The following is a 113,961-nucleotide window of genomic DNA, read 5'->3' as shown; positions in this document are numbered from 1 at the left end:
GCGGACGCGTCCCGGCTGATCGACGAGCATGTCGCGTCGCTCCTCGCGGACGCGGCGGCGGCACGCCTGACCGCGACGGCGATCCAGGGCGCGCTCGCCACCGGGCCGGGCCTGCCGCTCGCGACGCTGAAGGGTCCGGTGCTGGCGGACGCCGTGGAGCAGGTCCTCACGGCGACGGCCCATGACGTGACTCTGCCGGTGCTGGGGGGACTGCGGGTCGAGGTGACCCGGGAGGCGATCACCCTCACCGCGACGGACCGGTACCGCCTGTCCACGCGGACCCTGGTGCCGGCCGAGCCCGCCGGCACGGTGTGGGCCGCCACGGTCGACGGCGACGATCTGCGGGCCGCGGTCGCCGAGCTGCGCCGCAGCGCGGTGGTACGCCTGGAGGCGACGCCGCACGGGCTCCGCCTGCGTGGCACGGGCCAGGCGGGCCGGCACTGCCGGGTGCTGGCGGAGGAGTTCCCTGACATCGGGCTGATGCTCGACTCGCTCGACGAGGTCACCACCCGGGTGGCGGTCTCCAAGGACGTGTTCCTGCGGGCTCTGGAGCAACATCCCGGCGACCGGATCACCCTGCGCGCGACCGACCGCGGCCTGGCGGTCCTCGCGGCCGACGGCACGTCCCGAGATGCCGGCCTCCCGGCGCGTGTGACGGGGCACGACCTGCGGATCTCCTTCGAACTGACCACGCTGTACCCGGCCGTCAGCACCGCCGTCGGCCCGGACCTGCTGATCGACCTGCGGGGCACCGCGCAGCCCGCCACGATCCGCTCCGCCGACCGCGGGGACCTCACCACCTGGGCGATGCCGGTGAGAACCGGCTGTTCCGGATGACCACGACACCCCATGAGTACGACGACGAAAGGGCCCCGAACCATGACCGCACCGCCGACCGCACCGGACTCCCCGGACGCCCCGGACGCCCCGGACTCACCTGACCACACCATGGAAGCCATAGCCCGAGCCGTCACCGAGGGCCGCGCGGGCCGTACCGCCGACGCCCGTCGCGAGTTGCTGGCGCTGTGGTCCTCGATCGGCGTCACCGGCGACCCGCTGCACCGCTGCACCCTCGCGCACCATCTGGCGGACCTGTACGAGGATCCCGCCCAGGCCCTGGCCTGGGACGTCCGCGCGCTGGACGCCGCCGACGCCGTCACCGAGCAGCGCGCCCGCGAACATCACGCGGACCTTCGCATCGCCGGTTTCTACCCGTCCCTGCATCTCAACCTGGCCGACGACTACCGCCGGCTGGGCGCGTGCGGGGCCGCGGCCGACCACATCGACGCGGCCACGAAGGCCGGGCCCGGCCTCGGGCAGGACTCCTACGGCGACCTGATCCGGGGCGCGGTCCGCGAGGTGGCGGAGGCCATCGCCCGGCGCGACACGGCGCCGCGCGCCTCCGCCCCCGGCGCCACGGTCTGACACCGGACGCCGGACGCCGGACGCCGGGCGAGGGACTGGAACAGTGCCCCGCCCGGCGTCCGGAGCGTCAGAAGGTGAGCTTCCAGCTGTCGATGTAGCCGGTGTCCTGTGCGGCCACGTCCTGCACGCGCAGCCGCCACGCGCCGTTCGCCGTTTCGGCGGAGGCGTTGACGGTGTAGGTGGCGATGACGTTGTCCGCGGAGTCGGAGCTGCTGGAGTTCTTCAGCCGGTAGGCCGTGCCGTCGGGGGCGAGCAGGTCGACGACCAGGTCACCGCGCCAGGTGTGCTTGATGTCCACGCCGACCTGGAGCGTGGCGGGCGCGTTCCCCGCGCGGTCCGTGACGGACACGGTGGACGTCACCGCGGCGCCGTTGTCCGGGACGGCGACGTCGGTGGTGTTCTCGTACGTCGAGCCCGGCGGCGTGGAGGTCGTCGTGCCCAGGGTCCACACGGCGTGGGCGAGGGCGTCGCTGTTGCGGTCGAGGGCCGTGTCGTTGATGTTCGTCGTGGTGTCGCAGGAGGAGTGGTAGCAGCGGTCGAAGGCCTGGCCCGCGGTGCCGCCCCACTTGGTGGCCTGCGCCGCCGTCTTCGTGCGGCTGGCGCCGGTGAACAGTCCGCCGACGGGTATGCCGGCGTTCTTGAACGAGGCGTGGTCGGAGCGGCCGTCGCCCTCGGTCTCGATCTCCGTGGGGACGCCGATGCCCGCGTACCAGTCCTTGAAGACCTTCTCGATCGCGGGGTCGTCGTCGTAGACGAAGTAGCCGGGGTTCGGGGAGCCGACCATGTCGAGGTTGATGTAGCCCGCGATCCGTGAACGGTCCCCGGTGGCCAGGCTGTTGACGTAGTACTTGGAGCCGACCAGGCCCAGTTCCTCGGCGCCCCACCAGGCGAACCGCAGGTGCCTGGTGGGTTGCAGCTGGGCGCGGGAGACGGCGAGCGCGGTCTCGAGCACGGCGGCGGAGCCGGAGCCGTTGTCGTTGATGCCGGGGCCGGAGGAGACGGAGTCGAGGTGCGCTCCGGCCATGAGGACCTGGTTGGGGTCGCCGCCGGGCCAGTCGGCGATCAGGTTGTAGCCGGTGGCGCCGGAGGAGGTGAACTGCTGGACGGTGGTGGTGAATCCGGCGGCGTCCAGCTTGGCCCGTACGTAGTCGAGCGAGGCCTTGTAACCGGGGCGGCCGTGGGCGCGGTTGCCGCCGTTGGCGGTGGCGATCGACTGGAACTGGGTGAGGTGCGCCTTGACGTTCGCGAGGGGGATGTCGGGGGCCGCGAGGGCCTGCGGAGCGTCGGGGGCGCGGTCGCGGGCGGTCGCCGAGGTGGCGGGCACGGCGGCGAGCAGGGCGGCCACGGCCAGGGTGGCCACGGTCGCGGTGCGTCTGCGGAAGGGTCTGGGCAGCGTGGACCGGGGAGTCGTCATGTGGGGGGTCCGCACTTTCTCGTCTAGGGGTGGGGTTCCGGACGGTGTCTGAAGCGGGGGTGCCAGAGCTGTGCGGGTGCTGTGCGCTGCCTGATGTTCAGTGAGATGTCGGTGTCCCGTCAAGAGGTTTTCCGGACGCGGGTGTTCGCTCAGCGGACATCAGTGGTGCGGCCCGGCGTTCTCGTCGAGCGTCCAGCCGTGCGGATCCACCCCGGCGACCTCGCGGAACTCACGCGTCGGCGCCGGTTCCGCACATGCCGTCTGCGCGACTGCCCCCGGATCTCTGCGTGTTCGGCGTTTTCTGACGCTCGCTCAGTCTCCGCGGCGCGCCTCTTCGAGCGTCAGCCCGGCAGCTGGTTCGTCGTCCGGCGGCCGTGCCGCGTCACATGCCGGCGGTCAGGCCTCGTCCCCGACCCGCAGCACGGCCAGCGTGATGTTGTCGGGGCCGCCCGCCTCGATGGCCGCCTTCCACAGCTCGAACGCCGCCCGGCCGTCGTCGTGTCGGCTCAGCACGTCCTCGATGACCTCCGGCGGCAGCGGGTCGGTCACGCCGTCGGTGCAGACGAGATAGCGGTCGCCGGGCGTCAGGGGCACGGGGGCCACGTGCGGCCGCACTGCACGGTAGAAGGGGCTGCCGCCGAGGCACTGGGTGACGATGGAGGTGGTGCGGTGCCCCGGTTCCAGTGGCGGGCTGTCGTCGACGCTGAGCTGCCGCAGCCCGTCCCGGTCCATGGCCAGGACCCGGCTGTCGCCCACGTTGAACACCAGCAGTGAGTCGTCCCGTACGACGACGCCGGCGACCGTCGTGCCCATGGTGGCCAGCTCGCCGCCGTCGTCGCCGCCGGCGGCCTCGTAGACCTCCCGGTTGCAGGCGTCGAGGACGTCGCGTATCGCGTCCTCGCCGGTCAGGTCGGTGCCCACCGCGGCGATCCGCTGCACCACCAGGGAGCTGGCGATCTCCCCGCCGGGGTGCCCGCCGAGGCCGTCGGCGACGGCGACGACCAGCGGGCCGCCGAGCGGGAAGACCAGTGTCTGCGGGCTCTCGGTCACGGTGGCGCACAGCGTCCACGGGCCGATGACCAGGCTGTCCTCGTTCCGCGACCGCAACAGCCCGGGGTGGCTGAGCGCACTCACAGCGACGTAGGGCATGGGGCGGCACCGCCTTCCGTACCGGCCGCGTCGGAGGGACCGGGTTGCTTCCAGTCTAGGAAGCGCGGCTGCTTCGCGGCGGTCCTCGGACGGGCGGCACCACGGTCTCCGGCACGCGCCGGGTGAGTCCGCCGCACCGCGGAGACGTTCACGTGAGGGTGCGAAAGACTGGGGGTGTGAGCGTATGTCTCACCGCGCGGCCGGCAGGGTGCCGGCCGGCGCCGACCGGGAGGGATCAGCGACGTGATCATCTTCGGTACCAAGGGGTATCTGTACCAGCTCGCGATACTGACGCTGGTGTGCGGCCACTGCCGCAATCCGGCCGCGCACACCCTCAGGAAGCGCGTCACGAAGTTCACGCTGTTCTTCGTCCCGCTGTTCCCGGTCTCGACGAAGTACATGACGCAGTGCACGTTCTGCGGCGCGGAACAGAAGGTCACCCGGGAGCAGGCGGAGCAGCTGCGGGCGCAGGCCGTGGCCGGCCCGCCGTACGGGCAGGGCGACACGCTGGACGCGCGCCGGTGACGGCGTACGACACGCTGGTGCGGGCAGTGCCGCCGCCCGCGGAACCCGTCGACGCGCGGGGCGACTGGACCGCTGTGGAGGCGCGCCTGGAGGTGCGGCTGCCGGACGACTACAAGTGGCTGGTCGAGACCTATGGGTGGGGCGAGTACTGCGACTTCCTGTACCTGCGGACCCCCTTCGGCACCAGCCGGCACAACGGCCTCCAGTGGCGGCGCGGCCACGGTCCGGGCACGGACAGCCCGCACGGCCTGCTGATCTGGGGGACGACGATGGACGCCGACCGGTTGTGCTGGCGTACCGACGGCGAGCCCGGGGACTGGCCGGTCGTGGTCTGGGGCGAAGCCCGTCAGTCCGAGGAGTTCGCCATGGGGGCGCTCGAGTTCGTCGACGGCTGGGCCCGGGGACGGCTCGACTCCCGGCTGCTGGGCCGCATGGAGCCGGACCTGGCGCCGTGGTTCAACGCCTTCCGGCCGCGTGTCCACCGGTGCCTGGTGCTGTCCGAGGGACCGCACCCGTACGCCGATCGGCTGCGGATCCTCCGGGAGGCGCTGGCGCCCACGGCCGACCGGGGCAGCTGGACGTCGGAGCGGGGCGAGTCGGGACAGGACCACTTCGCCACCGTCGACTCGGACTGGCTCCTCACCTACGACCGGACGAACCCGCACCAGATCCGCGTGGGATTCCCGCCCGGGGACAAGGCGGAGGTCCGCCGCCGTCTGTTCGCCGCCTTCCGCCTCATGGGCTGCGAGGTGCTGGCGATCAGGACGGCGGCGGGCTCGCCGCTGACGTCGTGGGAGGCGGAGACCGCGGAGGACCGCGAGGAGTGAGGACGCGCGTCGATGGTCACCTCACCAGGCACGGGCGCTTGTTGTCGAACCGCCAGTCCTTCACCAGGTAGCGCATGCCGATGGCATCGTCGCGGCCCGAGAGGCCCTGCTCGAGGTACAACTCGTGCGCCGCGAGCAGACGTTCCCGGTCGAGCCGGAGGCCGAGGCCGGGGGTGTCGTCGACCGCGACCTCGCCGCCGACGATCCTCGGGGGTGCGACGGTGAGCCGTTCCGTGCCCTCCTGCCAGATCCAGTGGGTGTCCAGGGCGTTGTAGTCGCCGGGTGCGGCGGCCCCGCAGTGGGCCATCATCGCCAGCGAGATGTCGAAGTGGTTGTTCGAGTGGCAGCCCCAGGTCAGGCCCATGGCGTTGCAGAGCTGGGCCACCCGCACGGAGCCCTGCATGGTCCAGAAGTGCGGGTCGGCGAGCGGGATGTCGACCGACTGGAGGGCCAGGGCGTGGGTGAGCTGGCGCCAGTCGGTGGCGATCATGTTGGTGGCGGTGGGCAGTCCGGTGGCACGGCGGAACTCGGCGAGGATCTCCCGGCCCGAGTAGCCGTCCTCGGCGCCGCACGGGTCCTCGGCGTAGGCGAGGGTGCCGAGCAGGGGCCGGCACAGTTCGACGGCCTCCTTCAGCGACCAGGCGCCGTTGGGGTCGAGGGTGATCCGGGCCTCGGGGAAGCGTTCCTTCAGTGCCTGGACCGCCTTGACCTCCTCCGCGCCGGGCAGGACACCGCCCTTGAGCTTGAAGTCGCGGAATCCGTACCGCGCGTAGGTGGCCTCCGCCTGGCGGACGATCGCCTCCGGGGTCAGCGCCTCCTCGCGGCGGACGCGGTACCACTCGACGGCGGCGTCGGGCTCGCGGAGGTAGTCGAGGTCGGTGCGGTCCGGGTCGCCGACGTAGAAGAGGTAGCCGAGGACCCGTACGGAGTCGCGCTGTCTGCCGTCGCCGAGCAGTGCGGCGACGGGGACCTCCAGGTGCTGCCCGAGCAGGTCGAGCAGCGCCGACTCGATGGCCGTGACGGCGTGCACGGTCGTGCGCAGGTCGAAAGTCTGCTCGCCGCGGCCGCCGTCGTCGCGGCTGCCGAACCGTTCCCGCACGGTCCGCAGGACACGCTGGTGGTCGCCGAGGCGGGCGCCGACGACGAGGGGGCCGGCCTCGCGCAGGGTACGGGTGATCTCCTCGCCGCCCGGTACCTCGCCGAGTCCGGTGCGGCCCTCGGAGTCCTCGACGACCAGGATGTTCCGGGTGAAGTAGGGGGCGTGCGCGCCGGAGAGGTTGAGCAGCATGGAGTCGCGGCCTGCCACCGGGTAGACGGTGAAGCCGGTGACGACGGGCTGGGTCATGGAGCGAGTCCTTACAGGGGTAGTGGGATGTTGACCGGGTTCACAGGCTCAGGGCGTCCAGGACGCGTTCCAGGGCCAGGACACCTCCCAGGCCGAGGACGGCGAGCACGGTCGTGTACGTGGTGCGTGCCTTGATCGCGTCGAGGACCGACAGGTTGAAGTACTCCTTGAACATCCAGAAGCCGGGGTCGTTGACGTGCGAGAAGGCGATCGAGCCGCAGGAGACGGCGAGCACCATGATCTCGGGGTGGATGCCGCTGCCCGCGACCAGCGGCAGGACGACACCGGAGGCGGTGACGACGGCGACGGTCGCTGAGCCGAGGGCGACCCGGAGGATGGCGGCGACGAGCCAGGCCAGGATGATCGGCGAGATCGACCAGCCGTGGGTGGCGTCCTTGATGTACTCGGAGATGCCGCCGTCGACCAGGACCTGTTTGAAGGCGCCGCCGGCCCCGATGACCAGCAGGATCATCGCCATGGCCTGCGCCGCGCCCTTGCAGGAGGCGCTGACCTCGGCGAGGCTGCGGCCGATGCGCGGCCCGAAGGCCCAGATGGCGACGAGGAGCGTGAGCAGCAGCGCGACCGGGGCCGAGCCCAGGAACTCGACGGCGTGCACAACCTCGTTCCTGGTCGAGGTGGCCATGTCGGTCACGGCGGCGCCCGCGATGAGCACCACCGGCAGCAGCGCGACCGCCAGCGCCCAGCCGATGCCCGGCATCTCGTCGTCCTCGAAGACCCGGTCGCTGACGAGGCCCTTGGGAAGGGACGGGTTCATCGCCCGGACGAACGGCAGCCGGGGCCACACCAGGGCGACGAGCGCCCCGGCGGGGACGGCGACGAACAGGCCGTAGAACAGGGTGAGTCCCACGGAGGCGTCGAAGGTGGCGGCGACCGCGGTGGGGCCGGGGTGCGGGGGCAGGAAGCTGTGCATGGTGGACAGGGCGATGGACATCGGCAGGCCCACCCACAGCAGGTTCGACCGGGTGACGCGGACGAGGGTGAAGGCGACGGGCACGATGATGACGAAGGCGACCTCGTAGAACATCGTGACGCCGATGAGCATGGCCGTCAGCACCATGGCGATCTGCACCCCGCGCGGCCCGCAGACGTCCAGCAGCCTGGTGGCGATGCGCTGGGCCGCGCCGGAGTCCCCCATCACCCGGCCGACCATGGCACCGAGGCCGATGGTGAGCATGGTGTCCCCGATCTGGCCCCCGATGCCCTCGGCCAGGACGTCCGGGATCTCCGCCGCCGGTATCCCGCGCACCAGGGCCACGCCGACGGCCACCAGGAGGAGGGCGGCGAAGCCGTTGAGCCGGAGCTTCGTCATGAGGAGGAGCAGGACCAGGACGCTGATCCCGACGACGACAAGTGGCATGGAGCAGTTCCCCTTTGAACTGTGCTGGTCGGTCTCCGCCGCGGTGTCAGCGCTCGGCGCCGACCAGGTCGAGGCCTTGGTCGAGGAGCTTGCGGAGGTCGGTGAGGTCGTCGGGTCCGGGGTCGGTGAGGGGGGCGCGGACCGGGCCGACGGGCAGGTCGCGCAGCCGGGCCGCCGCCTTGACGAGGGAGACGGCGTAGCCGGGACGGCGGTCGCGCAGTTCGACGAAGGGGACGTAGAAGCCGCGCAGGAGGTCGTCCATCCGGGCGGTGTCGTCGGCCTGGAAGGCGGTGAAGAAGGCGAGGGCGATCTCCGGGGCGAAGGCGTGGACGGCGGACGAGTAGGCGGGGACGCCGACGGCTGCGTAGGCGCGGGCCTGGATCTCGGCGGTGGCGGCGCCGTTGAAGAACAGGAAGTCCTCGGGGGCGGCGAGGGTGAGGCGGCGCAGCCGGTCGAGGTCGCTGTGGCCGTCCTTCAGGCCGATGACGCCGGGGATCGCGGCGATGCGGCGCAGGCTGCCGGCGGTGAAGGCGACCTGGTCGCGCTGGTAGGCGACGAGCGGGAGCCGGGTGCCGGCGGCGATCCTGCGCAGCTGCTCGACCAGGCCGTCCTGGGGTGCCCGGAGCAGGTAGTGCGGGAGGACGAGCGCGGCGTCGGCGCCCACGTCCTCGGCGACCCGGGCGAACCGCAGTGCCTGGGCCCAGCCGTAGCCGATGCCGGCGACGACCGGGAAGCGTCCGCGGGTCACCTCGACGGCCGTGCCGACGACGGTGCGGTACTCGTCCTCGTCCAGCGCCGTGAACTCGCCGGTGCCGCAGGCGGGGAAGACGGCGCCCGGCGCGGTGGCGAGCTGGTGCTCGAGGTAGGCGCGGTAGGCGCCCGGGTCCAGGTCGCCGTTCTCGCGGAAGCTGGTCAGGGGGAAGGACAGTACGCCTCGCGTCATCCCCTCCCTCAGCCGGCCGGCGACGGCGGCGGTGCCCCGCGCGCTCTGCGAGTCCTGCGCGCTCTGCGAGTCCTTCGTGTCCGTCCTGTCCGTGTCCACTTGTCCACTCCCATGGATAGCGTCTCCATATGAAGACGACGTCTACGTATAGAGACGGAGGCTAGATACGTAGACGCGCGAGGTCAATGGGTAGGCAGGAGGGAATGCGCCGATCCGGAAGGAGCTGACGGCGCGGAACGGGGGCGCGGACGCGGTCGTCCGCGCCCCCGCACCACCTTGTGGCGGTCACCCGGGCGGGTACCCGGTCAGTACGGAGCACGAAGGGCTTCGTTGTACCAGCGGGCCCGCCGCCCGAGGCCGGGTCCGGCACGGCGCGGGACGCGGCCGTGCGGGTGAACCACGAGGAGAGACGATGAGTACGAAGGGCCCCGGGACGCGGACGGAGCGCGCGCGGTCGGTCGAGGTGGACGGCGCGCGGGTCGCGTGCTGGGAGTCGGGACCGTCCGACGGCGAGCCGGTCCTGCTGCTGCACGGTTACCCGGCCAGTCACGCGTGCTGGCGCCACCAGGTCCCGGCGCTGGCGGCGGACCACCGGGTGATCGCACCGGATCTGCTGGGCTGGGGCGGGTCGGACCGGCCACTGCACCTGCGCTTCGACTACGACACCGAGGTCGCCCGGCTCGGCCGGCTGCTCGACGCGCTCGGCTGCCCCACCGTCAATCTGGTGGGGCACGACTACGGCGGGTTCGTCGCCCTCGGCTTCGCCCAGGCCCGGCCCGGCCGGGTGCGTCGGCTCGCGCTGCTCAACACCCGTGCGCACGGCACGTTCGTGCCGCGCTGGAAGGCCGCGTTCGGGCTGATGACGATCGCGGGCCGGACGCCCGTGCTGCGGCCGGCGGCGGCCCGGCTGCCCCTGGGCGCCCTGCACCGGCGGTCGCTGGGCTCGCTGGTCCGGCGCGGCTACCTCGACGAGGAACAGCTGACCGACTACATCGGCTGGATGGACACCGCCGAGGGCCGCCGCTGGCTGCTGCACTACTTCGCGCAGTACCGCGTCGGCGTCCGGCCCGAACTGCGCCGTCGGCTCGGTGACATCGCCTGCCCGACGGCGGTCGTCTGGGGCCGGGCGGACGGCTACCTCAGCCCGGTGATCGCCCGGGAACTCGCCCGGAACATCCCCGGCGCCGAACTGACGATGCTCGACGACGCGGGCCACTGGGTCATGGACGAGCGGCCCGCGCAGGTCACCAACGCCCTGCGGAACTGGCTCAGCCGGGAAGCGTGACGTCCCAAGACGGTGCGGCGGCCTTGGCGAGGGCGAGGGCCTGGGTCACGGCGGCGGGGATGTCGTGGACGGGGAACAGGGTGTGCCGTATCCGCCGGTCGGGGCCGATGACGAGGATCAGCCGTTTGACGCGCAGATCCTGCCCGGCGCGGAAGACGGGCAGGCGCAGGGCGGCGGTGAGGTGGAGCCGGGTGTCGGAGAGCAGGGGGAACGGCAGTTCCTCGGCGCGGGCGAAGGCGGCCTGTTCCGCGGGCGTCTGGGTGCTGACGCCGTGGACGGCGACCCCGGCGGCCCGGAACTCCTCCCAGGCGGCGCGGAACTGACGGTTCTCGAGGGTGCAGCCGGCGCTGCCGGGGACCGGCGGTTCCGCGGTGCCGGCGGGGAGGCCCGGGATGCCGGTGGCCGGGTAGGCGAACAGCACCGTGGCCCGGGCGTCGGCGGAGACGGGGTCGTGGTCGCGGCCGTCGGTGCCGGGCAGGCGGATTCCGGCGGGGACGGGCTCCCCCACGAGGGCGGCGACCCGGCGGGCCTCGGCGCCGTCGTCGGGGGCGTGGCCGGTGAGGGTGCCGTCGCCGAGGAGCCAGCGGTCGGCCCAGTCCTGAAGGGCGACCAGGACGGGCAGCAGGCCGCGGCCCTGCTCGGTCAGGACGTACTCGTGGCGCGGCGGCCGCTCCTGGTAGAGGCGGCGTTCCAGCACCTGATGCTCGGTCAGGGCGCGCAGCCGCTCGGTGAGGACCTTGCGGGAGACGCCCAGTTCCTCGGCGAGCCGGTCGAAGCGGACGTGGCCGCGGGCGATCTCCCGCAGGACCAGCAGGCTCCACCAGTCGCCGACGACCGCGGCGGCCTGCGCGATGCCGCAGGCGTCGTCGGCTTCGCGCCGTGGACTCATCGCCGTACTCCTCACCGAAACCGATGGCCGGGTGTCGCCGCCCCATAGTAGGTTCCCTTTCAAAACCTAGTGAGTATCGAAAGGGAACCCACTGTGTCGCAGCAGACCTGGACCGCCGTCGACGACTACTTCAACGGCTTGCTGGTGGACGAGGACGCCGCGCTCATCGGGGCCGTCGCGGACAGCGACGCGGCGGCGCTCCCGCCGCACCAGGTCGCCCCCAACCAGGGCAAGCTGCTGCACCTGCTCGCCCGGATACAGGGCGCCCGCACGATCCTCGAGATCGGCACGCTCGGCGGCTACAGCACGATCTGGCTCGCCCGGGCCCTGCCGGAGGACGGGCGGCTGGTGACGCTGGAGGCCGACGAGCGGTGCGCGGCCGTCGCGGAGCGGAACCTCGCCCGCGCCGGCCTCGACCACCTCGTCGACGTGCGCGTCGGGAAGGCGCTGGACACGCTGCCGTCACTCGAAAAGGACGACGCCGGCCCGTTCGACCTGGTCTTCATCGACGCCGACAAGCCGTCCAACCCCGCCTACCTGGAGTGGGCGCTCCGGCTGACCCGGCCGGGCAGCGTCATCGTCGGGGACAACGTGGTCCGGGACGGCGCGGTCACCGACCCGGCCGACACCGACCCCCGCGTCCAGGGCGTACGCCGCTTCACCGAACTCATCGCCGAGCACCCGCGGCTGACGGCCACCACCCTGCAGACCGTCGGCGCGAAGGGCTACGACGGTTTCACCCTCGCCCTGGTCACCGACTAGCCGGGTCGTCGCGCCCGGTGCGTCGCCTGGTACGGATCTCCGCACGCCGCACCTCCGCCTCCGCTGCGCGTGCCTCCCGTTCGGCGTCGCCGACGGCGTCGACGGCGGAGCGGTGCAGTTCCCCGGCCTCGCCTCGGGCCCGGTCGGCCTCTTCCAGTGCCTCGCGCGCGGCGCGCAGCCGGCGCTCGGCGGCGTCGACCTGCTGCCGGGCCTCTTCGTGGGCCGCGCGGGCCCCTTCCAGCGACTGCGCCGCCTCCGCCAGACGTTCCCGTCGTGCGCGCAGCCGCTCCTCGGCCGCCTCGGCCTCCGCGCGCGCCTTGTCCAGCTGCTCCTGCCGGGCGCGTCGGCGTTCGGCGAGTTCGTCCTCGGGCGGCTTTCCCGGTGCCGCCTTGGCGGGCTTCCCGGACGGGGCCGGGGACGGTTCCGTGCGGTCCGGGGTTCCGAAAGTGGACGGCGGGCTGAGCGCGCCGGTCAGCCGGCCGGTGGCCCACTGTCCGGCGGCGTCGGCGTCGGCGAGCACGGCGTGCAGGGTGGCCGCGACGTCCTGTTGCGCGGCGGCGGACAGCCGGTTCCCGGCCTCGTCGGCGAGCCGTGCGGCCTGCCGGGACAACGCGGCCACGACCTGCCGTCGTCGAGCGGTGAGTTCCTTCATCGCGGCGGGGTCGTCCAGTGTCCGGTAGGCCTCGCGCAGGGCCTCGCCCAGCTCCAGCAGCCGACCGCTCTCCTCCGGCTCGGCGCGCCACAGCAGGTTCGCCGCCCAGGCCGCCAGCGTGGGCCGGCGGGCGGCGCGGATCCGCCGGGCGTCCTCCGCACGCCCCGCCGTCCTGGCCGCGGCCGCCAGTTCCTCCCGGCGCGCGACGAACCCGGACGGAGGCGTGGCGTACAGCTCGTCGAGGACCGCCTCCGCGTCGAGCCGCCCGTCGTCCCGGCCGCGTCCGCCCTTGCGTGGCATGGTCCCCAGCCTGCCTCCGGACCCCCGGTCACGCACGTCGGCCGGTGCGGGGCGGGGCGTTGTCAGACCCGTCTGCGAGGGTGGGCGCACGGAGCGGCGCGGATGCCGCCCGCGGCAAGACCGAAGGGGGCATGGTGACAGATCGGAACGACGGCTGGGCAGGCGTGCGCTGGGACAGCTGGAAGGACTACGACGACATCCGCCGGCGGCTGGACGAGGGCGCCGATCCCGATGTGTGGGGCACGGGACGGCCGCTGCACCGGGCGGCGCTGTTCGGCTCGCCGGAGGTGGTCGCGGAGCTGGCCCGGCGCGTGACGGACGTGGACGCCATGGAGGACGGGTTGACCGCGCTGTGGGAGGCCGTCCACGCCGACCGGACCGAGAACGCCCGGGCGCTGGCCGAGGCCGGCGCGGACCCCTGGCGGCCGCTTGTCGGCGGCTGGTCGGCGGGGCGGCTGAGCCTGGCCGGTCCGACGCCCGGCCTCTTTCCGCTGCCGGAGGGCGAACGCGGGCTGACGGACGCGGAACGCGCGGCGGCCGAGGAGGGCAGGCGCCTCGTCGCCGCGCTGGGCAGGTTCCACTCCGAGGGCATCGGGCTGGCGTGCGTCGCCGGAATCGACGCCGAGGAGGCGATACGGCGGCTGGAGGCGACCCCGGCGGACGGCGAGCAAGTGGACGAACTCGTGGAGGATCCGTACTCCTACGACCTGGACGAGAGCCTCGCGCTCGTCGGCGTCACCACCGTGCCGGGCGGCTGCGTCGTGACCCAGCCGTGGGGCTACGCGCCGTCGATGCCGGGCGTCCACACCCGGCTGTCCGTCGGCACCGTGAGCTACGGCCTGTACGCCAACCCCAAGAGCGGCAACCAGGGCAGCACCGCCCGGGACGGCGTCATCGAGGGCTGGGACCTCCACCCGGGCGGCGGCCCCGGCCCGGACCCGACCTCCGAGGAGGTCCTGTTCTCCTACCTCTACCGCCACAACGCCGTCGCCTACTCCTGCGCGTACACCGGCCTCCGCCCGACCGACGCCCGAGCGATCGTCGGCCCGCCGGACGTGTGGGTGGAACTCCCGGAGCGGGACTACTGGTCCCGCTGACGATGGTCACCCCGATGCCCCGCCCCCTTCTCCACCTGGACGTCGACGGACCTCTCAATCCGTACGCGGCGAAGCCGCAGCGCCGACGGCGGTGGAACCGTTGCGGGTGTGGCTCAAGACGGCTCACGGGCCTCGGCTCCTGGAGCTGGGCGAGAGGTACGAACTGGTGTGGGCCACCACGTGGGGTTCGGAGGCGAACACCTTCATCTCGCCCGTGCTCGGGTTGCCGGAGCTGCCGGTGGTGGCGTGGCCCGTGATGCACGACGCCGGGCCGGACCCCCGCGTGCCGAAGCCGCCGCCCCGGAGGGAGCGGCGGCTTCGGTCGTTGCCGGTTCTGGCGTCACGGTGTGGCCAGTAGCGCTCCCAGAGCCTCCGCGGTCCGCGGGTGGCGGGTGAGGAGGGCCGCGCCGGACGGGGCCGGGGCCGTCGTCTGCCAGGTGTCGTCGCAGCCGAGCAGGTTCGCGACCGCGTCGCAGGTCGCGGGGTGCGCGGCCAGCAGGGGCAGGCCGCGGGGGCCGGCCGAGCGGTCACGGGACGGGCGGGTGGCCGCCGGGTCCGGGTCGGCGCGCCACGGCGGGACCCAGGTGTCCAGGTCCGCCAGCCGGCCGGGGAAGACCCGTCCGGCCTCGCGGATCAGCAGGGGTGCGAGGTCGGCGCCGCCGGAGCGGAGGCTGGTGATGAGGGTCGGCAGCCAGGGCAGCAGCACCGGGTCCGGCAGCCGGGCGAACGCGTTGGACACGGCTTCGACGACGAAGTCGGCCAGCCCGGGCACCGGTTCCAGCGCGTGCAGGAACCCGCTGAGGTAGCGCGGATAGGCGGGGACGACCAGGGGGTTGCCGAGCAGTTCGTCGCACCGCGCCCGCAGGTCGGCGCGGGACAAGTGGCCGAGCTGCGTCTTGGCCGCCCACAGCAGCGCCGTCTTCGCCGGGTCCTCCGGATGCGACTGGGCGACCGCCAGCTCCAGCTGGTTGCGGTCGCAGCCGAGCGACAGGGCGAGGCTCTCCATGCTGAACAGGAAGCCCAGCATGGCCGCGACCTGCCGGACGCTCGCGTCGTCGTCGGTGAACGCCGTCGGCAGCAGGGTGCAGTAGTGGGCGTAACCGGTCTTGACGAAGGACTCGATCCACGCCGGCAGGGACGGTTCGCTGGTGCGGTAGTACGCCAGCAGTCCGCGCACCCGGCGCAGCACTTCCGGTGCGCCGTCGACGCTGCGCTCGGTGGCCAGCACCTCCAGGGCGTGCCGGCCGAGTTCTTCGGCGAGGCGGCGGCTGCCCAGGTGGAGCGTGGCGTCCTCGACGGCCTGGAGGACGGTCGCCGTGGTCGCCTGCGGCCCGTACGCGGTGCGCCGCAGCCGCTGTTCGAGGACCTGCTCGATGCTGACGCCCTCGTAGCCCAGCTCGATCAGGGCCCGCTGGTGGGTGCCGAGGGCCAGGTCCCACGACTCCTGGATGGAGCGTTCGCCGAGGCGTCGTTCGCCCATGATGGGGCGTGCGGCGCCGTGCGGCATCAGGTACCGCAGCATCCACAGCACGTCGGAGCACTGCTCCAGTTCCGGCCGGGACGCCATGTCGAGCAGGGCCCGCTGGACGCCGCGCTGCTGGAGCTTCAGGTTCAGCGGGGCGAGCCGGTCGTGCACGTCGCGGGCGAGCGGCGGCAGGGCGTCGTAGCCGACCTGGCCGATCCGGTCGCCGCCGAGCATGATCTCCACGAGCCGGCGCACATCGCGCCGGCCGGGCACGGTGTCCTTCTCGATGCAGGTGACCGCCGCGTCCTGGAAGTCGTACGGCGTGGGCTTGGCCCGGTCGCGCATCCCGGCCAGCAGGATCGACGTCTCGAACACCGCGATGGCGTCGGCGGTGGAGGCGAGGTAGCCGTTGCGGCGGGCGGCGCGCACGATCTCCACGGACCAGCCGAGCAGTTCCGCCTCGTCGAGGCGGTCCAGCACGGGCGGCCGTCGCAGGAACCCGGTGAGCCTGTCGGAGGCGGCGGCCTCCTCGGCGCGCGCGGGGACGGGGGCGGGAGCGGTCTTCGCCGCCTTCTTCGGCGTCTTGGTGCCCGCCTGCCCGGCGAGCCGGTACGGCTTGACGCGGGTGCGCTTGAGGTTCTTCGTCCACTGTGTCGCGGCGATGGACACCGAGCCGGCGGCGAGGCCGAACTGTGCCTCGATCGCCGCGTGGCTGGAGGGGATCAGCCCGTGCTGCCACTTGGTGGCGCTGGGCGGGCTGATCTCGAAGGTGTCCGCGCCGTGGACGCCGAACTCCTCGACCCGGCTGGCCGCGTGGAAGGCGCCGCACACGTAGAGGGCGTCCGCCGGGTCGGTGCCGGTCGCCGCGAGGTGCCGGCGCATCCGCGTCCACATGTACCGTTCGCGGTCCTCGTCGACGCGGACCCGGTGCGGGTCGCCGGGGGCGAGGCGCCGGAACAGGCTGCCGATCAGCAGCATGACCTGGCGGTAGGTGTCGTGGTCGCTGTCGCCGAGCGGCAGTTCGACGTACTGGTGCCACCACTCCGACCAGTGCCGCACCCGCCCGTGCCGCAGCAGGTGCTCCTCCAGTTCGGCGAAGCGCGGGCGCAGGTCGCCGATCTCCACGCCGACGGCGTCGCCGTGCAGTGCCGCCTCCTCCTCGGCGGGCGGCGCGTCCGGGTCGGCGGGTCCGGCGGACTCGTCCTTGGTCTCCTGCCACTGGAAGACGTGGTCGGAGGAGCGGTCGACGAGGACGAGTTCGACGCCGGGGGTGTCCAGGGCGTAGGCGATCGCCTGGTACTCGGCCGACGCCTCGGTGATCGGGGCGACGACCGACAGCGGCGCCCACTCGGCGGGGAAGCCGTCGACCTCGGTCGCGAACGCCTGCACCGCGACGGGCAGCCGGCAGTTGCGCAGCTCGGTCAGGAGCGGGGCCATGTCCTCGCAGAGTTCCAGGTAGACCACCTTCGGCTGCTTCTCGCGCAGCCGGCGTGCCATGGCGAGCGCCGAGGCGGGCGAGTGGTGGCAGACCGGGAAGATCTCCAGTGGTTCGCGCACCGCGCGGTCGACGTCGTCGACGATGCCGAGGAGGATGCCCTCCAGCGCGTCGGGCCCGTCGGCGAACGCGGTGGCGGCTTCCTGGAGCTGGCTGCGCAGGGCGGTGAAGGTTCCCTCGTTCACGGCGCTGTCCGTGCTGGTCGGCGCGCTCACGACAGGGTGGCGATCGCGTCGCGGCCGCCCTCGAGGAACTCCGGCCAGGAGCCGCCCTCTTCCTTGCTGCGCGGCTCGACGACGCCGTGCAGGTACTTGTTGAGGATGGCCAGGTCCTCGGGCTCGCGCCGGGCGAGCGAGCCGACGAGCGAGGAGGCGAGGGTGCGGGCGGTCAGGGAGCGCTCGCCGAAGAAGTTGCTGTGCAGGATGGCGTCCTCCAGGACGCCGATCTGCTCGGCCGTGGACAGCGCGGACTCCAGCTTCTCGTCGTCGCTGGCGGCCGCGGCCGCGGAGGCCCGCAGGTCGGAGAAGCTCTGCAGCAGCACGTCCAGCAGGGTGGGCGGCACGTCCAGTTCGATCTGGTGGCGGCGCAGCAGTTCCTCGGTGCGGAAGCGGACGATCTCGGCCTCGCTCTTCTTGTTCGTCACGACCGGGATGCGGACGAAGTTGAAGCGGCGCTTGAGCGCGGAGGAGAGGTCGTTGACGCCCCGGTCGCGGCTGTTGGCGGTGGCGATGACGGAGAACCCGGGCTTGGCGAAGACGATGTTGTCGCTGTCGAGTTCGGGGACCGAGATGTACTTCTCGGAGAGGATGGAGATCAGCGCGTCCTGGACGTCGCTGGTGGAGCGGGTGAGTTCCTCGAAGCGGCCGATGACGCCGGACTCCATCGCGGTCATGATCGGCGAGGGGATCATCGACTCCCGGGACTGCCCCTTGGCGATCACCATGGACACGTTCCACGAGTACTTGATGTGGTCCTCGGTGGTGCCGGCCGTGCCCTGCACCACCAGCGTGGAGTTGCGGCAGACCGCGGCGGCCAGCAGCTCGGCCAGCCAGCTCTTGCCGGTGCCGGGGTCGCCGATCAGCAGCAGGCCCCGGTCGGAGGCGAGGGTGACGATGGCGCGCTCGACGATGCTGCGGTCGCCGAACCACTTCTGGGAGACCTCGCGGTCGAGTCCGTCGGCGCGCTCCGACCCCAGGACGAACAGCCGGATCATCTTGGGCGACAGCCGCCAGGAGAACGGCTTGGGGTTGTCGTCGATGGACTCCAGCCAGTCCAGTTCCTCGGCGTACTTGATCTCGGCGGGGGCGCGCAGCAGGTCGGACATGGGAGGGCCTTTCGGTGAGAAAAGAGAAGAAAGATGAGAAGACGAGCGAGATGCGAGTGAAGGAGGGTCGCCCTAGGCGAGGAACGTCTTCAACTCGTGGACGAGCTTGCGGATGTGGCCGGAGATGACCGGCGTGCCGAGGTCCTTGAAGCGGTCCCGGAACCACGGGTTGACGCTGCCGCGGCCGGAGCTGGTGACCGAGCCGACGGGGATGAACTTGGCCCCGGAGCGGTGGATGGCCGCCATGCTCTCGAACAGCGGCTCGGACCGCCATTCGTAGAAGTCGGAGATCCACACCACGACCGTGTTGCGCGGTTCGGCGATCTTCGGCTGGGCCAGGGCCATGGCGACCGTGCCGTCGGTGCCGCCGCCGAGGTTCGTCCGCAGCAGGGTCTCGAAGGGGTCGTTGACCCAGGGGGTGAGGTCGAGGGCCTGGGTGTCGTAGGCGATCAGGTGGACGTCCACCTTGGGGAGTCCGGCGAAGATCGACGCCAGGATGGTGCAGTTGACCATCGAGTCGACCATCGAGCCGGACTGGTCGACGACCACGATCAGCCGCTGGGGTGTCGTCTTGCGGACGGTGTGCCGGTAGTAGAGGCGGTCGACGTAGAGCCGTTCCTCCTCCGGGTCCCAGTTGGTGAGGTTCTTCCAGATGGTGCGGTCGACGTCGAGGTTGCGGAACACCCGCTTGGGCGGGATCGACCGGTCCAGGGTGCCGACGGAGGCCTTCTCGACCTGGGTGCGCAGTACTTCCGCGACCTCGTCGACGAAGCGGCGGATCAGCGCCTTGGCGTTGGCGAGGGCCACGCCGGAGAGGTTGTTCTTGTCGCGCAGCAGCTGCTCGATGAGCGACATGCTCGGGGTGAGCTGTGCGGCGAGCTGGGGGTCGGCGAGGACCTCGCGCAGGTGCATGCGCTTGACCAGGTCGGCTTCGAGGGCGCCGAGTTCGGGGCCGATCGCCGGGATGAGCGTGCCGAGGTCGGGCGTCGGGAAGCCGGCTCCGGTGCCGGTCGGGCTCACTCCCCCGCCGGCGCCGCGGCCCCCGCCGGCGCCGCGGCCCGCGCCGCGTCCGCCGCGCAGCTCACCGGGCTTGCAGCCGAGGGCCCGCTCCAGCCATCCGGCGTCGGACTGCCAGCGGGCGAGCTGCCCGGCGGTGACCGTGCCGGAGCCGGTGGTGAAGACGTTGAGCAGCACCTTGGACACCAGCGCGGCGCGGCGCACCTCGGCGGCCCGGTCGCGGTCGTCCTCGTCGGGTTCGGGCACCATCAGGCCGTCGAACTCGGCGGCGAGTTCGGGGTGGCGCTGCACGATGGCGTCGACGGAGGCCTGCGGGTCCAGCAGCGCGGGCGGCAGTCCGAGGTCCTCGACGACGGCGAGGGAGGCGGACTCCAGGGTCGCCTGTTCCTCGTGGTCGAAGAGGCGGGCCAGCAGCCGCCAGTACAGGACCTGCCGGCGGTTCTCGTCCGCGTCGGGCAGGGCGGGCTCTTCGGTGGTGTGGTCGGTCATTTCCGCAGCAGCCTTCCGGCGCGTTCGCGCAGCACGGCCACCGCGTCGGTGGCGGCCTTCTCGGCCTTGGCCCCAGCCTTGTCGGTGGTGCCGCCGGCCCAGGCGCCCGCGTGCACCGCGACCGTCTTCTTCCGCACGGTGGTCTCCACGGCGAGCGGCTGGACGACGAACCGCCCGGCGTCCCAGCGGAGCAGCCCTATGCAGGCGCCGGACGCGGCGACGGCCTTCGGCGTGAGCGGTCCGGCGATCGGTATGCGGTCGGTGTCGACGGCCAGCCGGTGTCCGGCGAAGGTGAACGTCACCGTCTCGTCCTCGTCCTGTTCGGCGGCGTAGCCCTCCAGGAACACGGGCTCCGCGAGGCGCACCGGGTGGCGGTCCAGGGGTGCGGTGGGCGGCGTCGTGGCGGTGGGCAGGGCCACGCGGGCGGTGGCGAAGGCGTCGGCCGGCTCGCCCGGGCGGGCGTGGTCGTCCTGCCAGATCAGGTCGCCCTCGGCGGTGACCGGCATGTCGGTGAGGTCCATGGCGCGGCCCTCGCCGGCAGCGGCCAGGAGCGACATGTGGGGGCGCAGCAGCTGCCAGACGCCGGCGCCGAGGACCGTGTCCGGCTTCGGCACGGACACGCTCGCCCGCACCAGCCGGGGCGTGCCGCCGCCGGCCGGTTCGAACACGGCGTGGACCTGGGCCTGGGCGGCGGTGGCGTGTTCCTGGACGTCGACGCCGAGGGGCAGCAGCCGGCCCGTGACGGTGTCGGTGGCGGGCGTGGCGGCCGCGCCGGGCAGCGTCAGGAGCATCCCGCGGGCCCACAGATCGGCCCAGCGGCGTACCGCTGTCCGGTCGAGGGAGGCGCCGGGGCAGGACGCGGCGAGTTCGGCGGCGAAGCCGTCGACGAGGGTCGCCAGGCGGCGCAGCGCCGGGTCCGGGAGCATCGCGGAGACCACCTGGGCCGAGCCGGAGACCACGTCGTGGTCGAGTCCCTGCCAGCCGTTGCGGGCGAGGTCGCTCAGCCAGGAGCGGGCGGCGGCGAGCAGGTTGGGCGCCTGCTCCTCGGCGGCGGTCGGGGCGGGTGCCTCGTCGCGGGTGCGGCCGGTCGCCTCGTCGGCGCGGGCGGTGAGCGCGTCGTGCACGGAGCCGAGGAGGGCGGTGCGGGCGGCGGCGAGCGCGATGAAGTGGTCCTCGCTCGCGGCGCCCGCGGCGGCCTTCTCGGCGGCCTCGGCGACGCGGGCGGCGAGCGGGCTTCCGGTGACCGCGTCGGCGAGCCCCAGCAGGCCTTCGGCCTGGTCGGGCCGGGGCCGCAGCAGGCCGCCGACCAGGGTCCGGTCGAAGGCGTCGACGGCGGCCAGGGCCTCGTCGAGGCCGTCGACCGGTTCGGTGAGCAGGTCGAGCCGCATCAGGCCACCGTCCTCGTGGGCGGGAACCACTGCATCTCCGGCAACGGCGCGGTGGTGGGGGCGAGTTCGAGGTAGGCCAGATGGCGCAGGAACCGGCTGAAGACCGACGCGGCAGCCTTGCTGTCCGCCGGGGACGGGCGGGTGCCGCGCATGGTGAAGGCGATGGTCGGGGCGGTGACCTCGTCGTCCCCGACGTCGACGCGCAGGTAGCGGGCGACGCGTTCGGCGCCGTACTGGAGAACGGCCTCGTTGATCAGCGCGCCGATGTGGTTGCAGAAGCCGCCGCGCGCGCCGCCGCAGGGCCGGTTGTTGTTGGTGCTGCACGCGTACGCGTACGTCCCGACGGCGACCGACGAGACGTAGACCCGCCCGATGTCCGAGCCGCTGGAGACGACGCCCTGGAGGCGTCCGTCGGCCAGTTCCACGAACGGGACCTTGGCGAGCTTGCGCGGCCGGGCGGGCGGGATCACCCGCGCCGTGCTCGACCTCTCGAAGTCGGACAACGCACCATCTCCTTTGCAGCACGAGGGAAGCCCTCGCCGGACCGGCGGGACACTGAAGAACTTACTGGCGACCACTGACAACGCCCCTTCGCGGGACGGTCGGCGGCCTGCGCCCGGTGCCTGCCGGCCTCGGTGAATGGCCGGTTGGACCCGTCTCCCCCGGTGGTGGGGGCTCGTTCACGAGACGAGGGCGGGACGAGGGTCGGCCCGCCGGAAGGGGTGCTCGTGGAGAAGGACCACTGGGAGGTCACGGCCGGACTGGCGGCGTTCCTGGACGAGGCGGCCGCCCATCTTCCGGCCCAAGAGCGTCGGCTGCTGCAGGTGTTGAAGATCGGGGAGGAGTTCGGTGAGGCGGCCCAGGCCGTGATCGGCGCGACGGGCACCAGTCCGCGCAAGGGCGCGAGCCACACCTGGGACGACGTGACGGCGGAGATCTGCGACGTGATCGTCACGGCCATGGTGTCGCTGCACCGCCTCGGCGTCCCGGACCCGGCCGCCGTCTTCGCCGAGCATCTGCGCGGGGCCGCGGCCCGCACGCTGGCCGCGAGGAGGGACTGACATGACCGGCGGCTGGATGCCGCGCGAGGAATGGGTCAAGACGCAGCCCCGGGCGCTCGTCGCCTCGTGCGTCCTGCTCTACGACGGTCAGGGGCGGTTGTTGATGGTGCGTTACGGGCCCGACGAGCCGAACGCCGGTCACTGGTGGCTGCCGGGCGGGATGCTCGACCACGGGGAGGATCCGTGGACGGCGGCGCGGCGGGAGGCGCTGGAGGAGACGGGCGTCGACATCGGGCACGAGCCTCGGCTGGTCGGCATCGACCACCGCGTCGACGTCCTGGGCACCGGCCCGGTCCTCGACTGCTACTTCCACGGCGGCACTCTCGCCACCGGCCGGCGGATCCGGCTGAGCCCGGAGCACGACCGGTACGCGTTCGTCCCGCCGGACGAGTTGACGGAGCCGTCGCTCGTCGCGCACCGGTCGACCATCGCGGCGCTGCACGCGGCCGCGCGGTCGGCCGACGTGGTCTGCCTGCGGGAAGGTCAGCCCTGGTGACGGGCGATCCGCGGGAGCCGGCCGGCGCGCCGACCGGCCGGCTCCGCCCACCCTTGCGCCCCGGCTCCCCCGTGCCCCATGGTTGACGCGCGTCACACGGCTCTTCCCACAGCTCTTCACGTTCGGCAGTGGCTCACCTCACCACCGGCCTGGAGGTCGCATGCTCAGACGCACGGCACGACTCGTCGCCGCACTTGTCATGATCCTGTCCGGCGCGTTCGCCGGTACCGTCGCCACGGCGGGCACCGCGCACGCCGACGGCTGTTACACCTGGACCCGCACCCTCACCCAGGGCGCCTCGGGCGCCGACGTCACCCAACTCCAGATCCGGCTCGGCGGTTACGCGGGCTACGGCGCCGCCCTGGCCGTCGACGGCAGCTTCGGGCCCGCCACCGAGGCCGCCCTCAAGCGCTTCCAGTCGGCCTACGGCCTGTCCGCGGACGGCGTCGCCGGCACGAACACCTACAACAAGCTGTACGCCCTCCAGGACGACGACTGCACGCCGGTCCACTTCGCCTACAGCGAGCTGAACGACTGCAACTCCACCTGGTCCGGAGGCGCGGTCAGCGCCGCCACCGCCAAGTCCAACGCCCTGCGCACCATGTGGAAGCTGGAGGCGCTGCGGCACGCGCTCGGCGACCAGCCGATCACGGTCACCAGCGGTTTCCGGTCCTACGCCTGCAACGACGCCGTCGGCGGCGCGAGCGACAGCCGTCACCTCTACGGCGACGCGGCCGACCTGGGCGCCGGGCCGCACTCGCTGTGCACCCTGGCCAAGCAGGCCCGTTACCACGGCTTCCGGGGCATCCTCGGCCCCGGCTACCCGGGTCACAACGACCACACCCACGTCGACCACCGCGCGAGCCAGTACTGGTCGGCGTCCACCTGCGGCATCTGACCCACCCGCCCCGAGAGCGACACGCGCACGACGGAGCCGGGTGCCCCGCCACGCGGGGGACCCGGCCCGGTCACGCCTCCGGTGCCTCACTCACGGAACGCGTCCTTCACCTTCTCCTTCGCCTGGCGCAGGTCGCCCTTGGACTTCTTCGTCCGGCCCTCGGTCGCCGTGCTCTCGTCGCCGACCGCGCGGCCGGTGGCCTCCTTGACCTTCCCCTTGGCCTGCTCCATCTTCGCCTTGGCCTTCTGATCGCGCGCCACGTTCGCTCACTCCCTGCGGCAAGGTTCGCTTTCCGGATCGACGCCCGAGTGACCCCGTCGCCGGGCGCCAAACGCGGGTCGGCCGGTACGCCCGCCGCCGTCGGCGTCCGCCCTCCTCCGGCCGCCGTCAGATCGTCCGGGGCCGCAGCGGACGTACCGCAGGACCCTGCAGCACGCTGCCGTCGGGTGCGAAGCGGGAGCCGTGGCAGGGGCATTCCCAGGCGCCCTCGGCCCGGTTGAAGGCGACCAGGCAGCCCATGTGGGTGCACCGCGCGGCGACCGCGTGGAGCTGCCCGCTCTCGTCACGGTGGACCGCCACGTGCCGGCCGCCGACCAGGACGACGACGCCCTCGCCCGGCGCGAGGTCGTCGACCGGTGTACGGCCGCCGTGCGGCAGCGAGGTCAGCCGGTCGCCCACGAAGTGCCGGGCGACCTTGGCCTGGTGCTTCAGGAACTGTCCGCTCTCACGTACGACGGAGGCGATCCGGCGCGGGTCGTACAGGCCGCTCCACGGGTTGTCGCGTCCGGTGATCTGGTCGCACAGGAGCCGGCCCGCCATGATTCCGCCGGTCATCCCCCAGCCGCCGAAGCCGGTGGCCACGTAGACGTGGTGGGCGGCGGGGTGCAGGGGTCCGACGAGCGGTACGGAGTCGGTGGAGTCGTTGTCCTGGGTGGCCCACCGGTGGGTGATCCGCAGTTCGCCGAAGTGGCGCGCAGCCCAGCCGGTGAGCGTGGCGAACCGCTCTTCCACGTCCCGTCCGGTGCCCGGGGTGAAGTGCTCGCCGGTGATGATGAGCAGCCGCCGGCCGTCCTCGTACGGCGCGGTGCGCACCGACCGGGTCCGGTGCTCGGGTGTGATGTACATGCCGTCGGGGGCGTCGGACGCGTCCACCGGGGCGGCGACGACCAGTTCCCGGCGCGGGGAGAGCCGTGTGAAGAGCAGGGCCCGGTCGAAGACGGGGTAGTGCGTGGCGACGACGACGTCCCGGGCGGTGATCCGCACGCCCCGGTCCGTGGTCAGCACACAGGGTTCCCCCTCGCTGAGCCCCACCACGCGCGTGCCCTCGTACAGCTGCCCGCCGCCGCGGCGGATGCCGTCGGCGAGCGCCAGGAGGTATTTGCGGGGATGGAACTGCGCCTGCTCGGAGACCCGGACCGCGCCCGCGACGGGGAACGGCAGACCGGTCTCCGTCACGAACTCGGCCGGCAGACCCGCCGCCCGCGCGGCCTCCGCCTCGGCCCGCAGCTCGGGGACCCGGTGGCGGCCCTGCACGAACGTGTACGAGGCGGTGTCCTCCCAGTCGCAGTCGACACCCAGCTCATGGGCGATCTCCGCGGCCCGGCGGATCGCCTCCGTCTGCGAGCGGGCGTACAGCCGCGCCCCCTCCTCGCCACGGCTGCGGCGCAGCCGGTCGTAGATGAGGGTGTGCTGCGCGCTGAGCTTCGCCGTCGTGTGCCCGGTGACGCCCGCCGCGATCCGGTCCGCCTCCAGGACCGCGACCCGGCGTCCGCGCCGCACCAGCTCCCACGCCGTGCTCAGCCCGGCCACCCCGGCGCCGACGACCGCGACGTCGACCGTGAGATCGCCCTCCGGCGCGGGGGCCGGATCACCGGGCGGCAGCGTCTGGAGCCAGTACGACCCGAGGATGCCCGCCTGTTCGCTCATGAGCGCCGAGTTCCCGCGCGGCGGGCGATCACACGGGGTGGCCGGGGGGGGGCGGGGCAGGGGGGGTGTCGCGGGGGGCGGCACGGGGGCGCCGTCGGGGCGGTGTTGCGGGGGCGCGGCGAAGCAGTGGCGGGAGGGCGAGGGCGCGGGGCGCGGGGCGCGTGGGTGGGCCCAGAAAGGGCGGCCAGGACGGCGGCACGGGGCGTGGGGCAGAAAGCGCGTCTCGGACGGCGACACGGGACGCGGTACAGGGTGCGGGATCACGCGGGCGCCGCAGGGTGTGCGGCACCGGGAGCGTCGGGACGATGTCGCAGGGCGCGGCACTGCGAGCGCCGGGACGTCGTCACAGGAGCGCGGCACAGACAGCGCGGCGAGGACCCAGTCGCGGGTGCGCGGCGCAGACAAGGCCGGGACGACCGCACCACCGGGGGCGCGGCAATGCGAGCGCCAGGACGTCGTCACAGGAGCACGGCACAGACAGCGCGACAACCCAGTCGCGGGTGCGCAGCACGAGGAGCACCAACCAGGACGACGGCACCGCCGGGGGCCGCAACGCAGGGCGCCCGGCCCAGAGAGCGCCGCGCGCACGGCCGGAACGGCGCCGCGCGGACGCAGCACGGGGAACAGGGTCACGGCAGCACCGCCGCAGGACGCGGCACACAGCACCCGGCCAAGAAGGCGCCGCGCGCACGGCCAGAAACGTGCCGCGCGAGCGCGGTCAGCCCCGCGTCGCCGGTTCCGCGAGGGTGCGCAGTTCGTCGAGTATGCGCCCGGCGTGGCGGACCCGGTCCGTGTGGTCCTCGTCCGGGAGGCCGGCGCCCTCTTCGAGCAGGCGGACGGCGAGGGCGCCGGCCTGGTCTCCGGGGATGTGCCCGGTGCTCGTCACGCCGAGTCGGGCCAGGCGGAGCCGGTTCTCCAGCCCCTCCTGGCGGTTGCGGCGGAACAACCCGCGCCGGGGGAACCAGGGGCGCTGCCGCGACCCGCGCAGCAGCCGGCGGGTCTCACCGTCCAGCCCGAAGGGGAAGAACCACGTCTCGTCGTCTCGGCCCGGCGTGTCCATGCCGATGGGATACCAGAGCCGGCCCCCGGCGAAGCGAAGGACGCGGTCCCTACGCGCGCCGCAGTCGCCAGACGTTGTCCTCGCGGAAGCCTTCGACGCCGTCCGGGGAGTTGTGCGGCCTGCGGACGGCGTCGGCGGTGACCACGGTCCACTCCTTCTCGGGCAGGGCGAGTTCGCCGAGGAGGCCGTCCAGCGTCGGGAAGTCGGCCTCGAAGGGCGGCTCGTGCTGCCAGCTCGGCCAGCTGCCGTGCAGGCCGATCAGCAGCGTGCCCCCGGGTGCGACGGACGCGGCGGCGCGGCGCAGGATCCGGTACAGGTCGAGTTCGACCGGGGACTGCAGGAACTGCGCACTGACCAGGTCGAAGGTGCCGTCGGGGAAGCTCACGCCCAACTCGTGGCGCTCCCAGGCGATTCGCTCGTCGACGCCGGCCTCGGCGGCGTGCCGGGCGGCGCGCTCCAGGGCCGTGGCGGAGATGTCGACACCGGTGACCCGCCAGCCGCGGGAGGCCAGCCACACCGCGTCCGCGCCCTCTCCGCAGCCCAGGTCGAGCGCGGCACCGGGGGACAGTTCGCTCGCCTCCCGCACCAGCAGGGGGTTCGGGCGGCCGCTCCAGATGCGGTCGCCGTTGCGGTAGAAGCCCTCCCAGAAGTCGGCGGGGCGGTCCGTCGCGGGGGTGTGGGTCATGATGCGTCCTCCTGTGTCGGTGCGGCCTGTTGTGCCGGGCGGGGCCCTGTCGTGCCGAGTGCGGCCTGTCGTGCCGAGTGCGGCCGGAAGCCGTCGAGTCGAGCCGTCGAGTCGAGCCGTCCCGGGCGCGGCCCGCACCCCCGAGCCTGGACCGGCCCCGGACATGCGGCAAACATCTTTGCCGATTCGGCAACAGGAGGACCTGGCACGGCCGGTCGTACGCTGGTGGCCGTGCGTGAAGTGGACGGAGAGTACGAGCCGGCGGACGTGGCGGCGCGGTGCACCGGCCGCGCGGTGACCGGGACGCGCGCGGTGTCCGGGGCGCTCGCCGAGGCCGCCCTCGACGACGGCCGCGTGGTGATCGTGAAGCGGCAGGACGCGCCGGGCGGCGCGCGGTCGGAGGCGGCGGGCCTGCGGTGGCTCGCGGAGGCGGGCGCGGTGCGGGTGCCCGCCGTGCACGGGCACGACGGGCGGTGGCTGGTCGTCGACCGGGTGCCGGACGGGCCGCCCGCAGCGGACGCGGCGGCCCGGTTCGGCCGGGAACTGGCCGCGCTGCACGCCGCCGGCGCGCCCGCTTTCGGGGCGCCGCCGCCTGGCGGGCCCGAGGAGGCCGCCATCGGGGCGGCGCCGATGCGCAACGTCCCCGGCGCCGACTGGGCGCGCTGGTACGCCGAGCACCGGGTGCTGCCGTATCTGCGCAGCGCCGTGGACGACGGCACTCTGCGCTCCGGCGAGGCCGGGGTGTTCGAGCGGGTCTGCGAGCAGCTGCCCGGTCTGGCGGGGCCGGACGAGCCGCCCGCGCGGCTGCACGGCGACCTGTGGAACGGCAACGTCCTGTGGGGCGCCGACGGGCGGGTCTGGCTCATCGACCCGGCCGCGCACGGCGGGCATCGCGAGACCGACCTGGCCATGCTGCGGCTCTTCGGCTGCCCGCATCTCGAGCGGATCCTCGACGGCTACCAGGATGCGACCCCGCTCGCCGACGGCTGGCGGGACCGGGTCGCCCTGCACCAGCTCTTCCCGCTGCTCGTCCATGTGGTGCTGTTCGGGCGGTCGTACGCCGACCAGGCGGTCCGGGCCGCCCGCACCGCCCTCTCCGGCTGAGCGCGGGCACCGGCCGGCCACCCCGGCGGCCGTTGTCGGTGGCCTCGGATACAGTGGCGCGCCTGAACGTGAGAGGGGACGGGAACGTGCTGGTCGGGGTGGGGAGAACGGGGCGTGCCATGGCCGTGGCCGCCGTCGGTGTCATGGTGTTGACGGGGTGTGGGGAGGCCGCCGAGCCGGACGGCACGGCGTCGCCGGGCGCGTCGGCCGGTTCGTCCTCGGACAAGGACCCCGCGGTCGCGAAGCGCGGCGGCAGCATAGGCGCCGCCGGCTCCGCCTGCGAACTGCCCGTCACCTTCGACATCGCGGAGGACTGGACGGCGGAGGCGATCGACGCGGCGGAGGCCGCGGCCAAGGTCGACGAACTGGAGGCCGAGAGCTCGGCCGACCCGGACGACCTGGGCAAGGAGGTGGCCGCCGAGCTCGCCGACTCGATGCTGCGGCAGGGCCCGGTCACCGCCGCCTGCGAGGTGGACGCCAAGCCCGCCGGGAACATCGGCTTCCTCCGCGTCTGGACCGGCGAGCCGGGCGACGACGACGCCCGGACCGTCCTGGAGGGCTTCGTGACCGCGGAGGCGAGTGACGTGGTCAGCCTCGACAAGCAGCGGTACAGCGCCTTCCGGTCGGGCGACGTCGACGGCGTCGAGGTGGCATACCTCCGGACCAGCGAGATCCTTGAGGAGTCGAGCAAGGAGCGCGCGCTCGCCGTCGTCACGCCGGACGGACCGGTCGTCCTGGCCCTGGGCGGGCTGGACGACGAGGAGCACGAGGCGATGCTGCCCGCGTTCGAACTAGCCAAGCGGACCCTGCGCGTCCCCTGAGCCGTGGGGACGGCCGGGCGGCGGGGGCGCACGCCCGCGTGCGGTGGGCGGCCGTCCTGTCGCATCCTTGCTGTGTCGCCGCGCGACGGCGCGCAGGGACGGGGTAGGACCGATGACTGGGAGCGGCGGGGTCCGCAGCGGGACCCATGGACGGCTGACCGCGCTGCTCACCGACGCCGCGATCCAGGCGATCGACGCCGTCGGGGCCCGCGCCGCCGGGGTGTACGTACGGTCCGGGTCGCCCCGGGTGCTGCGGCTCGCGGCCCTCGCGGGACTGCCGGGGGCGCTGTACCGGCCCTGGTGGCGGGTGCACGCGGACCGGCGCTTCCCGGTCACCGACGCCTACCGGCTGGGCCTTCAGGTGGTGTTGCCGAACGCCACCGAGACGATGCGCCGCTACCCCCAGTTCGCGGCGGCCCTGCCGTTCCCCATCGGGTCCGTCTGCGTGCCGGTCGCCGGGGCGGCCGGCCCGTTCGGCGTGCTGACCGCGCTGCGGCCCGCCGTGCCGGACGCCGCGGAGCTGCTGCCCGCGCGGGACCGGCTGGCCGGGCTGGCCGACGAGCTCGGTGCCGCGGTACGTCTGCTGGAGGCCGACGGCACGGCCCTCACGTGGGACGAGGACCCGGTGTGCGTACCGCCCCCGGCGACCGGTCCGGCGACGCTGCGGGTCGGCCGGTTCTCCTGGGACCCGGTGGCGGACGTGGTCACCGCCGACGACACCCTGCTGACGCTGCTCGGCCTGTCCCCCGGCGAGCTGCCGGGCGGTGTCCGCCATCTCGTGCGGACCCTGGCCGCGGACGACGCGCGGCGGGTGCTGAGGCTGCTGCGGGAGACCGCCGACCGGGGTTCCCGTCCGGCCGCGCCGCTGCATGTGCGGACCGCCGAGGGCACCGCGCTGCGGGTGGAGCTGTGGATGCCGTCCGGCGTGGACGGCGCCGTCGTCGACGCGGGCTCGGTGGCCGACACGGCGGCCGACCTGCTGCCGCAGGGGCTGTTCTCGCTGGACCGCCTGGGCCGGATCGTGCACGCCAACCCGCGCGCCGCCGAGCTGCTGGGCGAGCCGCGGGCCCGGTTCCTCGGGCGCCCCCTCTGGGAGGGCGTGCCGTGGCTCGGCCAGCCCGCCTTCGAGGACCATCTGCGGGCGGCCCTGCTCGCCCCCGAACCGGTGCACTTCCACGTCCGCAGGCCGCCGCTCGAGGAACGGGAGAACGCCGCCCGCCGGCACCCGCCGGGCGAGCTGTCGCCGTCGTACGACGGTGACTGGCTGTCCGTCTCCGTGCATCCCGGCCCCGATGTGCTGACCTGCGCCGTGGCGCTCTCGACGGGCCCGGAGACCGCCGCGGTGCCGGCCGCCGAGCCGCCCGTGCAGGAGGTTCCCGAGGTCGCGGCGGCCGCGGCCTCCCCGGTGTACCGGCCGATCGTGCTCGCGCTGGCGCTCACCGAGGCGGTCACCGCCCGGCAGGTGTCCGCGGTGGTCATGCAGGAGCTGCTGCCCGCCTTCGGCGGCCGTCGGCTCGCGATCTACCTGCTCCAGGACCGGCATCTCTATCTGGCCTGGGAGACCGGCTTCCCGCCGGGGTTCCTGGCGCCGTTCCAGGGGGTCGGCCTCGACGCCCGGCTTCCGGGAGTGGAGACGCTGACCACCGGCCAGCCCCTGTTCTTCGACTCGATGCAGCAGCTGGCGGCGGCCTATCCCGGCATCCCGCTGGACGCGGCGGAGGGCTCCCGCGCCTTCCTGCCGCTGATCGCCTCGGGGCGGCCGGTCGGATCCTGCATCCTGGGCTTCGACCGGGCCCGCAGCTTCGGCACCGAGGAGCGCACCGTGCTGACCGCGCTCGCCGGGGTGATCGCGCACGCGATGGAGAAGGCGCAGCGCTACGAGACGGAGGCCGCGCTGGCCCGGGGCCTGCAGCGGGCCCTCCTCCCCCGCCGGCTGTCGGTGCACCCCCGGGTGGACGCCGCGGGCCGGTATCTGCCGGGCACGCAGGGGATGGACGTCGGCGGGGACTGGTACGACGTGGTGGCGTCCGGTGACGGCGTGTCGCTGGTCATCGGCGACGTCCAGGGACACGGGGTGCAGGCGGCGGCCACCATGGGGCAGCTGCGCAGCGCGGTGCGGGCCTTCGCGCTGGACGACCGGCCGCCCGACGAGGTGCTGAGCGGCACGAACCGGCTGCTGATCGACCTGGACCCGGGCCAGTTCGCGTCCTGCTGCTACGTGCGGCTGGACCCGCTGACGGGCGTCGCCCGGTTCGTACGGGCGGGCCATCCGCCGCCGCTGCTGCGTCACCCGGACGGCCGCACCCAAGTGCTGGACGTGCCGGGCGGGGTGGTGCTCGGGGTGGACACGCACGCCGACTACCCGGTGTCGGAGCTGCCGATGGCGCCCGGCGCGCTGCTGGCGCTGTACACGGACGGACTCGTCGAACGGCCGGGGGGCGACATCGACGACGGCATCGGCGCGCTGCGGCTGGCACTGGCCGAGGCCGGCGCTCCGCCGCCGCAGCCGGGCGGCCGCTGGCTGGCGGAGGTCGCCGACCGGCTCACCACGACCGCCCGGCACGCCGTCGACCGGCCGGACGACATCGCGCTGCTGCTCGCGTTCCGGCGCGGCGCGCCCGGCGAGGCGCCGTGAACGCGGCCCGGACGGACGCCGCCCCTGGTGACGCCCTCGCCTCGCCGGGCCGGGGAGTGTAGACAGAGCACATGGTCCGACATTTGGGTCGCTCCCGGTCTCGGTCCACCGGACCGCCGGGCACCGTGCGTCCCCACCGCGTGCCGCGGGCGTTCGCGGAGGGCGAGCCGGGGGCGCGGCGGGGCCCGGACGGGCGGGGTCCGGGAGCCGGGCTGCGCTCGGTGCTGAGCGGGCGCAGTGTCGCCGGGCAGGTCTTCGTGCTCCAGGTCGTCGTCGTGCTGGTGCTGGTCGCCGCCGCGGTGACGGCGCTGGTGCTGCAAGCGCGCTACGACAGCACCCAGGAGGCCCGGAACCGGTCGCTGTCCGTCGCCGAGACCTTCGCCAACGCGCCGGGCACCCGGGCGGCGTTGAACAGCCGGGATCCGACGGCCATCCTCCAGCCGCAGGCGGAGGCGACACGCGAGGCGACGGGCGTCGACTTCATCGTCGTCATGAACACCGACGGCATCCGCTACACCCATCCCCTCCCCGACCGCATCGGCAAGCGGTTCGTCGGCACCATCGAGCCCGCCCTGCGCGGCAAGTCGGTGACCGAGGAGGTCGAGGGCACGATAGGGCACCTGGTGCAGGCGGTGGTGCCGGTCGAGGCACCCGACGGGACGGTGGTCGGGCTGGTGTCCGCCGGGATCACCACCGAGCACGTGGGCGGCGCCGCCGACCGGCAGCTGCCGCTGGTGCTGGTCGCCGCGGCCGCGGGGCTGGCGGTGGCCACGGCGGGGACCGCGCTGGTGAGCCGGCGGCTGCTGCGGCAGACCCACGGGCTGGGGCCGCGCGAGATGACCCGCATGTACGAGCACCACGACGCCGTGCTGCACGCCGTCCGGGAGGGAGTGCTCATCGTCGACGGCGACGGCGCGCTGCTGCTCGCCAACGACGAGGCGCGCCGGCTGCTGGACCTGCCGGACGACGCGGAGGGGCGGCATGTGCGGGAGCTGGGGCTCGATCCGGCCACCTCGGAGCTGCTGTCCTCCCGCCGGGTCGCCACGGACGAGGTGCGGCTGGTGAAGGACCGGCTGCTGGCGATCAACCAGCGGCCCACGGACCTGGAGGGCGGCCCGCCCGGCAGTGTGGCGACGCTGCGCGACTCCACCGAGCTGCGCGCCCTGTCGGGCCGGGCGGAGGTGGCGCGGGAACGGCTCGACATGCTGTACGCGGCCGGGGTGGGCATCGGCACGAGCCTGGACGTGACCCGTACGGCTCAGGAGCTGACGGAGCTGGCGGTGCCGCGGTTCGCGGACTTCGTGACCGTCGACCTGTTCGACGCGGTGCTCGCCGGTGAGCAGCCGGAGGCCGGCCCGGATCTGCGGCGTACGGCCTTCGGGGGGATCCGGGACGACGCGCCGCTGTACCCGGTGGGGCAGCGGATCCGGTTCGTCGCCTCCTCGCCGCAGACGCGGAGCCTGCGCGCCGGGCAGGCGATCCTGGAGCCCCGGCTGAACAAGGCGCCGGGCTGGCAGGCGCAGGACCTGGAGCGCACCGCGCAGGTGCTGGAGTACGGCATCCACTCGCTGATCACCGCGCCGCTGCGGGCCGGTTCGCTGATCCTGGGTCTGGCCAACTTCTGGCGGGCGCGCAAGCCGGAGCCGTTCGACGCGGAGGATCTGGCGCTCGCGGAGGAGCTGGTCGCGCGGGCCGCCGTCTCCATAGACAACGCGCGCCGCTACACGCGCGAGCACACCATGGCGGTGACCCTGCAGCGCAGTCTGCTGCCGCGCAGGCTGCCCGAGCAGAGCGCGCTCGACGTCGCCTACCGGTATCTGCCCGCGCAGGCCGGGGTCGGCGGTGACTGGTTCGACGTGCTGCCGCTGCCGGGCGCCCGGGTGGCGCTGGTGGTCGGTGACGTCGTCGGGCACGGGCTGCACGCGGCGGCCACCATGGGCCGGCTGCGGACCGCCGTCCACAACTTCTCGACGCTGGACCTGGCGCCGGACGAGCTGCTGACGCTGCTGGACGAGATGGTCACCCGGATCGACCAGCACGAGTCCGAGGAGGGCGGCAGCGCCCCGGTGACGGGCGCGACCTGTCTGTACGCGATTTACGACCCGGTCTCGCGGCGCTGCGCGATCGCCCGCGCGGGGCACCCGCCGCCCGCCGTGGTGCGGCCGGACGGCTCGGTGGAGTTCCCCGACGTGCCCGCCGGTCCCCCGCTCGGCCTGGGCGGCCTGCCGTTCGAGACGGCCGATCTGGAGCTGGCGGAGAACAGCCGGCTGGTGCTGTACACGGACGGGCTGGTCGAGGACCGGGGACGGGACATCGACGTCGGTCTCGAACTGCTGCGCGACGCGCTGGAGCGGGCGGGGCCGTCGCCGGAGGACACCTGCCGGGCCGTCGTGGACACCCGGCTGTCGGCCCGGCCCAGCGACGACATCGCGCTGATCGTGGCCCGTACCCACGCGCTGGGCCCGGACCGGGTCGCCTCCTGGGACGTGCCGTGCGATCCGGCGGCGGTGGCGCGGGTGCGGTCCTCGGTCACCCGGCGGCTGGCGGAGTGGGGGCTGGAGGAGCTGGCGTTCACCACGGAGCTGGTGCTCAGCGAACTGGTCACCAACGCCATCCGGTACGGCGGCGCGCCGATCCGGGTACGGGTGATGCGCGACCGCAGCCTGATCTGCGAGGTGTTCGACAGCAGCAGCACGGCGCCGCATCTGCGGTACGCGGCGATGACGGACGAGGGCGGTCGCGGGCTGTTCCTCGTCGCCCAGCTCGCCGAACGCTGGGGCACCCGCTATCTGCCCGGCGGCAAGGTGATCTGGGCGGAGCAGCCGCTGCCCTGAGCCGTTGGCCGGGCCGCGCTGTCAGCGCATCTCCAACCAGTACAGGGCCAGCCCCGTGACCAGCAGGAACAGCAGCCACACCCCGGCCGCGGCGACCGGTCCGCCGAGCAGGTGGCCGTAGCCGACGGCGGGAATGGTGGCGATCACGGAGGTCAAGGCGAGGGCGCTCCACGAGCCGAACGCGCCGGGCAGCTCGCGTGCGCCGCGGCGCAGCACGACCACGCCCGTCCCGGTGCCGTACAGGCCGGCCGCGAGCAGGGCGAGGGCGAGGGCCGTGGCGTACTCGGAGAGCTCGCGGGGCGCGCCCGTGGTGTCCTGGCGCACGCCCTGCCGGGCGATGCCGGTCGCCTCGCCCCGCCAGATCGTCACGTCGACCCGGAAGCCGGGGCGCAGCTCCGTCAGCAGCGGCTCCGGGTCCTCGAGCGTGACCTCGGCGGGCACCGGGCGGGGGCCGTCGAGCCGGAGCACGTGCCTGCCGTCGGCGCTCCGGGTGTCCCGGACGGTCGCCGCGACGGTACGCAGGCAGTCGGTGCCGGCGCCGTCGCACGGCTCGGCGGCGCGGAACTCCCGCGAGGCGTCCGCGGCGCGTGTCACTTCCACCATCCGGAACGCGCCGGTCGCCAGCAGGGCGATACCCACGAGCAGGGCGCCGACCGCCCACGCACGCCGTCGCCGCAGTCGGGCGCGGCGCCCCAGTTCCACCGAGCTCACCCCGGTGCGGCGCCTGCGCTCGGCCTCCAGCCGGGAACGGCGTGCGGCCCGCACCCGGGCTTCGCGCCTGCGGATCTCCCGCCTGCGCTCCCCACCTCCCGGCGTCCGCTGTGATCCGGTCATCGCCCCGACTCCCCCCGTCGTGACCGCAGAGACCCGCGGAGCCCCCGCGGAGCCCCTGCCGCGTCCCTCTTGAGGGTCTATGAGGGCACGAAGGGAGACGTTCCGGCTACCCGCGCGCGGCCGCCGGGGACAGCGCGAGGCCCGGCCCCCGGGCGTCGCCCGGGGGCCGGGCCTGGTGGACGAGTGCCCGTCAGCCTTCGCTCAGCCGGGCCCGCAGCAGTTCCTTGCCCAGCTCGGCGCCCTTGCGGCTGTCCGACTGGGCCTTGCGGAACAGCTCCGCGACCTCGGTGTCCTTGGCGCGCTCCGCGTCCTGGATGTAGCTCTCCAGGCGCAGCGCGTTGCTGAGGCACGCCTCCACGTACCAGATGAGGTTGTAGTCCTTGTCCGCGGTGCCGGTCACGTCGCCGGTCTCGGTGCTGCTGGTCACTCGGGCCTCCTCCTTCGTCCGGTGAATGTCTCGCGATTGTCGCTGCGAGCCGGGTACCCGCCTCGCCCGGGGACACACCAGGACAAACCACTCAACAAGATCGCCGATCCGGCGAGTGACACGGCATGCGTGAAGGGCCGATTCCGGCTGGTGCGGCTTCGCCGTGACGACCTGGACGCGTTGTTCCCCGGCCTGCTCGACTCCGTACCGAACGGAGCTCGCCACACACCCGGCCGTGGAAGGCTGAGGGGCGCGGGCCTGAGGCCCTGTCACGCGATCAGGCGGTCGCTTCCGCGGAGGCGCGACCGGTCCCCCGTTCCGGTCGCGCCGTCCCGGTGTCTGGAAACCTACGTGCCGGGCGGAGCGGTTGGGAACCGCGTCGGTGCCCGCTTCGGCGGGCGGAGGACTCACCCGTGCACAGGTGAGTCCGGATTGTCGCCGTCTGCCGTGTGCAGGGCGGGCACGGGCAGGTCGCCGAGCGCCAGATGGGCGAGGACGACGTCGTACAGGTCGCTGCCCCCGGCGAGGAGCTGGCGTTCCAGTACGGGTTCGGCGGCGCGGACGTGCTCGCGGACGGTCTGCGCGTGGACGCCCAGGTGCTGGGCGGCGCGTTCGGCGTTGCCGCCGGCGGCGATCCAGGCGCGCAGGGTGCGGCGCAGCGCGCGGCCGTCCGTGTCGAGCCGGGCCAGCAGGACGCTCGCCCAGCTCCGCACCGCCGGCCCGGCCAGCAGGTCGCCGAGCCGGGTCCGGCCCGCGCCGGCGTGTCCGTCGGGGCCGTCGCCGAGGCCGGCCTGGGTGTTGAGGGCGAGGTGGACGGCGGCCCGTACGGCGAGGTCGGAGAAGTCGGTGCGCAGCAGGCCCTCCACGCGTTCCATGCGGGCGCGGACGGTGTTGCGGCTGACGCCGAGCACCTTCGCCGTGCTGACGGCGGTGAACTCCAGGCCCAGCCGGGTGGTGGCGAGGAGTTCGGCGCGCGCGTGGTGGGCGAGACGGTCCAGGGGCGTCAGCACGGCGAGGGTCCAGTCGCGCAGCGCCTCCGGGTCCATCAGGCGTTCGGGGTGGGTGCGTTCGGCGTAGACGGCGGCCCGGTCGGACCGGAAGTGCGCGACGGCGAGGGCGCTGACCGCCTGCCCGTAGGCCGCGGCGGTCTGGGCGAGCGACTGCCGGGCGCTGCCGCCGAGGTAGGTGTCGGGGCGGCCGTCGATCAGCGACCGCAGCGCGGCCGCGGCCGGGTCGCCCGGGGTGACGACGATGACGTGGCCGTCCACGGCGGGACAACGCACCACGAGGGCCCGCTCCTCGGTCGCGGCCAGGCACGCCTCGGCGAGCCGGTCCCGCTGTTCGGGGCGGCACTCGGCGACGTAGACGCAGGCCGTGTCGGTGTCGAGGAGGCCGGGCCAGAGTCCGGCGGCGCCCGGCGGGCGGAGACGGTGTCCTCGACCATGAGGAGTTGCAGGATCGCCAGCCGCAGGTCGGAGGCGGCGCGTTGCAGCCGGTGTCCGGCGACGGTGGTCTCGTGGGCGCGCAGCAGCAGTTCGAGGACCCCGGCGGTGTGCGTGACGATGTCGGCGGTACGCCGGTCGAAGGGCATGGCGCGGGCGACGGTGAGGACGGCCGCCACCGCGGGCGGCGGCAGGGCCACCCGGATCAGCCGCAGATGGCGTCCCCGGTCCTCCAGGGCGGCGGAGGCGATCCGGCCGGCCGCGATGTCCGCGACGAGCGCCGGGTCCGCCGGGGGGACCGGCCGCCCGGCGAGCGGGGTCCCGGTGCCGTCGTGCAGGCAGACGTCGGCCGCCGCGGTCTCCGCGAGCCAGTCGACGACCCGGCGGGGGTCGCGACCGGTGGGCCGCAGATGGTCCAGGAGTTCTTCCGCCCAGGTCGGTGCGGCGGTGTGTGCCGCGGTGCCCATGACGGCCTCGTGTGCCCGGCCGGCCATGTCGGCTTCTCCTCGTTCCTCGTGCTGCCTCGGCTGGTTCGTCGGGACGTTACCCCACCGGCGGCGGCCGCACGGCGGGGCGGCGGCGCCCGGATCCGCCGGGGCGCCGCCGCCTTACGTCAACGTGCCGGTGCGGTACGGCAGTTCAGTGCCGGGACGGCTTTCCGCCGGTGCGGAGACCGAGTGCGGCGAGAGCCGCGCCGACGAGGCACAGGACGCCCGTGACCACGACGGCCGCGTGCACGCCGTTCATGAAGGCCGCGCCGCTGCCCTCGACGACGGCCGCCCGCAGCCGCTCGGGCATGTCGCCGGAGACCGGGGCGACGCCCATCGCGACCGCGTCCTCGGCCTCCTGGAGCCGTTCGGCGAGCGCGGCCGGCACCCCGGCGCCGGTGAGTTCGCCGCGCAGGGTCCCGCCGGCCTTGGCGCTGATCACCGAGACCAGCACCGACGTGCCGAGGGCGCCGCCGATCTGCAGGGTGGTGGCCTGCAGCCCGCCCGCCACTCCCCCGTCCTGGACCGGCGCGTTGCCGACGATGGCGTCGGAGGAGGCGGACAGCACCATGCCGACACCGAGGCCGAGCGCGATGAACGGCGGCCACATGGTGGCGTACGAGGAGTCGGTGGACCAGGTCAGCATGCCGAAGCAGCAGGCGGCCTGGAGGACCATGCCGAGCGGCATGGTGAAGCGGGCGCCCAGCCGCTGGGTGAGCGCGGCGCCCAGCGGGGACGCGACCAGCGAGGCCAGGCTGAGCGGCAGGGTGCGGACGCCGGCCTCGACGGGGCTGCAGCCGCGCACGTTCTGCAGGTACAGCATGATGAAGAAGATCGCGCCCAGCATCACGAAGAAGTTCAGCGCGGTGACGACCGCGCCGACCGTGAGGGCGCGGCTGCGGAACAGGCTCATCGGCAGCAGCGGGTGCTCGATCCGGGTCTCGTACCAGCCGAAGACGAGCAGGATCAGCACACCGGCGAGGACGGCGCCCCAGGTGCCGGCCGAGGTCCAGCCCCAGGTCTCGCCCTTGACCACGCCGAAGACGACGGCGAGCAGGCCGAGGGCGAGCAGGACGACGCCGGGCACGTCGAACCGGTGGTGTCCGGTGGAGGTCCTGGACTGCGGCAGGACCAGCGCGCTGAAGAGGAACGCGACGACTCCGATCGGCGCGTTGCTGTAGAACACGGACTCCCAGCTGACGTGTTCGACCAGCAGGCCGCCGACGATGGGGCCGAGGGCGGTGGAGACGGCGGAGACCATCGCCCAGATGCCGACCGCCATGCCGAACCGGCGCGGCGGGAACACGGCGCGTAGCAGGCCGAGGGTGTTGGGCATCAGCAGACCGCCGAAGAAGCCCTGCAGGGCACGGAAGACGACGACGCCCTCGATGGAGCCGGCCAGGCCGATGGCGACGGAGGCGACGGTGAACCCGGCGACACCGACGAGGTAGTAGGTGCGGCGGCCGAAGCGGTCGCCGAGCTTGCCGCCGAGGATGAGGGTGGCGGCGAGGGCCAGCAGGTAGGAGTTGGTCACCCACTGCAGTTCGGCGGTGGAGGCGTCGAGGTCGCGGCCGATCCCGGGGTTGGCGATCGCCACGACGGACGCGTCGAGCTGGACCATGAACAGGCCGAACGCGACGGCGCACAGGGTGAGCCAGGGGTTGGACCGCAGCCGGCTGGCGGCGGTGGGACGCGGCGGACGCGGACTCGGGCGCGGGCGCGGACTCGGGCACGCCGGAGGGATCCACGGCGGTGGAGGGCATGGGAAAGCCTTGTCTGTGCGGGAGTGTCTACAGCGGGAGGAAGGGGAACGGCCCAGCCACGGACAGGGCGCAACCAGGCCTCACCGCCGTATGGACGCACGATCGCGCCCGGGTACGGCGGTTGAGATCCACGAACGCGGCGCGGAGCCGTCGGCCCGACGCGGCGGCGCTCATGCCCTCCCGGTCGTCGGCGGGAGGGCGGCCGTCAGCGGGTCGCGGTGGGTGCGGAGTGGAGGTGACGGGCCAGCGACTTGAGCGCGCCCGTGGCGGAACCGAGGGCGTCCATCTCGCCGTCGGTGAGGGCGGCCAGCGCCTCGCCGAGGTGGGCCTCCTCGAGCGCGCGGACCTCGGCGAGGCGGCGCCGGGAGGTCGCGGTGAGGTGGAGGTGGGCGACGCGCTTGTCGGCGCTGTCCTGCCGGCGCTCCAGCAGCTGCTGCTCGGTCATCTGGGAGACCAGCGCGCTGACGTTGTTCGGCTTCATCAGCAGGGCCTCGGCGGCCTCGCGGACGGTGCAGCCCTCCTGCTGCGCGACGAAGCGCAGCAGCATCAGCTGCCCCTCCGGCGGCTTCGGGTGGGGGAAGTCCCCGGCGATCCGCCGGTCCAGCGCCCGGTACAGCACGGGCAGGCAGGCCGCGAGCTCGGAGGCTACGCGGGCGGTGCGCTGCGCGGGTGCGCCGGTGTCGGACATGACGTCCAGGATAGGTATCGAGGCATACCTACGTCAAAGGCCGTTCAGTCCGCCCCTCGCCGCCCTGCAACGGGATCAGCGGTGCGCCGACCAGCAGCAGCTCGTCCAGCATCCTCTTCGCGGAGGCGTCGACCAGCTCACCGCCGCGGAAGGCGCCGTCCTCGTCGACGTACCGGTCGGCCGACGGGATCGAGACCGTGTCCGTGACGGGCACCATCCGCAGCGCGCCGGTGACCTGCCTGAGCCGCTGCACGGCACGCGGACCCGCCGAGACACCGCCGTACGCCACGAGGCTCACCGCCTTGTACCACCACTCCCGGTCGAGGCGGTCGAGGGCGTCCCGCAGAGCGGCCGGGCAGCCGTCGTCCTCCTCGGGGGTGACCAGGACGAAGGCGTGGGCGCGCCGCACGCGGGCGCTCCACCGCCGGGGGTGTTCGAGGAGCGGCGGGCCGGCCTCGGCCAGGTCGACGACGTCGACGTCGACGTCGAAGTCGCCGTGGGCGCGGGCCGCTTCGGCGATCCAGCCGCCCACCGCGGCACCGACCCGGGAGGGGCGGCTGTCGGCGACGATGATCTGCAGGACGGGCTTGAACATCTTGGACATGAGGACTCCGTATCTGTGGCTGTCTTTGTCTTCCCGTATCTGTGTCTGTCCACGGAATGTCCGTCGGACCGTCCGATGGACACCCCATGGATTCCCATGGATGTGGTAGCAGAGCCCCGGCGGCGCGGTGTCCGGCGCCTCGCCACGCACCCCGGACTCCGCGCGGCCGACCGAGCGGGGCATAAGCTCAGCGGATGGCGAAGTACTACGACGTGCACCCCGAGAACCCCCAGCCGCGCGCCGTCGCGCAGATCGCGGACAGCCTCCGTTCGGGTGCGCTCATCGCGTATCCCACGGACTCCTGTTACGCGCTGGGCTGCCGGATCGGCAGCCGGGACGGCGTGGACCGGATCCGCTCCATCCGCCGGCTGGACGACCGGCACCACTTCACGCTGGTGTGCCAGGATTTCGCACAGCTCGGCCAGTTCGTACGGGTGGACAAGGACGTCTTCCGGACCGTCAAGGCGTCCACGCCCGGCAGCTACACCTTCATCCTCCCCGCGACGAAGGAGGTGCCGCGCGCTCTGATGCACCCGAAGAAGAAGACGGTCGGGGTACGCATCCCGGACCACGTGGTGACCCAGGCGATCCTCGCGGAGCTCGGTGAACCGCTGCTGTCGAGCACCCTGCTGCTGCCCGACGAGGACGAGCCGCTGACGCAGGGCTGGGAGATCAAGGACCGGCTCGACCACGCGGTGGACGCGGTGGTGGACTCCGGCGACTGCGGCACCGAACCGACCACGGTCATCGACCTGTCGGGCGGCGACGTGGAGATCGTCCGGCGCGGAGCGGGTGACACCGACCGGTTCGAGTAGCGCCGGGGCGGCGACGGCGCCCGGCGTCCCGCCTGCCACGATGGCCGGACCCGGCCGACCTGCCGGGCATGACTTCGTCGAGCCGTACAGAGAGGCGGCCGCAACCCATGACCGCCGTACAGGGAACCGCCGTCGACGTCCGCACCGAGGACGGCGCCGCCGACGCCTGTCTCGTCCACCCGGAGGGCGGCGGCCCGCACCCGGCGGTGCTCCTCTACATGGACGCCTTCGGGCCGCGTCCGGGGCTGCGGTCGCTCGCCGACCGGCTGGCCGCGGCCGGGTACACGGTGCTGCTGCCCAACGTGCTGTACCGCAACGGGCCGGCACCGGTGGTGGAACTGCCCGAGTTCATCGACGACGAGGCGCGCGGGAGGCTCTTCCGGCACCTCGGACCGCTCGTGCACGCCCTCACGCCCGACGACGCCATGCGGGACGCGGACGCCTATCTGAGGTACCTCGCCGACTGCCCGGCGGCGGCGGACGGCCCGGTCGCCCTGGTCGGCTACTGCATGGGCGCCCGGCTCGCCCTGTACACGGCGGGCACCTATCCGGACCGGGTCGCGGCGGCGGCCGGGTTCCACGGCGCGCGGCTGGCCACGGACACGCCGGACAGCGCGCACCTCCTCGCCGGACGCATCACCGCCGAGCTGTACTTCGGGCACGCCGACAACGACCCCGCCCTGCCGCCGGAGGAGGTCGAGCGTCTGGAGAAGGCGCTGACCGAGGCCGGTGTGCGGCACCGCTGCGAGGTCTACCCGGGCGCGGAGCACGGTTTCACGCAGGCCGACACGTCCGCGTACCAGGAGGAGGGCGACCGGCGGCACTGGGCGGCGGTGCTGGATCTCCTGGGCCGTACCTTCTGACGCCTCCTCACTCTCCCGATCCGTCCGGCCACGCCGCGCTTATTGACATGAGCGCGGCGCGGCGCCACATTGAGAGCGCTCTCAAGACTGGTACGGACCAACTCCCACCAGGTCCGGTCCGTGCCGGAATCCCCCCACGGCGCTCCCCACGGCGCTCCCCACACGGAGGTGAAGCGTGCTCACCCACCTCAGGCACACCCGTTTACCGGCCCTGGCCGCCGCCGCGGCGCTGCTCGGCGCCCTGCTCACCCTCGGTTCGCCGCCGGCCGCCGAGGCCGCGGTGCCCGCCACGATCCCACTGAAGATCACCAACAACTCCGGCCGCGGCGACCAGATCCACGTCTACGTCCTCGGCACCTCGCTGACCACGGGTCAGCAGGGCTGGGCGGACGCCGGCGGCACCTTCCACCCCTGGCCGGCCGGCAGCGTCCCGCCCGTTCCCGCGCCGGACGCCTCCATCCCCGGGCCGGCCGCGGGCCAGTCGACCACGATCCGGATCCCCAAGCTGTCCGGCCGGATCTACTTCTCCTACGGCCGCAAGCTCGACTTCCGGCTCGCCACCGGCGGCCTGGTGCAGCCCGCCGTGCAGAACCCGAGCGACCCCAACCACGACATCCTCTTCAACTGGTCCGAGTACACGCTGAACGACTCCGGGCTGTGGCTCAACAGCACCCAGGTCGACATGTTCTCCGCGCCGTACTCGGTCGGGGTGCAGCGCGCCGACGGCAGCACGGCGAGCACCGGGCGGCTCAAGTCAGGCGGCTACAACGGGGTGTTCGCGGCACTGCGGGCCCAGTCCGGCGGCTGGGGCGGGCTGGTGCAGACGCGGTCCGACGGAACCGTGCTGCGCGCGCTCTCCCCGGCGCACGGGGTCGGCACCGGAAAGATCCCGGCGTCCGTGATGGACGACTACATCAACCGCGTATGGCAGAAGTACGCGACGACGACGCTGACCGTCACGCCGTTCGCGGACCGGCCGCAGACCAAGTACCAGGGCCGGGTGTCGGGCGGTGTGCTGCGCTTCACCAACAGCGCGGGGGCGGTCGTGACCAGCTTCCAGAAGCCGGACGCCGACAGCGTCTTCGGCTGCCACAAGCTCCTCGACGCACCCAACGACGAGGTCCGCGGACCGATCTCGCGGACGCTGTGCGCGGGCTTCAACCGGTCCACCCTGCTCACCAACCCGAACCAGCCGGACACGTCGTCGGCCGCGTTCTACAAGGACGGGGTGACCAACCACTACGCGCGGATCATCCATGAGCGGATGGCCGACGGGAAGGCGTACGCGTTCGCCTTCGACGACGTCGGGCACCACGAGTCGCTGGTCCACGACGGCGATCCGCGCCAGGCGTATCTGACGCTGGATCCGTTCAGCTGACCAACTCGTCCGCGTACGGCGCGAGATGGGCGGCCCGTCTGTTCCCGGTCTCCCTCTCGCGCCGTTTCGATCATCATTACGATGCACGGGTGTCTGACTCCTCACGTGATTCCGCCGAGGGCGCCGGCTGGCGCGCGCCCGAACCCGGCGACTACCGGCGGCTGCTCCCGGCCCAGGGCAGGAAGCTGTCGTGGCTCGACCCCAGGACGCTGTGGCTCGCCCGCAACGGCATGCTGGCGTCCTGGTTCGGGGACCCCACGGGCCGTACCCGCAGCCGCTGGGTGGCCCAGCAGGCGGCGGCCGGGGCGCCCGCGGACAAGGTGATCCGGCGCCCCGGCCCGGACCGCTTCGCGTTCCTGGTGGCCGGGGACACGGGCGAGGGCGGCGAACCGCAGTACGCGGTGGTGCCGGGCCTGCTGCGGGTGGGCCAGGGCACCCAGTTCATGATCATCGCGAGCGATGTCATCTACCCGGTGGGCGCCACGGACGACTACGGCGACAAGTTCTTCCGCCCGTACCAGGACTATCCGGCGCCCATATACGCCGTCCCCGGGAACCACGACTGGTACGAGAACCTGGACGGCTTCATGCGCGTCTTCTGCGACGACGCGCCGCCGCTGCCGCCCGCGCCCCGGTCGCGCCCGCTGACCCGGGCCTGGCTGCGCGACCGGCTGTGGCACCGGCCGGGCCCGGCCGACGAGGCGGCATTCGCCCAGGCCCGCAAGCTGCGCTCAGCGTCCGCCCAGATGTCCGTCCAGCCGGGCCCGTACTGGGCGATCGACGCCGGGCCGATCCGGATCGTGGGCATCGACACCGGGCTGCTCGGCACCGTCGACGCCGAACAGGGCGCCTGGCTGCGCGAGGTGTCCCGCGACCCGCGCCCCAAGATCCTGATCACCGGGCGTCCGCTGTACGTCAACGGCGAGCAGCGCCCGTGCCCCATCGAGGGCGGCGGCACGGTCGACGAGATCGTCCGCGACCCCGCGCACCGCTACGTCGCGGCGATCGGCGGCGACATCCACAACTACCAGCGCTATCCCCTACGGGTGGACGGGGACCGCACCGTCCAGTACATCGTCGCGGGGGGCGGCGGCGCGTTCACGCACGCCACCCACACCATCCCCCCGGTCCATGGGGACGGCCTGACGGAGGACGACTTCCGCTGCTATCCCCTGCGCGGCGACTCCCTGGCCTTCTACAGCCGGATCTACGCCCGCCGCACCCGGCTGCGGCGCTTCTTCACCCTCACCGAGGCGGAGGCCGCGGCCGTCGTCGCCGAACGCCTCGGAGACCGGCCCGCCCGCACGCCCGGCACACCGGCGCTCGTCACCCGGCGCACCCGCCTGGTCGCCGCCCTCCTCGGTACCGGCCGCCGCCCGGGCCGTGCCGCCCGCTTCCACCTGCCCCTCCGCAAGCTGTACACCGGCCTGCTCTCCCCCAGCTGCGCCACCCACACCCCGCCGTTCTTCAAGTCGTTCCTGCGCATCGACGTCACCCCCGACGCCCTGCGCCTGCGCTGCCACGCCGCGACGGGCAACCTCGCCCAGGAACTCGACCCACCGGTGGAGGACGAGGTGACCATCCCGCTGGCCTGATTTCCCCTGTCCCCACGCGCCGTCGGCGGGGATCATCCCCGGATGGACGAGATCATCCTCATGTCCGACCCCAGGGTGGCGGCGATCCCCGTACGGGACGACGGGCAGCCCCTGGTGGACGTCGAGCAGGACGGCACCCTGCTGGTCGACGCCCGCAGGCGCGACCCCGCGGGCGCCTTCGCCCTCCTGCGCCGGGGTGTGCTGGAGCGGCTGCACGCGGCGCAGGGGCTGCTGCCGCCGGGATTCCGGCTGCTGTTCGTGGAGGGCTACCGTCCGCTCGCGCTCCAGCGCGCGTACTTCGAGGAGTACGCGGCCGGGCTGCGAGCCGCCCACCCCGACTGGCCGCGGGAACGAGTCCACTCGGCGGCGAGCCGTTACGTGTCGCCGCCCGGTATCGCCCCGCACAGCGCCGGAGCCGCCGTCGATCTCACCCTCGCGGACGCCGACGGCACCGAACTCGACCTGGGCACCCCGGTCAACGCGAGCCCGGAGGCCAGCGGCGGTGCCTGCTACACGCGGGCCGCCGGCATCGGCGGCCGGGCCAGGGCGCACCGCGAGGTGCTCGGCGCCGCCCTGACCGCGGCCGGGCTGGTCAACTACCCCACCGAGTGGTGGCACTGGTCGTTCGGGGACCGCTACTGGGCGTTGGCGACGGGCGCCGACACCGCGCCGTACGGCCCCCACCCGGGGCTTTGAGGGCCGACGCCCTCATCACACCCTCACCATCGCCCCGGCGCGCTCCCCACGATCGCCTCGGACGGCCTGCCGTCCACCCCCACCGGCACGTCCCCCGCCAGCATCACCCGGTGCATGACGCGAGGGAAGTCGAGGTGGGCGTTGTCGCTGGGGGCGAGGTGGATGGTGGCGCGGTTGTCCCAGAAGGCGACGCTGCCGGGCTGCCAGCGGAAGCGGACGGTGTACTCGGGGCGGGTGGCCTGTTCGAGGAGCAGGTCGAGGAGGTGGGCGCTCTCCGCGCGGGAGAGGTCGGTGATCTGCTCGACGTAGTAGCCGTTGACGTTGAGGACGCGCTCCCCTGTTTCCGGGTGGACGCGCACGAGGGGGTGCCGGGTGGCGATCTGGTGGTCCAGGAGGTGGCGGACGTACGCGTCGTCGCCGGGGCGCGGCTGGTAGCCGACGCCGAGCCGGTGCTCGGCGCGCAGTCGGGAGACGAACTCCCGCAGCGGGGCGGAGTCCGGCGTACGCCGCCGCCAGGTTGGACCAGGTGGTGTCGCCGCCGTACGGCGGTACGGTGTCGGCGCGCAGGATCGTCGCGGCGGGCGGGTCGATCCGGGCGCCGTGGTCGCAGTGCCAGCCACGCAGCAGGGTGTGCCTGCGGCGCCGCAGCCACTCGTCGTGGTCCATCCCGAACCGCCCGCCCAGCTCCAGCCGGTCGGCGGTGGTCTCCACCTCGGGGACGTCCGGCGGCGAGGCCGAGCCGCGCCGCCGGAGCACCACCGGTTCGCCGAAGCGGCGGGCGAACGCCACATGGGCGGCGTGGTCCAGCTTCTGGTCGCGGAAGAACACCACCTTCCAGCGCAGTACCGCCGCCCTGATCGCCGCCACCTGGGCGTCGTCCGGTTCACCGGCCAGGTCGACGCCCGTGATCTCGGCTCCGATGTGGCCGGCGACGGGGCTCACCTCGATCCCCGCGGCCCTGTCCGTGGTCATACACGCGCTCCCGTCGGTCGTCCGTAGCGGCTCCAGGAGAGATCGTGTCAGGGCCTGCCCGGCCTGGCGACAGGGCCTCACGCGCCGGAGGCGGCCCTCAGACCGTGAACTCCCGTATCACCGTGTTCCGGAACACCGCCCGTCCGTCGATGGTGAACAGCGCGAGCCGCGTGTCGATGAGGTACGGGAACACCTCGGAGGTGTGCACGTACCGGCCGTCGTCCACGAACATCTCCACCGACGTCCGGTCGACCAGGATCCGCAGCCGCACCCGCCGCGCCGACGGGTCGAACGGGCTCTTGCTCTCCTGCCAGCGCCCCGAGGCGTCGGGGTTCACGGTGGGCCGGCGGTTGAGGAAGGCGTAGTCGCGGTAGACGCCGGCGTCGATGTGCCGGACCCCGTCGTTGGAGCGGCGCAGCTGGAGGCCGGCGCCGGTCAGCTGGTCCCAGGTGATCTCGCAGCTCACCTCGTAGGCGGTGCCGCGGTAGTCGAGGACGCGGGTGCCCTCGACCTCGAGGTCGCCGAGGTTCACCGTGCGGGAGACGTACCGGTCGAGGGCGGCGACCGGGCGGGAGGCGAGGTAGTGAGTGCCGTCGGCGGCCCGCTTGAGGGTGATCTCGCGGACGATGGAGTCGGTGCCGTTGAAGCCGTCGGTGTCGATGGTGGGCGTGGTGTTGGCGTAGTCCCAGTTGTTCAGCCAGCCGATGGCGTAGCGGGCCCGCTCGTCGAGGGCGCCGGTGGTGCTCCGCTTCTCGAAGGTGACGGCGCCGTACCAGTCCCAGCCGTGGTCGAGCCACTGCGGTTCGGCGGCGTCGGGGGTGAAGTCGCTGCCGTCGAAGGCGCCGGTCCAGTAGGCGTAGGTGTTGGGCAGCCCGGAGCCCTTGCCGTTGGCGCTGACCGCGAGCACCCACTTCGCGGTGCCGTCCTCGGCGGTGATGCGGAACAGGTCGGGGCATTCGAGGACGCCGATGCCGTCCTTGACGAAGGCCCCGGCGTACTTCCACGCCTTGAGGTCGGGCGAGTGGTAGATGCCGACCTTGTTGTTCTCGGCGAGTGCCATGACCCACCGGTCGCGTTCCTCGTCGCGGATCACCTTGGGGTCGCGGAAGTCGCGGACGCCGGGGTTGGGCAGGACCGGGTCGGTGCCGTGGTGGCGGAAGGTGCGGCCGCCGTCGGTGGAGTAGTACAGGTACTGGGCCTGGGTGTGGGCTCCCTCCACCGGCTCCATGGTCGCCAGCACGACGACCGCTCCCGCGCCGAAGCCCGCCGTGTTCCGCGTGTCCACGACCGCCGAGCCCGACCAGACGTCACCGTTGGGCGTGGTGTCCTTGGGCACGGCGATGCCCCGGTCGGTGAAGCGCACGAGGTCGGTGCTGGTGACCCGGCGCCAGGCGGTGCCGGAGGTGGTGCCGCCGGTGAAGTAGTCCGGGTTGTACAGGTAGTAGTAGTGGTACTCCCCGTCGATCCAGACGGGGCGCTGCGGGTCGTTCTTCCACTGGTCGGGGACGGTGAAGTGGTACGCCGCCCGGTAGCGGGCGCAGTCCGCGGCGGCGGGGCGGGGCTTCGCCGCGGCGGGTGCCGCGGCCGGCAGCAGCGCCGCGCCGGCGCCCGCGGCCGATCCGGCGAACAGCGCTCTTCTGGACAGTCCACGCATCACACATCGTTCCTCTCGTCGAGTCGAGCCCGGCAGAAGGCGGCTCGGAACGGCGGCTCATGTGGACCAGGACTGTAGACCTAACTCGTTAAAGGTCAAGAGACCTAACTCGTTAAAGGTCAGTGGTTCCCGACTCTTGACAGGGGTGTGACGCGGTTCTCATCATCGTCGGCATCAGCTCTCGACTAACACGAGTTAGGCCCGCCCGATGACCGACTCGCACTCCCGCCGCAGCCTGCTGCGGTACGGCGCCTACGGAGCGGCGGCCGCCGCGCTGGCCGGCACCGCCGCCTCCTGGGACCGGCTCACCGGAGCCGACATACCCGGCCGCGACGACGGCTCCCTCGTCGTCGCGACCCTCGGCCCCGCCTACGGCCCGGCCGCCGTGCGCACCCTCACCGAGGGCTTCGCCGAGCAGCACCCCGACATCAAGCTCCGGATCAACGCGGTGCAGGCCGTGGACTGGTCGGACTTCTTCGCGAAGATCCTCACCCAGATCGCCGCGGGCACGGCTCCCGACCTGGTCTACGTCGCGACGGAGGGCGTGCAGCTGTTCGCGCGGCGGCTCGGGGTGCCGCTGGACCGCTGGGTCCGGCGGGACGCCGCCGAACTGCGCGAGTACTTCGCCGACGTCCACCCCTCGCTGGTGGAGTCGATGATGTACGAGGGCAGCCTCTACCAGCTGCCCGTGGAGTACAACGCCGCCGACATCTACCTCAACCGGCAGGTGCTGGACCGGGCCGGCGCGGACCATCCGCCCGCCGACTGGACCCGCGACGACTTCACCGCGCTGCTGCGCCGTATGAAGAAGTCGAGCGACTCGCACTTCACCCCGTACTTCTGGACCAACCGGCTGTGGGGCGGCGTCGTGCCCTGGCTCTTCGCCAACGGCACCAATCTGCTTGCCGAGTCCAAGGCGCCCGGCGGCGACTGGCTGTGGGACACCTTCTACCCGGCGGACCAGCGGCAGGGCCGCGGCGGCGGCTACCGCTGGACGACGCCGCAGGCGACCGGCGCCCGCTTCGAGGAGACGTACGAGTATCTGGCCTCCCTCATCGAGGAGGGCCTGTGCACCCGCCCCGAGGGCGGCAACGGACAGAACCTCGTCGGCGTGTTCTCCACGGGCCGGGTCGGTGTCACGCCCGCGGGCGGCTTCTGGGCGGGCGGACTGCACCAGGCGGGCATGCGGGCCGACGCGTACGACGTGCAGTACTTCCCGCGCTGGCGCACCCAGCGCCATCAGTTCGGCGCGGCGGGCTACGCGCTGCTGCGCACGTCGAAGCGGCAGGACGAGGCGTGGGAGTTCATCAAGTACGCCGCCCGCAAGGACACCCTGACCCGGCTGTTCACCACCAACCAGACGACCCCGGCGCGCCGCTCGATGCTGACCGCGCGCCGCTACCGGGAGACCGGCCCCGACCACTGGCCGGTCTTCTACGACACTCTCGACCGGTTCCCGGACACGGGTCCCATCCCGGCACCGCCGCAGGTGGCGGAGGTCGAGCAGGTGCTGCTGAAGCACACCGGTACCGCCCTGGCCTCCCCGCGTTCGGTGCGCCCGGCGCTGCGCCGGCTCCAGGGCGACCTGGAGAAGGCCATGGAGCGTGACGTATGACGAACACCCAGACCCCGCCGGTGCGGACGCGTCCCGTGCCCCGGACGCGCCCGGTCGCGGCCCGGCCCCCGGCCCGGGAGCGCGGCACGCGGCTGCTGGCCACCCTGTTCCTGGCGCCGACGATCGTCGGCATCGTCGTCTTCACGGTCGTCCCGATCGTCGGCTCGGTGGTGCTGAGCCTCTTCCACTGGAACGTGATCGACGACCCGCGGTTCGCGGGGGCCGCCAACTACGGGGAGGTGTTCCGCGACTCGACCGTGCTGGTCTCCTTCGGCAACACGCTCCTGTTCATGGTGCTGGCGGTCACGCTGCAGCTGCTGATCGCGCTGGTGCTGGCGATCACGGTGAACGGGCGGATGCCGGTGTGGCTGCGGTCGGTGTTCCGGTCGGCGTTCTTCTTCCCGCTGGTGCTGTCCGCCGCGTCCATCTCGGTGGTGATGAAGTACCTGTTCAACCAGGACTTCGGGGTGGTGAACTGGCTGCTCGGACTGGTCGGGATCGCGCCCGTGCCCTGGCTGACCTCGGAGAACGGGGCGATGGCCGCGGTGATCCTGGTCTACGTGTGGCAGCAGTTCGGGTTCTCCTTCCTGTTGTTCGTGGGCGGTCTGAACAACATCCCCAAGGAGGTCCACGAGGCCGCCGCCCTGGACGGCGCGACGGGACTGCGCAAGCACCTGCACATCACGCTGCCGCTGCTGTCGCCGACGCTGCTGGTGGCGTCCGTGGTCGGCATCATCAACGCCCTCCAGGTCTTCGAGCAGCCGTACGTGCTGACCAACGGCGGGCCCGGTGACTCCACCCGCACCGTCGTGATGGTCATCTACGAGACCGCCTTCGAGCAGCTGCGGTTCGGTACCGCGTCCGCGGTGGGCGTGCTGCTGTTCGTGCTGATCATGGCGGTGACCGCCCTCCAGTTCCGGCTCAGCCGGCGTTTCGTCCACTACCAGTGAGCCGGGTGAGTCCCATGAGCCACACAACCCTGACCGCCGGCCGGGTGCGGCACTCCCTCGCGCCCTGGGCGCGGATCGCCGGTCTCGCCGTCTGCGCGCTGCTGACCCTCGGTCCGGTGATCTGGACCGTCTCCACCTCGCTGCGCGTCCCCGCCGAGTCCTTCGACCTGCCGCCGCGGATCGTCCCGACCGAGCCGACCGCCGAGGCGTATCGCGGGGTGTTCGAGCAGATCGACGTCTGGCTGCTCGCCCTGAACTCGACGCTGGTGACGGCGCTGATCGCGGTGGGCCAGATGATCACGGCGGGGCTCGCCGGTTATGCCTTCGCCCGCCTGGAGTTCCGGTTCAAGAAGCCGCTGTTCGCGCTCGTGCTGGCGACGATGATGGTGCCGTTGCAGGTCACCATCGTGCCGGTGTTCCTGGTGCTGAAGTCGATGGGGCTGACCGACACCCTGCTCGGCCTGATCGTCCCGGCGTTCCCGACCGCGTTCGGCACCTTCCTGATGCGCCAGTACTTCCTGGGCATGCCGAAGGACCTGGGCGAGGCGGCCATGCTCGACGGGGCGGGCCCGTGGCGGGTGTTCCGGTCGGTGTACGCGCCGCTGGCGGCGCCCGGTCTCGCGATCGTCGGCGTACTCGCCTTCAACTACCACTGGAACGAGTTCTTCCGCCCGCTGATCCTGGAGACCTCCGGCCAGAACTACACGCTGCCGCTGGGGCTGGTCTCCCTCCAGGGCAACCTCGGCACCGGCTCCGTCTCGGTGGTGCTCGCCGGTGTCGTGCTGTCCATGCTTCCCGCCGTCGCCGTGTTCGTCGTCGGCCAGCGCCCTCTCCGCGAGGGCATCACCTCCGCAGGAGTCAACCGTTGAGCCTCGATCCCAACGCCCCGCGCTTCCGGGTCCGTCCGCCCGCGAACTGGGTCAACGACCCGAACGGCCCGTTCCGTTGGCGTGACCGCTACCACCTCTTCTACCAGTACAACCCGGCCGCGCCGGTGCACGCCGACATCCACTGGGGGCACGCCTCCAGCCGGGACCTGGCCCGCTGGGAGCACCACCCGATCGCGCTCACCCCGACGCCCGGCGGCCCCGACGAGGCGGGCTGCTGGTCCGGCTGCGTGGTCGACGACGACGGGGTGCCGACGGCCGTGTACACGGGCATCGACCGCGACCACACCGGGCTCGGCGCGATCTGCCTGGCCCGCGCGGCGGACCCCGACGACCCGGCGCTGACCGAGTGGAAGCCGCTGCCCACCCCCGTGGTGTCCGGGCCGCCCTCCGGTCTTGACGTGGTGATGTTCCGCGACCCGTTCGTCTTCCGGCACGCCGGCCGCCGCTGGGCGCTGGTCGGCGCGGGCCACGCCGACGGCACCCCGTCGGTCCTGCTGTACGACTGCGACGACCTCGCCGGCTGGCGGTTCGCCGGGGTGCTCCTGGACGGCAACGACCCGGTGGCCATGGACGCGTTCGGCGACAAGGCGGTCGGCTGGGAGTGCCCGCAGCTGCTGGTGACGCCCGGCGGGGACTGGGTGCTGGTGGTGTCGCTGTGGGACGGCGATCCGTGGACGACCGGCTACCTGACGGGCGCCCTGGAACCCGCCGCCGACGGGAGCCCGGCCTTCCGGCCCCGCGTCGGCGGCCGCCTCGACCACGGCCGCGACTTCTACGCCCCCGCCGTCCTCCAGGAACCGGACCGGGCACTGATGTGGGGCTGGTCGTGGGAGTCCCGGGCAGAACAGTCCGGCTGGGCCGGGGTCCTCACCGCGCCGCGGGTCGTCGACGTCCACGCCGACGGCACCCTGCGGGTCGCACCGGCACCGGAACTGGACCTGCTGCGCGCGCCCGAGCCGTTCGTCACCGGTCCCGGCGAGGGCACACGGCTGCCGGACGCGTACGACCTGACGGTCACCGCGCGCACGGTCACCACGGTCCGCCTGGGCGAGGGCCTGACACTCCGCGTCGACCCCGCCGAGGGCAGCCTCACCGTACGCCGCACCGGACACCCCGAGCCGGTGACCGTACCGCTGCCGCACGACGGGGAGCCGACCGTCCGCGTCCTCGTCGACGGTTCCCTGTACGAGGTGTTCGCGGGCGACCGGGGCATGGTGACCGAGCGGGTCTACCGCGGTCCCGGTGACGTGCCGGAACTGGCCGTCACGGGTGAGGGGTCCGCCGTCCGCGGCTGGGAACTGGTCCCGTCGGCGCTCGGCTGACCAACGGGCGGGCTGAGCGGGCGGGTGAGAAACCCTGCCCGCCGTTCCTCGGCTCGCCCGATGCCCTACTCCGAGTGCTCGTCCAGCACGCGGCGGATGTCCGCTGACACTTCGGTACGGCCCATCGCCTCCAAGACGTCGGCCCACGTCTCGGTGGCTCCGACGAGATCGCCGCCGAATGCTCCGGGATCATCGGTGGCGAGTCTTCCGAGGATGAGCAACGCCTCCCCCACCGCGTCCAGTGCCCGCGGCAGACCGGTGTCCGCTTCGAGTCGCACCCACGCCAACGACCACAGGGATCTGGCGAGGGATGCCTCATGGGCCGCCGGATCGGCATCGGCCAACCGGCGCCAGATGCCCAGAGCCTCCTCGGTGGTGTCAAGGGCCTCCTCCCGCCGCCCCGCTTCGCACAGATCGGTGCCGAGGCCGGACAGCGCCAGCGCGAGGCCCGGCTCGTGGGCCGCCGGGTCGGAACCGGCCAGCCGCCTCCGGATCTCCACGGCTTCTCCCGCGACAGCAAGCGCCTCATCCACGCGCCCCGCCGCCCCCAAGTCGACGCCCAGGCTGGACAAGGAGAGAGCGAGGTCCGGCTCGTAAGTCACCGGATCGCGCCCTGACAGCCGGCGATAGATCGCGACGGCCTCCTCGGCGGCGGAAAGTGCCTCCTCCTGCCGTCCCATGTCCCGCAGACAGAAGGCGAGCCGGGACAGCGAGAGAGCGAGGCCGGGCTCGAACCTGGCCGGCTCGGAGTCGGCCAGCCGGCGCCGCAGCTCCACCGCCTCCGTGATGCAGACCATGGACTCCTCCTGCCGTCCCATCTCCCAGAGCTCTACGCCGAGTTCGGAGAGGGAGGTGGCGAGGTCGGGCTCGAATCTGGCCGGATGGGCGTCGGCCAGCTGACGCCGCAACTGCATCGTCACCGCGGTGACGATCACGGACTCCTCCCGCCGACCGACTTCCCGCAGGTCGATGCCGAGGTTGGCCAGGGCGTCGGCGAGTTCGGGCTCGTACCTGGCCGGATCGGCGTCGGCCAGCCGATGCCACAGCCCGACCGCTTCCCTTGTGCTGGTCAGCGCCTCCTCCCACAGGCCCGCCTCCGAGAGCCGGGTGCCCAGATTGCCCAGCGCGGACGCGAGATCCTGCTCGTAGGCAGCCGGATTGTCCCCGGCCAGCCGACGGTAGACCTCGACGGCCTCCTCGGCGGCGGCAAGCGCCTCCTCCCGCCGTCCCACGTCCGACAACGGGTCGCCGAGATTGGTCAGTGAACGAGCGAGGCCCGGCTCATGGGCCGCCGGGTTGGTCCTGGCCAACAGCCGGTAGAGCCCGACGGCCTCTTCGGCGGCGATCACGGCCGCATCCCGCTGCCCGGCTTCCGACAGCCGGACGCCGAGGTTGGTCAGCGCGTCGCCGAGCCCGGGTTCGTGGGCGGCCGGGCGGGACCCGGCCAAGGGGCGCCAGATCTCGACGGCCTCCTCGGCGGCGGAGAGAGCTTCCTCGCGCCGCCCCACCTTCGACAGGAAGACGCCATGGTTGGACAGCAGGCGAGCGAGGTCCGGTCGGTACTTGGCCGGATCGTCGCGAGCCAGTCGGCGGTAGACCTCGACGGCTCCCTCGCTGGCGATCACAGCGTTGTCCCACCGCCCCACCTCCGCCAGGGAGACACCGAGGTTGGACAGCGACAGGGCGACGTCCCACTCGTAGGCCGCCGGGTCGGCCTTGGCCAGCCGGTACCGGATGTCCGCGGCCTCCTCGGCGGCGGCAAGCGCCTCCTCCCGCCGTCCCACCTCTGACAGGTAGTGCCCGAGATGGGACAGCGAGAACGCGAGGTCCGCTTCGTACGACGGGTTCGTGCGCGTCAGCTCACGCCATGCCGACAACGCCTCCCGGCCCGCGGTGAGGGCTTCGTCTCGCAGGCCGGCGTAGGACAGGCGTTCCGCGAGGCGGTCCCGCAGACGAGCGTGCCAGACGGGGTCCTGAGTGGCGGCGAGGCGTTGGTGGGCCAGGCGCCGGACGACGGCCGCGACGCCCAGGTCGAGCTCGCTGTGCGGGCCCGAGGGAAGGTGGGGTTCGATCGCCTCCAGGACGGTGATCACCCCGTCGAGGCCGGCCAGGGCCGCGAGGGCCGTGCCACCGGCCTCCAGGGCGAGCCGGGGGTTCCGTTCCAGCAGGGGATAGAGCTGGCCGCTGGCGATGTGCGGCCAGCGGCCGGCGGTCTCGATGAGGACGGTCAGCACGTTGCGGACCCAGGGGGCGGAGTCGGAGTCGGCGAGCAGGCGTTGGGCAGCCTGGTGAGCCCAGTCGTCGGTGACCGTGCCGGGCGGGGGGTCGTTGCTGCCGTCGGGGTCGGGGATGGTCAGGCCGAGGAAATCCTCGCCGAGGCGGTCGGGGTAGAGCGGTTCCAGCACCGTGTCGCGACGGGTCGGCGGGTAGCAGTACTGGTGGTCGTCCAGGAGGGAGTTCGCGGCCTCGGTGGAGTCGGCCAGACCGATGCGGCGCAGCGCCGTCCAGCCGTGGGGGCGGGCGATGGCGCCGGTGAGGGTGGCGGTGAGCACGGTCCGGCCCATCGTGGTGGGCGTGGCGCCCAGGGGGTCGACTGCTCGCTCGTGCAGGGCCGCCCAGTGGGCGCGTTCGCGTTTCAGGAGGTAGGCCGAGGCGCGCGCGGGATTCGTAGGGGTGCGGTCGTCATGGAGGCGCGCGTCGACGGCCGCCAGGGCGGCGATGTGGATGGTCAGGATCTGGGCGTAGTCCTCGTCGGTGTCCAGCGCGGAAGGTGCGGTGATCCGACGCGCTTGCTCGACGGGCAGGCTCAGGTGGTGGGCGAAGCGATCGCGGGCCTGCCCGAACAGGTCGTGACGGGCCTGCGGGGTGTCGGCCAAGGGCCGCAAGGGGTGGGCGTGGGCCGGGGCGTCGAGGGTCTCGTCGACCCAGGTGGCCAGGCCGTCCCACCAGGCTCCGGCCGGCCGGGCCAGGAGCAGGACGCGCACCGGTGCGGAGCCGCGGGACAGGAGCGGTTCACGCAGCAGGGTGCGCAGGTCGGGGATGGGCCAGCGTTCGGCGTAGTCCACGACCAGCAGCACCCCCGCGTCGGTTCCGGGGGCCGGTGAGGTCTGCGGGGGATCGGTGTCGGCTCCGTTGACCGATGCCTGCCACACCGTCCACCGGGCCTGGCGGCTCAACTCCGCGAAGTGCGCCGCCAGACGGGTCTTGCCCTGCCCGCCGGGGCCGTGGACGAGCCGCACGGCCAGCGTCTCCTCCAGGTCGTCACGCCATTGGGACAACTCCTGGAGGTCGTCGTGGCGGCCGGTGAACGGCACCACCTGGTGCACGGCTCGCAGCAGCCGGGAGGGCTGCTCGGCCGGCACGCGAGACCGCACCGGCCGGGGGCCTGCGGGGAAGGACTCGATCCGGTACGCCGGCTTCCACTGGTAGACGAACTGGACCTGCTGCGTGCTGTAAGCCCCGGTCTGAATCGCGGTCGGTCCGTGGAAGGTGCCGTCGCGCACTCCCTCGCTGTCGCCCGTGCCAGGAGCGGGCCTCGTCATGACCCGGTGCCGAAGCGTACATCCTGCCGGTTGTGGTGTCCGGTCTGTACGACGGTGGGCCCGTGGAAGGTGCCGGTCACCGTCCCTCCGCTCTCCTCGGCAGCGGCAGGCCCGACCAGGTCCCGCAGCTCCGCGGCGGCCCGTGCCCGCTCCTGCTCCCGCAGGCTTTCCAGCATCATGGCGAATCGGGCCTGCCAGGCCTGCTCCTGATGGGCCCTCAGCCGTTCCGCGTCGGCGCCGCCCTCGGCTGCGGTCAGTTCATCCGCAGTGGCCTCCAGTCGCTCCAGCTCGTCGCGCTCTCGCGCCGCGTCCCCCCGTCCGAACCAGCCGGCCACCCGATCGCGCAGCGTCGCCCACGCATCGGTACCGGCCGCCTGCACCACCGCGGTACCACCCGCCGCCGCCAGGGCCGTCAATCCCTCCGCCAGCATGCCGCCCCCCTCACGCCATTGTCGGCTCGTGCCGACCGGACTGCGACCGTAGCGCTCTACCGGCAGGTAGGCAGCGGTTCCGGCGATGCACGGTCAGCGTCGCCCGGCACTTCGGCAGCGGGCCGGGACCACCTGCGTGGCAGGACGGTCAGAGCGCGGGGGCCCGGCCCACCGACGCCCGGCTCACCACCGGGCAGGCCAGGCGGCGGACCGTGGCGGGTGGGGTGCGGCCGGTGGTGATGGCGTCCAGGAGGAGGCGGGTGGCGGTCTCGCCCATCTCGCGGTGCGGCAGGGCGACCGTGGTGAGCGCCGGGGTGAGGAAGGCGGCCATGTGCTCCTGGTCGTCGTAGCCGACCACGGAGAGATCGCCGGGGACGGCGATGCCGAGCCGGGTCGCGGCGTGCAGGACGCCCGCCGCGACCCGGTCGTTGTAGGCGAAGATCCCGGTGGGGCGGCGTGCCGGGTCGGCTCCGTCGAGCAGCCGCACGGCGCCTTCGTGGCCGCCGGCGATCTCGCCGCCGGTGCGTACCACCCACTCCTTGGGGACGGTGATCCCCTCGGCGCGCAGCGCGTCGCGGAAGCCGCGCAGCCGCTCCACCGACGCGATGTCGTCCATGCCCCCGACGTGGGCGATCCTGCGGTGCCCCTGGTCGAGCAGCAGCCGGGCCGCCGTACGGCCGCCGGCCCGCTCGGCGGGGACGACGGCGGGCAGCGAGTCGTCCTCGGGCAGGCAGTTGGCGAGCACGGAGTGGGTGCGGTGCAGTCCCTCGGGGACACGGACGCGGCGCAGGGACATGGCGGCGTAGATGATGCCGTCCACCCGCCGGTCGAGGAGTTCGGCGACGGCGGCGTCCTCCTTGGCCGGGTCGCCGCCGGAGTCGATGGTGAGCACCAGGTGTTCGCTGTCCCAGGCGGTCTCCATCGCGCCGCGCAGCAGCCGGCCCGCGAACGGCGATGACGCGATCTCGTCGGTGACCAGCCCGATCACGGCCGTACGGCGGCGGCGCAGGCCGCGGGCGACGGGGTCGGGGCGGTAGCCGAGCTGGGCGGCGGCCTGCCGGATGCGTTCCTGGGTGGCGGGAGAGAGGTTGCCCGCGGCGCGGCCGTTGAAGACGAAGGAGACGGCGGTGTGCGACACGCCTGCGAGCCGGGCGACGTCCCGTGACGTGGGACGTCCGGGTCCCGTCGTGTGCTTGTCCTCGGCGCTCGTCATGCCGTCCGCTGTCCTCTGCTTCCCCCACCCGTACGGTTGATCACTGCTCAGCCTAACGGCGACCGCGCGGTGCGCGTCCGGCCGTGCGGGCACTCGGCGGACGGGTTCAGGCGCAGGTGGAAGGAGTGCCCGGTGGCGGAGCGGGAGGACCGGCTGCGGGTGTACCGCCACGACCGCCAAGGGCGGCCCGTCGAATTCGGGAAGTCGATCGAGCGCGGGCACGCCTCGTTCCGGCTGAAGGGGTCGAAGCTGCACGGCGAGTACGCGCTGACCCGGTTCCGCGGCGGTGACGAGCACGCGTGGCTGCTCGTGAAGGCGGGCCGGTCACACGGGCGCGGCACACCGGATCCGCGGCGGGCACGGTCGGTGCGCAGCGGCCGTACGCTCGCGCAGGTGGCGCGCGAGGAGTCCTGACGGGTTCGGTCGGCGCAGGGGCAGGTGGACGGGGTGTGGCGGGTGGGGGCGGCGGGCGTCCTCGTCTCGGTGAACGCTTCGCCACGCGGCAGCACGCCCCTCAGTGTCGCGCCGCCCCTCCCGTCGTCGGCACGGAGTTCAGGCGCGGTGGGCGCGGAGGGCGGCGAGGGCGCGGTCGGCGTGGGTGTTCATCCGCAGTTCGCTGCGGACGACCTCCAGGACCGTGCGGTCCTGCCCGATCACGAACGTGACGCGCTTGGTCGGGGCGAGGCTGAATCCGCGCTTCACGCCGAAGCGTTCGCGGACCGCGCCGTCGGCGTCGGACAGCAGCGGGATGCCGAGGGTGTGCTTGCCCGAGAACTCCTGCTGGCGCTCCACGGGATCGCCGCTGACGCCGACCGGGCGGGCGCCGACGGCGGCGAACTCGGCGGCCAGGTCACGGAAGTGGCAGGCCTCGGCCGTGCAGCCGGGGGTGAGGGCGGCGGGGTAGAAGAACAGCACCACCGGCCCCTCGGCGAGGAGTTCGGTGAGGCTGCGGGTGACGCCGTTCTCGTCTGGCAGGGAGAAGTCCTCGACCTGGTCGCCGACGTCGACACGGGCGCTCACGACACCCCCTGCGCGTTCTTCGCGACGCTGCGGGCCCACAGGACGAGGGGCAGTTGCAGCGGCAGCCGTCCGTAGGCGGCGGCCTTCTGCGGGGCGGGGCGGTGCCGCCAGTCGACGGCCATCTTGACGTTCGCGGGGAACACGCCGACGAAGAAGGCGGCCGTGGCGAGCGCGGCGGTCCTGCGGGTCCTGGGCAGCGCGAGGCCGGCGGCGAGCGCGAGTTCGACGGCTCCGCTGACGTGCGTCCACGTCCTCGGCTCACCGGGCAGGGCGCGCGGGACGATCGCGTCGAACTGGCGTGGTGCGGCGAAGTGGGCGGCGCCCGCGGTGGCCAGGAGGCCGGCGAGCAGCAGGGGCGAGCGTGCGGACCGTGACACGGTTCCTCCTCGGTGGGGGCTGCCGCCGGATGCTACCCGACGGTAACGCGTCGGGCGGCGCCGCCCCGACGGCTCTCAGTCCCCGCGCTGGTGAGTGCCGGGCGTGCAGCCGAAGGAGCGACGGAAGACGTCGATGAAGGCGCTCGCCGAGGACCAGCCGCAGCGGTGGGCGACGGTGGTGACGGGCAGACCGTCGGCGAGCATCCGCAGAGCGTGGTAGAGCCGGGACTGGGTGCGCCACTGGGGAAAGGTCATGCCGAACTCGCCGCGGAACAGCCGGCTGAGGGTGCGTTCGCCGGTACCGGTCGCGGCGCCGAGGTCGGCGAGGGTGCGGGGCTCGGCGGGGTCGGCGTGCACCAGGGCGCAGACGGCGGCCAGGCGCGGGTCGGCGGGGGTGGGCAGGACCAGGGGCTGTTGCGGCGAGGCGCGCAGCTGGTCGCGCAGGACGGCGAGCAGCCGGCGGCGCTCGGGCCCGGTGTCCTCGGGGTCGCGCGTGTAGGCGCGGATCAGCTCGCGCAGCAGCGGGCCGACGGTGAGGACCGTGGGCGCGTCCAGGCCGAGGGGGTTGTCGTCGGCGGGCAGTCCGACCAGGTGCAGCTCCAGGTGGCCGTGGGCGCGATGGGCGTGGACGGTGCCCGCCGGGACCCAGATGGCGCGGGTGCCGGGGGCGAACCAGATCCCGGCGTCGGTGGTGACGGCGAGGACGCCGGAGCCCGCGTAGACGATCTGGTGCTCGTCGTGCCGGTGCGCGTCGATGCGGTCGCCCGCGGCCAGGCGCTGGGCGCGGGTCGGGGCCTTCGGCGTGTGGCGGACAGCGGGGGTCTGGCGGACGTCGGGGGTCTGGCGGACGTCGGGGGTCTGGCGGGTGGTCCGGCGGACCGCATGGCGGGTATCCGGCATGATCGGGCAGTTTATCGAAAGCGCGACAGGGTGCGGGGGCATGACGATCGCACGGTGACCGAACAACAGACCGAGCGGCGGTCCTCGCCGCGTGCGCGTTCCCGCCCGATCATGCTGATGTCCCTGGGCCACGCCTGCGTGGACGTGTACCAGGGCGCCGTCGCGGCGCTGGTGCCGTACTTCGTCGCCGAGCGCGCCTACACCTATGCCGCCGCCTCGGGCGTCGTCCTGGCCGCCTCGCTGCTGTCGTCCGTGGTGCAGCCGCTGTTCGGGGCGCTCACCGACCGGTGGGCGATGCCGTGGCTGCTCCCGCTCGCCGTGCTCGCGGGCGGCGCCGGGGTCGCCCTCAGCGGCCTCGGCGACTCCTACGCCCTCACCCTGGCGGCGGTCGCGCTCTCCGGTGTGGGCGTCGCCGCCTACCACCCGGAGGCGGCGCGCGTGGCGCGGCTCGCGGCGCGGGGCAGCCACACGGCGATGGGCTGGTTCTCCCTGGGCGGCAACGGCGGCTTCGCGCTCGCGCCGCCGCTGGTGGGGGTGGTCGTCGCCACGGGCGGCCTGGGGGCCACTCCCCTGCTGGCGGTTCCGGCACTGCTGGGGGCGCTGTTCTGTGCGGCGGCGGTCCGTGCCGTGCGGGCCCGGCCGCAGGGGGCGGGTGACGGGCGGGTGGGCGGCGGTCGCGACGACTGGCCGTCGTTCCTGCGGCTGTCCGGCGCGGTGGTGTGCCGCTCGATCGTGTTCGTGGGGCTGAGCACCTTCGTCGCGCTGTACGTCCGCCAGCGCACCGGCGGCGGCGAAGCCGCCGGCACGGCCGCCCTGTTCGTGCTGTACGCCGGGGGCGCGGTGGGCACGATGGTGGGGGCGCGGCTCGCCGAGCGGTACGGGCGGCTGGCGGTGGTCCGGCGCTCGTACGCGCTGACCGTGCTCGCCGTGGCGGGGGTGGTGCTGGCGCCCGGCCCGGCGGTGTACGGGTTTGTCGCACTGGCCTCGGCCGGACTGTACGTGCCGTTCGCCCTGCACATCACGCTCGGCCAGGACTACCTGCCGGGCCGGATGGGCACCGCGAGCGGCGTCACCCTGGGCCTGACGGTGAGCATCGGCGGCCTCACCGCACCGGCCCTGGGCACCCTGGCCGACGCGACGTCCCTGCGGACCGCACTGCTCCCGCTCGTACTGCTGCCCGCCGTGGGCGGACTGCTGCTACGGGGGTTGCGGGAGCCCTGAGGGGGCGGCTCGGGGGCCCATGCTGCGGGCCCGCTCAGCGGCGGGTGGCCTGCGCGGCACGGCTTGCGCGGCGGGCGGGTCAGGCGCTGCGCGCCTTACACACGGGCCCGCCGCGAGGAGACGGCGGGCACCTGCGGCTCAGGCCACTCAACAGCGGGGGCCGCGCGGCAAGACTCGCACGACGGCCAGGACAAGCACCGCCCCCGCACTCGGGCCCAGCCCGAGGAAACGGCGGGCACCCGCGGCTCAGGCCTCCCGCCAGCGGACGACCGCGCGGCAAGACTCGCACGACGGCCAGGACAAGCACTGCCCCCCGCATGCGGGTCCACCGCAAGGAGACGCCGGGCACCTGCGGCACAGGCCTCCCGCCAGCGGACGACCGCGCGGCAAGACTCGCACGACGGCCAGGACAAGCACTGCCCCGCACTCGGGCCCAGCCCGAGGAAACGGCGGGCACCCGCGGCTCAGGCCACTCAACAACAGGGGGCCGCGCGGCCAGACTCGCGCGGCCGGCAGGACAAGCACCGCCCCGCGCTCGGCCCGCCGAGTGGAAACGGCGGGCACCCGCGGCTCAGCCCTCCCGCCACGGGAAGCCACCCGGCAAGCCCTGCCCGACCGGCAGACCAGACGATCACCCGCAGCTCAGCCCCCACCACGACAAGACGCCCGCGCGGCAGCGCCGAACGGGTGACGAGACAAGTGGTCACCCGCGACTCAGCCCTCTCAGCAGCGAGCAGCCACCCGGCAACTGCTGCGCGACGGGCGGGTTAAGCGATCGCCTGCGGCTCGGGCCCGCCACGACAAGACGCCCGCCCAGCAGCCCCCAGCGCGTGACGAGTCAGGCGGCGGCGCACCGCGCCACGAACCCGCCGCGACAAGACCGCCGCTCAGCCGAGGCGCCAGCCCAAGCAGTGCCACACCCCGGCCCCGCCCCCAGCAATCCGCCCCCCGGCTGCACACCCCCAGTACAACGCCCCCAGCGCAACACCCCCGGCAACACCCCTCACGCCGAAGCCCTCGGCTCCCCCTCCTCCTCCGCCGCGTGCGCGAGGAAGTCGTCGACCATGCGGTGGAAGAGCGTGGCGAGTTGGCGCAGTTCCTCCGGGGACCAGTCGGCGAGGGCGGCCTGCATGCCGCGTGCCCCGGCCTGGCGGACCCGGTCGATGGCCTGGCGGCCGGCGTCGGTGAGGCGGATGCGTTGGGCGCGCCGGTCGTCGGGGTCGGGGACGCGGGTGACGTATCCGGCCTTCTCCAGTTGCTGCGCGGTGCGGGTGACGTGGGAGGCCTCCACGCCGAGCCGCTGGGCCAGTTCCCCCGGGCGCTGCGGCTCGCTGTCCGCGATCTGGCGCAGCAGCGCCACGGCGGCACGGTCCAGCGGCACGTCGGCGACGGCCATCAGCCGGTCGTGCTGCCGGGCACGGGTGCCGAGGTAGGTGATGCGGCTCAACGCCCGCTCGATCTCGGCCACTTCGGGGGACGCGGGGACGTCGGGGAACGGCGGTGTGGGCATGCATCCGACTTTACCATCTCATTGCCTAACTCAAGTAAGCGGCCTCGCAGTCCTCGCGTGGTCAGACGCGCCCCGAACTGCGCTCCCCGCGCAGCAGCCAGGCCACACCACCGTCGCGGCCGCGACCGCCGTGGCGCTCGCCGCCTGCGGCACCGTGGTCCTGTCCGGTACCGCCGTGGCGGCGAAGAGCGGCGAGCCGGCCGTGACGACCGCGCCGCTCGTGCGCGGCCTCTACCAGTCGGCGTACTCGGAGCGCAACGACGCGCTCTGGGTCACCGTCGCCGTGGGCCGTCCGCCGGTCACCTCCAGCAGCCTGTTGAAGGTCGACCCGGACACCCTCGCCGTCGAGCAGACCATCACCCCGCCGGTCACCGACGGGACCACCGGTGCCAAGGAGGCGGTCTACGGCGTCGCGGTGGACGACGAGCACAACACCGTGTGGGTGACCAACCACCCGCGACAACATCGTCGCCGTCTACAGCCGGAAGGACGGCGCGCACCTGGCGACGCTGCCGGACGTGGCCCACGCCCGGGAGATCGTCGTCGACGAGAAGCACGACACCGTGTGGGCGTCCGCCTTCGAGTCCGCGCGACCCTGGTCGCCTACGACTCGAAGACCTTCGAGGAGAAGCGCCGCGTCACCGTCGAGGGCAGCAGCCCGACCGGCCTCGCGGTCGACGAGCGCACCGGCACGGTCTACGCCGCCGACCTCAACGGCGACCGGCTGATCGAACTGGGCCGCAAGTCCGACACCCCGCGGTTCATCACCGTGGGCGACGGCCCGATCTCGGTGTCGCTGTCGAAGAACGGCAAGGTCGCCTACACCGCCGAGCAGACGTCCGGCACCGTGTCGGTCGTCGACCTCAGGACGGGACAGGTGACCAGGACCGTCACCACCGGCGCGGGCGCGCTGTCGGTCGGGACCGACGCCCGTTCCGGCGACATCGTGGTCGTCAACCGGACCGCCGCCGACGTGACGGTCGTCGACCCGCGGACGGGCACCGTCGAGGCGACCGTCGCGACCGGCGCCAACCCGAACCACGTGGAGATCGCCGACGGCACCGCGTACGTGGTCGACAAGTCCGGCGCGGGCGCGGGCGGTGAGGACCTGCTGACCGGTATCCGCCTGGCCGGCTGAGCCACCGGACACCGGCGCCCCCGTCACGTCCGGGGGGCGCCGGTGTCCAGGGCGTCTCACGCCTCGTCGTCGACCGTGATCACCTCACTCGGGCACATGGCGGCGGCATCGCGGACCGCGGCGTGCAGCCCGTCCGGTGGTGTGGCGTCCAGGAGGACGACGGTGGCGTCGTCCTCTCGCTGGTCGAAGACTTCGGGTGCCAGCAGCACGCACTGTCCGGACCCGCAGCAGCGGCTGTCGTCGACGGTCACCTTCATGCTCGTCCTTCCGGGACGGATGGTCGGTCACCCCCCGCGGGTCAGCGCCCGTGGGTCACCGGCGCCAGCCACATACCGACGATAGCGTCGATCAGTCCGGTCGCCGCGTCATGCCAGTCGGCGCGCGGCGTGGGGGTGTGCTCGGCGAGGGCCCGCTCCCGTTCGGCGCAGGTGTGCGCGATCAGCTGGCGGGCCATGGCGGCGCGTTCGGCGCCCACCTCGGCGGGCAGGTCGGGCAGGCAGCGGCGCAGTCCCTCGACGACCTGCCGCAGCGCCGGTGAGGACAGCGACTCCTCGACCATGATCCGGTGCAGGGCGGGGTCGGTCATCACCTGGGCGCCGAACCGCGCGTACCAGGTGGGGCTGCCGAGTCTCGCCAGATGCTCCGTGACCGGCCGTACCAGGCAGGCCACCCAGTCGCGTACGTCGGCCGAGTCGCCGGTGTCGGCGAGCATCCGGGCGCGGATCTCCTCCATCCGGGTGGTGTGCTTGCGGGCGATGGCGCGGACCAGGTCGGCCTTGGTGCCGAAGTGGTAGCCGACGGCGGCGTTGTTGCCCTGGCCGGCGGCTTCGCTGACCTGGCGGTTGGAGACGGCGTACACGCCGCGTTCGGCGAACAGCCGTTCCGCCGCGGTCAGGATCTGTTCCCGGGTCTCGCTCACCTGCTGGGCCCGCACCGACGCCCTGCCCGCCATGGTCACCACCGCACCGGGACTTCGCTCAGCCCGCCGACGGCCAGTCCCTCGAGTCGTCGCGGCTCGGCCGCCGGGGCGGCCGTTCCAGTGACGGAAGCCTACGCAAACACGCCGCCGGGTGCGGGCGGCGCCGTTCAGGGGAAACCGTCGCCCGGCACGCGTGACGGTCCCGGGCGGCGTCGACATCTCAAGCCGTGACCCTCCCGCTGATCGCGCCCATGCTCGCCACCCCCGGCACCCTGCCGCCCGCCGCCCAGGACGCGCGGTGGGCGTACGAGACCAAGCAGGACGGCCAGCGGGTGGTGGTGTACCTCGCCGGGGACGGCGGTGTGGTGCTGCGCGCCCGCTCCGGGGAGGAGATCACCGCCGCGTACCCCGAGCTGCACGCCCTGGGCGGCGCGCTCGGCGGCACGCCCGCGGTCCTCGACGGCGAGGTGCTGGCCCTGGACGAACAGGGGCGCGCCGACTTCCAGTTGCTCCAGTCCCGGATGGGCCTGGCCCACGCGCCCGCCCGGGCGGCGCGCCGGGCGGCCCAGGTTCCCGTCCACCTCGTGCTGTTCGACGTGATGCACCTGGCGGGCCGCTCCCTGATCGCGCGGCCGTACACCGAGCGGCGCGCGCGACTGCTCGAACTGGAGCTGCGGGGGCCGTACTGGTCGACGCCGGGCGCGCTGTTCGGGCACGGCGAGCAGGCGCTGCGGGCCACCCGCGAGCACGGGCTGGAGGGGCTGGTCTGCAAACGGCTCGACTCCGTCTACGAGCCGGGGACGCGGTCCCGGGCCTGGATCAAGATCCGCAACATGGTCGGCGAGGACGTCATCGTGGGTGGCTGGCTGCCCGGCAAAGGGCGGCTGACCGGGCTGCCGGGCGCCGTGCTGGTCGGTCAGCGCGCCGCCGGGCTGCTCCGCTACGTGGGCAGCGTGGGCACCGGCTGGAGTGAGGCCGAGCGGACCGAGCTGGCCGCGCTGCTGGCCGGCCTCGCCACCGACGTCTGCCCGTTCCGGCCGCGGCCGTCGGCGCCGGGCGCGCACTGGGTGCTGCCCCGGCTGGTCGGCGAGGTGCGCTACAGCACCCGGACCCGGGCCGGTCTGCTGCGTCAGCCGTCGTGGCTGCGGCTGCGGCCCGACCTCACTCCGGAGGAGTCCGCGGCCGACCTGCCGGAGTCGTCCGGCCCGCCCGCTCCCGGAGTCTGACGGCGCGTCGGATTCTGCCGGCTGTTCACGGGCGGGACATCTGCGCCTCTTGGCTCGGACGGTGTTTCCGGGGATCCTGAACTGCCTTTCCCCCCACAGCCGTTGGGCTGCGCCCGGATTCCGGAGGAGGACGCAGTGTCGTCACAGAAGTCCGTATCGCACCGCAGGAGATGGCTCACCGGCCTCGCCGGGGCCGCCGCCCTCGTCGTCGCCTTCCCGGCCACCGCCTTCGCCGCCCCGCCACCGGCCCTGCCGGCCAACGCGGAGGCCGCCGAGCGGACGTACCAGCCCGCGTTCGACTACGACACGGACGGCTGTTACGCCACGCCCGCGATCAGCGCCGACGGCACGGTCAACGGCGGGCTGAACCCGACCGGCGCCCTCAACGGCAACTGCCGGGACGCCTCCGACCTGGACAACACCAACAGCTACTCCCGCTACAAGTGCAACAACGGCTGGTGCGCCTACCTGTACGGCCTGTACTTCGAGAAGGACCAGGCCCTCCCCGGCAGCAGCCTCGGCGGCCACCGGCACGACTGGGAGCATGTCGCGGTGTGGGTGCGGGACGGCCAGGTGCGGTACGTGTCGACCTCGAACCACGGCTCGTTCACCGTGACCGCCGCGTCCGGGGTGCGCTTCGAGGGCACCCACGCCAAGGTCGTCTACCACAAGGACGGCATCAGCACGCACTGCTTCCGGCTCGCCAACTCCAACGACGAGCCGCCGGAGAACCACAAGGGCACCTGGCAGTACCCGGCCCTCGTCGGCTGGAACGGCTACCCGGCGGGCATCCGGGACAAGCTGAGCGCCCACGACTTCGGCAGCGCCCACTTCGGCCTCAAGGACGCCTCCTTCGCCGGCCACCTGGCATCGGCGAAGCCGTCGGGGATCGCCTTCGACCCCTACGCCTAGGGGAGACACCCAACCACCCCCTGGCCGGTTCGCCGGTCGGCCCCGGGACCTAGGACCCGCGCGGTGCCGTGGGTCCTCCCCGGGGCCGATCTGCCGTCGCCGCCCGTGTCGTAGCGTCGCTGTCATGACCACGAGTGATACGAGCGGACGGCTCGACGAGGCCTTCGAACGGCTCCACATCTCCGGCCCGGAGTTCCGGGGCTGGCTCAGCAACCACGCCCCCATGGTGGTCGAGTCGCTGGCCGTGCACGGGCAGGCGGGGGCCGTACACCGCTGGCTGGACCTGTACAGCGACCGGCTGGAGGAGTTCCCCACCCCGGTCGAGCGCGTCACCGACGCCAACTGGCGCGAGGCGCTGGGCGATCCCCGGCGGGCCGCCGACTGGATCGACCACTTCACCCGCGCCGTCGCCGAGCGCCCGTGGCGCGCCGTCCTCGCCGAGTGGTGGCCCCGTCTGCTGCCCGGCCTGTACGGCGCCGCGACGCACCCCGTCATCCGCGTCGGCCACGCCGTGCGGGCGCTGCGGACGGAGGAGACCGGACCGCGGCTGACCGAACTCGCCCACGCCCTCGGCTACTGGGCGGCCCGGCACCATCCCGTCTCCGGGGTCGCGACACTGCCCGGAGCGGACACGCCCGACCGGACCCTCGACACCGTGCCGCCGGTCGAGACCGCCGAGGCCGGGTACCTCGGGCGGCTGGCCGCCGTGCGGGCCCTGCCCCGCTGGGCGGACGACGTGACCGACCCGGACACCGCGCGCGCCCGGCTGGTCGAGCTGGTCCGGGCCGCCACCCACCGCTACGCCACCCACGGCCACGGCGAGGAGACCATGCTGGTGCACGCGGCCACCGCGCCCAACGCCGTGCTGCGCACCCTGGACGCGCTGCCCCGCGAGCTGTGGGCGCCGAGCCTGCACGCGGCCTGGACGGCGTCCGCGGCGGTCACCGCGATGTACGCGCCGGACGAGCCGGTCGACTACGTGCCGCCCGCCCGCCTCACCGCCGAGGAGGTCGTCGAGCAGGCCCTCGCCCACGGGGACGAGCACGTCATCAAGCTCACCGACACCGCGCTCGACGTGGGCGACGAGCGGGCCCTCGCCGCGGCGCTGCGCTCGGTCGAGCTGAGCGACCCTCTGGTCTGAGCGGGCCCGCACGGTCGATGATGGCCGAATGGATCAAGCCCACGCGCTCCCGCCGGCGGTCGACACGGACGCCCTGCTCGCCCTCTCCGACGGCCACCACGCCCGCACCGCCCGCCCGTTGGGCACCCGGGAGGCCGCCGGGCACCTGGTGAAGACGTACGCCCTCCTGGCCCCGGGCCGCACGGTCGCCGAGGGCGACGTCGACGCGGCGCTGCGGATCGCCGAGGGCCATCTGGCGCTCGGCCGGCAGCGGGGCTCCCTCGGACTGTCCGTGCTCGTCGTGCACGCGGGCGGCGACGGCGACTACGTGCTGGTCCACACCTGGATCGAGGGGCACATGTCGGATCTCGCCGTGTTCACCGGCCCGGCCGGGCGGCCCGGACTGCTGCGGCCCGGACGGGCCGGGCTGGCGCCGTGCGTCTGGGAGGCGGCGCTGCTCGCGCACGAACGGGAGGCGTTCTCCCGGCACGTCCTGGACGGCACCGGCACGCTGCCGGACCGGCTCGCCGCGTGGAGCGCGGACACCGTCGAGGGGACGGTGCGATGACCGCGGCACCCGTGGTGCGGCACGCCCGGCCCGCCGATCTGCCCCGGGTGGCCGAACTGGCCCGGCTGCACGCCGAGTACGAGCGGGCCGCCCCGCCCGCGCCCGACCTCGCCGGACGCCTCGGCACGCTGCTGTTCGGCACGGCGGCCCCGCGCCTGCGCTGCCTGGTCGCCGAGGCGCCCGACGGCGAGGTGGTCGGCTACGCCACCTGCGCGCCCGAGCTGTCCACCTGGGACGGGTGCGAGTACCTGCACATGGACTGCCTCTTCCTGGTCCCCGGCCACCGCGGTCTGGGGCTCGGCGCGCTGCTCATGGACGCGGTGACCGGGGAGGCCCGGGCGCTCGGACTCTCCGAGGTGCAGTGGCAGACCCCCGTCTGGAACGACGGGGCGATCCGCTTCTACGACCGGCTCGGCGCCCGCGCCAGGGACAAGGTCCGCTTCTCGCTGCTTGTGGGAAAGTGAGGCCCACCGCCGGGACTCGAGCCGGAGGGTCTATCGTGTCCGGCATGTCCGTTCCGGAACTGATCCGTATCGTCTCCCGCGACTCACCCATGGCCCTGGCCCAAGTGGAGCGGGTCCGCGCCGAGTTGACCGCCCTGTACCCCGGCGTGCGCACCGAGGTCGTGCCCGTGAAGACCACGGGTGACAAGTGGCTGGGCGACCTGTCCCAGGTCGAGGGGAAGGGCGCCTTCACCAAGGAGGTCGACGCGGCGCTGCTGGCCGGCGAGGCCGATCTCGCGGTGCACTGCGTCAAGGACGTGCCCGCGGACCGGCCGCTGCCGGCCGGCACGGTGTTCGCCGCGTTCCTCGCGCGGGACGACATCCGTGACGCGCTCGTCCACCCCGGCGGCCGCACGCTCGACGAACTGCCCGCCGGCACCCGGATCGGCACCTCATCGGTGCGCCGGATCGCCCAACTGGCCGCCACCCACCCGCATCTGGAGTGCGTGCCGTTCCGCGGCAACGCCAACCGGCGGCTGGCGAAGCTGGCGGCGGGCGAGGCGGACGCCCTGCTGCTCGCGGTGTCCGGGCTGGAGCGCATCGGCCGCCGGGACGTGATCAGCGAGGTGCTGTCGCCGGAGACGATGATGCCGCCCATCGGCGCGGGCATCCTCGCGCTGCAGTGCCGCGAGGACGACACGGCGCTGATCGACGCGGTCAGCGCGCTCGGCGACCCGGCCACCCATCGCGAGGCGACCGCCGAGCGGATGTTCCTGCATGTGCTGCAGGGCCACTGCAACAGCCCGATCGCGGGATACGCCCGCGTGGACCGGGGCGGCGAACTGTCCCTGCGGGCCTGTGTGTTCACCCCGGACGGCAAGACTCGGCTGAACGCCCACGAGTGGGCCGGCCGGCTGGACGCGGCCACGCTCGGCACCTCGGTCGCGGTGGCGCTGCTGCGTCAGGGCGCCCGGGAGATCATCGACGGCATCCCGCACTGACCGTCCGTCAGGCGGTGCCCTCCTCCGCCTGGTCGCGCAGGAAGTTGCTCACCTGGTGGGCGAGACTGTCGCGGCCGGCGGAGGGCTGCGCGCACGCCGTCCCCTCGGGCAGGCCGATGCCGCCCGACCACATCCGGCGGTCGGCCCACTCGTCGTCGACCCGCAGCTGGATCTGCACGTCGACCCGGCTCAGCGCGGCCTCCGGTCCGGCCGCGTACAGCACGGCGGTGGCGCGGCGCAGCGGGTACACGTCGTAGCCCTCGATGAACTGCGAGTTGCGCCAGTCCATGAAGGCGCTCTCGCCGTCGGCGCCGATGCGCACGTCGATCTGGCCGTCCTCGAGGTGGACGCAGAACCGTTCGGTGCCGCGGTTCTCGACGGTGACCCGGAGCCGGAAGTACGTCAGCCCCTCGGCCGCGTCGTCCCGGCCACGCGGCGGCTCGGCCTGTTCCAGTCTGTGGACGCGCAGCCGCAGACCGGAATGCTCGTCGTACTCCTGCCAGTCACCGACCACGTTCGGCTCGTACACACCGCACCTCTCGACCTCTAAGAGCTGCTTCCTATCCGTGGCCTGAGCGCACTGTCAAATGAGCAGAATGGGCTGTTGCCGGTGATGTTGAAGCTTTGATCGGTGATCAAGCCGTGGGCAGGAGGAATCCGCCGCGGGGCGGTCCGGGCGGCAGTCGGGCGTGCCGTACATCACTCTGCGGGACTAGCGGGAGCCGTGTGGTCCGGGACCGAGTCACCGGGAAATTTCACGGATGGCGTTTCGTCCGGTTTTGCCCAGGGAATCGGCATAGGAGTGCTTCGGACAGGAGGCACGTCCGTGGGAGTCCCGCACAGCGGTCCCCGGCGTCCTGAATGCCTGTGCCCGCATGCGCCTCTCCCACGGTGTCCGTCCCCAACCGGCATCCCCTGAGGGAGGCGCGCACACGATGCGTACGGCCGGCAGAACGAAGCAGCACCCCCACGACGACGCCCCCGACACCGCGGAGGCGTTCGAACGGCTCCACCGGCTCCCGGAGGGCAGCCCGGAGCGCAAGGCCCTCAGAGACGAGCTGGTACGGCTGTGGCTGCCCATGGCCGAGCGGATCGCCGTCCGCTTCCGCGGGCGCGGCGAGGCCCTGGAAGACCTCTACCAGGTGGCGGCACTCGGACTGGTGAAGGCCGTCGACCACTACGACCCGTCGCGCGGCCGCGCCTTCGAGGCGTACGCCGTGCCGACCGTCACCGGCGAGATCAAGCGGCACTTCCGGGACCACATGTGGACCCTGCACGTGCCCCGGCGCGTCCAGGACCTGCGCAACCGGGTGCGGCGCGCCTCCAAGGAACTCTCGCAGACCACGCCGGGCAGGCCCCCGACCATCGCGGAGATAGCCGAGCACGCCCAGCTCAGCGAGGCGGAGGTGGCCACCGGAATGGAGGCGCTGGAGTGCTTCTCCGCGCTCTCGCTGGAGGCCGAGATGCCGGGCACCGACGGTTACGCCCTCGGTGACGCGATCGGCGGGCCCGACCCGCGTTACGACGTCGTGGTGGACCGAGTGGCCGTACGACCGTTCCTGGAGGCCCTGCCGGAACGCGAGCGGACCATCCTCTACCTGCGCTTCTTCCGCGGCATGACCCAGAGCACGATAGCCGAGCAGCTGGGCATCTCCCAGATGCACGTCTCCCGCCTGCTCAGCGCCTGCTTCGAACGTCTGCGCGAGGAGCTGCTGGCGGAAGCGCGTTAGGCTCTGTCGTTTGGATCAGCCCGGCTGTGAGGGACGGTGCGTCCTGGCCGAGTCGAGCGGGGTCTGGTGCGTGCAGCTGCAAGGCGGAGGAGGGAGTCGACGCGGCGCGTCGGCGACTGACGACAACGCGGCAGATGTGCGTGCCAGACCCTGCGACGCCGGGATGATCCAAACGACAGGGCCTAGGCGCCCTCGGGGGGTGCTCCCGGGATCTGGGTCGGACCGTGACGGTCGAGGGCGTCCTCCAGCTCGGCGCGGATCTCCGGGGGCATCTCACCCTGCCGGCCCCAGATCAGGATCAGCTCGGCGACCGTGCGCAGCTTGATGTTGGTGTGCTGGGAGACCTCCTTCAGCACCATCCAGCCCTGGTCCGGGGTGACCCGGCCCAGCGCGACCATCATCCCGATCGCCTGGTCGATCACGGCATGGGAACTGACGGCCTCCTTGAGCTGGGCCACTTCCTCCTGCAGTGCGGCGATCCGGTCCGTGTCGTCGGCCGGCTCGCTCGGTGTGTGTGCCACCCGTCCATCGTGCCACCGCGGCCGCCCGGCGCCACCGCGACGGCCTGACACGACGGGACTGCGTGGTGCCTCGGGGGTACTCGGCAGGCGCCGGAAGCGGTTCCGGTTGGACACTGGTCTCGGGCCGGTGGCCGCCGGCCCCACGAACCCAGGGAACGACTGCCATGACACAGCACCCGACACCCGCCCGCCCGACGGAGGTCGTCTCCACCGATTCCGTCTTCGGCGCCCCCTGCTGGGTGAGCCTGACCAGCCGTGACCTGTCCGCCACGGAGGCGTTCTACACCGCCGTGCTGGGCTGGCAGTGGCGGTCGGGCAAGCTGGGCGACCGGTTCCGGATCGCGGTGGTGAACGGGACGCCGGTCGCGGGGATCGCCGGGATGGCCGTCATGGGCCACGCGGCGGTCGCCTGGACGCCGTACTTCGCCGTGCGCAGCGCCGACGCGGTGGCCGGCCGGGTGCAGGAGCGCGGCGGCACCGTCGCGGTCGGCCCGATCTCCTTCCCGCCCGGCCGCGGGGCGCTGCTGGCCGACCGGGACGGGGCCACGTTCGGGATCTGGGAGGGCAAGCTGTTCACCGACTGGGAGACCTGGCGGCGAGCGGCACCCGCGTTCATCAGGCTCCACACCCGGGACGCCTTCGACGCGGCGATCTTCTACGGCGAGGTCCTCGACTGGGCGTCGGCGACCCCCGGCTGCTGCGAGGTGCGCTACGAGGGCGAGGAGGTCGTGCTGCGCAGCCACGGCGACATCGTCGCCCGGATCGAGTCCGGCGCCGTCGAGTCGGCGCCGGACCCCACCATCCGGCCGCACTGGCAGGTCCACTTCTCGGTGACCGACGTCGCCGCCTGCGCCCGCGCCGCCGAGCTGAACGGCGGCAGCGTGCTGCGCGAGGCCCCCGAGGAGGCGATCCTGCGCGATCCGGACGGGGCGCAGTTCACGGTGACGTCCCGGCTGGAGCGGTAGGACGCCCCCTGGGGGTTCCTCCGAGGAGGAACCCCCGGCCTCCGAGGAGGAACCCCCGGCCCCTCTCGGCCCGTCAGCGCGGCGGCCGGGACAGCAGGACCAGGCTGCGGCTCTCCACCGGCAGCACCGTGCCGGCCTTGTGCTCGGTCTCGTCCGGGCTGTCCGGGGCGCCCGGGACCGCCGTGTCGAGGACCGTCGTCCAGCGGTCGCCGTAGGCGGCGTCCGGGAGGCGGAAGTCGACGGGCTCCCAGTAGCTGTTCAGCAGCAGCAGGAAGGAGTCGTCGACCACCGGACGGCCCTGCGGGTCCGGCTCGGCGATGGCGTCGCCGTTGAGGAACACGCCGACGCAGTGCGCGTCGGAACGCTCCCAGTCCTGCTCGCTCATCTCGCTCGCGTTGGGCAGCAGCCAGACGAGGTCGGGCAGCGGCTGGTCGGCGCGGACGGCGGTCTCGCCCCGGAAGAAGCGGCGCCGCCGCAGCACGGGGTGCGCCGCGCGCAGGCCGATCACGTACCGGGTGAACTCCAGCAGGTCGCGCTGTTCGTCGGTGAGCCGCCAGTCGATCCAGGAGACCTCGTTGTCCTGGCAGTACGCGTTGTTGTTGCCGCGCTGGGTGCGGCCCAGCTCGTCGCCGTGGCCGAGCATCGGGATGCCCTGCGACAGCATCAGCGTGGCCAGGAAGTTCCGCTGCTGCCGGGCGCGCAGCTCGCGCACCTTCGGATCGCGGGTCTCGCCCTCGGCCCCGCAGTTCCAGGACCGGTTGGAACTCTCGCCGTCCCGGTTGCCCTCGCCGTTGGCCTCGTTGTGCTTGTCGTTGTACGAGACCAGGTCGCGCAGGGTGAACCCGTCGTGCGCGGTGACGAAGTTTACGCTGGCGCGCGGCCGGCGCCTGCTGTGCTGGTAGAGGTCGGAGGACCCGGTCAGCCGGGAGGCGAACTCGCCGAGCGTGTACTCCTCGCCCCGCCAGAAGTCGCGCACGGTGTCCCGGTACAGGCCGTTCCACTCCGACCACAGCGGCGGGAAGTTGCCCACCTGGTAGCCGCCCTCGCCGACGTCCCACGGCTCGGCGATCAGCTTGACGCGGCTGATCACCGGGTCCTGCTGGATCAGGTCGAAGAACGCCGACAGCCGGTCCACCTCGTGGAACTGCCGGGCCAGGGTGGCCGCGAGGTCGAAGCGGAAGCCGTCGACGTGCATCTCGGTGACCCAGTACCGCAGCGAGTCCATGATCAGCTGGAGCACGTACGGGTGCCGCATCAGCAGGCTGTTGCCGGTGCCGGTGGTGTCGTAGTAGTGCCCCCAGTCGCCGTCGACCAGGCGGTAGTACGAGGCGTTGTCGATGCCCCGGAAGGACAGCGTGGGGCCCTTCTCGTTGCCCTCGGCGGTGTGGTTGTAGACCACGTCGAGGATGACCTCGAGACCGGCCTCGTGCAGCGCCTTCACCATCGCCTTGAACTCGGCGACCTGCCGGCCGCCGGTGCCGTCGGCGGCGTAGGCGTTGTGCGGGGCGAAGAAGCCGATGGTGTTGTAGCCCCAGTAGTTCGACAGGCCGCGGTCCTGGAGGACCCCGTCCTGTACGAACTGGTGCACGGGCATCAGCTCGACGGCGGTCACGCCCAGCGAGGTCAGATGCTCGATCACCGCCGGGTGGGCGAGCCCCGCGTAGGTGCCGCGCAGTTCGGGCGGCACGTCGGGGTGGTTGCGGGTCAGGCCCCGTACGTGGGTCTCGTAGATGACGGTGTCCGCGTACGGCCGTCGCGGCGGGCGGTCGTCGCCCCAGTCGAAGTACGGGTCGGTGACCACGCCGAGCATGGTGTGCCCGGCGCTGTCCGCCGGGTCGGGCCCGGTGGCCGACCGCTCGTACAGCGAGGGGTGGTTGTCGATCTGCCCGTCGACGGCCGTGGCGTACGGGTCGAGCAGCAGCTTCGCCGGGTTGCAGCGCTGGCCGAGGGACGGGTGCCACGGACCGTGCACCCGGTAGCCGTACCGCCGGCCCGGCCCGACGCCGGGCAGGTAGCAGTGCCAGACGAAGCCGTCGACCTCGTGCACCGGCACCGTGCGGTGCCGGCCGTCGTCCTCGACGAGGACGAGTTCCACGCGTTCGGCGACCTCGCTGAAGAGCGCGAAGTTGGTGCCCTGACCGTCGTAGGAGGCACCCAGCGGATAGGGGTGCCCGCTCCACACGGGCACCCCGGCGTTCCGGTGCGTTTCCTTCGTCACCGCGCGTCCTCCAGAGCACCGTCGGCGGTGGCCGCCGGGGCGGCCACGGTGACGACCGGTTCCTCGCGCGGCACCTGCAGTCCCTCGCGCAGGCTGGGCGCCGGGGCGGTCGGGACCAGCGGGGCGCGGCGGCCGGCGCGGGCGCGCTGGGAGAACCAGATCACCTTGCTGCCGGTGTCGGTGGCGCAGCAGCCCCAGCCGTCGCTCGTCGCGGCGATGTGCTGGAGGCACGCGCGCAGGTCCTGATCCGGGCGCAGGTCCCGGTCGTGGTCCCCGACGGCGGTGATCAGGTGCTGGCCGTTCCACCACATCTCGATCGACGTGTTCTTGTCCGTGGCGTGCTCGTCGATGGCGTTCAGCAGCAGCTCGGCGCCGCTGCAGACGGGCTCGACCAGCGTCTCGAGGTCCCAGTACCTGAGGTGAGCGGCCAGGATGCGGCTGACCTGTCCCACGCGTTCCGGACTGACTTCCACGTCGAGGTGGTAGTAGCAGGGCACTGCGGTCTTCATCGTCGTTGGCTCCTCACCGGCGAGGCTCTGGCTCCTTTCCTCGCCCTAGCGGGCCGAATCCCCCGACACGAAGCGTGAGCACTGATCGCTTCTGAGTCACATCAACAGTGCGGCTGCTAGCCCATTCGTGCAACACGAGCGACACAAGTGATGTGGTTGAAGCTCTAACAAGACGCTGGGTCGCCGTGCGTGCACCATGAGTGAAGGCCTCGATCGCCGTAACGGAACTCCGTGCCCGCAGTCGTGCACGGCCACCGGCCCGACCGTCGGGAACGTGTCCATCGAGTGCCCCGGAAGGTGAACGGCGCCATGCTGCTACCCGCCAGAGCCGAAGTGGCCCGGCAGCTGCGGCGGTACCGGGCGTGGGAGCGGATGATGCTCGCGTCCCCGGCCGACCGCGCCGTACGGGCGACTTTCGAGAACTCGGGATACACCCTGTGCGTGCTCATGGGGAAGCGGTGTGCGCGGGAGGCCGCCGATGCGGCCGAGCGGTTTCTGCGCACCACCCCGACCACCTATTTGCAGGAACAGGACGACCGGCCCCTGAGGACCGGAGCCGCCCGGCGGAATCCTCCGGCGGGTGTCCGGTCCCGGGTGGCCAGGTAGTTCCACCCTTTCGGCGCAGCAATCCCGAGCCGGGCCACGACGGCCCGGCTCCGAGTACGGCGGAGGTGAGACCCATGAGTACGACGGTGGCCATCGGGCGCATCCCGGTGCGGGACGTCCAACCGGCGGTGGAGGGCGGCAGACGCCCGGCGAAGGCGGTCACGGGCGAGACGTTCCAGGTCACCGCCACCGTGTTCCGCGAGGGGCATGACGCCGTCGGAGCCAACGTCGTGCTGCGGGATCCCGAGGGCCGGCCCGGCCCGTGGACGCCGATGCGTGAACTCGCCCCCGGCACCGACCGCTGGGGCGCCGAGGTCACCCCGCGGGCGCCGGGCCGCTGGACGTACACCGTGGAGGCGTGGAGCGACCCGCTGGCCACCTGGCGGCACACCGCCCAGGTCAAGGTGCCGGCCGGGATCGACACGGGGCTGGTCCTGGAGGAGGGCGCCGACCTGTACGAGCGGGCGGCCGCCCAAGTACCCCCCGAGGCGGTGCGCGCGGTGGTCCTGGCCGCCGTCGCGACCCTCCGCGACGACTCCCTGCCCGTCGCCACCCGGCTGGCGGCCGCGCTGACGCCCGAGGTGGACGCGGTGCTCGGCCGGTATCCGCTGCGGGAGCTGGTCACCGCGTCCGAGCCGCTGCCTCTGCTGGTGGAGCGGGAACGCGCCCTGTTCGGTTCCTGGTACGAGTTCTTCCCGCGCTCGGAGGGCACGGCGGAGCGTCCGCACGGCACGTTCCGCACGGCCGCCCGGCGGTTGCCCGCGATCGCGCAGATGGGGTTCGACGTCGTCTACCTGCCGCCCATCCACCCGATCGGCACGACGTTCCGCAAGGGCCCCAACAACACCCTCTCCGCCGGTCCGCAGGACGTGGGGGTGCCGTGGGCGATCGGCTCGCCGGAGGGCGGGCACGACGCGGTGCACCCGGACCTGGGGACCATCGAGGACTTCGACCGGTTCGTCGCGCGGGCCGGTGAGCTGGGCCTGGAGATCGCGCTGGACTTCGCGTTGCAGTGCTCCCCCGACCATCCCTGGGTGCACAAGCATCCCGAGTGGTTCCACCACCGCCCCGACGGGTCGATCGCCTATGCGGAGAACCCGCCGAAGAAGTACCAGGACATCTACCCGATCGCGTTCGACCGGGACATGGACGGCCTGGTCGCCGAGACCGTGCGCATCCTGCGGCACTGGATGGCACACGGCGTGCGGATCTTCCGGGTCGACAACCCGCACACCAAGCCGGTGGTGTTCTGGGAGCGGGTGATCGGGCAGATCAACGAGAGCGACCCGGACGTGATCTTCCTGGCGGAGGCGTTCACCCGCCCGGCGATGATGCACACCCTGGCCCAGATCGGCTTCCAGCAGTCGTACACGTACTTCACCTGGCGCAACACCAAGCAGGAGCTGACGGAGTACCTGACCGAGCTGTCCGGGCCGGCGGCGGCCTACATGCGGCCGAACTTCTTCGTCAACACCCCGGACATCCTGCACGCCTACCTCCAGCACGGCGGCCGCCCCGCCTTCGAGGTCCGCGCCGTCCTAGCCGCCACCCTCTCCCCCACCTGGGGCGTCTACTCCGGCTACGAACTGTGCGAGAACACCCCGCTGCGGGAGGGCAGCGAGGAGTACCTCGACTCCGAGAAGTACCAGCTGCGCCCCCGCGACTGGGACAGCCCGGACAGCATCGCCCCCCTCATCACCCGGCTCAACACCGTCCGGCGCCGTCATCCCGCGCTGCGCCGACTGCGGAATCTGTGCTTCCACGGGACCGACAACGACGCGGTGATCGCCTACTCGAAGCGGTCCGGCCCCGACACGGTCCTGGTGGTCGCCAACCTCGACCCGCACCACACCCAGGAGGCCACGGTCACGCTGGACCTGCCGCGACTCGGCCTGGACCCGCACACAGCCGTGTCGGTGCACGACGAACTGACGGGTGAGACCTATCACTGGGGCAGCACGAACTACGTGCGTCTGGAGCCCGGCCGCGCGCCGGCCCATGTGCTCCACGTTCAGCGGTCCCCCGCCGCGCCGCAGATCGGAGGGTCAGCAGCGTCATGACTGTCAACGAGCCCGTCCCGGACACCTTCGAGGACACGCCCGCCCAGGACCGGGACCCGGACTGGTTCAAGCGTGCCGTCTTCTACGAGGTCCTCGTCCGCTCCTTCCAGGACAGCAACGGCGACGGCGTCGGCGACCTCAAGGGCCTGACCGCCAAACTGGACTACCTCCAGTGGCTCGGCGTGGACTGCCTCTGGCTGCCGCCGTTCTTCCAGTCCCCGCTCAGGGACGGCGGGTACGACGTCTCCGACTACACGGCCGTGCTCCCGGAGTTCGGTGACCTGGCCGACTTCGTGGAGTTCGTCGACGCGGCGCACCAGCGCGGCATGCGGGTCATCATCGACTTCGTCATGAACCACACGAGTGACCAGCACCCGTGGTTCCAGGAGTCCCGCCGCGACCCCGACGGCCCCTACGGGGACTACTACATGTGGGCCGACGACGACAAGCAGTACCAGGACGCCCGGATCATCTTCGTCGACACCGAGGTCTCCAACTGGACCTTCGACCCGGTCCGCGGGCAGTACTACTTCCACCGGTTCTTCTCCCACCAGCCGGACCTCAACTACGAGAACCCCGCCGTGCAGGAGGAGATCCTGGCGGCCCTGCGGTTCTGGCTGGACCTCGGCATCGACGGGTACCGCCTGGACGCCGTGCCCTACCTCTACGCCGAGGACGGCACGAACTGCGAGAACCTGCCCGCCACCCACGACTTCCTGAAGCGCGTCCGCCGCGAGATCGACGCGCTGTACCCGGACACCGTGCTGCTGGCCGAGGCCAACCAGTGGCCCGAGGACGTCGTCGACTACTTCGGCGACTACGGCGTCGGCGGCGACGAGTGCCACATGGCGTTCCACTTCCCCGTCATGCCCCGCATCTTCATGGCCGTACGACGGGAGTCCCGCTACCCCGTATCGGAGATCCTGGCGAAGACCCCTGCCATCCCGTCCGGCTGCCAATGGGGCATCTTCCTGCGCAACCACGACGAGCTGACCCTGGAGATGGTCACCGACGAGGAGCGCGACTACATGTGGGCCGAGTACGCCAAGGACCCGCGGATGCGCGCCAACATCGGCATCCGGCGCCGTCTCGCGCCCCTGCTCGACAACGACCGCCACACCATCGAACTGTTCTCCGCCCTGCTGCTGTCCCTGCCGGGCTCGCCGATCCTCTACTACGGCGACGAGATCGGCATGGGCGACAACATCTGGCTCGGCGACCGCGACGCCGTCCGCACCCCCATGCAGTGGACGCCCGACCGCAACGCGGGCTTCTCCACCTGCGACCCGGGCCGCCTCTGTCTGCCGACCATCATGGACCCGGTCTACGGCTACCAGGTCACCAACGTCGAGGCGTCCATGGCGTCGCCGTCGTCGCTGCTGCACTGGACCCGGCGGATGATCGAGATCCGCAAGCAGAACCCGGCCTTCGGCCTCGGCTCGTTCCGCGAACTGCAGTCGTCCAACCCCGCCGTGCTCGCGTTCCTGCGCGAGTACGAGGACGACCTGGTGCTGTGCGTGAGCAACTTCGCGCGGTTCGCCCAGCCGACCGAGCTCGACCTGCGCGAGTTCGCCGGCCGTCACCCGGTCGAACTCTTCGGCGGGGTCCGCTTCCCCGCCATCGGTGAACTTCCGTACCTGCTGACCCTCGGGGGCCACGGCTTCTACTGGTTCCGGCTCGTCCGAGTCGCATCTCGCATCGGCCGACGGCTGTGAGGCCGACGACCGTGAGCATGCGCCGACGAAAGGAGGCGTCACCATGACGAAGACCGCATCCCTCCGACCGAGCGACAGCGGACGGGCCGGGCTCACCCGGCCCATGGCCTCGCTCGACGGGCTGTTGCGGGCGTGGCTGCCGAGGCAGCGGTGGTTCGCCGGCAAGGACCGTCCCGTCACGGACCTGAGCCTGCTGTCCCTGACCGAGCTGTTCCCGGGCTGTCTGCACCTGCTGGTGCACGCCGGTCACGCGGGCGGCCACGGCGGCCACGCGGGCGTCCCCGCCCCCGGCGGCACGCCCCCGCCCGGGGACATCTACCAGCTGTTCCTGGGCGTCCAGGAACATCCGTCGCCGCGCCTGGGCCGGGCCCTGATCGGGCGCGCGCAGGACGGTCCGCTGGCCGGTCTGACGGTCTACGACGCCCTCCTGGACCCCCGTTCGGCGCAGTTGCTGCTGGAGCGGCTGCGGCACCCGGGCTCGGCGGGCCCGCTGCGCTTCGAGGCCGACCCGGCCCAGCCGGTGCCCGCGGGGCTGGTGCCGCGGGTGCTGGACGCCGAGCAGTCCAACTCCTCGCTGGTGTACGGCGACGAGTTCATCCTGAAGGTGTTCCGGCGCATCCAGCCGGGCGTCAACCCGGATCTGGAGGTGCCGGTGGCGCTGGCCGGGCAGGGGTGCGAGCGGGTGCCCGCGCCGGTGGCGTGGTTCCACACCGCCCAGCCGCAGCCCGCGACGCTGGGCGTGCTCCAGCCGTTCCTGCGGGACGCCTCCGACGGCTGGACGCTGGGCCTGCACGCGCTGGCGACCGGCGCGGACTTCACCGGGCACGCCCGGGAGCTGGGCCGGGCCACGGCGGACGTCCATCTGGCGCTGGCCGCGGCGTTCCCGACCGGCGCCCCCGGCGAGAACGGGCGGACGGCGGCGGCGATGGCCGAGCGGCTGGACGCCGCCGCGCACAGCGTGCCGGCGCTGCGGCCGTTCGTGCCGGGGCTGCGGGGCGCGTTCAGCGCGCTCACGACCTGTGATCCGGGGCCGCCGGCCCAGCGGATCCACGGCGATCTGCACCTGGGTCAGGTGCTGCGGGCGGGGCGGGAGTGGTTCGTCATCGACTTCGAGGGCGAGCCGTCCCGGCCGCTCGCCGAGCGGCGCAGCGCCCAGTCCCCGGTCCGGGACATCGCCGGCATGCTGCGCTCCTTCGACTACGCGGCCCGGCAGCGCCGGCCCTGGCGCCCCGAGTGGGCGCGCCGCTGCCGGGAGGCGTACTGCGCGGGCTACGCCGCCCGGGCCGGGTGGGATCCGCGCAAGAAGCACGGCCTGTTGCGCGCCTATGAGACGGACCGCGCCGTGTACGAAGTGCTCTACGAGGCCAGACACCGTCCGGACTGGCTCCCCGTGCCGATGGCGGCGATCGAACGACTCGCCGTGAGAGGAGACTGACACCGTGGCGCTGCGCGACACCTCACTCCCCGAGGCCTCCGGCCCGCTCCCGCCCTCGCACCGGCCGGGCGGGGCGGCCCCGCCGCTCGACCCGGCCGACCGCGGCCGGCTGCTGTCCGGGTCCCATCACGACCCGCACGCCCTGCTCGGCGCGCATCCCGTGCCGGGCGGGTGCGCCGTGCGGGCGCTGCGTCCGTTCGCGCAGTCGGTGACCGCGCTGGTCGGCGGGGAACGCCATCCCCTCGTCTCGGAGGGCGACGGCCTGTTCTCGGTCGTCCTGCCGCACGAGGAGATCCCGGCGTACACGCTGCTGGTGTCGTACGGGGACGGCGAGCAGGAGACGCACGACCCGTACCGGTTCCTGCCGGCGCTGGGCGAGCTGGATCTGCACCTGATCCGCGAGGGCCGGCACGAGCAGCTGTGGAAGGCGCTCGGTGCCGAGCCGATGACCCACCAGGGCGTGACGGGCACCCGGTTCACGGTGTGGGCGCCGAACGCGCGCGGGGTGCGGGTCGCGGCGGACTTCTGCCACTGGGACGGGACCGCGTTCCCGATGCGGTCGCTGGGCGCGTCCGGGGTGTGGGAGCTGTTCCTGCCGGGGGTCGGCGAGGGCACCCGGTACAAGTTCGAGATCACCTCGCAGTACGGCGGCCGGTTCCTGAAGGCCGACCCGATGGCCCGGGAGGCGGAGGTGCCGCCCGACACGGCGTCGGTGGTGACGTCGTCGCGCTACGAGTGGGGCGACCAGGAGTGGCTGGCGCGTCGCGGGGACCGGCCGGTGCACGAGGCGCCGTTCTCGGTGTACGAGGTGCACCTGCCGTCCTGGCGGCCGGGGCTGTCGTACCGGCAGCTCGCCGAGGAGCTGCCCGCCTACGTCAAGGACATGGGGTTCACCCATGTGGAGCTGATGCCGGTCGCCGGGCATCCGTTCAGCGGGTCCTGGGGCTACCAGGTCACGTCCTACTACGCGCCGACCTCCCGGCTCGGCAGCCCGGACGACTTCCGGTACTTCGTCGACTCCTGCCACCGGGCGGGCATCGGCGTGATCATGGACTGGGTGCCGGCGCACTTCCCGAAGGACGACTGGGCGCTGGCCCGGTTCGACGGGGACCCGCTGTACGAACCCGGGAACGCGCAGCGGGCGGAGCACCCCGACTGGGGGACGTACGAGTTCGACTACGCGCGGACCGAGGTGCGCAACTTCCTCGTCGCGAACGCCGTGTACTGGTGCGAGGAGTTCCACATCGACGGGCTGCGGGTGGACGCGGTCGCCTCGATGCTCTACCTGGACTACTCCCGTGAGGACGGCCAGTGGAGCGCGAACGCCTACGGCGGGCGGGAGGACCTGGCCGCCATGGGGTTCCTGCAGGAGATGAACGCGACCGTGTACCGCAGGGTGCCGGGCGTGGTGACCATCGCCGAGGAGTCCACCGCCTGGGGCGGGGTGACCCGGCCGACCGACAGCGGCGGGCTGGGGTTCGGGCTCAAGTGGAACATGGGCTGGATGCACGACTCGCTCCAGTACATGAGCAAGGAGCCCGTGCACCGCAAGTACCACCACCACGAGATGACCTTCTCGATGGTCTACGCGTACAGCGAGAACTACGTCCTGCCGATCTCCCACGACGAGGTCGTCCACGGCAAGCAGGCCCTGGTCTCCAAGATGCCCGGCGACTGGTGGCAGCGGCGCGCCAACCACCGCGCCTACCTCGGCTTCATGTGGGCCCACCCGGGCAAGCAACTGCTGTTCATGGGGCAGGAGTTCGCGCAGGGCGGCGAATGGTCGGAGCCGGACGGCCCCGAGTGGTGGCTGCTGGACCCCGGCTACTGTGCCTCCGGTGACCACCGGGGCGTGCAGGACCTGGTGCGGGACCTCAACGCGCGCTACCGGCGCAGTCCCGCCCTGTGGGAGCGCGACACCGATCCGTCCGGCTTCCGGTGGGTGGCCTGCGACTCGGCCGACGACAACGTGTTCGCGTTCCTGCGCTTCGCCGCCGACGGCAGCCCGCTGCTCGCGGTGAGCAACTTCTCCCCCGTCGTCCGCCACGACTACCGCCTGTGGGTGCCCGAAGGCGCCGTCGCCTGGGAGGAGGTGCTGAACACGGACGCGGCCCGCTACGGCGGCGGTGACGTCACCAACCCGGGCCCGGTCAAGCCCGAGGACGGCCATCTGCCGCTCACCCTGCCGCCGCTGGCCACGGTGTGGCTCACGCCCGCGGCGGTGTGAACCCGCGCCGACGGGGCAGTCGGGGCGTACGAGGGGGCGGGCCCCTCGTCCCTCAGGGGCCTCGAAAGGCGGGCACAGGTTGCGCACCGTGGGTGTGGAGGAGGAACTCCTCCTGGTGGATCCGGAGACCGGAGAGCCGCGGGCGCGTTCCGCGGCCGTGCTCGCCCGGGCGGAGCACGAGGACGCCGGACAGGACGTCTTCGAGAAGGAACTCCACGAGCAGATGCTGGAGTTCGCCACGCATCCGCAGTCGGAGATGGCGGCGCTGGGCGCCGAGATCGCCCGCTGCCGCCGGGAGGCCGCCCGGCACGCGGAGGACATCGGCTGCGCGGTCGCGGCGCTCGCCACGTCCCCGCTGCCGGTGAACCCGTCCGTGGGCGCCAACCGCCGCTATCAGTGGATGGAGCGGGAGTACGGGATAGCCACCCGGGAACAACTCGTCCTCGGCTGTCATGTGCATGTGGCGGTGGAGTCCGACGAGGAGGGCGTGGCGGTCGTGGACCGGCTGCGGCCGTGGCTCGCGGTGCTGGCGGCGCTCAGCGCGAACTCCCCCTTCTGGCAGGGCAAGGACACCGGTTACAGCAGTTACCGCAGCCGGGTGTGGCAGCGCTGGCCGTCGGCCGGCCCGACGGAGGTGTTCGGCTCGGTCGAGCGGTACCGGCGGCGGATCGCGGACATGATGGCGACCGGCACCCTCCTCGACGAGGCGATGATCTACTTCGACGCCCGGCTGTCGCGGAACTATCCGACGGTGGAGCTACGGGTCGCGGACGTCTGCCTGGACGCGGAGACCGCCACACTGATCGCGACCCTCGCCCGCGGGCTGGTGGAGACGGCCGCCCGCGACTGGCGGGCCGGACAGGCCCCGGCCGACCCCGAGGTGAGCGTGCTGCGCCTGGCCGGCTGGCGGGCCGCCCGCTCCGGGCTCACCGGCGAGCTGCTGCTCCCCTCGACCATGCGTCCCGCGCCCGCGGAGACGGTCGTCGAGGCGCTGCTGGAGCACGTCGGGGACGCGCTCCGGGACAGCGGTGACCTGGACCGGGCGCGTGCGGGCTGCGCCCGGCTGCTGCGGGACGGCAACGGCGCCCGGGTGCAGCGCGAACTGCTGGCCCGCACGGACAGTCTGCGCGAGGTCGTCGCCGCCTGTGTGCGCCGCACGCAGGGCGCTACAGGATGAGCACCAGGGCGTAGGCCAGGAAGAACGCCGCGATCAGCACCACCAGGACGATGATCAGCGTCAGCGGTCCCTTGGCCCAGCCCTTGGGCGGGTTGTGCGTCTCCCGGGGCCCTGCCTCGGGCATGCTGCTCTCCGCGGGCGGCGTCTCCCCGGGGGGTACGCCACCGCCCGGTTCGAGGCCCGACGTGCGCTCGGGTTCCGGGTCGGGATTGATGTGAGTCATACCGTCCGAGTCCCCCGATCCCGCCGAGATCATCGAACCGGGATCACTTCGGCTGTCCGGGCACCATTCGGGCTCCAGGCCCGATACATTCGACCACCGCCGCCGACGGTTCGCGTCGGCGCAGTCACGGCCCGTACACCTCAGGAGCAGCGCATGCGCGACCTCGCACTCGCTCCAGCGACCACGCCGACCCCGCTGACCGGAGGACTCGCCGACAGCCTCTTCGAACGCGCCGAGCGCGACCCGACCCTGCCGCTCGCCGCGCACCGGCCCGACCCGTCCTCCGACCGGTGGGAGGAGGTGACCGCGGTGGAGCTGCGGGACCAGGTGTCCGACCTGGCGAAGGGCCTCATCGCCTCCGGGATCTCACCGGGCCGCCGGGTCGCGGTCATGGCGCGCACCCGCTACGAGTGGACGGTGTTCGCCTACGCGCTGTGGACGGTGGGCGCGGAGATCGTGCCGGTGTACCCGAGCGCGTCGCGCGACCAGGTCGAGTGGATCCTGCGGGAGGCCGGGTGCGTGGCCGTGGTCGTCGAGGACGAACACGGGGCGATGACGGTCGGCTCGGTGTGCGCGGGCCTGCCGGCGCTGCGGCACGTGTGGCAGCTGGACGCCGGAGCGATGGAGCAGCTGGCCGCGCGGGGCGAGGTGATCCCGCAGGAGACGGTCGACTCGCTGCGCCGGATCGTGCTGCCGGGCTCCACCGCGGTCATCGCCTACACCTCGGGCACCTCGGGCCGTCCGCTGGGCTGCGCGCTCAGCCACCGCGCCCTGGCGAACCCCTGCGACACCCTGCTGGCGGGCTGGGGCCACACGGCCGCGGCGCCGGGCGAGCAGGGCAGGGTCCTCGCCTTCCTGCCGTTCTCCCATGTGTACGGCCTGATGATCCAGGGCCTGTGCGTGCGCGGCGGCATCGTGCTGGGCCATGAGCCCGAGGTGGGCGAGGCGGCGCTGGCGGCGGCGCTGCGCTCGTTCCGGCCGACGTACTTCTACGGGGTGCCGTCGGTGTTCGAGAAGCTGTACAAGACGTGGCTGCGCACCGCGCAGCGGTCGGGGCGCGGGGCGCTGTTCGAGCGGGCCGCCGAGACGGCGCGGGCGTTCGCCGCGGCCTGCGAGCGGCAGCGGCTCGGCCGGGGATCGGGACCCGGCATGGAGCTGCGCCTGCAGCACGCGCTGTACGAGCGCACCGTCTACCGGCGGCTGCGGGCCACGCTCGGCGGCCGGGTGGGCCGGGCGACCTCGGGCGGCTCGTCGCTCAGCCGTGAGCTGTCCCTCTTCTTCGAGGGCATCGGCATCCAGGTGCACGACGGGTACGGGCTGACGGAGACCTGCGGCGGCATCACCATGCAGCCGCTGGGCCGGGAGAAGTCCGGCACGGTGGGGCAGGCGCTGCCGGGCACGGAGATCCGGGTGGCCGCCGACGGGGAGATCCTGGTGCGCGGGCCGTCGCTGTTCCACGGCTATGTGGGCGACGAGACGGCGACCCGGATGGCGCTGCGGGGCGGCTGGCTCGCCACCGGGGATCTCGGCCACCTGGACTCCGAGGGCTATCTGACGATCACCGGGCGCAAGAAGGACGTCATCATCACCAGCAGCGGCAAGAGCGTCGCCCCGGGGGCGCTGGAGCAGCGGCTGCGGCTGCATCCGCTCATCCATCAGGCGGTCGTGATCGGCGACGACCGTCCCTGCGTGGGCGCCCTGATCACCCTGGACCCGGAGTTCCTGGTGCACTGGCGGGCGGCGCTCGCGCTGCCGCGGGACGCGCCGCTGCGGGAGGCGCGGGAGGAGAACGCGCTGCGCGAGGAGGTGGCGCGGGCGGTGGCAGCGGCGAACAGCGCGGTGTCGCGGGCGGAGTCGATCCGGGTGTTCAAGGTGCTGCCGGAGCCGTTCGACGTGGCCGGCGGGCTGCTGACGCCGTCGATGAAGCTGCGCCGGGACGCGATCGTGCGGCATTACGCGCAGGACATCGACGCCATGTACGCGGCACGCGCTCCCCTGCCACGGCTCGGTGCCACGGCTGAGCCGGACGGCTGGGAGGACTCCGACGACGTGTTCCGCTGAGCGCGTCGGTCCGGGCCGCATGGGCCGTGCGCCACGGGGAACTCGCCCACGTGCCGTAAGCAGGGGATGGCTACGAGCCCTGCGAAAGCTACGCGGGAAATGGCGACATGACGACCGACCCGGGGTGGGACGACCGACTGGCTGCCCGAGGAATCCCCAGCCGAACCATCGGCTTTCCTGGTGAGCCGCGCGACGTGACGGGCGCGCGGCTCGCCGCCGAGGGCTTCCTGCGCGACCTCGCGCAGGTGGCGCCACCGGCCTCACCCGAGCACTGGGACGACATTCTGCTGGTGGTCACGGAACTGGCCGCCAACGCGGTGCAGTACGCCCCCGGGCCCTTCCAGCTGAGAATGCGCCGGACCTTCGACGGGGTGCACGTGACGCTGCACGACACCAGCCCCACCCCGCCGGCGCCGCGGCCGTTCCGGCCCAGCACCGGCGGCGGCGGGATCGGCTGGCATCTGCTGCACGCCCTGTGCGACCAGGTCAGCGTGGTCACCGGGGACCGCGGCAAGGACGTGCACACGTTCCTGCCGTGGTGACGGCCGCGAGATGAGGCATGCGGGCCGGGATCGCCGGTTCGTCTGCATGCCGCGCCCGACTGGCGCAACGGACTTCGACACGGTGGGATCGATGCGTAAACCGCGGAAGGGATGAACGACGTGACACGACCCAGGATCCTGGTGGTGGGCGCGGGCTTCGCGGGAGTGGGGTGCGTACGGCGCCTGGAACGCAGGCTCGGCCCGAACGAGGCCGACCTCACTCTGGTGACCCCGTTCTCCTATCAGCTCTATCTGCCGCTGCTGCCACAGGTCGCCTCCGGGGTGCTGACGCCCCAGTCGATCGCGCTGTCCCTGCGCCGCAGCCGCAAGTACCGCACCCGGATCATTCCCGGCGGGGCGATCGGCGTGGACCTCAAGGCGAAGGTCTGCGTCATCCGCACCATCACCGACGAGATCGTCAACGAGCCCTACGACTACATCGTGCTGGCGCCGGGCAGTGTCACCCGCACCTTCGACATTCCCGGGCTCACCGATCACGCGTTCGGCATGAAGACCCTCGCCGAGGCCGCGTACATCCGCGACCACGTGATCTCGCAGCTCGACCTCGCCGACGCCAGCCAGGACCCCGCGGAGCGGGCCTCCCGGCTGCAGTTCGTGGTCGTCGGCGGCGGCTACGCGGGCACCGAGACGGCGGCCTGCCTGCAGCGGCTCACGCACAGCGCGGTCCGGCGCTATCCCCGCCTGGACCCGCGTCTGATCAAGTGGCACCTCATCGACATCGCGCCGAAGCTCATGCCCGAACTGGGCGACAAACTCGGCCGCAGCGCCCAGGAGGTCCTGCGCCGGCGCGGCATCGAGATCTCGCTCGGCGTGTCCATCGAGAAGGCGGGCCCCGAGGAGGTCACCTTCACCGACGGCCGGGTGGTCCCCACCCGCACCCTGATCTGGACCGCCGGCGTGGTGGCGAGCCCGCTCATCGCCACGCTGGGCGCCGAGACCGTGCGCGGCCGGCTGGCGGTCAACGCCGAGATGAACCTGCCCGGTCACGACGGGGTCTTCGCGCTCGGCGACGCGGCCGCGGTGCCCGACACGGCCAAGGGCCAGGAGGGCGCCGTCTGCCCGCCGACCGCGCAGCACGCCATGCGGCAGGGCCGCAAGGTCGCCGACAACGTCATCGCCACCCTGCGGGGCGCGCCCATGGAGCCGTACGTCCACAAGGACCTCGGCCTCGTCGTCGACCTGGGCGGGAAGGACGCGGTCTCCAAGCCGCTCGGCGTGGAACTGCACGGGCTGCCCGCCCAGGTCGTGGCGCGCGGCTACCACTGGTCCGCGCTGCGCACCAACGTGGCCAAGACCCGGGTCCTGACCAACTGGGTGCTCAACGCGGTCGCCGGCGACGATTTCGTCCGCACCGGCTTCCAGGCCCGCAAGCCCGCCAAGCTGAAGGACTTCGAGTACACCGACTCGTATCTGACGCCGGAACAGGTGCGGGAGCAGGTCCAGCGGACGTCCTCGGGAACACCCTGATCACGGATGACGCGGTTGGGGGCCGGTCCTGAGGACCGGCCCCCATGTCGTCCCCCGGAGAACGCGGGCGTGAACCCGGGTGTGAACCCGGACGTCAGCGGCGCTTGCGCCGCCCGGTGCACGACCCGGTCGCGCGGCCGGTGCCGCCGCGCGCGGCGCTCCGGCGGCCCAGGGCCTCGTCGCGCACGCGGGCGCAGCTGCGGCTGATGAGCCGGGAGACGTGCATCTGGGAGATGCCGAGCCGGTCGGCGATCCTGCTCTGCGTCATGTCCTCGAAGAAGCGCATGTAGAGGATGGCGCGTTCACGTTCGGGCAGGTTGCGCAGGCACTCCTTGGCGGACTCGCGGTCCACCACGACGTCGTACGAGGAGTCCGGGGCGCCGAGGGTGTCGGCGAGGCTGTAGCCGTCGTCGTCGGAGGACAGCTCCGCGTCGAGGGAAAGGGTGCTGAAGCTCTCCAGGGCCTCCATGCCCGTGCCGACCTCCTCCTCGGTGAGGCCGGTGTGGGCGGCGATGTCGGCGACCGTGGGCTCACGGGTGCCGGGGCTCTGGGCGAGTTCCCGTCGGGCCACTCGCACCTTGTTGCGCAGTTCCTGGACCCGGCGCGGCACTCGCAGCGCCCACATCCGGTCACGGAAGTGGCGCTTGACCTCGCCGGTGATGGTGGGGACGGCGTAGCTCTCGAAGGCTCCGCGTTCGGGGTCGTAGCGGTCGACCGCCTTCACCAGCCCGAGGGCCGCCACCTGACGCAGGTCCTCCACGGACTCGCCCCGGTCGCGGAACCGGCCCGCGATCCGGTGGGCCATGGGAAGCCAGGCGGTGACGAGTTCGTCGCGCAGGGCGTCCCGCTCGGGGCCGTCCGGCAGTTCGGCCAGCCGGGCGAAGAGTTCGGCGGTCTCGGGGGCGTCGTCGTGGGTCCGTCGGTTCTGCGCGGTGGAGGGCCCGGAGGTGGTGGTGCTGCTGGTCGACATGTCGATGCGCATGCGGAATCGCTCCTGAACGGTCTTCTCAGCGACTGTCACGGGACTGAACTGACCGCGGGAAAAGTGCTGGTCCGGCCGACCTGACGGCCCCGGAGCACACAGCACTCCCCGCTGGCGCGCCTCCGGTCCGAAGCACGAAAATGCGCCTGCCCTGCCGTCGTGAGAACAAACACGGGCCGTTCACGGGAAGCCCGCGCACCGTTCGGAAGAGGCCTCGCGCAGGGCGTCCGTGAGAAGACGAGCGGTCTTCAGAAGACGTCCACCTCGGCGGTGATGCGCTTGCCGCCCGAGGGCAGGCCGGTGACGCTGACGTCCCGGGACAGCCGGCACACGATCGGCCAGCCGCGGCCGCCACTGCGCCGGCGCCCGCGCGCGTCGAGCGCCGGCCTCGTCACGGGCCGCCGGTCGCTGCGGTCGCTGACCGACACCCGCACTCCGCGTTCGACGACGTCGACGGCCACGTCCGTGACACCGCCGCCGTGCAGGATGGCGTTGGTCGTCAGCTCCGAGGCGACGAGCAGCGCGTCCGCCAGGCCGTCCTTGTCGCACCGCGCGCCGGTGGCCATGCAGCGCCGCGCCACCGCGCGCCGGACGGCCCCGCGCACATCGGCGGGGAGACATCCGCCCGCGCGGACGGGTCCGATCGGACCGGAGGTCTCGCCTCGGGGTTCGGTCGAGTGCTGGATGCTCACGTTCCTCGCTCCCTGAGTGTTTCGAGGATGGATGCCGGACGATTCCGCCCGATTCCCCCCACTTTTCGGCTCACCCTTGACGGGCGGCGCAAACCCGTTGTCGCCGTTTCCGGCCCGCCATCGACGCCTTCTGCCGGGGTACGCGGACGCCATGACCGATGTCGTGGACTCAGACGAACTGGTGCGGCGCATCCAGCGCGGCAGGGCGTGGGCGCTTCGGGAGCAGCGCGCGTGGCGGCAGCGCGGTGACGCCCTGGGGCCGGACGAGCCGGACGGGGCCCGTGAGGCCGCCGTGCGCGCCCTGGCCTACGAGACGGTGGTCGGGGTGCTGGACGAGATCCTCACGCCCGGCAAACACGGAGAGGAGCGACCGCCCGAATGACACGCGCCGGCGCCGGGCACCCGTAGGCCATGTCAGTCGATCACACCCGGGCGCCCGTTCTGGAGGCCCTCGGCGAGTACCGGAGTTCCGGCCGTCTGTCCTTCACGCCGCCGGGACACAAGCAGGCCCGCGGGGCGGACCCCGAGGTGCGGGAGGTGCTGGGGGACGCCGTGTTCCTCGGCGACGTGCTGGCCTCGGGCGGTCTCGACGACCGGCTGAACCGTGGCCAGGTCCTGGAGCGGGCCCAGGAGCTGATGGCCGACGCGGTGCACGCGGACCACACGTTCTTCAGCACGTGCGGCAGTTCCCTGTCGGTGAAGGCGGCGATGCTGGCCGTCGCCGGCCCGCACGAGAAGCTGCTGATCGGGCGGGACGCGCACAAGTCGGTGGTGTCGGGGCTGATCCTGTCCGGCATCGAACCCGTGTGGGTGGAACCGCGCTGGGACGTCGAACGGCGTCTCGCGCATCCGCCGTCCGCCGCCGCGTTCGACGAGGCGTTCGCCGCGCATCCGGACGCCAAGGGGGCGCTGGTCACCAGTCCGACGCCGTACGGCGGGTGTGCCGACCTGGGGGCGGTCGCCGAGGTGTGTCACCGGCGCGGGGTGCCGCTGATCGTCGACGAGGCGTGGGGCGCCCATCTGCCGTTCCATCCCGAGCTGCCGTCGTGGGCGATGGACGCCGGGGCCGACATCTGTGTGACCAGCATCCACAAGATGGGCAGCGGGCTCGAGCAGGGCTCGGTGTTCCACCTCCAGGGTGACCGGGTCTCCCCCGAGCTGCTGGGGATGCGGGCCGGCCTGCTGAGCACGACCAGTCCGTCGGTGCTGATCTACGCCGGGATGGACGGCTGGCGCCGGCAGATGGTGCTGCACGGCCGGGCGCTGATGGGCGCCGCGCTGGAGCTGGCCGCCGAGGTGCGGGCGGCCGTCGAGGACATCGACGGCCTGCACGTCGACGACCGGGCCGACTACTGCGGGCCGGGTCTGGCCGACGACTTCGACCCGCTGCCCTGCGTCATCGACGTCACCGGGCTGGGGATCACCGGGTACCAGGCGGCGGACTGGCTGCGTGAGCGGCGGAACGTGGAAGCCCATCTCACCGACCACCGCCGGATCGGCGTACAGCTCACCCACGCCGACGACCGGGAGACGGCGGGCGAGCTGCTGTCCGCGCTGAAGGAGCTGGTGCGGGCCGTGCCGGAGCTGGGCGAGGCGCCCCGGGTGGCGGTGCCGGAGCCGGCCGAGCTGCGGATGGCACAGGACATGCTGCCCCGGGACGCGTTCTTCGGTCCGGCCGAGGCGGTGCCGCTCGGCGAGGCGGACGGCCGGATCGCCGCCGAGATGATCACGCCGTACCCGCCCGGGATCCCGGCGGTGCTGCCGGGTGAGCGGCTGCGCGAGCCCGTTCTGCGGTATCTGGCCACGGGACGGGAGGCGGGGATGAACCTGCCGGACGCCGCGGACCCGTCCCTGAGGACGATCCGCGTGGTGGCGACCACGTGAAACGCGGGTAACACGGCTGCAACACGAGTGAAACAGGTCACGTGGCCCGCTTTGGGGTACGGGGAACACCCAAAGATGGTTTATCGTTCATACATACGTGGTGACGGGGTCGATGGCATCCTCCTCCGCCACCGCTACGGCCCTGGCTGGTGTCCCCCGTCCAGCCAGGGCCCTTTTATGTCTCCCCGGCGGAAATCCCCGGTCCGCCAAGGTGCTCCCGGCGGCCGCAGCGGCTGAAATGGGCGTAGGCAACGCACCCGAACCGAGCGCCGGCGAGGAGCACCGCGTCATGACGAGAGCGACGAAACTGCTGACCGCCCTACCTCCGCCGCAGCGGGCGCGTCTGATGACGCTCGCCCGGGAGGTGTCCTTCCCGGAGGACACCCGGATCTTCGAGCCGGGCGGCATCGCCGACCGGTTCTGGGTGATCCGTTCCGGCGCGGTGTCACTGGACCAGCGGGTGACGTCGCTGCAACGGGTGACCGTGGCCAGTCTCGGCGCCGGCGACCTGCTCGGCTGGTCCTGGCTGTTCCCGCCGCACCGGTGGGACTTCGGCGCCGAGGCCTTCAGTCCCGTACGCGCCTACGAGTTCGAGGCGGAGCCGGTGCTCGCGCTGTGCGAGGAGGATCCGCAGCTCGGCATGTCGCTGGTGCGGATCGTCGCCGAGATCCTCGCCCACCGGCTGGAGATGACCCGGGGCCAGCTGATGGAGCAGTACACCATGCGCCGGCGGTAGTCCCGGCCCTCAGACCCGGTGGCGGCGCAGCGCCGGACTCACCGCGGCCAGGGCCAGCATCACCACGACGACGAGGAGACCGCCGCCCGCCACGGCGGTACGCGGGCCGAAGGCGGAGCCCGCGGTGCCGTGCAGGACGTCCGCGAGGCGCGGGCCGCCGGCCACGACCACCGTGAAGACGCCCTGCATGCGCCCGCGCATCTCGTCGGTGGCGGCGGACAGCAGGATCGCCCCGCGGAACACCATCGAGACCATGTCCGCGACCCCGGCCAGCACCAGGAACGCCACCGCGATCCACAGGCTGCGGCTCAGCCCGAACCCGGTGATCGCGACACCCCAGGCGACCACCGCGCCGATGACCATCAGCCCGTGCCGGCGGGCCCGGGAGAACGTCCCGGAGAACAGCCCGCCCGCCACCGCGCCGACCGGGATCGCCGCGAACAGCAGCCCGAGGGCCAGGCCCTCGCCGTAGGAGCCGTAGGTCTCGGCGGCGAGCTGCGGGAACAGGGCCCGGGGCATGCCGAGGACCATCGCGACCATGTCGGCGAGGAAGGACAGCAGCAGGACCTTGTGCAGGGCGATGTACCGGAACCCGGCGGCTATCTCCCGCAGCCCCGCCCGCCGGACGGCCGGGCCGCCGAGCGGCGGCAGGGCGGGCAGCCGCACGACCGCCCACACGGTGACGCAGAGCGCCACGGCGTCGATCAGATACAGCTCGGGCAGGCCGACCACCGGGATGAGGGCGCCGGCCAGCAGCGGCCCGGCGACCAGTCCGGTCTGTGTCACGGTGGAGCCGAGCGCGTTGGCGGCGGCCAGTTCCTCCGCGGGCACCAGGCGGGCGATGGACGCGGTGCGCGCCGGGGAGTTGAGCCCGAAGAACGCCTGCTGCAGGGCGAGCAGCACCATCAGCACGCCGACCGACTCGAAGCCGGTCACCGCCTGCACCCAGAACAGCAGCGAGGTGACGGCGATGCCGGAGTTGGTGACCAGCAGCAGCTTGCGGCGGTCCACGCTGTCGGCCACCGCGCCGCCCCACAGCGCGAACACCACCAGCGGCAGCAGCCCGGCGAGGCTGGCGTAGCCGACCCAGGCGGAGGAGCCGGTGATGTCGTAGATCTGCTTGGGCACGGCGACGGCCGTCAGCTGGCTGCCGACGGCCGTGACGATGGTCGAGGTCCACAGCCGGCGGTAGGCGGGGCGGCGCAGCGGGCGGGTGTCCATCGCCCAGCGGCGCCAGCCCCGGCGGGGTGGCTCGGCCGAGGCCGGGGCCGGGGCCGGGGCCTGAGCTTGGGCCTGGGCATCGGCCCGGTTGGAAGGTTGCTGATCGGTGCTGCTCTCGCCGGTGTCCACTGGGCCCCTGGTTGTCGACTACATCTTTCTTTGCTCGGGGTCACTATTCCAGCCCTGGACTGGACGAGTGTCCGGCAGGTGATCTCAGCTTCCGGCGATGAGCGAGACACCCAGGACGATCATCGTCGCCGCGACCAGCCCGTCCAGCACCCGCCACGCGGTCGGCCTGGCCAGCCAGCGACCGAGCAGGCGCGCCCCGAAGCCGAGCGCGACGAACCAGCACACGCTGGCGAACGCGGCCCCGACGCCGAACGTCCAGCGCAGCGGCCCCTGGTCGGCGGCGATCGAGCCGAGCAGGAAGACGGTGTCGAGGTAGACGTGCGGATTGAGCCAGGTCATCGCCAGGCAGGTGAGCACCGCCCGGCGGCGCGAGGTCGCGGCCTCCCCCTCCGTGCGCAGCCCCGCCGTGCCGGGACGCAGCACCCGCCGGGCGGCGAGTGCGCCGTAGCCGAGCAGGAAGGCGCCGCCGGTCCAGCCCACCGCGGTCAGCGCGCCCGGCCAGGCCACCACGACCGCCCCGACACCGCCGACGCCGAGCGCGATGAGCAGCGCGTCGGACAGGGCGCAGATGCCGACGACGGCGAACACCGCCTCCTTGCGCACGCCCTGGCGCAGGACGAAGGCGTTCTGGGCGCCGATGGCGACGATCAGGGAGAGGCCGGTGCCGAATCCGGTGGCGGCGGCGGTCAGAGCTGCGGACATGACGTCGACGCTAAGCAGGGCCCGGCCGTGCGTAAAGCTAAAGATTCTTACGTATCTTTAGCAGGTGTGAAGACCTCACCACTGTCGCCCGGAATGCCGGAACTCCCCCTCGACCAGGTGCGCACCCTGCTCGCCGTGGTCGACGAGGGCACCTTCGACGCGGCCGCCGCCGCCCTGCACGTGACGCCGTCGGCGGTCAGCCAGCGGGTGAAGGCGCTGGAGCAGCGGACCGGGCGGGTGCTGCTGCTGCGGACCAAGCCGGTGCGGCCCACCGAGTCCGGCGAGATCGTCGTACGACTGGCCCGGCAGCTGGTCCGGCTGGAGCGGGACGCCCGCGCCGAGCTGGGTCTGAGCGGCGCCGGGGAGCCGACCCGGGTGTCGGTGGCGGTCAACTCCGACTCGCTGGCGACCTGGTTCCTGACCGCGCTCACCCGGGTCCCCGAGGACCTGCGGCTCTGCTTCGAACTGCGCCGCGAGGACCAGGACCACACGGCGGTGCTGCTGCGCGAGGGCCTGGTGATGGCGGCGGTGACCTCGTCGTCCGAGCCGGTGACGGGCTGCTCGGTGCGGGCGCTGGGCACCATGCGGTACGTCGCCGTGGCCCACCCCGCCTTCGCCGCGCGGCATCTCGGCGGGCCGCTGCACGAGACGCTGCCGGAGGCGCCGGTCGTCGTCTTCGACCGGCGCGACGACCTCCAGGACGGGTTCGTGCGGCTGCTGCGGCGCGGCCGGGCCGGCGCCGGACCGCTGCGCCACTCCGTGCCGACCTCGGAGGGGTTCGTCGAGGCCGTCGCGTCCGGACTGGGCTGGGGCATGGTGCCGGAGGTGCAGGCGGAGCCGCTGCTGCTGAGCGGCCGTCTGACCCATCTCGCGCCGGACCGGCGGGTCGACGTCCCGCTGTACTGGCAGCAGTGGAAGCTGGACTCCCCCGCCCTCGCCGCGGTCGCCCGCGCGGTGACCGCGACGGCCGCCGAGGCGCTGCGGCCTCCGTGCTGAGCGCACTGCCCGCGTTTCACTCCGTGCCCACCGGTGACCCGGGACCGAGCACAGCAACGACATGGACGACTACAGCCGACTTAGATCATGGGTGACGTCATGACCAACTGGCGCAATCAGGCCGCATGCCGCGACGAGGATCCCGATCTGTTCTTCCCGATCGGGACCTCGGGACCGGCGCTGGTGCAGGCCGAGCAGGCGAAGGCGGTCTGCCGGCGGTGCCCCGTCCGCGAGCCGTGCCTCGAGTACGCGCTCGACTCCGGGCAGACTCTCGGAGTGTGGGGCGGCACCAACGAGACCGAGCGCCGGGCCCTGCAACGACGCGCGGGCCGCCGAGCCTCGCGCTGAGGAACGTCAGCCGTGGGCCCCCCTTCGCAGGGGGCCCCACTCGTGCTCCTGCCGGGTCACCTCCTCGCGTGCCTCCTCGATCACCCGGTCGTCGAGGCGGCACAGCGGGCGCACCTCTCGCACGAGGGGTTCGTTGTCGGGACCCCGCCCGCTCTCCTCGCCCGCGAGCACCCACGGCCGGACGCCGGGGCCCTTGTCGTGCGGCAGATGGGAGTAGTCGTACAGTCTGCGGGCCACCCACAGGCGTACGGAGCGGTCCTGCCACCAGTCCTCGACGTCGAGCGGGTTGGCCGACAGTCCGGGCATGGGCACGCCGGTCAGTTCATCGGTGCTCGACACCTCGGCGAGATCGGCCTCGGGCCCCCTGGACCAGCGGACGTACAGCCCGCCCTGCCGCTGTTCGACCAGCCCGGTCAGCTCGGCCAGCGTGCGTACGACCGGCAGGTCGTCCCAGGCGCTCATGGCGTGACCTCCCTCTTCGCCGTCAGGCGAACGGGGTACCCCGCTCGGTGCGACCGGAATCGGGCGGATGATCCTCTCCCGGGTTACGCTCCCGGCACAGCCGTCACCCGAGGGAGGTCCGCGCGTGAGCGTGCGTGTGCGTCGTGTCTACGAACCGCAGGACCCCGACGACGGCGTCCGCGTCCTGGTCGACCGGCTGTGGCCGCGCGGCCTGGCGAAGGACGCGGCCGGGGTCGACGAGTGGCCGAAGGAGCTGACCCCGTCCGCCGAGCTGCGCCGCTGGTACCACGCGGGCGAGGGATCGTACGAGGAGTTCGCCCGCCGCTACGAGGCGGAGCTGGCCGCACCCGAGGCGGCCGGCCTCCTCGACCAGGCCCGCGGGTGGGTGCGCGAGGGACCGGTGACACTGCTGACGGCCGTCAAGACCCCCGAGCACAGCCACGCCGCGGTGCTGGCCCGGCTGCTGGAGCGATGAGGGCGGGTCAGCCGGTCTGCTCCGCCGCCGCCCGGCCGGCCGCCCGCCCCGAGAAGAGGCAGCCGCCGAGGAAGGTGCCCTCCAGCGCGTTGTAGCCGTGCACGCCGCCACCGCCGAACCCGGCCACCTCGCCCGCCGCGTACAGGCCCTCGACGGGCGTGCCGTCGGTGCCGAGGGCGCGGGAGTCGAGGTCGGTCTGGATGCCGCCGAGCGTCTTGCGGGTCAGGACGTGCAGCTTGACGCCGATGAGCGGGCCCGCCGCCGGGTCGAGCAGACGGTGCGGGGTGGCGACCCTGCCGAGCCGGTCGCCGATGTAGCGGCGGGCGTTGCGGATGCCCTGCACCTGGGCGTCCTTGCCGTAGGGGTTGGTGATCTGCAGGTCGCGGGCCTCGATCTGGCGGCGGAGCGCGGCCGCGTCGAGGAGCGGCTTGTCGGTGAGGCCGTTCATCTTCTCGACGAGCTGTTCGAGGGTGGGCGCGGTGACGAAGTCGGCGCCGTGCCGCACGAAGGCGTCCACCGGGCCGGGCGCGCCCTTGCCGAGGACGCGGTCGCGCAGGAACGCCTTGCGGTCCTTGGCGGTGATGTCGGGGTTCTGTTCGGAGCCCGACAGCGCGAACTCCTTCTCGATGACCTTCCGGGTGAGGACGAACCAGGAGTGGTCGTACTCCGCGATGTCCTCGGTGGTGCGCAGGTACCGCAGGGTGCTGAGGGTGTCGTAGCCGGGCAGGCACGGTTCGGGCAGCCGGCGGCCCAGGGCGTCGAACCACATCGAGGACGGGCCGGGCAGGATGCGGATGCCGTGGCCGGGCCAGATCGGGTCCCAGTTGTGCAGGCCCTCGGTGTAGTGCCACATACGGTCGCGGTTGACCAGGCGTACGCCGGCCTCGGCGCTGATGTCGAGCATCCGCCCGTCGACGTACGCGGGCACGCCGGTCACCATCCGGGCCGGGGGTGTGCCGAGGCGTCCGGGCCAGTGGCGGCGGACGATGTCGTGGTCGGCGCCGATGCCGCCGGTGGTGACGATGACCGCCTGGGCGGTCAGCTCGAACTCGCCGGCGCTCTCACGGCTGGAGGCGACACCGCGCGGGGCGTCGTCGGGGGCGAGGACCGTGCCGCGCACCCCGCGTGCCGTGCCTCCCTCGACGACCAGCTCGTCCACCCGGTACCGGTGGTGGAAGGTGAGCAGCCCGTCGCGGGCGGCCTGCCGGGCGTACGCCACGAAGGGTTCGACCACGCCGGTGCCGGTCCCCCAGGCGATGTGGAAGCGCGGGACGGAGTTGCCGTGGCCGTGCGCGGTGAGGTCGCCGCGCTCCGCCCAGCCGACCGTCGGCAGCAGCTTGATGCCGTGCCCGTCGAGCCAGGACCGCTTCTCGCCGGCCGCGAACTCGACGTAGGCGCGCGCCCAGCGCACCGCCCAGGAGTCCTCGTCGTCGACCCGGTCGAAGCCCGCGCTGCCCTGCCAGTCGTTCCAGGCGAGGTCGAGGGAGTCCTTGATGCCGAGGCGGCGCTGTTCCGGGGAGTCGACGAGGAACAGCCCGCCGAACGACCAGAACGCCTGTCCGCCGAGGTTGGCGGCGTTCTCCTGGTCGACGAGGGCCACCCGGCGGCCCCGGCTGGTGAGTTCGTGCGCGGCGACCAGGCCGGCCAGGCCCGCTCCGACGACGATGACGTCGGCATCCATGGCGATCGTCCCTTCCTGACTCAACGGGGTGGCTCAACGGGGGGTGACTCATCTGGGGTGACTCATCGGGGGTGGCTCATCGGGGGGTGCCGCTGCCGTCCGTCAGCAGCGCGGTGAGCAGCTGTTTCAGCCAGGTCCGAGCGCTTTCGACGTCCCGGTCCAGCAGCAGCTGGGTGGTGACCCCGTCGTAGGCGGCGACCACCGCGTGCGCGGCGGCGTCGCTGTCGCCGAACACGGCGGGCAGTTCTGTGTGGCCCTGGGCGCGGGCGAGCCGTTCGGCGATCGCGCCGCGCAGCCGGGCCCGGTGTTCCAGCAGGGTCTCGGCGACGGCCGGCTCCCTGGCGGCGTGCACCAGGAAGTCGGTCTTCACCAGCAGCCAGTCCAGGTCGAGCAGCAGCACCTCGGTGACCCGGTCGACGGCGGCGGGCACGTCCAGGTCGGGGCCGTCCTGGGCGAGGGCGCCGGAGACCTGTTCGGCGATGAGGTCGGCGCGCTGCCGGTAGAGGGCGAAGAACAGCTCGTCCAGGCTGTCGAAGTTGGAGTAGAAGGCGCCCCGGCTGTAGCCGGCGGCCTCGCAGACCTCCTCGATGGAGACCCGCCCGAAGCCCTTGGCGGCGAACACGGTGAACGCGGCGTCGAGCAGGTTGGCCCGGGTCCGCACCCGGCGCCGGGTCACGCGTGGGGTGGTGCGCTCCGCTGCCATGGCTGCGACCTCCGTTCGATACGCGAATGTATCGGATACACCGATGTATCGAAAGGGCTCGACCGGACACGCGCTCACGCGCCAACAGCCGGGGGAACACATTTTCGATTAGCGGGTTACGCTGGAGACATGCACCTCCAGGGCTCCCTCTTCGACCAGACCGACCAGCTGCGGCTCGGGCCACTCGACGGGATCCGCCGGACGCACCTCGGCTCCGGCGCCTGGATCGACGTACTGCCCGGCTGGCTGACCGGATCCGACGCGCTGTTCGAACAGCTGGCGGCCGAGGTGCCCTGGCGGGCCGAGCGGCGCCAGATGTACGACCACGTCGTGGCCGTCCCCCGGCTGCTCGCCCACTACCGCGCGGGCGAGCCGCTGCCGCACCCGGTGCTGACCGAGGCGCGCGACGCGCTCAGCGCGCACTACGCCGACGAGCTGGGCGAGCCGTTCACCACGGCCGGGCTGTGCTACTACCGCGACGGCCGGGACAGCGTCGCCTGGCACGGCGACCGGATCGGCCGGGGCGCCCGCGAGGACACCATGGTCGCCATCCTCTCCGTGGGCACGCCGCGCGATCTGCTGCTCCGTCCGGCGGGCGGCGGGGAGACCGTACGGCGGCCGCTCGGACACGGCGACCTGATCGTGATGGGCGGCTCCTGCCAGCGGACCTGGGAGCACTGTGTGCCGAAGTCGAACCGGGCCGTGGGGCCGCGCATCAGCGTCCAGTTCCGGCCGCACAACGTGAACTGACCCCGCCGCGCCGGGAGGCGGGCCGCGCGGTCTGCTTTGCTGTCTCCCGTCGGGTACGGACCTCGAGCACAACGGGACGGTCATGCGGGCAGATGTGCGGCACATCGCCGACGGCACCTATCTGGTGCACGGCAGCAACACCAACTGGGTCATCCTGACCGAGGGGGACGCCGTCACCCTGGTCGACACCGGGTACCCCGGGGACCGCGAGCTGGTCCTGGACTCCCTCGCCGCGGTGGGGAGTTCACCGGAGGCGGTCGCGGCCGTGCTCGTCACCCACGCCCACAACGACCACCTGGGGTCCGCCGAGTACCTGCGCGCGACGTACGGCACACCGGTGTACCTGCACGAGGCCGAAGTGCCGCACGCGCGCCGCGACTTCCTGCACCAGGTGTCGGTCGGGCAGGTGCTGCGCGAGGGCTGGCGGCCGGGTGTGCTGCCGTGGGCGGTGCACGCGCTGCGCTCCGGCGGCACCGCGCACGTCCCGGTCGCCGCCCCCGAGCCGTTCCCGGCGGCGGGCGCGCTGGACCTGCCGGGGCGGCCCGTGCCCGTGCACACCCCCGGCCACACCCTGGGCCACTGCGCCTACCACCTGCCCGGCGCCGGTGTGGTGATCTCCGGTGACGCCCTGGTCAGCGGCCATCCCACGAGCCGTGCCGAGGGCCCGCAGCTGCTGCCCGACATGTTCCACCACGAGCGGGCCCACGCGGTGGCCTCGCTGGACGTGCTCGCCGGCCTCGCCGCCGACGTCCTGCTGCCCGGCCACGGTCCCGTCCACCACGGTCCGGTGCGCGACGCGGCACTCCACGCCAGGGAACGCGCTGCCTGAAGTGATCGCGGAAGAGGGTAGGTTCGATCCCGTCCCGTCGGAGATCGGGCCCGGACCCAGACGTGAGGGAGCACTTCGCATGGCCGCCATCCACCACACCACCATGACGCCCACCAAGCTGGAACTGCTGGCCGGCTGGCTGCCGAAGCAGAGCTGGTACGTGGGCCACGCGGGCACGCCGGAACCGGTCAAGGCCGGCGGGTTCCGGCTGGACGACCCGGAGGGCGAGGTCGGGATCGAGTTCATGGTCGTGGCGGACGCCGGCGCACCGGAGCCGGTGGCGTATCTGGTGCCGATGGGCTACCGCGGCGCGGCGCTGGAGGGCGTCCCCGGCGAGGCGCTGATCGGCACCTCCGAGCACGGGGTGCTCGGCACCCGGTGGATCTACGACGGCGTCCACGACCCGGTGGTGACGGCCCAGTTGCGTGCCCTGCTGCGGGGTGAGGCGGTGCCGCAGCACCAGAACGAGAGCGACACCCCCGACCCGACCGTCACCGTGCGCGGAACCGGACCCGGCGACGGGTTCGACGTCCGGCTCAACCGCGTTCTGCGGCCGGCGGAGGACGAGCCGGAGGCTTCCGGACAGCTCGTCGCGGGATGGACCTGGCCGGACGGCACGGCCACGCGGGGCGTACTGGCGACCATCACGCCGCGCTGAGACGGCTCCTCCGGGTACGTCGCGCACCGTCTAAGGTCAGGCCATGGCTTTGCACATCAGCGCCACGAACCCGGAGCACCCGGCGCTCCTGCTCGAACTGCCCTGGCAGCTCCCGCTGGAGGAGTGGCCCGAGGAGTACCTGGTCCCGCTGCCGCGCGGCATCTCCCGGCACGTGGTGCGCTACGCCCGCGCCGGCAGCGAGGTGATCGCCGTCAAGGAGCTGGCCGAGCGCCCCGCCCTGCGCGAGTACGAGCTGCTGCGCGACCTGGACCGGCTCGGCATCCCCGCGGTGGACGCGCTCGGCGTGGTGACCGGCCGGGAGGACGCGGACGGCGAGCCGCTGGAGCCGGTGCTGATCACCCGGCATCTGGGCGGTTCGATGCCGTACCGGTCGATGTTCGAGACGACCATGCGTCCGGCGACCATGCACCGGCTGATGGACGCCCTCGCGGTGCTGCTGGTGCGGCTGCACCTCGCGGGGTTCGCGTGGGGCGACTGCTCGCTGTCCAACACCCTGTTCCGGCGGGACGCCGGCGCCTACGCCGCCTACCTGGTGGACGCCGAGACCGGCGAGCTGCACGCGCGGCTCAGCGACGGGCAGCGCGACTACGACCTCGACCTCGCCCGGGTCAACATCAGCGGCGAACTCCTCGACCTGGAGGCGTCCGGGGCGCTGCACCCCTCCGTGGACCCGATCGCGTTCGGCAACGAGATCTGCGCCCGCTACCAGGGGCTGTGGCAGGAGCTGACCCGCACCTCCGTCTACCCGGCGGGCAAGTACCACTACATCGAGCGCCGGATACGGCGGCTCAACGACCTCGGTTTCGACGTGGCCGAGATGCAGATCGACCACTCCTCCAACGGCGACACCGTCACCTTCGTGCCGAAGGTCGTCGACGCCGGCCACCACCAGCGGCAGCTGCTGCGGCTGACCGGGCTGGACACCGAGGAGAACCAGGCGCGGCGGCTGCTGAACGACCTGGAGTCCTGGATGGCCACCCAGGACGACTACGCCCCGGGCGACCCCCTCGCGGCCCGGCCGGAAGTGCTGGCCCACCGCTGGGTGCGGGAGGTGTTCCGGCCGACCGTGCGGGCGGTGCCGGTCGAGCTGCGCGACGGCATCGACCCGGCCGAGATCTACCACCAGCTGCTGGAACACCGCTGGTACCTCTCGGAGCGGGCCCAGCACGACATCGGGCTCGACACGGCCGTCGACGACTACGTCCGCAACATCCTGCCCCGCGCCCGGAAGACGCTGGAGACCCCCGGGCCGGAGTGACCGCACCGGCGGCCCCGCGCCGGAGTCACCCGACCGGCGTCCCGCGCGGCGGTGATCAGGCCGGCGGCACCACGGCCACCGGGCACGGCGCGTGGTGCAGCACCCCGTGGGCGACGGACCCGATCCGGGCGCCCACGGCGGTCCGCCGGGCGCGCCGGCCGACGACCACCAGCTGGGCCCGCGCGGACACGTCCAGCAGGACCTGCCCCGCGCTGCCCATCTCCACGTGCTCGGTCACCGGTACCTGCGGGAAGCGCTCCCGCCACGGCTGGAGCGCCTCGCCCAGCGCCTTCTTCTCGTACGGCTCGGGGCCGCCGGCCTCATCGAGGAGCTTGAGCGAGGCCGGGCTGTAGGCGAAGACGGGCGGCAGCGTCCACGCCCGCACCGCGCGGACGGTCGCTCCGCGCGCCGCCGCCGTCTCGAAAGCGAACCGCAGGGCGGCGGCGCTGTCCTCGGGGGCGCCCTCCTGGCCGACGACGATCTCCCGGCCGGCCACCTCGGCGGAGGCCTGGTCCCCGGAGCGGACCAGGACGACGGGGCGGGCGGCCTCGGCGATCACCTGCTGGCCGACCGAGCCGAGCAGGAAGCCGACCACCCGGCCGTGGCCGCGCGACCCGAGCGCCAGCAGTTCGGAGTCGGCCGCGGCGGCGGCCAGCGTGTCGACGGCGTCGCCCTCCCGGACGTCGGTGGTGACGTCCAGGCCGGGGTGGCGGCCGGTGATCTCCCGGACGCCCTCCTCCACCGCCTCGCGCACCCAGTCGGCCTGGGTGTCCCGGTCCCCGTCCACCGCCTGGTCCGGCTCGAACCGCCAGGCGTGCACCACGCGCAGCGCCAGCCCGCGCCGGACGGCCTCCCGGGCCGCCCAGGCCAGCGCCGCGTGGCTCTCCTCCGATCCGTCCACCCCTGCCGTGATGGGACGTGTCATCCGGCCGCCTCCTCTTCTCGCCGTCATGGCCTTTTCGATCAGTTCCGGTCAGTCTTCCCTACGTCGCCGGCGTGAGCCGCGTCCGGGGGCGGCCGGCCGTGGACGCCGCCGGCCCCGCCGCCGCGCGGACCGGCTCCTGACCGGGCCTTTCGCATACCTGAGCGAAGTCGGGCGATCGAACATACGATGGCGTGAGCCGGGGCGGTGACGACGGGGACGCCGCGCCCGATTGTCCGACCACTCGGGGTGGAGACGTATGGCACAGGCCGCCGACGCAGCGCGGACCGTCATTCTGACCGTGGACGACGACCCGGGGGTCTCGCGCGCGGTCGCCCGTGATCTCAGACGGCGTTACGGGGCGTCGTACCGGATCGTGCGCGCGGAGTCCGGCGAGTCCGCGCTCGACGCGCTGCGCGAACTGAAGCTGCGCGGCGACCTCGTGGCGGTGATCCTGGCCGACTACCGGATGCCGCAGATGAACGGCATCGAGTTCCTGGAACAGGCCCTGGACGTGTATCCGGGGGCCCGGCGGGTGCTTCTGACCGCGTACGCGGACACCAACGCGGCGATCGACGCGATCAACGTGGTGGACCTGGACCACTATCTGCTCAAGCCCTGGGATCCGCCGGAGGAGAAGCTGTACCCGGTCCTGGACGATCTGCTCCAGGCGTGGCGGACCAGCGACCACCGGCCGGTGCCCAGCACCAAGGTGGTCGGGCACCGGTGGTCGGCGCGTTCCTCGGACGTACGGGAGTTCCTGGCCCGCAACCAGGTGCCGTACCGCTGGTACTCCTCCGACGAGCCGGAGGGCCGCCGGCTGCTGGCCGCGGCCGGGGCGGACGGGACCCGGCTGCCGCTGGTGGTCACCCCGGACGGGACGCCGCTGGTGGAGCCGGACGCACCCGAGCTGGCCGCGCGGGTGGGGCTCGCGACCACGCCGACCGCCGAGTTCTACGACCTGGTGGTGATCGGCGGCGGCCCGGCCGGGCTCGGCTCCGCGGTGTACGGGGCCTCGGAGGGCCTGCGGACGGTGCTGGTGGAGCGGTCGGCGACCGGCGGGCAGGCCGGGCAGAGCTCGCGGATCGAGAACTACCTGGGCTTCCCCGACGGAGTGTCGGGCGCGCAGCTCACCGACCGGGCCCGGCGGCAGGCGGCGAAGTTCGGCGCCGAGATCCTGACCGCGCGTGAGGTGTCCGGGCTGGAGGTGAACGGCGCCGCGCGGATCGTCCGGTTCTCCGACGGCTCGGCGATCGCCGCGCACACCGTGATCCTGGCGACCGGTGTGTCGTACCGGCAGCTCCAGGCGCCCGGCTGCGAGGAGCTGACCAGCTGCGGCGTCTTCTACGGGTCGGCGCTGACGGAGGCGCCCTCCTGCCAGGGCCACGACGTGTACATCGTCGGCGGCGCCAACTCGGCCGGGCAGGCGGCGATGTATCTCGCCCGGGGCGCGAAGTCGGTGACGCTGCTGGTGCGCGGGGAGTCGCTGTCGGCGTCGATGTCGCACTATCTGATCCAGCAGATCGAGGAGGCGCCGAACATCTCGGTGCGGGCCCGCACGGTCGTCGAGGCCGCGCACGGCTCGGGCCACCTGGAGCGGCTGACCCTGCGGGACGTGGACACCGGGCACACCGAACAGGTCGACGCCCAGTGGCTGTTCGTGTTCATCGGGGCGGCGCCGCTGACCGACTGGCTGGACGGCACGGTGCTGCGCGACGAGCGCGGGTTCATCCTCGCCGGGCCCGACCTGAGCCCGGACGGGCGGCCGCCCGCCGGCTGGGAGCTGGACCGGCCGCCGTACCACCTGGAGACCAATGTGCCGGGCGTGTTCGTGGCGGGCGACGCGCGCGCCGAGTCCGCGAAGCGGGTCGCGTCCGCCGTCGGAGAGGGAGCCATGGCCGTGATGCTCGTGCACCGCTATCTGGAGCAGTCGTGAGCGGGCAGCCGGTGCCGTGCAGCCCGCGGGAGATCGGCTCGCTGTTCCTGTTCGAGAAGCTGAGCCCCGAACAGCTGGGGCGGCTGTGCGCCGAGGGGCGGGTGGAGCTGTTCGAACCGGGGCCCGTCTACACCGAGGGCGAGCCCGCCACCTGCTTCTACGTGATGATCGAGGGCACCGTCGTGCTGTCCCGGCGGGTCGGCGGCGACGACGTCGAGGTAACCCGGACCTCGCAGCCCGGGGTGTACGCCGGGGCCATGCAGGCGTACATCGGCGACCGGGTGCGGCAGGTCTACAACAACTCGATGCGGGTCACCGAGCCGACCCGGTTCTTCGTGCTGCCCGCCGACACGTTCGCGAGCATCATGCAGGAGTGGTTCCCGATGGCGGTCCACCTCCTGGAAGGGCTGTTCTTCGGGTCGAAGAACACCCAGCGGATGATCGGGCAGCGGGAGCGGCTGCTGGCGCTCGGCTCGCTGTCCGCCGGGCTCACCCACGAGCTGAACAACCCCGCGGCGGCGGCCGTGCGGGCCACCGCCGCGCTGCGCGAGCGGGTGGCGAAGATGCGGCACAAGCTGAGCGTCATCTCGGCGGGCCCGTATCCGCGCGAGGACCTGGCGCAGCTCATCGAGATCCAGGAGCGCACCGCCGAGCGGGTCGCCAAGGCGCCCGTGCTCAGCCCGCTGGAGGCGTCGGACCGCGAGGACGAGGTCGCCGACTGGCTGGACGACCACGGCATCCCGGACGGCTGGCGGCTCGCGCCCACCTTCGTGCAGGCCGGTCTCGACCCGGACTGGCTGGACCAGGTGGCCGCGGCCGTCGACGAGGCGATCCTGCCGGGCGCGATCGGCTGGCTCAACTACACGGTGGAGACCGAGCTGCTGATGGACGAGATCGCGGACTCCACCACCCGCATCTCGCACCTGGTGGACGCCGCCAAGCAGTACTCGCAGCTGGACCGCGCGCCCTACCGGATCGCCGACGTGCACGAACTGCTCGACAGCACCCTGCTGATGCTGTCGGGGAAGATCGGCGAGCGGATCGAGGTCGTCAAGGAGTACGACCGGACGGTGCCGCCGATCCCCGCCTACCCGGCGGAGCTGAACCAGGTGTGGACCAACCTCATCGACAACGCGGTCTCCGCCATGGCCGGCGCGGGCGGGCAGGGCACGCTGACGGTGCGGACCGCGCTCGACCACGACCGGCTGCTGGTCGAGTTCCGCGACACCGGGCCGGGCGTGGCACCGGAGATCCGGGACCGGATCTTCGACCCGTTCTTCACCACCAAGCCGGTGGGCGAGGGCACCGGGCTCGGCCTGGACATCTCCTGGCGGATCGTGGTGAACAAGCATCACGGCAGCATCCACGTGGAGTCCGTGCCGGGAGACACCCGGTTCCAGGTGCTCCTGCCGCTGACCGCGGCGGAGGAAGAGACGTCCCCCGAGTCCACCGAGTCCACCGAGTCCCTTGAGGAGCCCGCATGACCGAAGAGACGGCGATCGACGCCCAGGTGCCGCCGAGCGGCCCCGGCTGCGCGGACTGCGACGCGGAGGGCGGCTGGTGGTTCCACCTGCGGCGGTGCGCGTCCTGCGGGCACGTCGGCTGCTGCGACTCCTCCCCCGCCCGGCACGCCACCGCCCACTACCGGGCCACCGGGCATCCGCTGGTGCAGAGTTACGAGCCGGGCGAGGACTGGTTCTGGAACTACGACACCGAGGCCCTGTACGACTCCGGCCCCGCTCTCGCCCCGCCGTCCAGCCATCCCGAGGACCAGCCGGTGCCGGGCCCCGCGGGGCGGGTGCCGGCCGACTGGGCGACGACGCTCCGCTGAGGCGGCCCCCGCCCAGGCCCGGACGTCCGTCGCCCCGGGCCGGAAATCCGGGCCGGCCGGGTCCGGCGCGCGTGTCAGGATGGGCGCGTGTCGCACAGCTCATTCACCACGCCGCTGACCGGCCGGGACGACGAACTGGCCCGGCTCGCCGGGGTGCTGGGGCGCGCCCGGGAAGGTGAACCCCGGGCGGTCCTGGTCGCCGGGGACGCGGGCGTCGGCAAGACGCGGCTGCTGGACGAGGCCGCCGCGCGGGCCACGCGGGCCGGGATGACCGTGCTCACCGGGCACTGCGTCGACCTCGGCGACGTGGGCCTGCCGTATCTGCCGTTCACCGAGATCCTGGGCGCGCTCGCCGCCGACGAGCGGTTCGCCCCCGTGCTGGCCGCGCATCCCGTGGTCGAGCGGCTGCTCGGCGGCGGGCCGGACGCCGAGCGGGAGGTCGGCGGGCGGCTGCGGCTGTTCGAGGGTGTGGCGGCGCTGCTCGCCGAGGCGTCGGAGACCGCCGCACTGCTGCTGGTCCTGGAGGATCTGCACTGGGCCGACCAGTCGTCGCGGGACCTGCTGCGGTTCCTGCTCAGCCGGGGTGTGCCGCAGCGGCCGGCGGGCGGGGCACCCGGCCACCGGCTCGCGGTGTTCGCCTCCTACCGCGCGGACGACCTGCACCGCCGTCACCCGCTGCGGCCGCTGCTGGCCGAACTCGTGCGGCTGCCCGCCGTCGAGCGGCTGGAGCTGCGCCCGCTGCCCGACGCGGAGGTGGCCCGGCTGGTGCGCCAGCTGCGCCCGGAACCGCTGCCGGAGGCCACGGTCCGCCGGATCGTGGAGCTCGCCGAGGGCAACGCGTTCTACGCGGAGGAACTGCTCGCGGCCGGCGACGAGGAGCCCGGCGGTGTGCCGAGCGGCCTGGCGGACCTGCTGCTCATCCGGTTCGAGCAACTGCCGGACACCGCGCAGCAGGTGCTGCGCACGGCCGCCGTCGCCGGGCGGCGGGTCGAGCACGATCTGCTGCGGGACGCGGTCGCCCGCTCCGAGGCCGAGCTGGAGTCGGCGCTGCGGGAGGCCGTGGGGCGGCAGTTGCTGGTCGCGGGCGACGGCGGCACGTACGCGTTCCGGCACGCGCTGATCCGCGAGGCGGTGTACGCCGATCTGCTTCCCGGGGAACGGTCGCGGCTGCACGGGTCGTTCGCCCGGCTGCTCACCGGCCGGGGCCGTACGCCGGAGAGCGCCGCCGAGCGTGCCCACCACTACCGCGAGAGCCACGACCTGCCGGAGGCGCTGGGCGCGTCCCTGGAGGCCGCCGACCACGCCCGGCTGCTGGGGGCGCCCGCCGAGGAGCTGCGGCACCTGGAGGCGGTCCTCGACCTGTGGGGGACGGTGGACCCGGCGGCCCGCCCCGCGGGCGACGGTGCCGACCGGGTCGCGCTCACCCTGCGCGCCTCGGCCGCCGCCGCGCACGCCGGGGAGTCGCACCGCGCGGTCGCCCTGACCCGGGCCGCCCTGGACGGCGTCGGCCGGGACGCGGACTCGGAGCTCGCCGCGCGGGTCCGCTACACGCTCGCCGGGAACCTGCTGAGCGTCGACAACCTGGCTGCCGCGTACGCCTACAGCAGCGAGGCGCTGGCGCTGATACCCGCCGAGCCGCCGTCGCCGACGTGGGTGTGGGCGGCGGCGACGCACGCGATGGCGGCGCGTCAGATGGGCGAGGGCGAGACCGCGTCGAGGGTGGCGCGTGAGGCGCTGCGCGTCGCCGAGCGGCTGGACGTCACCGACGCCCGCGCCGATCTGCTGATCTCGCTGGCCGCCCTGGAGGGCGGCGGCCGCCGCACCCCGGAGGGGCACGCCCGGCTGCGGGAGGCCCTGGAGCTGGCCCGGCGGGCGGGCAACACGCCCGTGGAGCTGCGCGCGCTGCTCAATCTGGCCATCTCCTGCTTCGAGGCGGGCGAGCCCGAGCAGTCCCTGCCGTGGCTGACGGAAGGCCTGGACCGGGCCCGTCGCGCGGGCCTGCTGTCGTCGCCGTATCCGCTGGAGATGCGCTACATGCGGCTGCTGGTGCTCTACGTCGTGGGCCGCTGGGACGAGTGCGTGGCCGCGGCGGCGGCCGACACGGCGGTGCTGCCGGTGACGGGCGGTTACGTGAACGGTCCGGCGCTCCTGGTGGGCCTCGCGCGGGGCGAGGCGGACATCGAGCAGCGGGCGCGTGCCCTGCTGGACGGGCCGTTCGACTGGATGGCCGCGTTCGTCGCGGGCATCGTGCTGACCGACGCCGCCGCCCGGCGCGGCGACGCCGAGGCGGCCGTGGAGCGGGTGTGGAGCACGGTCGGGACGCTGACCGACGACTCGGGGATCCGGCCGGACGCCTCCGTCCGGCTGGCCGCGCTGGCGCTGACCGCGGTGGCCGACCGGGCGGCGGAGCTGCGGCTCGCCGGGGACGAGGCCGGGGCGCGGCGGTGGGCGGACACCGCGGTCGAACTGACGGAGCTGGCACGGTCCGTGGCCCGGCAGGGCGAGGAGGGCATACCGCACGGGCCCGAGGGGATGGCGTGGCTGGCGCGGGCCGAGGCGGAGTGCGCGCGGGCGGGGTCCGGCGCGGAACCGGCGGGCTGGGAGCGGGCGGTCGCCGCCTTCACCGGTCTGGGGGACGTGTACGAGACGGCTCGCTGCCGGCTGGGCCACGCCGAGGCCCTGCTCGCCGTCGAGCGGCGCGAGGAGGCGGCCGCGGCGGCGCGCGCGGCCCGGGAGACGGCCGTGGCGCTGGGCGCCGCAGGGCTGTCGGAGCGGGTGGACGCCCTGGTGCGGCGCGGCCGGCTCGCGGACCGGCCGTCCGGTGCGGCGGGCGCGTCGCCGCTGACGGCCCGGGAACGGGACGTGCTGGGTCTGCTCGCCCTCGGCCGCAGCAACCGGCAGATCGGCGAGGAGCTGTTCATCACCGGCAAGACGGCGAGCGTGCACGTGTCGAACATCCTCGCCAAGCTGGGCGCCGCGAGCCGTACCGAGGCGGTGGCGATCGCGCACCGGCGGGGCCTGCTGACGTCCTGGCCGGCCGACGCCCGCTGACTCGGGGCGCGTGTCACGTCATCCGGTGATCCGGGCGGCCGGACTGTGTGTCGCCGCCGGAGGACCGGGCCGGGTGCGAGAAGGTGTCCTCGCCTTCGAGGTGCCCGGTGTCGTACGGACGCCGGGCGGGCGCGCGTGGAAGAGGGACCGGATGGGCTCGGCGACGGTACGCGGCGGTTCGGTGATCGGGGCGGTGGTGCTGTCCCTGCTGGCGGTGCCGGCACCCGCGATGGGCGGGGAGGCCCCGGCGGCGCGGACCGCCGGACTGCGCGCACCCGATCTCACCGGAGTGCGCGGGGTGTTGCGCGCCGCGGGGCGGCAGGGGGCGCCCGGCGCGATGGCCCGGATCGACGACCGGGGCGGTGTGCGCCGGGCTGCCGTCGGCGTCGCCGACCGCGGGACCGGCCGGGCCCTCGCCGACGAGGACCGCTTCCGCGTCGGCAGCGTCACCAAGACCTTCACGGCCGTCGTCCTGCTGCAACTCGTCGACGAGGGAAGGCTGAAGCTCGACGACCCGGTCGAGCGCCATCTCCCCGGGCTGCTCCCCGACGACCGGATCACCGTGCGGCACCTCCTGAGCCACCGCAGCGGCCTGTACGACTACACCAACGACATGTTCGAGAAGACGGTCCCCGGCTTCGAGGCGGTCCGGGACGAGGTCTTCACCTACCGTCAGCTGGTCGACCGCGCGCTGCAGTACCCGCCCACCGACGCGCCGGGCGCCGCCTACCGGTACTCGAACACCAACTTCGTCGTCGCCGGCATGCTCGTCGAGAAGCTGACCGGAAACAGCGTGGCGGCCGAGTACCGGGACCGGATCTTCGGGCCGCTGGGCCTGCACGACACCTTCTACGTCCATCCCGGCACCCGCGTCCCCGGCCGGCACGCGCGCGGATACCTCACCCCGGACGAGGCGGGCGCGCCGCTCGTGGACTCCACCCGGCAGACCGTGTCGTGGGCGCAGAGCGCGGGTGCCGTCATCTCCACCACG

General features: G+C 73.2%; 99 protein-coding genes and 6 pseudogenes (2 of these 105 cut by a window edge). 59 read left to right on the top strand and 46 right to left on the bottom strand.

From position 1 onward, the window contains the following. Positions 1-837 carry the 3' portion of a DNA polymerase III subunit beta family protein gene (locus tag AMK31_RS30250; RefSeq protein ID WP_073943870.1) on the top strand. It extends 234 nt beyond the left edge of the window, so the window shows 837 of its 1,071 coding nt (coding positions 235-1,071); its start codon lies beyond the left edge, outside the window; the stop codon is at positions 835-837. A gap of 42 nt (positions 838-879) precedes the next feature. After that, positions 880-1,425 (top strand): hypothetical protein, encoded by a 546-nt coding sequence (locus tag AMK31_RS30245; protein ID WP_241842756.1) that lies wholly within the window; start codon positions 880-882, stop codon positions 1,423-1,425. A gap of 67 nt (positions 1,426-1,492) precedes the next feature. Here AMK31_RS30245 and AMK31_RS30240 read toward each other — a convergent pair whose 3' ends face one another. Continuing rightward, positions 1,493-2,839 (bottom strand): M28 family metallopeptidase, encoded by a 1,347-nt coding sequence (locus AMK31_RS30240; RefSeq protein WP_073943868.1) that lies wholly within the window; start codon positions 2,837-2,839, stop codon positions 1,493-1,495. Between the two features lie 396 nt (positions 2,840-3,235). Continuing rightward, a complete protein-coding gene (locus tag AMK31_RS30235) occupies positions 3,236-3,988 on the bottom strand; it encodes a PP2C family protein-serine/threonine phosphatase (RefSeq protein WP_073943867.1) in 753 nt (250 codons plus the stop codon). A gap of 243 nt (positions 3,989-4,231) precedes the next feature. On the opposite strand from AMK31_RS30235, the gene AMK31_RS30230 reads away from it, so the two are divergent. Both AMK31_RS30230 and AMK31_RS30225 read left to right on the top strand, forming a co-directional pair. Further along, positions 4,232-4,513, top strand: coding sequence for a zinc-ribbon domain-containing protein (locus AMK31_RS30230; protein ID WP_073943866.1), 282 nt, complete (start codon positions 4,232-4,234; stop codon positions 4,511-4,513). Then, positions 4,510-5,340: an SMI1/KNR4 family protein gene (locus tag AMK31_RS30225; protein WP_073943865.1), complete on the top strand. Its 831-nt coding sequence runs from the start codon at positions 4,510-4,512 to the stop codon at positions 5,338-5,340. The genes AMK31_RS30230 and AMK31_RS30225 overlap by 4 nt, the downstream gene beginning before the upstream one ends. Positions 5,341-5,356: 16 nt before the next feature. Here AMK31_RS30225 and AMK31_RS30220 read toward each other — a convergent pair whose 3' ends face one another. Genes AMK31_RS30220 through AMK31_RS30210 form a run of 3 tightly spaced genes read right to left on the bottom strand, consistent with a single transcriptional unit; the run spans position 5,357 to position 9,006 of the window. Next, positions 5,357-6,685, bottom strand: a complete 1,329-nt coding sequence (locus AMK31_RS30220) for an enolase C-terminal domain-like protein (RefSeq protein ID WP_073943864.1) — start codon at positions 6,683-6,685, stop codon at positions 5,357-5,359. Positions 6,686-6,725: 40 nt separating this feature from the next. Beyond that, positions 6,726-8,063 (bottom strand): gluconate:H+ symporter, encoded by a 1,338-nt coding sequence (locus AMK31_RS30215; protein ID WP_073943863.1) that lies wholly within the window; start codon positions 8,061-8,063, stop codon positions 6,726-6,728. Between the two features lie 46 nt (positions 8,064-8,109). Continuing rightward, positions 8,110-9,006, bottom strand: coding sequence for a 5-dehydro-4-deoxyglucarate dehydratase (locus AMK31_RS30210; protein WP_073943961.1), 897 nt, complete (start codon positions 9,004-9,006; stop codon positions 8,110-8,112). Positions 9,007-9,418: 412 nt separating this feature from the next. Here AMK31_RS30210 and AMK31_RS30205 point away from each other — a divergent pair, with 412 nt between their 5' ends. Continuing rightward, complete coding sequence (locus AMK31_RS30205; RefSeq protein ID WP_073943862.1) at positions 9,419-10,291, top strand: alpha/beta fold hydrolase; 873 nt, start codon at positions 9,419-9,421, stop codon at positions 10,289-10,291. On the opposite strand, the gene AMK31_RS30200 is transcribed toward AMK31_RS30205, so the two are convergent. After that, positions 10,275-11,180 carry a winged helix-turn-helix transcriptional regulator gene (locus AMK31_RS30200; RefSeq protein WP_073943861.1) on the bottom strand — a complete coding sequence of 302 codons (906 nt, stop codon included), beginning with the start codon at positions 11,178-11,180 and terminating at the stop codon, positions 10,275-10,277. The two genes, AMK31_RS30205 and AMK31_RS30200, sit on opposite strands and share 17 nt — an antisense overlap. Before the next feature lie 93 nt (positions 11,181-11,273). On the opposite strand from AMK31_RS30200, the gene AMK31_RS30195 reads away from it, so the two are divergent. Continuing rightward, positions 11,274-11,942 (top strand): O-methyltransferase, encoded by a 669-nt coding sequence (locus tag AMK31_RS30195; protein WP_073943860.1) that lies wholly within the window; start codon positions 11,274-11,276, stop codon positions 11,940-11,942. Here the strand turns inward: AMK31_RS30195 and AMK31_RS30190 are convergent. Beyond that, positions 11,932-12,894 (bottom strand): hypothetical protein, encoded by a 963-nt coding sequence (locus tag AMK31_RS30190; RefSeq protein ID WP_073943859.1) that lies wholly within the window; start codon positions 12,892-12,894, stop codon positions 11,932-11,934. The two genes, AMK31_RS30195 and AMK31_RS30190, sit on opposite strands and share 11 nt — an antisense overlap. A gap of 131 nt (positions 12,895-13,025) precedes the next feature. Here AMK31_RS30190 and AMK31_RS30185 point away from each other — a divergent pair, with 131 nt between their 5' ends. Both AMK31_RS30185 and AMK31_RS41725 read left to right on the top strand, forming a co-directional pair. Then, a complete protein-coding gene (locus tag AMK31_RS30185; protein ID WP_073943858.1) occupies positions 13,026-13,991 on the top strand; it encodes an ankyrin repeat domain-containing protein in 966 nt (321 codons plus the stop codon). A gap of 14 nt (positions 13,992-14,005) precedes the next feature. Further along, a pseudogene (locus AMK31_RS41725) lies at positions 14,006-14,265 on the top strand (hypothetical protein); the annotation flags it as partial. Between the two features lie 66 nt (positions 14,266-14,331). Here AMK31_RS41725 and AMK31_RS30175 read toward each other — a convergent pair. The 5 genes from AMK31_RS30175 to AMK31_RS30155 form a co-directional block, all read right to left on the bottom strand. After that, positions 14,332-17,136, bottom strand: a complete 2,805-nt coding sequence (locus tag AMK31_RS30175; protein WP_241842755.1) for a DUF5682 family protein — start codon at positions 17,134-17,136, stop codon at positions 14,332-14,334. A 26-nt stretch (positions 17,137-17,162) separates the two neighbouring features. After that, positions 17,163-18,275, bottom strand: coding sequence for an ATP-binding protein (locus tag AMK31_RS30170; protein WP_073943855.1), 1,113 nt, complete (start codon positions 18,273-18,275; stop codon positions 17,163-17,165). Between the two features lie 72 nt (positions 18,276-18,347). Beyond that, positions 18,348-19,781, bottom strand: a complete 1,434-nt coding sequence (locus AMK31_RS30165; RefSeq protein ID WP_073943854.1) for a vWA domain-containing protein — start codon at positions 19,779-19,781, stop codon at positions 18,348-18,350. Next, on the bottom strand, positions 19,778-21,169 hold the full coding sequence (locus AMK31_RS30160; protein WP_107468774.1) for a hypothetical protein: 1,392 nt from the start codon (positions 21,167-21,169) through the stop codon (positions 19,778-19,780). Before AMK31_RS30160 ends, AMK31_RS30165 begins: the two co-directional genes overlap by 4 nt. Further along, positions 21,169-21,672 (bottom strand): hypothetical protein, encoded by a 504-nt coding sequence (locus AMK31_RS30155; protein WP_073943852.1) that lies wholly within the window; start codon positions 21,670-21,672, stop codon positions 21,169-21,171. The genes AMK31_RS30160 and AMK31_RS30155 overlap by 1 nt, the downstream gene beginning before the upstream one ends. Before the next feature lie 225 nt (positions 21,673-21,897). On the opposite strand from AMK31_RS30155, the gene AMK31_RS30150 reads away from it, so the two are divergent. From AMK31_RS30150 to AMK31_RS30140, 3 genes are all read left to right on the top strand, one after another. Next, on the top strand, positions 21,898-22,230 hold the full coding sequence (locus AMK31_RS30150) for a MazG-like family protein (RefSeq protein ID WP_073943960.1): 333 nt from the start codon (positions 21,898-21,900) through the stop codon (positions 22,228-22,230). A gap of 1 nt (position 22,231) precedes the next feature. Beyond that, on the top strand, positions 22,232-22,726 hold the full coding sequence (locus AMK31_RS30145) for an NUDIX hydrolase (protein WP_073943851.1): 495 nt from the start codon (positions 22,232-22,234) through the stop codon (positions 22,724-22,726). Between the two features lie 160 nt (positions 22,727-22,886). Then, positions 22,887-23,624: a D-Ala-D-Ala carboxypeptidase family metallohydrolase gene (locus AMK31_RS30140; RefSeq protein WP_073943850.1), complete on the top strand. Its 738-nt coding sequence runs from the start codon at positions 22,887-22,889 to the stop codon at positions 23,622-23,624. Positions 23,625-23,710: 86 nt separating this feature from the next. Here the strand turns inward: AMK31_RS30140 and AMK31_RS30135 are convergent, their stop codons facing one another. From AMK31_RS30135 to AMK31_RS30120, 4 genes are all read right to left on the bottom strand, one after another. Then, complete coding sequence (locus tag AMK31_RS30135; protein WP_073943849.1) at positions 23,711-23,884, bottom strand: CsbD family protein; 174 nt, start codon at positions 23,882-23,884, stop codon at positions 23,711-23,713. 127 nt (positions 23,885-24,011) lie between these two features. After that, on the bottom strand, positions 24,012-25,550 hold the full coding sequence (locus tag AMK31_RS30130; protein WP_073943848.1) for an FAD-dependent oxidoreductase: 1,539 nt from the start codon (positions 25,548-25,550) through the stop codon (positions 24,012-24,014). A gap of 718 nt (positions 25,551-26,268) precedes the next feature. After that, positions 26,269-26,610: a hypothetical protein gene (locus AMK31_RS30125; RefSeq protein WP_073943847.1), complete on the bottom strand. Its 342-nt coding sequence runs from the start codon at positions 26,608-26,610 to the stop codon at positions 26,269-26,271. Positions 26,611-26,659: 49 nt separating this feature from the next. Further along, complete coding sequence (locus tag AMK31_RS30120) at positions 26,660-27,295, bottom strand: class I SAM-dependent methyltransferase (protein WP_073943846.1); 636 nt, start codon at positions 27,293-27,295, stop codon at positions 26,660-26,662. Positions 27,296-27,520: 225 nt separating this feature from the next. On the opposite strand from AMK31_RS30120, the gene AMK31_RS30115 reads away from it, so the two are divergent. The 4 genes from AMK31_RS30115 to AMK31_RS30100 all read left to right on the top strand — a co-directional run bounded on the left by AMK31_RS30115 (position 27,521) and on the right by AMK31_RS30100 (position 34,689). Next, complete coding sequence (locus tag AMK31_RS30115) at positions 27,521-28,399, top strand: fructosamine kinase family protein (RefSeq protein ID WP_385312669.1); 879 nt, start codon at positions 27,521-27,523, stop codon at positions 28,397-28,399. 119 nt (positions 28,400-28,518) lie between these two features. Next, on the top strand, positions 28,519-29,220 hold the full coding sequence (locus tag AMK31_RS30110) for a lipoprotein (RefSeq protein WP_198948594.1): 702 nt from the start codon (positions 28,519-28,521) through the stop codon (positions 29,218-29,220). A 112-nt stretch (positions 29,221-29,332) separates the two neighbouring features. Next, the gene (locus AMK31_RS30105) at positions 29,333-31,855 is read left to right on the top strand and encodes a SpoIIE family protein phosphatase (RefSeq protein ID WP_073943844.1); all 2,523 of its coding nucleotides are present in this window, start codon (positions 29,333-29,335) and stop codon (positions 31,853-31,855) included. Positions 31,856-31,926: 71 nt separating this feature from the next. Next, positions 31,927-34,689 carry a SpoIIE family protein phosphatase/ATP-binding protein gene (locus tag AMK31_RS30100; protein ID WP_079186986.1) on the top strand — a complete coding sequence of 921 codons (2,763 nt, stop codon included), beginning with the start codon at positions 31,927-31,929 and terminating at the stop codon, positions 34,687-34,689. A 21-nt stretch (positions 34,690-34,710) separates the two neighbouring features. Here the strand turns inward: AMK31_RS30100 and AMK31_RS30095 are convergent, their stop codons facing one another. From AMK31_RS30095 to AMK31_RS30065, 6 genes and pseudogenes are all read right to left on the bottom strand, one after another. Continuing rightward, positions 34,711-35,523: a hypothetical protein gene (locus AMK31_RS30095; protein ID WP_143204270.1), complete on the bottom strand. Its 813-nt coding sequence runs from the start codon at positions 35,521-35,523 to the stop codon at positions 34,711-34,713. 190 nt (positions 35,524-35,713) lie between these two features. Continuing rightward, on the bottom strand, positions 35,714-35,950 hold the full coding sequence (locus tag AMK31_RS30090; RefSeq protein WP_073943841.1) for a hypothetical protein: 237 nt from the start codon (positions 35,948-35,950) through the stop codon (positions 35,714-35,716). 407 nt (positions 35,951-36,357) lie between these two features. After that, positions 36,358-37,886: pseudogene (locus tag AMK31_RS30080) on the bottom strand (helix-turn-helix domain-containing protein). A gap of 145 nt (positions 37,887-38,031) precedes the next feature. Beyond that, positions 38,032-39,643: pseudogene (locus tag AMK31_RS30075) on the bottom strand (DHA2 family efflux MFS transporter permease subunit). Between the two features lie 205 nt (positions 39,644-39,848). Continuing rightward, positions 39,849-40,331: a MarR family winged helix-turn-helix transcriptional regulator gene (locus tag AMK31_RS30070; protein ID WP_073943839.1), complete on the bottom strand. Its 483-nt coding sequence runs from the start codon at positions 40,329-40,331 to the stop codon at positions 39,849-39,851. Positions 40,332-40,359: 28 nt separating this feature from the next. Further along, positions 40,360-40,935 (bottom strand): NADPH-dependent FMN reductase, encoded by a 576-nt coding sequence (locus AMK31_RS30065; protein WP_073943838.1) that lies wholly within the window; start codon positions 40,933-40,935, stop codon positions 40,360-40,362. A gap of 194 nt (positions 40,936-41,129) precedes the next feature. On the opposite strand from AMK31_RS30065, the gene AMK31_RS30060 reads away from it, so the two are divergent. The 5 genes from AMK31_RS30060 (at position 41,130) to AMK31_RS30040 (ending at position 46,282) form a co-directional block, all read left to right on the top strand. Beyond that, positions 41,130-41,750 (top strand): L-threonylcarbamoyladenylate synthase, encoded by a 621-nt coding sequence (locus AMK31_RS30060; protein WP_073943837.1) that lies wholly within the window; start codon positions 41,130-41,132, stop codon positions 41,748-41,750. 107 nt (positions 41,751-41,857) lie between these two features. Then, entirely contained in the window at positions 41,858-42,613 is a 756-nt protein-coding gene (locus AMK31_RS30055) for a dienelactone hydrolase family protein (protein ID WP_073943836.1), read from the top strand. A gap of 175 nt (positions 42,614-42,788) precedes the next feature. Next, a complete protein-coding gene (locus AMK31_RS30050) occupies positions 42,789-43,991 on the top strand; it encodes a glycoside hydrolase family 64 protein (protein WP_107468766.1) in 1,203 nt (400 codons plus the stop codon). Positions 43,992-44,080: 89 nt separating this feature from the next. Next, positions 44,081-45,586: a metallophosphoesterase family protein gene (locus AMK31_RS30045; protein WP_073943835.1), complete on the top strand. Its 1,506-nt coding sequence runs from the start codon at positions 44,081-44,083 to the stop codon at positions 45,584-45,586. A 42-nt stretch (positions 45,587-45,628) separates the two neighbouring features. Continuing rightward, on the top strand, positions 45,629-46,282 hold the full coding sequence (locus tag AMK31_RS30040; RefSeq protein ID WP_073943834.1) for a M15 family metallopeptidase: 654 nt from the start codon (positions 45,629-45,631) through the stop codon (positions 46,280-46,282). Positions 46,283-46,305: 23 nt separating this feature from the next. On the opposite strand, the pseudogene AMK31_RS30035 reads toward AMK31_RS30040, so the two are convergent. Together AMK31_RS30035 and AMK31_RS30030 are read right to left on the bottom strand one after the other, a co-directional pair. Then, a pseudogene (locus AMK31_RS30035) lies at positions 46,306-47,254 on the bottom strand (TauD/TfdA dioxygenase family protein). 97 nt (positions 47,255-47,351) lie between these two features. Beyond that, on the bottom strand, positions 47,352-48,908 hold the full coding sequence (locus AMK31_RS30030; protein ID WP_073943833.1) for a glycoside hydrolase family 32 protein: 1,557 nt from the start codon (positions 48,906-48,908) through the stop codon (positions 47,352-47,354). A 208-nt stretch (positions 48,909-49,116) separates the two neighbouring features. Between AMK31_RS30030 and AMK31_RS30025 the strand changes: the two genes are divergently transcribed. The 4 genes from AMK31_RS30025 to AMK31_RS30010 are packed head-to-tail and all read left to right on the top strand — an operon-like array spanning position 49,117 to position 53,685. Continuing rightward, the gene (locus AMK31_RS30025) at positions 49,117-50,523 is read left to right on the top strand and encodes an extracellular solute-binding protein (RefSeq protein ID WP_073943832.1); all 1,407 of its coding nucleotides are present in this window, start codon (positions 49,117-49,119) and stop codon (positions 50,521-50,523) included. Next, positions 50,520-51,473, top strand: coding sequence for a carbohydrate ABC transporter permease (locus tag AMK31_RS30020; protein ID WP_073943831.1), 954 nt, complete (start codon positions 50,520-50,522; stop codon positions 51,471-51,473). Before AMK31_RS30025 ends, AMK31_RS30020 begins: the two co-directional genes overlap by 4 nt. 14 nt (positions 51,474-51,487) lie before the next feature. Continuing rightward, positions 51,488-52,342 (top strand): carbohydrate ABC transporter permease, encoded by an 855-nt coding sequence (locus tag AMK31_RS30015; protein ID WP_073943830.1) that lies wholly within the window; start codon positions 51,488-51,490, stop codon positions 52,340-52,342. Next, positions 52,339-53,685, top strand: a complete 1,347-nt coding sequence (locus AMK31_RS30010; RefSeq protein ID WP_073943829.1) for a glycoside hydrolase family 32 protein — start codon at positions 52,339-52,341, stop codon at positions 53,683-53,685. The genes AMK31_RS30015 and AMK31_RS30010 overlap by 4 nt, the downstream gene beginning before the upstream one ends. 65 nt (positions 53,686-53,750) lie before the next feature. On the opposite strand, the gene AMK31_RS30005 is transcribed toward AMK31_RS30010, so the two are convergent. The 3 genes from AMK31_RS30005 to AMK31_RS29995 form a co-directional block, all read right to left on the bottom strand. Then, entirely contained in the window at positions 53,751-57,227 is a 3,477-nt protein-coding gene (locus AMK31_RS30005; protein ID WP_143204269.1) for a tetratricopeptide repeat protein, read from the bottom strand. After that, the gene (locus tag AMK31_RS30000) at positions 57,224-57,658 is read right to left on the bottom strand and encodes a hypothetical protein (RefSeq protein WP_073943827.1); all 435 of its coding nucleotides are present in this window, start codon (positions 57,656-57,658) and stop codon (positions 57,224-57,226) included. The genes AMK31_RS30005 and AMK31_RS30000 overlap by 4 nt, the downstream gene beginning before the upstream one ends. A gap of 148 nt (positions 57,659-57,806) precedes the next feature. Continuing rightward, positions 57,807-58,871, bottom strand: a complete 1,065-nt coding sequence (locus tag AMK31_RS29995) for a LacI family DNA-binding transcriptional regulator (protein ID WP_073943826.1) — start codon at positions 58,869-58,871, stop codon at positions 57,807-57,809. A 168-nt stretch (positions 58,872-59,039) separates the two neighbouring features. Between AMK31_RS29995 and AMK31_RS29990 the strand changes: the two are divergent. Then, positions 59,040-59,285, top strand: a pseudogene (locus AMK31_RS29990) (DNA polymerase ligase N-terminal domain-containing protein); the annotation flags it as partial. A gap of 138 nt (positions 59,286-59,423) precedes the next feature. Here the strand turns inward: AMK31_RS29990 and AMK31_RS29985 are convergent. The 3 genes from AMK31_RS29985 to AMK31_RS29975 all read right to left on the bottom strand — a co-directional run bounded on the left by AMK31_RS29985 (position 59,424) and on the right by AMK31_RS29975 (position 61,168). After that, a complete protein-coding gene (locus AMK31_RS29985) occupies positions 59,424-59,891 on the bottom strand; it encodes a peroxiredoxin (protein WP_073943825.1) in 468 nt (155 codons plus the stop codon). Further along, positions 59,888-60,268, bottom strand: coding sequence for a DoxX family protein (locus tag AMK31_RS29980; RefSeq protein WP_073943824.1), 381 nt, complete (start codon positions 60,266-60,268; stop codon positions 59,888-59,890). The genes AMK31_RS29985 and AMK31_RS29980 overlap by 4 nt, the downstream gene beginning before the upstream one ends. A 75-nt stretch (positions 60,269-60,343) precedes the next feature. Then, a complete protein-coding gene (locus tag AMK31_RS29975; protein WP_079186985.1) occupies positions 60,344-61,168 on the bottom strand; it encodes an AraC family transcriptional regulator in 825 nt (274 codons plus the stop codon). 117 nt (positions 61,169-61,285) lie between these two features. On the opposite strand from AMK31_RS29975, the gene AMK31_RS29970 reads away from it, so the two are divergent. Further along, complete coding sequence (locus AMK31_RS29970) at positions 61,286-62,389, top strand: MFS transporter (protein ID WP_073943956.1); 1,104 nt, start codon at positions 61,286-61,288, stop codon at positions 62,387-62,389. Positions 62,390-63,392: 1,003 nt separating this feature from the next. Here the strand turns inward: AMK31_RS29970 and AMK31_RS29965 are convergent. Then, positions 63,393-63,899 (bottom strand): MarR family winged helix-turn-helix transcriptional regulator, encoded by a 507-nt coding sequence (locus AMK31_RS29965; protein WP_073943823.1) that lies wholly within the window; start codon positions 63,897-63,899, stop codon positions 63,393-63,395. Positions 63,900-64,029: 130 nt separating this feature from the next. On the opposite strand from AMK31_RS29965, the pseudogene AMK31_RS29960 reads away from it, so the two are divergent. After that, positions 64,030-65,037, top strand: a pseudogene (locus AMK31_RS29960) (Vgb family protein). A 56-nt stretch (positions 65,038-65,093) separates the two neighbouring features. Here AMK31_RS29960 and AMK31_RS29955 read toward each other — a convergent pair. Both AMK31_RS29955 and AMK31_RS29950 read right to left on the bottom strand, forming a co-directional pair. After that, the gene (locus AMK31_RS29955) at positions 65,094-65,294 is read right to left on the bottom strand and encodes a ferredoxin (RefSeq protein ID WP_073943822.1); all 201 of its coding nucleotides are present in this window, start codon (positions 65,292-65,294) and stop codon (positions 65,094-65,096) included. Between the two features lie 41 nt (positions 65,295-65,335). After that, positions 65,336-65,989: a TetR/AcrR family transcriptional regulator gene (locus AMK31_RS29950; RefSeq protein ID WP_073943955.1), complete on the bottom strand. Its 654-nt coding sequence runs from the start codon at positions 65,987-65,989 to the stop codon at positions 65,336-65,338. Between the two features lie 194 nt (positions 65,990-66,183). Between AMK31_RS29950 and AMK31_RS29945 the strand changes: the two genes are divergently transcribed. The 6 genes from AMK31_RS29945 (at position 66,184) to hemC (ending at position 71,226) form a co-directional block, all read left to right on the top strand. Continuing rightward, positions 66,184-67,182: an ATP-dependent DNA ligase gene (locus tag AMK31_RS29945; protein WP_073943821.1), complete on the top strand. Its 999-nt coding sequence runs from the start codon at positions 66,184-66,186 to the stop codon at positions 67,180-67,182. Positions 67,183-67,317: 135 nt separating this feature from the next. Continuing rightward, positions 67,318-68,094: an NPP1 family protein gene (locus AMK31_RS29940; protein WP_073943820.1), complete on the top strand. Its 777-nt coding sequence runs from the start codon at positions 67,318-67,320 to the stop codon at positions 68,092-68,094. A 124-nt stretch (positions 68,095-68,218) separates the two neighbouring features. Beyond that, entirely contained in the window at positions 68,219-69,235 is a 1,017-nt protein-coding gene (locus AMK31_RS29935; protein WP_073943819.1) for a questin oxidase family protein, read from the top strand. 28 nt (positions 69,236-69,263) lie between these two features. After that, the gene (locus AMK31_RS29930; RefSeq protein ID WP_073943818.1) at positions 69,264-69,782 is read left to right on the top strand and encodes a hypothetical protein; all 519 of its coding nucleotides are present in this window, start codon (positions 69,264-69,266) and stop codon (positions 69,780-69,782) included. Then, entirely contained in the window at positions 69,779-70,246 is a 468-nt protein-coding gene (locus AMK31_RS29925; protein ID WP_073943817.1) for a GNAT family N-acetyltransferase, read from the top strand. Before AMK31_RS29930 ends, AMK31_RS29925 begins: the two co-directional genes overlap by 4 nt. 44 nt (positions 70,247-70,290) lie before the next feature. Next, on the top strand, positions 70,291-71,226 hold the full coding sequence (hemC, locus tag AMK31_RS29920; protein ID WP_073943954.1) for a hydroxymethylbilane synthase: 936 nt from the start codon (positions 70,291-70,293) through the stop codon (positions 71,224-71,226). Positions 71,227-71,233: 7 nt separating this feature from the next. Here hemC and AMK31_RS29915 read toward each other — a convergent pair whose 3' ends face one another. After that, on the bottom strand, positions 71,234-71,755 hold the full coding sequence (locus tag AMK31_RS29915; RefSeq protein ID WP_073943816.1) for a hypothetical protein: 522 nt from the start codon (positions 71,753-71,755) through the stop codon (positions 71,234-71,236). Positions 71,756-72,161: 406 nt separating this feature from the next. Here AMK31_RS29915 and AMK31_RS29910 point away from each other — a divergent pair, with 406 nt between their 5' ends. Then, positions 72,162-72,956: a SigB/SigF/SigG family RNA polymerase sigma factor gene (locus AMK31_RS29910; RefSeq protein WP_073943815.1), complete on the top strand. Its 795-nt coding sequence runs from the start codon at positions 72,162-72,164 to the stop codon at positions 72,954-72,956. 182 nt (positions 72,957-73,138) lie between these two features. Here the strand turns inward: AMK31_RS29910 and AMK31_RS29905 are convergent, their stop codons facing one another. Beyond that, positions 73,139-73,477: an ANTAR domain-containing protein gene (locus tag AMK31_RS29905; protein WP_073943814.1), complete on the bottom strand. Its 339-nt coding sequence runs from the start codon at positions 73,475-73,477 to the stop codon at positions 73,139-73,141. A gap of 164 nt (positions 73,478-73,641) precedes the next feature. Between AMK31_RS29905 and AMK31_RS29900 the strand changes: the two genes are divergently transcribed. Continuing rightward, positions 73,642-74,442 (top strand): VOC family protein, encoded by an 801-nt coding sequence (locus AMK31_RS29900; RefSeq protein WP_073943813.1) that lies wholly within the window; start codon positions 73,642-73,644, stop codon positions 74,440-74,442. 73 nt (positions 74,443-74,515) lie between these two features. Here AMK31_RS29900 and glgX read toward each other — a convergent pair whose 3' ends face one another. Both glgX and AMK31_RS29890 read right to left on the bottom strand, forming a co-directional pair. Next, positions 74,516-76,660, bottom strand: a complete 2,145-nt coding sequence (glgX, locus tag AMK31_RS29895) for a glycogen debranching protein GlgX (RefSeq protein ID WP_073943812.1) — start codon at positions 76,658-76,660, stop codon at positions 74,516-74,518. Continuing rightward, entirely contained in the window at positions 76,657-77,169 is a 513-nt protein-coding gene (locus AMK31_RS29890) for a pep a2 (protein WP_073943811.1), read from the bottom strand. The genes glgX and AMK31_RS29890 overlap by 4 nt, the downstream gene beginning before the upstream one ends. A 309-nt stretch (positions 77,170-77,478) precedes the next feature. On the opposite strand from AMK31_RS29890, the gene AMK31_RS29885 reads away from it, so the two are divergent. The 6 genes from AMK31_RS29885 (at position 77,479) to AMK31_RS29860 (ending at position 86,389) form a co-directional block, all read left to right on the top strand. Next, positions 77,479-77,775, top strand: a complete 297-nt coding sequence (locus tag AMK31_RS29885) for a DUF5133 domain-containing protein (protein ID WP_073943810.1) — start codon at positions 77,479-77,481, stop codon at positions 77,773-77,775. 74 nt (positions 77,776-77,849) lie between these two features. Further along, positions 77,850-79,835, top strand: a complete 1,986-nt coding sequence (locus AMK31_RS29880) for an alpha-1,4-glucan--maltose-1-phosphate maltosyltransferase (RefSeq protein ID WP_073943809.1) — start codon at positions 77,850-77,852, stop codon at positions 79,833-79,835. Next, on the top strand, positions 79,832-81,550 hold the full coding sequence (treS, locus tag AMK31_RS29875) for a maltose alpha-D-glucosyltransferase (protein WP_073943808.1): 1,719 nt from the start codon (positions 79,832-79,834) through the stop codon (positions 81,548-81,550). Before AMK31_RS29880 ends, treS begins: the two co-directional genes overlap by 4 nt. 43 nt (positions 81,551-81,593) lie before the next feature. Further along, positions 81,594-82,985, top strand: a complete 1,392-nt coding sequence (locus tag AMK31_RS29870) for a maltokinase N-terminal cap-like domain-containing protein (RefSeq protein ID WP_073943807.1) — start codon at positions 81,594-81,596, stop codon at positions 82,983-82,985. Positions 82,986-82,989: 4 nt separating this feature from the next. Then, entirely contained in the window at positions 82,990-85,212 is a 2,223-nt protein-coding gene (gene glgB, locus AMK31_RS29865; RefSeq protein ID WP_073943806.1) for a 1,4-alpha-glucan branching enzyme, read from the top strand. Between the two features lie 79 nt (positions 85,213-85,291). Beyond that, positions 85,292-86,389: a glutamate--cysteine ligase 2 gene (locus AMK31_RS29860; RefSeq protein WP_073943805.1), complete on the top strand. Its 1,098-nt coding sequence runs from the start codon at positions 85,292-85,294 to the stop codon at positions 86,387-86,389. On the opposite strand, the gene AMK31_RS29855 is transcribed toward AMK31_RS29860, so the two are convergent. Further along, on the bottom strand, positions 86,379-86,612 hold the full coding sequence (locus tag AMK31_RS29855) for a DUF6480 family protein (RefSeq protein ID WP_073943804.1): 234 nt from the start codon (positions 86,610-86,612) through the stop codon (positions 86,379-86,381). The two genes, AMK31_RS29860 and AMK31_RS29855, sit on opposite strands and share 11 nt — an antisense overlap. A 153-nt stretch (positions 86,613-86,765) precedes the next feature. Here AMK31_RS29855 and AMK31_RS29850 point away from each other — a divergent pair, with 153 nt between their 5' ends. From AMK31_RS29850 to AMK31_RS29840, 3 genes are all read left to right on the top strand, one after another. Next, positions 86,766-88,673, top strand: coding sequence for an AMP-dependent synthetase/ligase (locus tag AMK31_RS29850; RefSeq protein ID WP_073943803.1), 1,908 nt, complete (start codon positions 86,766-86,768; stop codon positions 88,671-88,673). 107 nt (positions 88,674-88,780) lie between these two features. Beyond that, the gene (locus AMK31_RS29845) at positions 88,781-89,215 is read left to right on the top strand and encodes an ATP-binding protein (protein WP_073943802.1); all 435 of its coding nucleotides are present in this window, start codon (positions 88,781-88,783) and stop codon (positions 89,213-89,215) included. Between the two features lie 111 nt (positions 89,216-89,326). Further along, positions 89,327-90,703 carry an NAD(P)/FAD-dependent oxidoreductase gene (locus AMK31_RS29840; RefSeq protein WP_073943801.1) on the top strand — a complete coding sequence of 459 codons (1,377 nt, stop codon included), beginning with the start codon at positions 89,327-89,329 and terminating at the stop codon, positions 90,701-90,703. Positions 90,704-90,797: 94 nt separating this feature from the next. Here the strand turns inward: AMK31_RS29840 and AMK31_RS29835 are convergent, their stop codons facing one another. Together AMK31_RS29835 and AMK31_RS29830 are read right to left on the bottom strand one after the other, a co-directional pair. Beyond that, a complete protein-coding gene (locus tag AMK31_RS29835; protein WP_073943800.1) occupies positions 90,798-91,685 on the bottom strand; it encodes a SigB/SigF/SigG family RNA polymerase sigma factor in 888 nt (295 codons plus the stop codon). 248 nt (positions 91,686-91,933) lie between these two features. Then, a complete protein-coding gene (locus AMK31_RS29830) occupies positions 91,934-92,377 on the bottom strand; it encodes an ATP-binding protein (protein WP_073943799.1) in 444 nt (147 codons plus the stop codon). A 151-nt stretch (positions 92,378-92,528) separates the two neighbouring features. Here AMK31_RS29830 and AMK31_RS29825 point away from each other — a divergent pair, with 151 nt between their 5' ends. The 3 genes from AMK31_RS29825 (at position 92,529) to AMK31_RS29815 (ending at position 94,997) form a co-directional block, all read left to right on the top strand. Further along, on the top strand, positions 92,529-92,759 hold the full coding sequence (locus AMK31_RS29825; RefSeq protein WP_073943798.1) for a hypothetical protein: 231 nt from the start codon (positions 92,529-92,531) through the stop codon (positions 92,757-92,759). A gap of 29 nt (positions 92,760-92,788) precedes the next feature. After that, positions 92,789-94,261: an aminotransferase class I/II-fold pyridoxal phosphate-dependent enzyme gene (locus AMK31_RS29820; protein ID WP_073943797.1), complete on the top strand. Its 1,473-nt coding sequence runs from the start codon at positions 92,789-92,791 to the stop codon at positions 94,259-94,261. 289 nt (positions 94,262-94,550) lie between these two features. Beyond that, positions 94,551-94,997: a cyclic nucleotide-binding domain-containing protein gene (locus AMK31_RS29815; protein WP_073943953.1), complete on the top strand. Its 447-nt coding sequence runs from the start codon at positions 94,551-94,553 to the stop codon at positions 94,995-94,997. A 9-nt stretch (positions 94,998-95,006) separates the two neighbouring features. Here the strand turns inward: AMK31_RS29815 and AMK31_RS29810 are convergent, their stop codons facing one another. Beyond that, complete coding sequence (locus tag AMK31_RS29810; RefSeq protein ID WP_073943796.1) at positions 95,007-96,347, bottom strand: MFS transporter; 1,341 nt, start codon at positions 96,345-96,347, stop codon at positions 95,007-95,009. Positions 96,348-96,431: 84 nt separating this feature from the next. Beyond that, positions 96,432-97,049 carry a LysE/ArgO family amino acid transporter gene (locus AMK31_RS29805; protein WP_073943795.1) on the bottom strand — a complete coding sequence of 206 codons (618 nt, stop codon included), beginning with the start codon at positions 97,047-97,049 and terminating at the stop codon, positions 96,432-96,434. Between the two features lie 93 nt (positions 97,050-97,142). Between AMK31_RS29805 and AMK31_RS29800 the strand changes: the two genes are divergently transcribed. Next, a complete protein-coding gene (locus tag AMK31_RS29800) occupies positions 97,143-98,045 on the top strand; it encodes a LysR family transcriptional regulator ArgP (protein ID WP_073943794.1) in 903 nt (300 codons plus the stop codon). A 99-nt stretch (positions 98,046-98,144) separates the two neighbouring features. After that, positions 98,145-98,393, top strand: coding sequence for a WhiB family transcriptional regulator (locus AMK31_RS29795; protein ID WP_073943952.1), 249 nt, complete (start codon positions 98,145-98,147; stop codon positions 98,391-98,393). 6 nt (positions 98,394-98,399) lie between these two features. On the opposite strand, the gene AMK31_RS29790 is transcribed toward AMK31_RS29795, so the two are convergent. Further along, positions 98,400-98,855: a DUF6098 family protein gene (locus tag AMK31_RS29790; RefSeq protein ID WP_073943793.1), complete on the bottom strand. Its 456-nt coding sequence runs from the start codon at positions 98,853-98,855 to the stop codon at positions 98,400-98,402. Between the two features lie 124 nt (positions 98,856-98,979). On the opposite strand from AMK31_RS29790, the gene AMK31_RS29785 reads away from it, so the two are divergent. Next, positions 98,980-99,330 carry a DUF488 domain-containing protein gene (locus AMK31_RS29785; protein WP_073943792.1) on the top strand — a complete coding sequence of 117 codons (351 nt, stop codon included), beginning with the start codon at positions 98,980-98,982 and terminating at the stop codon, positions 99,328-99,330. A gap of 7 nt (positions 99,331-99,337) precedes the next feature. Here the strand turns inward: AMK31_RS29785 and AMK31_RS29780 are convergent, their stop codons facing one another. After that, positions 99,338-101,011 carry an FAD-binding dehydrogenase gene (locus tag AMK31_RS29780; RefSeq protein ID WP_073943791.1) on the bottom strand — a complete coding sequence of 558 codons (1,674 nt, stop codon included), beginning with the start codon at positions 101,009-101,011 and terminating at the stop codon, positions 99,338-99,340. Positions 101,012-101,087: 76 nt separating this feature from the next. Then, the gene (locus tag AMK31_RS29775) at positions 101,088-101,714 is read right to left on the bottom strand and encodes a TetR/AcrR family transcriptional regulator (RefSeq protein WP_073943790.1); all 627 of its coding nucleotides are present in this window, start codon (positions 101,712-101,714) and stop codon (positions 101,088-101,090) included. Between the two features lie 129 nt (positions 101,715-101,843). On the opposite strand from AMK31_RS29775, the gene AMK31_RS29770 reads away from it, so the two are divergent. The 4 genes from AMK31_RS29770 to AMK31_RS29755 all read left to right on the top strand — a co-directional run bounded on the left by AMK31_RS29770 (position 101,844) and on the right by AMK31_RS29755 (position 105,230). Further along, positions 101,844-102,464: an alpha-ketoglutarate-dependent dioxygenase AlkB gene (locus tag AMK31_RS29770; protein WP_073943789.1), complete on the top strand. Its 621-nt coding sequence runs from the start codon at positions 101,844-101,846 to the stop codon at positions 102,462-102,464. 82 nt (positions 102,465-102,546) lie between these two features. Next, positions 102,547-103,293, top strand: coding sequence for an MBL fold metallo-hydrolase (locus AMK31_RS29765; protein ID WP_073943788.1), 747 nt, complete (start codon positions 102,547-102,549; stop codon positions 103,291-103,293). A 79-nt stretch (positions 103,294-103,372) separates the two neighbouring features. Beyond that, positions 103,373-103,951, top strand: coding sequence for a maltokinase N-terminal cap-like domain-containing protein (locus AMK31_RS29760; RefSeq protein WP_073943787.1), 579 nt, complete (start codon positions 103,373-103,375; stop codon positions 103,949-103,951). Between the two features lie 43 nt (positions 103,952-103,994). Beyond that, complete coding sequence (locus AMK31_RS29755; protein WP_073943786.1) at positions 103,995-105,230, top strand: DUF4032 domain-containing protein; 1,236 nt, start codon at positions 103,995-103,997, stop codon at positions 105,228-105,230. Between the two features lie 55 nt (positions 105,231-105,285). Here AMK31_RS29755 and AMK31_RS29750 read toward each other — a convergent pair whose 3' ends face one another. Further along, a complete protein-coding gene (locus AMK31_RS29750; protein WP_073943785.1) occupies positions 105,286-106,155 on the bottom strand; it encodes a universal stress protein in 870 nt (289 codons plus the stop codon). Between the two features lie 256 nt (positions 106,156-106,411). Here AMK31_RS29750 and AMK31_RS29745 point away from each other — a divergent pair, with 256 nt between their 5' ends. From AMK31_RS29745 to AMK31_RS29725, 5 genes are all read left to right on the top strand, one after another. After that, complete coding sequence (locus AMK31_RS29745; protein WP_073943784.1) at positions 106,412-108,088, top strand: FAD-dependent oxidoreductase; 1,677 nt, start codon at positions 106,412-106,414, stop codon at positions 108,086-108,088. Then, positions 108,085-109,572, top strand: a complete 1,488-nt coding sequence (locus AMK31_RS29740; protein ID WP_073943783.1) for an ATP-binding protein — start codon at positions 108,085-108,087, stop codon at positions 109,570-109,572. Before AMK31_RS29745 ends, AMK31_RS29740 begins: the two co-directional genes overlap by 4 nt. Next, positions 109,569-109,919, top strand: a complete 351-nt coding sequence (locus AMK31_RS29735) for a UBP-type zinc finger domain-containing protein (protein ID WP_073943782.1) — start codon at positions 109,569-109,571, stop codon at positions 109,917-109,919. The genes AMK31_RS29740 and AMK31_RS29735 overlap by 4 nt, the downstream gene beginning before the upstream one ends. A gap of 87 nt (positions 109,920-110,006) precedes the next feature. After that, a complete protein-coding gene (locus AMK31_RS29730; RefSeq protein ID WP_073943781.1) occupies positions 110,007-112,970 on the top strand; it encodes an ATP-binding protein in 2,964 nt (987 codons plus the stop codon). A gap of 151 nt (positions 112,971-113,121) precedes the next feature. Continuing rightward, a protein-coding gene (locus AMK31_RS29725) for a serine hydrolase domain-containing protein (RefSeq protein WP_073943780.1) crosses the window boundary here: on the top strand, positions 113,122-113,961 show its 5' portion. 399 nt of this gene lie beyond the right edge of the window; the window shows 840 of its 1,239 coding nt (coding positions 1-840); the start codon lies at positions 113,122-113,124; its stop codon lies off the right edge, out of view.

It is taken from the genome of Streptomyces sp. TSRI0107 (assembly GCF_001905845.1).
Lineage (GTDB): Bacteria > Actinomycetota > Actinomycetes > Streptomycetales > Streptomycetaceae > Streptomyces.
Note: the sequence above shows the minus strand (reverse complement) of the source record. Positions and strands in the feature narration are given on the sequence as shown.

Coding starts and splice junctions, on each gene's coding strand:
- AMK31_RS30245 (WP_241842756.1), top strand. CDS start 880: ATGACCGCACCGCCGACCGCACCGGACTCCCCGGACGCCCCGGACGCC.
- AMK31_RS30240 (WP_073943868.1), bottom strand. CDS start 2,839: ATGACGACTCCCCGGTCCACGCTGCCCAGACCCTTCCGCAGACGCACC.
- AMK31_RS30235 (WP_073943867.1), bottom strand. CDS start 3,988: ATGCCCTACGTCGCTGTGAGTGCGCTCAGCCACCCCGGGCTGTTGCGG.
- AMK31_RS30220 (WP_073943864.1), bottom strand. CDS start 6,685: ATGACCCAGCCCGTCGTCACCGGCTTCACCGTCTACCCGGTGGCAGGC.
- AMK31_RS30215 (WP_073943863.1), bottom strand. CDS start 8,063: ATGCCACTTGTCGTCGTCGGGATCAGCGTCCTGGTCCTGCTCCTCCTC.
- AMK31_RS30210 (WP_073943961.1), bottom strand. CDS start 9,006: ATGACGCGAGGCGTACTGTCCTTCCCCCTGACCAGCTTCCGCGAGAAC.
- AMK31_RS30205 (WP_073943862.1), top strand. CDS start 9,419: ATGAGTACGAAGGGCCCCGGGACGCGGACGGAGCGCGCGCGGTCGGTC.
- AMK31_RS30200 (WP_073943861.1), bottom strand. CDS start 11,180: ATGAGTCCACGGCGCGAAGCCGACGACGCCTGCGGCATCGCGCAGGCC.
- AMK31_RS30190 (WP_073943859.1), bottom strand. CDS start 12,894: ATGCCACGCAAGGGCGGACGCGGCCGGGACGACGGGCGGCTCGACGCG.
- AMK31_RS30185 (WP_073943858.1), top strand. CDS start 13,026: ATGGTGACAGATCGGAACGACGGCTGGGCAGGCGTGCGCTGGGACAGC.
- AMK31_RS30170 (WP_073943855.1), bottom strand. CDS start 18,275: ATGTCCGACCTGCTGCGCGCCCCCGCCGAGATCAAGTACGCCGAGGAA.
- AMK31_RS30165 (WP_073943854.1), bottom strand. CDS start 19,781: ATGACCGACCACACCACCGAAGAGCCCGCCCTGCCCGACGCGGACGAG.
- AMK31_RS30160 (WP_107468774.1), bottom strand. CDS start 21,169: ATGCGGCTCGACCTGCTCACCGAACCGGTCGACGGCCTCGACGAGGCC.
- AMK31_RS30145 (WP_073943851.1), top strand. CDS start 22,232: ATGACCGGCGGCTGGATGCCGCGCGAGGAATGGGTCAAGACGCAGCCC.
- AMK31_RS30140 (WP_073943850.1), top strand. CDS start 22,887: ATGCTCAGACGCACGGCACGACTCGTCGCCGCACTTGTCATGATCCTG.
- AMK31_RS30130 (WP_073943848.1), bottom strand. CDS start 25,550: ATGAGCGAACAGGCGGGCATCCTCGGGTCGTACTGGCTCCAGACGCTG.
- AMK31_RS30125 (WP_073943847.1), bottom strand. CDS start 26,610: ATGGACACGCCGGGCCGAGACGACGAGACGTGGTTCTTCCCCTTCGGG.
- AMK31_RS30120 (WP_073943846.1), bottom strand. CDS start 27,295: ATGACCCACACCCCCGCGACGGACCGCCCCGCCGACTTCTGGGAGGGC.
- AMK31_RS30110 (WP_198948594.1), top strand. CDS start 28,519: ATGGCCGTGGCCGCCGTCGGTGTCATGGTGTTGACGGGGTGTGGGGAG.
- AMK31_RS30105 (WP_073943844.1), top strand. CDS start 29,333: ATGACTGGGAGCGGCGGGGTCCGCAGCGGGACCCATGGACGGCTGACC.
- AMK31_RS30100 (WP_079186986.1), top strand. CDS start 31,927: ATGGTCCGACATTTGGGTCGCTCCCGGTCTCGGTCCACCGGACCGCCG.
- AMK31_RS30095 (WP_143204270.1), bottom strand. CDS start 35,523: ATGACCGGATCACAGCGGACGCCGGGAGGTGGGGAGCGCAGGCGGGAG.
- AMK31_RS30070 (WP_073943839.1), bottom strand. CDS start 40,331: ATGTCCGACACCGGCGCACCCGCGCAGCGCACCGCCCGCGTAGCCTCC.
- AMK31_RS30065 (WP_073943838.1), bottom strand. CDS start 40,935: ATGTCCAAGATGTTCAAGCCCGTCCTGCAGATCATCGTCGCCGACAGC.
- AMK31_RS30060 (WP_073943837.1), top strand. CDS start 41,130: ATGGCGAAGTACTACGACGTGCACCCCGAGAACCCCCAGCCGCGCGCC.
- AMK31_RS30055 (WP_073943836.1), top strand. CDS start 41,858: ATGACCGCCGTACAGGGAACCGCCGTCGACGTCCGCACCGAGGACGGC.
- AMK31_RS30040 (WP_073943834.1), top strand. CDS start 45,629: ATGGACGAGATCATCCTCATGTCCGACCCCAGGGTGGCGGCGATCCCC.
- AMK31_RS30030 (WP_073943833.1), bottom strand. CDS start 48,908: ATGCGTGGACTGTCCAGAAGAGCGCTGTTCGCCGGATCGGCCGCGGGC.
- AMK31_RS30025 (WP_073943832.1), top strand. CDS start 49,117: ATGACCGACTCGCACTCCCGCCGCAGCCTGCTGCGGTACGGCGCCTAC.
- AMK31_RS30020 (WP_073943831.1), top strand. CDS start 50,520: ATGACGAACACCCAGACCCCGCCGGTGCGGACGCGTCCCGTGCCCCGG.
- AMK31_RS30015 (WP_073943830.1), top strand. CDS start 51,488: ATGAGCCACACAACCCTGACCGCCGGCCGGGTGCGGCACTCCCTCGCG.
- AMK31_RS30005 (WP_143204269.1), bottom strand. CDS start 57,227: ATGACGAGGCCCGCTCCTGGCACGGGCGACAGCGAGGGAGTGCGCGAC.
- AMK31_RS30000 (WP_073943827.1), bottom strand. CDS start 57,658: ATGCTGGCGGAGGGATTGACGGCCCTGGCGGCGGCGGGTGGTACCGCG.
- AMK31_RS29995 (WP_073943826.1), bottom strand. CDS start 58,871: ATGACGAGCGCCGAGGACAAGCACACGACGGGACCCGGACGTCCCACG.
- AMK31_RS29975 (WP_079186985.1), bottom strand. CDS start 61,168: ATGCCGGATACCCGCCATGCGGTCCGCCGGACCACCCGCCAGACCCCC.
- AMK31_RS29970 (WP_073943956.1), top strand. CDS start 61,286: ATGTCCCTGGGCCACGCCTGCGTGGACGTGTACCAGGGCGCCGTCGCG.
- AMK31_RS29965 (WP_073943823.1), bottom strand. CDS start 63,899: ATGCCCACACCGCCGTTCCCCGACGTCCCCGCGTCCCCCGAAGTGGCC.
- AMK31_RS29955 (WP_073943822.1), bottom strand. CDS start 65,294: ATGAAGGTGACCGTCGACGACAGCCGCTGCTGCGGGTCCGGACAGTGC.
- AMK31_RS29950 (WP_073943955.1), bottom strand. CDS start 65,989: ATGGCGGGCAGGGCGTCGGTGCGGGCCCAGCAGGTGAGCGAGACCCGG.
- AMK31_RS29935 (WP_073943819.1), top strand. CDS start 68,219: ATGACCACGAGTGATACGAGCGGACGGCTCGACGAGGCCTTCGAACGG.
- AMK31_RS29930 (WP_073943818.1), top strand. CDS start 69,264: ATGGATCAAGCCCACGCGCTCCCGCCGGCGGTCGACACGGACGCCCTG.
- AMK31_RS29925 (WP_073943817.1), top strand. CDS start 69,779: ATGACCGCGGCACCCGTGGTGCGGCACGCCCGGCCCGCCGATCTGCCC.
- hemC (WP_073943954.1), top strand. CDS start 70,291: ATGTCCGTTCCGGAACTGATCCGTATCGTCTCCCGCGACTCACCCATG.
- AMK31_RS29910 (WP_073943815.1), top strand. CDS start 72,162: ATGCGTACGGCCGGCAGAACGAAGCAGCACCCCCACGACGACGCCCCC.
- AMK31_RS29900 (WP_073943813.1), top strand. CDS start 73,642: ATGACACAGCACCCGACACCCGCCCGCCCGACGGAGGTCGTCTCCACC.
- AMK31_RS29890 (WP_073943811.1), bottom strand. CDS start 77,169: ATGAAGACCGCAGTGCCCTGCTACTACCACCTCGACGTGGAAGTCAGT.
- AMK31_RS29885 (WP_073943810.1), top strand. CDS start 77,479: ATGCTGCTACCCGCCAGAGCCGAAGTGGCCCGGCAGCTGCGGCGGTAC.
- AMK31_RS29880 (WP_073943809.1), top strand. CDS start 77,850: ATGAGTACGACGGTGGCCATCGGGCGCATCCCGGTGCGGGACGTCCAA.
- treS (WP_073943808.1), top strand. CDS start 79,832: ATGACTGTCAACGAGCCCGTCCCGGACACCTTCGAGGACACGCCCGCC.
- AMK31_RS29870 (WP_073943807.1), top strand. CDS start 81,594: ATGACGAAGACCGCATCCCTCCGACCGAGCGACAGCGGACGGGCCGGG.
- AMK31_RS29855 (WP_073943804.1), bottom strand. CDS start 86,612: ATGACTCACATCAATCCCGACCCGGAACCCGAGCGCACGTCGGGCCTC.
- AMK31_RS29850 (WP_073943803.1), top strand. CDS start 86,766: ATGCGCGACCTCGCACTCGCTCCAGCGACCACGCCGACCCCGCTGACC.
- AMK31_RS29845 (WP_073943802.1), top strand. CDS start 88,781: ATGACGACCGACCCGGGGTGGGACGACCGACTGGCTGCCCGAGGAATC.
- AMK31_RS29840 (WP_073943801.1), top strand. CDS start 89,327: ATGAACGACGTGACACGACCCAGGATCCTGGTGGTGGGCGCGGGCTTC.
- AMK31_RS29835 (WP_073943800.1), bottom strand. CDS start 91,685: ATGCGCATCGACATGTCGACCAGCAGCACCACCACCTCCGGGCCCTCC.
- AMK31_RS29825 (WP_073943798.1), top strand. CDS start 92,529: ATGACCGATGTCGTGGACTCAGACGAACTGGTGCGGCGCATCCAGCGC.
- AMK31_RS29820 (WP_073943797.1), top strand. CDS start 92,789: ATGTCAGTCGATCACACCCGGGCGCCCGTTCTGGAGGCCCTCGGCGAG.
- AMK31_RS29815 (WP_073943953.1), top strand. CDS start 94,551: ATGACGAGAGCGACGAAACTGCTGACCGCCCTACCTCCGCCGCAGCGG.
- AMK31_RS29805 (WP_073943795.1), bottom strand. CDS start 97,049: ATGTCCGCAGCTCTGACCGCCGCCGCCACCGGATTCGGCACCGGCCTC.
- AMK31_RS29800 (WP_073943794.1), top strand. CDS start 97,143: ATGCCGGAACTCCCCCTCGACCAGGTGCGCACCCTGCTCGCCGTGGTC.
- AMK31_RS29795 (WP_073943952.1), top strand. CDS start 98,145: ATGACCAACTGGCGCAATCAGGCCGCATGCCGCGACGAGGATCCCGAT.
- AMK31_RS29790 (WP_073943793.1), bottom strand. CDS start 98,855: ATGAGCGCCTGGGACGACCTGCCGGTCGTACGCACGCTGGCCGAGCTG.
- AMK31_RS29780 (WP_073943791.1), bottom strand. CDS start 101,011: ATGGATGCCGACGTCATCGTCGTCGGAGCGGGCCTGGCCGGCCTGGTC.
- AMK31_RS29775 (WP_073943790.1), bottom strand. CDS start 101,714: ATGGCAGCGGAGCGCACCACCCCACGCGTGACCCGGCGCCGGGTGCGG.
- AMK31_RS29770 (WP_073943789.1), top strand. CDS start 101,844: ATGCACCTCCAGGGCTCCCTCTTCGACCAGACCGACCAGCTGCGGCTC.
- AMK31_RS29765 (WP_073943788.1), top strand. CDS start 102,547: ATGCGGGCAGATGTGCGGCACATCGCCGACGGCACCTATCTGGTGCAC.
- AMK31_RS29760 (WP_073943787.1), top strand. CDS start 103,373: ATGGCCGCCATCCACCACACCACCATGACGCCCACCAAGCTGGAACTG.
- AMK31_RS29755 (WP_073943786.1), top strand. CDS start 103,995: ATGGCTTTGCACATCAGCGCCACGAACCCGGAGCACCCGGCGCTCCTG.
- AMK31_RS29750 (WP_073943785.1), bottom strand. CDS start 106,155: ATGACACGTCCCATCACGGCAGGGGTGGACGGATCGGAGGAGAGCCAC.
- AMK31_RS29745 (WP_073943784.1), top strand. CDS start 106,412: ATGGCACAGGCCGCCGACGCAGCGCGGACCGTCATTCTGACCGTGGAC.
- AMK31_RS29735 (WP_073943782.1), top strand. CDS start 109,569: ATGACCGAAGAGACGGCGATCGACGCCCAGGTGCCGCCGAGCGGCCCC.